The 113,898-nt window shown below is 56.2% G+C and carries 100 protein-coding genes, 2 tRNA genes and 3 pseudogenes; 58 read left to right on the top strand and 47 right to left on the bottom strand.

Going from position 1 to position 113,898, the window contains the following annotated elements; translation table 11 throughout:
• Positions 1–48: 48 nt before the first annotated feature.
• The 11 genes from YERSI8AC_RS19100 (at position 49) to YERSI8AC_RS19050 (ending at position 12,284) form a co-directional block, all read left to right on the top strand.
• A complete protein-coding gene (locus YERSI8AC_RS19100) occupies positions 49–1,227 on the top strand; it encodes a transporter substrate-binding domain-containing protein (protein WP_022522041.1) in 1,179 nt (392 codons plus the stop codon).
• Positions 1,224–1,874 (top strand): ANTAR domain-containing response regulator, encoded by a 651-nt coding sequence (locus YERSI8AC_RS19095; RefSeq protein WP_022522042.1) that lies wholly within the window; start codon positions 1,224–1,226, stop codon positions 1,872–1,874. Before YERSI8AC_RS19100 ends, YERSI8AC_RS19095 begins: the two co-directional genes overlap by 4 nt.
• Positions 1,875–2,088: 214 nt before the next feature.
• Entirely contained in the window at positions 2,089–3,324 is a 1,236-nt protein-coding gene (locus tag YERSI8AC_RS19090; RefSeq protein ID WP_022522043.1) for an urea ABC transporter substrate-binding protein, read from the top strand.
• 105 nt (positions 3,325–3,429) lie between these two features.
• Complete coding sequence (locus tag YERSI8AC_RS19085) at positions 3,430–4,302, top strand: ABC transporter permease subunit (RefSeq protein ID WP_041159527.1); 873 nt, start codon at positions 3,430–3,432, stop codon at positions 4,300–4,302.
• Positions 4,303–5,406 (top strand): ABC transporter permease subunit, encoded by a 1,104-nt coding sequence (locus tag YERSI8AC_RS19080; RefSeq protein ID WP_022522045.1) that lies wholly within the window; start codon positions 4,303–4,305, stop codon positions 5,404–5,406. It begins immediately after the preceding gene.
• The gene (locus tag YERSI8AC_RS19075) at positions 5,403–6,125 is read left to right on the top strand and encodes an ABC transporter ATP-binding protein (RefSeq protein ID WP_022522046.1); all 723 of its coding nucleotides are present in this window, start codon (positions 5,403–5,405) and stop codon (positions 6,123–6,125) included. Before YERSI8AC_RS19080 ends, YERSI8AC_RS19075 begins: the two co-directional genes overlap by 4 nt.
• The gene (gene urtE / locus YERSI8AC_RS19070; RefSeq protein ID WP_022522047.1) at positions 6,112–6,831 is read left to right on the top strand and encodes an urea ABC transporter ATP-binding subunit UrtE; all 720 of its coding nucleotides are present in this window, start codon (positions 6,112–6,114) and stop codon (positions 6,829–6,831) included. Before YERSI8AC_RS19075 ends, urtE begins: the two co-directional genes overlap by 14 nt.
• A gap of 123 nt (positions 6,832–6,954) precedes the next feature.
• A complete protein-coding gene (locus YERSI8AC_RS19065; RefSeq protein ID WP_022522048.1) occupies positions 6,955–7,953 on the top strand; it encodes an acetamidase/formamidase family protein in 999 nt (332 codons plus the stop codon).
• A 17-nt stretch (positions 7,954–7,970) separates the two neighbouring features.
• Positions 7,971–9,668, top strand: coding sequence for a nitrilase-related carbon-nitrogen hydrolase (locus YERSI8AC_RS19060; RefSeq protein WP_022522049.1), 1,698 nt, complete (start codon positions 7,971–7,973; stop codon positions 9,666–9,668).
• A gap of 61 nt (positions 9,669–9,729) precedes the next feature.
• The gene (locus YERSI8AC_RS19055) at positions 9,730–11,241 is read left to right on the top strand and encodes an amidase (RefSeq protein WP_022522050.1); all 1,512 of its coding nucleotides are present in this window, start codon (positions 9,730–9,732) and stop codon (positions 11,239–11,241) included.
• Positions 11,242–11,633: 392 nt separating this feature from the next.
• On the top strand, positions 11,634–12,284 hold the full coding sequence (locus YERSI8AC_RS19050; RefSeq protein ID WP_053856979.1) for a LysE family translocator: 651 nt from the start codon (positions 11,634–11,636) through the stop codon (positions 12,282–12,284).
• A 53-nt stretch (positions 12,285–12,337) separates the two neighbouring features.
• Here YERSI8AC_RS19050 and YERSI8AC_RS19045 read toward each other — a convergent pair whose 3' ends face one another.
• On the bottom strand, positions 12,338–12,721 hold the full coding sequence (locus YERSI8AC_RS19045) for an META domain-containing protein (RefSeq protein WP_159177318.1): 384 nt from the start codon (positions 12,719–12,721) through the stop codon (positions 12,338–12,340).
• 358 nt (positions 12,722–13,079) lie between these two features.
• On the opposite strand from YERSI8AC_RS19045, the gene thpD reads away from it, so the two are divergent.
• Together thpD and YERSI8AC_RS19035 are read left to right on the top strand one after the other, a co-directional pair.
• Entirely contained in the window at positions 13,080–14,078 is a 999-nt protein-coding gene (thpD, locus tag YERSI8AC_RS19040; RefSeq protein ID WP_159177317.1) for an ectoine hydroxylase, read from the top strand.
• A 118-nt stretch (positions 14,079–14,196) separates the two neighbouring features.
• On the top strand, positions 14,197–14,862 hold the full coding sequence (locus YERSI8AC_RS19035) for a fumarylacetoacetate hydrolase family protein (RefSeq protein ID WP_022522053.1): 666 nt from the start codon (positions 14,197–14,199) through the stop codon (positions 14,860–14,862).
• Between the two features lie 138 nt (positions 14,863–15,000).
• Here the strand turns inward: YERSI8AC_RS19035 and speA are convergent, their stop codons facing one another.
• Both speA and YERSI8AC_RS19025 read right to left on the bottom strand, forming a co-directional pair.
• The gene (gene speA / locus YERSI8AC_RS19030; protein ID WP_138799838.1) at positions 15,001–16,929 is read right to left on the bottom strand and encodes a biosynthetic arginine decarboxylase; all 1,929 of its coding nucleotides are present in this window, start codon (positions 16,927–16,929) and stop codon (positions 15,001–15,003) included.
• Positions 16,926–17,885 carry a homoserine kinase gene (locus tag YERSI8AC_RS19025; RefSeq protein ID WP_039860825.1) on the bottom strand — a complete coding sequence of 320 codons (960 nt, stop codon included), beginning with the start codon at positions 17,883–17,885 and terminating at the stop codon, positions 16,926–16,928. Before YERSI8AC_RS19025 ends, speA begins: the two co-directional genes overlap by 4 nt.
• Before the next feature lie 180 nt (positions 17,886–18,065).
• Between YERSI8AC_RS19025 and polA the strand changes: the two genes are divergently transcribed.
• The 6 genes from polA to cydC all read left to right on the top strand — a co-directional run bounded on the left by polA (position 18,066) and on the right by cydC (position 27,366).
• Entirely contained in the window at positions 18,066–20,855 is a 2,790-nt protein-coding gene (gene polA / locus YERSI8AC_RS19020; RefSeq protein WP_159177316.1) for a DNA polymerase I, read from the top strand.
• 236 nt (positions 20,856–21,091) lie between these two features.
• On the top strand, positions 21,092–22,663 hold the full coding sequence (locus YERSI8AC_RS19015) for a cytochrome ubiquinol oxidase subunit I (protein WP_159177315.1): 1,572 nt from the start codon (positions 21,092–21,094) through the stop codon (positions 22,661–22,663).
• Positions 22,660–23,802, top strand: coding sequence for a cytochrome d ubiquinol oxidase subunit II (gene cydB / locus YERSI8AC_RS19010; RefSeq protein WP_022522058.1), 1,143 nt, complete (start codon positions 22,660–22,662; stop codon positions 23,800–23,802). Before YERSI8AC_RS19015 ends, cydB begins: the two co-directional genes overlap by 4 nt.
• Positions 23,803–23,814: 12 nt before the next feature.
• Positions 23,815–23,934, top strand: a complete 120-nt coding sequence (gene cydX / locus YERSI8AC_RS19005) for a cytochrome bd-I oxidase subunit CydX (RefSeq protein WP_053856982.1) — start codon at positions 23,815–23,817, stop codon at positions 23,932–23,934.
• Positions 23,918–25,633: a thiol reductant ABC exporter subunit CydD gene (cydD, locus tag YERSI8AC_RS19000; protein WP_236557352.1), complete on the top strand. Its 1,716-nt coding sequence runs from the start codon at positions 23,918–23,920 to the stop codon at positions 25,631–25,633. The genes cydX and cydD overlap by 17 nt, the downstream gene beginning before the upstream one ends.
• Positions 25,621–27,366, top strand: a complete 1,746-nt coding sequence (cydC, locus tag YERSI8AC_RS18995; RefSeq protein WP_159177313.1) for a thiol reductant ABC exporter subunit CydC — start codon at positions 25,621–25,623, stop codon at positions 27,364–27,366. The genes cydD and cydC overlap by 13 nt, the downstream gene beginning before the upstream one ends.
• 90 nt (positions 27,367–27,456) lie before the next feature.
• Here the strand turns inward: cydC and YERSI8AC_RS18990 are convergent, their stop codons facing one another.
• A complete protein-coding gene (locus tag YERSI8AC_RS18990; RefSeq protein ID WP_159177312.1) occupies positions 27,457–28,482 on the bottom strand; it encodes a Fe(3+) ABC transporter substrate-binding protein in 1,026 nt (341 codons plus the stop codon).
• A gap of 243 nt (positions 28,483–28,725) precedes the next feature.
• On the opposite strand from YERSI8AC_RS18990, the gene YERSI8AC_RS18985 reads away from it, so the two are divergent.
• Complete coding sequence (locus tag YERSI8AC_RS18985) at positions 28,726–29,844, top strand: ABC transporter ATP-binding protein (RefSeq protein ID WP_039860811.1); 1,119 nt, start codon at positions 28,726–28,728, stop codon at positions 29,842–29,844.
• A 24-nt stretch (positions 29,845–29,868) separates the two neighbouring features.
• On the opposite strand, the gene YERSI8AC_RS18980 is transcribed toward YERSI8AC_RS18985, so the two are convergent.
• From YERSI8AC_RS18980 to dctP, 4 genes are all read right to left on the bottom strand, one after another.
• Entirely contained in the window at positions 29,869–31,554 is a 1,686-nt protein-coding gene (locus YERSI8AC_RS18980) for an ABC transporter permease (RefSeq protein ID WP_022522063.1), read from the bottom strand.
• A 210-nt stretch (positions 31,555–31,764) separates the two neighbouring features.
• Positions 31,765–33,102: a TRAP transporter large permease gene (locus YERSI8AC_RS18975; protein ID WP_009288578.1), complete on the bottom strand. Its 1,338-nt coding sequence runs from the start codon at positions 33,100–33,102 to the stop codon at positions 31,765–31,767.
• Positions 33,099–33,602 carry a TRAP transporter small permease subunit gene (locus YERSI8AC_RS18970; RefSeq protein ID WP_138799844.1) on the bottom strand — a complete coding sequence of 168 codons (504 nt, stop codon included), beginning with the start codon at positions 33,600–33,602 and terminating at the stop codon, positions 33,099–33,101. The genes YERSI8AC_RS18975 and YERSI8AC_RS18970 overlap by 4 nt, the downstream gene beginning before the upstream one ends.
• Before the next feature lie 65 nt (positions 33,603–33,667).
• Positions 33,668–34,771, bottom strand: coding sequence for a TRAP transporter substrate-binding protein DctP (gene dctP / locus YERSI8AC_RS18965; protein WP_009288576.1), 1,104 nt, complete (start codon positions 34,769–34,771; stop codon positions 33,668–33,670).
• A gap of 436 nt (positions 34,772–35,207) precedes the next feature.
• Between dctP and YERSI8AC_RS18960 the strand changes: the two genes are divergently transcribed.
• The 3 genes and pseudogenes from YERSI8AC_RS18960 to YERSI8AC_RS18950 all read left to right on the top strand — a co-directional run.
• Positions 35,208–37,295 carry a tRNA(Met) cytidine acetyltransferase TmcA gene (locus YERSI8AC_RS18960; protein ID WP_201304280.1) on the top strand — a complete coding sequence of 696 codons (2,088 nt, stop codon included), beginning with the start codon at positions 35,208–35,210 and terminating at the stop codon, positions 37,293–37,295.
• A 27-nt stretch (positions 37,296–37,322) separates the two neighbouring features.
• On the top strand, positions 37,323–38,789 hold the full coding sequence (locus YERSI8AC_RS18955) for an aminoacyl-histidine dipeptidase (RefSeq protein WP_159177310.1): 1,467 nt from the start codon (positions 37,323–37,325) through the stop codon (positions 38,787–38,789).
• A gap of 161 nt (positions 38,790–38,950) precedes the next feature.
• Positions 38,951–39,043: pseudogene (locus tag YERSI8AC_RS18950) on the top strand (IS3 family transposase); the annotation flags it as partial.
• A 67-nt stretch (positions 39,044–39,110) separates the two neighbouring features.
• Here YERSI8AC_RS18950 and YERSI8AC_RS18945 read toward each other — a convergent pair.
• Both YERSI8AC_RS18945 and YERSI8AC_RS18940 read right to left on the bottom strand, forming a co-directional pair.
• On the bottom strand, positions 39,111–39,587 hold the full coding sequence (locus tag YERSI8AC_RS18945) for a Dps family protein (RefSeq protein ID WP_022522067.1): 477 nt from the start codon (positions 39,585–39,587) through the stop codon (positions 39,111–39,113).
• 246 nt (positions 39,588–39,833) lie between these two features.
• Positions 39,834–40,967, bottom strand: a complete 1,134-nt coding sequence (locus YERSI8AC_RS18940; RefSeq protein ID WP_159177309.1) for a glycerate kinase — start codon at positions 40,965–40,967, stop codon at positions 39,834–39,836.
• Between the two features lie 140 nt (positions 40,968–41,107).
• Between YERSI8AC_RS18940 and YERSI8AC_RS18935 the strand changes: the two genes are divergently transcribed.
• The 4 genes from YERSI8AC_RS18935 to YERSI8AC_RS18920 all read left to right on the top strand — a co-directional run bounded on the left by YERSI8AC_RS18935 (position 41,108) and on the right by YERSI8AC_RS18920 (position 43,809).
• The gene (locus YERSI8AC_RS18935; RefSeq protein ID WP_022522069.1) at positions 41,108–41,668 is read left to right on the top strand and encodes a hypothetical protein; all 561 of its coding nucleotides are present in this window, start codon (positions 41,108–41,110) and stop codon (positions 41,666–41,668) included.
• A complete protein-coding gene (locus YERSI8AC_RS18930) occupies positions 41,665–42,024 on the top strand; it encodes a hypothetical protein (protein WP_159177308.1) in 360 nt (119 codons plus the stop codon). The genes YERSI8AC_RS18935 and YERSI8AC_RS18930 overlap by 4 nt, the downstream gene beginning before the upstream one ends.
• On the top strand, positions 42,021–42,680 hold the full coding sequence (locus tag YERSI8AC_RS18925; RefSeq protein WP_159177307.1) for a DUF1007 family protein: 660 nt from the start codon (positions 42,021–42,023) through the stop codon (positions 42,678–42,680). The genes YERSI8AC_RS18930 and YERSI8AC_RS18925 overlap by 4 nt, the downstream gene beginning before the upstream one ends.
• A gap of 79 nt (positions 42,681–42,759) precedes the next feature.
• Positions 42,760–43,809, top strand: coding sequence for a nickel/cobalt transporter (locus tag YERSI8AC_RS18920; protein WP_009287464.1), 1,050 nt, complete (start codon positions 42,760–42,762; stop codon positions 43,807–43,809).
• 7 nt (positions 43,810–43,816) lie between these two features.
• On the opposite strand, the gene YERSI8AC_RS18915 is transcribed toward YERSI8AC_RS18920, so the two are convergent.
• The gene (locus YERSI8AC_RS18915) at positions 43,817–44,236 is read right to left on the bottom strand and encodes an HIT domain-containing protein (protein ID WP_027958625.1); all 420 of its coding nucleotides are present in this window, start codon (positions 44,234–44,236) and stop codon (positions 43,817–43,819) included.
• Between the two features lie 174 nt (positions 44,237–44,410).
• Here YERSI8AC_RS18915 and YERSI8AC_RS18910 point away from each other — a divergent pair, with 174 nt between their 5' ends.
• Together YERSI8AC_RS18910 and YERSI8AC_RS18905 are read left to right on the top strand one after the other, a co-directional pair.
• A complete protein-coding gene (locus YERSI8AC_RS18910; RefSeq protein WP_053856985.1) occupies positions 44,411–44,542 on the top strand; it encodes an entericidin A/B family lipoprotein in 132 nt (43 codons plus the stop codon).
• Between the two features lie 99 nt (positions 44,543–44,641).
• A complete protein-coding gene (locus YERSI8AC_RS18905) occupies positions 44,642–45,013 on the top strand; it encodes an I78 family peptidase inhibitor (RefSeq protein ID WP_159177306.1) in 372 nt (123 codons plus the stop codon).
• 7 nt (positions 45,014–45,020) lie between these two features.
• Here the strand turns inward: YERSI8AC_RS18905 and YERSI8AC_RS18900 are convergent, their stop codons facing one another.
• The gene (locus YERSI8AC_RS18900) at positions 45,021–45,626 is read right to left on the bottom strand and encodes a LysE family translocator (protein WP_022522075.1); all 606 of its coding nucleotides are present in this window, start codon (positions 45,624–45,626) and stop codon (positions 45,021–45,023) included.
• 97 nt (positions 45,627–45,723) lie between these two features.
• On the opposite strand from YERSI8AC_RS18900, the gene YERSI8AC_RS18895 reads away from it, so the two are divergent.
• Positions 45,724–47,118: an aminotransferase-like domain-containing protein gene (locus YERSI8AC_RS18895; protein WP_009287462.1), complete on the top strand. Its 1,395-nt coding sequence runs from the start codon at positions 45,724–45,726 to the stop codon at positions 47,116–47,118.
• 1 nt (position 47,119) lies between these two features.
• On the opposite strand, the gene YERSI8AC_RS18890 is transcribed toward YERSI8AC_RS18895, so the two are convergent.
• The 7 genes from YERSI8AC_RS18890 to YERSI8AC_RS18860 all read right to left on the bottom strand — a co-directional run bounded on the left by YERSI8AC_RS18890 (position 47,120) and on the right by YERSI8AC_RS18860 (position 54,239).
• Positions 47,120–48,124, bottom strand: coding sequence for a hypothetical protein (locus YERSI8AC_RS18890; RefSeq protein ID WP_009287461.1), 1,005 nt, complete (start codon positions 48,122–48,124; stop codon positions 47,120–47,122).
• A gap of 23 nt (positions 48,125–48,147) precedes the next feature.
• Complete coding sequence (locus YERSI8AC_RS18885; protein ID WP_009287460.1) at positions 48,148–48,675, bottom strand: acyl-CoA thioesterase; 528 nt, start codon at positions 48,673–48,675, stop codon at positions 48,148–48,150.
• A gap of 91 nt (positions 48,676–48,766) precedes the next feature.
• A complete protein-coding gene (locus YERSI8AC_RS18880; RefSeq protein ID WP_022522076.1) occupies positions 48,767–50,077 on the bottom strand; it encodes a short-chain fatty acid transporter in 1,311 nt (436 codons plus the stop codon).
• A 158-nt stretch (positions 50,078–50,235) separates the two neighbouring features.
• Positions 50,236–51,534, bottom strand: coding sequence for an MATE family efflux transporter (locus YERSI8AC_RS18875; RefSeq protein WP_022522077.1), 1,299 nt, complete (start codon positions 51,532–51,534; stop codon positions 50,236–50,238).
• Between the two features lie 5 nt (positions 51,535–51,539).
• Positions 51,540–51,788 (bottom strand): YfhL family 4Fe-4S dicluster ferredoxin, encoded by a 249-nt coding sequence (locus YERSI8AC_RS18870; RefSeq protein WP_008957577.1) that lies wholly within the window; start codon positions 51,786–51,788, stop codon positions 51,540–51,542.
• Positions 51,789–51,864: 76 nt separating this feature from the next.
• Positions 51,865–52,359, bottom strand: a complete 495-nt coding sequence (gene coaD, locus YERSI8AC_RS18865; protein ID WP_022522078.1) for a pantetheine-phosphate adenylyltransferase — start codon at positions 52,357–52,359, stop codon at positions 51,865–51,867.
• The gene (locus YERSI8AC_RS18860) at positions 52,356–54,239 is read right to left on the bottom strand and encodes a beta-ketoacyl synthase (RefSeq protein ID WP_053857192.1); all 1,884 of its coding nucleotides are present in this window, start codon (positions 54,237–54,239) and stop codon (positions 52,356–52,358) included. Before YERSI8AC_RS18860 ends, coaD begins: the two co-directional genes overlap by 4 nt.
• A gap of 221 nt (positions 54,240–54,460) precedes the next feature.
• On the opposite strand from YERSI8AC_RS18860, the gene trmB reads away from it, so the two are divergent.
• From trmB to YERSI8AC_RS18830, 6 genes are read left to right on the top strand one after another with little or no spacing between them, the layout of a single operon-like run.
• Entirely contained in the window at positions 54,461–55,126 is a 666-nt protein-coding gene (trmB, locus tag YERSI8AC_RS18855; protein ID WP_022522080.1) for a tRNA (guanine(46)-N(7))-methyltransferase TrmB, read from the top strand.
• Positions 55,123–55,452, top strand: a complete 330-nt coding sequence (locus tag YERSI8AC_RS18850; RefSeq protein ID WP_022522081.1) for a DMT family transporter — start codon at positions 55,123–55,125, stop codon at positions 55,450–55,452. Before trmB ends, YERSI8AC_RS18850 begins: the two co-directional genes overlap by 4 nt.
• A gap of 9 nt (positions 55,453–55,461) precedes the next feature.
• On the top strand, positions 55,462–56,937 hold the full coding sequence (dacB, locus tag YERSI8AC_RS18845) for a D-alanyl-D-alanine carboxypeptidase/D-alanyl-D-alanine endopeptidase (RefSeq protein WP_138799852.1): 1,476 nt from the start codon (positions 55,462–55,464) through the stop codon (positions 56,935–56,937).
• Positions 56,938–56,971: 34 nt separating this feature from the next.
• Positions 56,972–57,343 (top strand): diacylglycerol kinase, encoded by a 372-nt coding sequence (locus YERSI8AC_RS18840; protein ID WP_022522083.1) that lies wholly within the window; start codon positions 56,972–56,974, stop codon positions 57,341–57,343.
• Between the two features lie 49 nt (positions 57,344–57,392).
• Positions 57,393–60,365, top strand: coding sequence for a bifunctional [glutamate--ammonia ligase]-adenylyl-L-tyrosine phosphorylase/[glutamate--ammonia-ligase] adenylyltransferase (glnE, locus tag YERSI8AC_RS18835; protein WP_159177305.1), 2,973 nt, complete (start codon positions 57,393–57,395; stop codon positions 60,363–60,365).
• 56 nt (positions 60,366–60,421) lie between these two features.
• Positions 60,422–61,315: an AEC family transporter gene (locus tag YERSI8AC_RS18830; protein ID WP_022522084.1), complete on the top strand. Its 894-nt coding sequence runs from the start codon at positions 60,422–60,424 to the stop codon at positions 61,313–61,315.
• Positions 61,316–61,377: 62 nt separating this feature from the next.
• On the opposite strand, the gene YERSI8AC_RS18825 is transcribed toward YERSI8AC_RS18830, so the two are convergent.
• Positions 61,378–61,761: a hypothetical protein gene (locus YERSI8AC_RS18825; RefSeq protein ID WP_022522085.1), complete on the bottom strand. Its 384-nt coding sequence runs from the start codon at positions 61,759–61,761 to the stop codon at positions 61,378–61,380.
• A gap of 186 nt (positions 61,762–61,947) precedes the next feature.
• Here YERSI8AC_RS18825 and YERSI8AC_RS18820 point away from each other — a divergent pair, with 186 nt between their 5' ends.
• Positions 61,948–63,573: a BCCT family transporter gene (locus YERSI8AC_RS18820; protein ID WP_009287453.1), complete on the top strand. Its 1,626-nt coding sequence runs from the start codon at positions 61,948–61,950 to the stop codon at positions 63,571–63,573.
• A gap of 278 nt (positions 63,574–63,851) precedes the next feature.
• On the opposite strand, the gene YERSI8AC_RS18815 is transcribed toward YERSI8AC_RS18820, so the two are convergent.
• From YERSI8AC_RS18815 to YERSI8AC_RS18805, 3 genes are read right to left on the bottom strand one after another with little or no spacing between them, the layout of a single operon-like run.
• A complete protein-coding gene (locus YERSI8AC_RS18815) occupies positions 63,852–65,144 on the bottom strand; it encodes a GGDEF domain-containing protein (protein ID WP_022522087.1) in 1,293 nt (430 codons plus the stop codon).
• Positions 65,141–65,854, bottom strand: coding sequence for a substrate-binding periplasmic protein (locus YERSI8AC_RS18810; RefSeq protein WP_230804808.1), 714 nt, complete (start codon positions 65,852–65,854; stop codon positions 65,141–65,143). The genes YERSI8AC_RS18815 and YERSI8AC_RS18810 overlap by 4 nt, the downstream gene beginning before the upstream one ends.
• 6 nt (positions 65,855–65,860) lie before the next feature.
• Positions 65,861–66,586: a substrate-binding periplasmic protein gene (locus YERSI8AC_RS18805; RefSeq protein ID WP_236557349.1), complete on the bottom strand. Its 726-nt coding sequence runs from the start codon at positions 66,584–66,586 to the stop codon at positions 65,861–65,863.
• A gap of 200 nt (positions 66,587–66,786) precedes the next feature.
• On the opposite strand from YERSI8AC_RS18805, the gene YERSI8AC_RS18800 reads away from it, so the two are divergent.
• The 3 genes from YERSI8AC_RS18800 (at position 66,787) to YERSI8AC_RS18790 (ending at position 68,966) form a co-directional block, all read left to right on the top strand.
• Positions 66,787–68,178 carry an MFS transporter gene (locus YERSI8AC_RS18800; RefSeq protein WP_022522090.1) on the top strand — a complete coding sequence of 464 codons (1,392 nt, stop codon included), beginning with the start codon at positions 66,787–66,789 and terminating at the stop codon, positions 68,176–68,178.
• 8 nt (positions 68,179–68,186) lie between these two features.
• The gene (locus YERSI8AC_RS18795; protein ID WP_159177302.1) at positions 68,187–68,714 is read left to right on the top strand and encodes a retropepsin-like aspartic protease family protein; all 528 of its coding nucleotides are present in this window, start codon (positions 68,187–68,189) and stop codon (positions 68,712–68,714) included.
• Between the two features lie 72 nt (positions 68,715–68,786).
• Positions 68,787–68,966 (top strand): PLDc N-terminal domain-containing protein, encoded by a 180-nt coding sequence (locus YERSI8AC_RS18790; protein WP_022522092.1) that lies wholly within the window; start codon positions 68,787–68,789, stop codon positions 68,964–68,966.
• A 129-nt stretch (positions 68,967–69,095) separates the two neighbouring features.
• On the opposite strand, the pseudogene YERSI8AC_RS18785 reads toward YERSI8AC_RS18790, so the two are convergent.
• The 3 genes and pseudogenes from YERSI8AC_RS18785 to YERSI8AC_RS18775 form a co-directional block, all read right to left on the bottom strand.
• Positions 69,096–69,189: pseudogene (locus YERSI8AC_RS18785) on the bottom strand (IS3 family transposase); the annotation flags it as partial.
• Between the two features lie 23 nt (positions 69,190–69,212).
• Positions 69,213–69,365: pseudogene (locus YERSI8AC_RS18780) on the bottom strand (transposase); the annotation flags it as partial.
• Positions 69,366–69,472: 107 nt separating this feature from the next.
• On the bottom strand, positions 69,473–69,613 hold the full coding sequence (locus YERSI8AC_RS18775; protein ID WP_162836279.1) for a hypothetical protein: 141 nt from the start codon (positions 69,611–69,613) through the stop codon (positions 69,473–69,475).
• A gap of 230 nt (positions 69,614–69,843) precedes the next feature.
• On the opposite strand from YERSI8AC_RS18775, the gene YERSI8AC_RS18770 reads away from it, so the two are divergent.
• Both YERSI8AC_RS18770 and YERSI8AC_RS18765 read left to right on the top strand, forming a co-directional pair.
• Positions 69,844–70,602 carry a response regulator gene (locus YERSI8AC_RS18770; protein ID WP_007113866.1) on the top strand — a complete coding sequence of 253 codons (759 nt, stop codon included), beginning with the start codon at positions 69,844–69,846 and terminating at the stop codon, positions 70,600–70,602.
• A 20-nt stretch (positions 70,603–70,622) separates the two neighbouring features.
• Entirely contained in the window at positions 70,623–72,218 is a 1,596-nt protein-coding gene (locus YERSI8AC_RS18765) for an ATP-binding protein (RefSeq protein WP_159177301.1), read from the top strand.
• Here the strand turns inward: YERSI8AC_RS18765 and YERSI8AC_RS18760 are convergent.
• Complete coding sequence (locus tag YERSI8AC_RS18760; protein ID WP_159177300.1) at positions 72,181–73,119, bottom strand: LysR family transcriptional regulator; 939 nt, start codon at positions 73,117–73,119, stop codon at positions 72,181–72,183. The two genes, YERSI8AC_RS18765 and YERSI8AC_RS18760, sit on opposite strands and share 38 nt — an antisense overlap.
• A gap of 115 nt (positions 73,120–73,234) precedes the next feature.
• Here YERSI8AC_RS18760 and metE point away from each other — a divergent pair, with 115 nt between their 5' ends.
• Entirely contained in the window at positions 73,235–75,532 is a 2,298-nt protein-coding gene (metE, locus tag YERSI8AC_RS18755) for a 5-methyltetrahydropteroyltriglutamate--homocysteine S-methyltransferase (protein ID WP_159177299.1), read from the top strand.
• Between the two features lie 64 nt (positions 75,533–75,596).
• On the opposite strand, the gene ppk1 is transcribed toward metE, so the two are convergent.
• Entirely contained in the window at positions 75,597–77,786 is a 2,190-nt protein-coding gene (ppk1, locus tag YERSI8AC_RS18750; protein ID WP_027958639.1) for a polyphosphate kinase 1, read from the bottom strand.
• Positions 77,787–77,893: 107 nt separating this feature from the next.
• The gene (gene hemB, locus YERSI8AC_RS18745) at positions 77,894–78,904 is read right to left on the bottom strand and encodes a porphobilinogen synthase (RefSeq protein ID WP_022522097.1); all 1,011 of its coding nucleotides are present in this window, start codon (positions 78,902–78,904) and stop codon (positions 77,894–77,896) included.
• Positions 78,905–79,104: 200 nt separating this feature from the next.
• Between hemB and elbB the strand changes: the two genes are divergently transcribed.
• On the top strand, positions 79,105–79,764 hold the full coding sequence (elbB, locus tag YERSI8AC_RS18740) for an isoprenoid biosynthesis glyoxalase ElbB (protein ID WP_159177298.1): 660 nt from the start codon (positions 79,105–79,107) through the stop codon (positions 79,762–79,764).
• Positions 79,765–79,868: 104 nt separating this feature from the next.
• On the opposite strand, the gene tatC is transcribed toward elbB, so the two are convergent.
• The 13 genes from tatC to YERSI8AC_RS18675 all read right to left on the bottom strand — a co-directional run bounded on the left by tatC (position 79,869) and on the right by YERSI8AC_RS18675 (position 92,813).
• Positions 79,869–80,660, bottom strand: a complete 792-nt coding sequence (tatC, locus tag YERSI8AC_RS18735) for a twin-arginine translocase subunit TatC (RefSeq protein ID WP_159177297.1) — start codon at positions 80,658–80,660, stop codon at positions 79,869–79,871.
• Entirely contained in the window at positions 80,657–81,151 is a 495-nt protein-coding gene (tatB, locus tag YERSI8AC_RS18730) for a Sec-independent protein translocase protein TatB (RefSeq protein ID WP_027958640.1), read from the bottom strand. The genes tatC and tatB overlap by 4 nt, the downstream gene beginning before the upstream one ends.
• A 3-nt stretch (positions 81,152–81,154) precedes the next feature.
• A complete protein-coding gene (gene tatA / locus YERSI8AC_RS18725; RefSeq protein ID WP_022522099.1) occupies positions 81,155–81,433 on the bottom strand; it encodes a Sec-independent protein translocase subunit TatA in 279 nt (92 codons plus the stop codon).
• A 173-nt stretch (positions 81,434–81,606) separates the two neighbouring features.
• Positions 81,607–81,981 (bottom strand): phosphoribosyl-ATP diphosphatase, encoded by a 375-nt coding sequence (locus YERSI8AC_RS18720; RefSeq protein WP_027958642.1) that lies wholly within the window; start codon positions 81,979–81,981, stop codon positions 81,607–81,609.
• Positions 81,982–82,012: 31 nt separating this feature from the next.
• Positions 82,013–83,635: a ubiquinone biosynthesis regulatory protein kinase UbiB gene (gene ubiB, locus YERSI8AC_RS18715; protein WP_022522101.1), complete on the bottom strand. Its 1,623-nt coding sequence runs from the start codon at positions 83,633–83,635 to the stop codon at positions 82,013–82,015.
• A complete protein-coding gene (locus YERSI8AC_RS18710; protein ID WP_022522102.1) occupies positions 83,632–84,288 on the bottom strand; it encodes a ubiquinone biosynthesis accessory factor UbiJ in 657 nt (218 codons plus the stop codon). The genes ubiB and YERSI8AC_RS18710 overlap by 4 nt, the downstream gene beginning before the upstream one ends.
• Positions 84,289–84,382: 94 nt before the next feature.
• Positions 84,383–85,138, bottom strand: a complete 756-nt coding sequence (gene ubiE, locus YERSI8AC_RS18705) for a bifunctional demethylmenaquinone methyltransferase/2-methoxy-6-polyprenyl-1,4-benzoquinol methylase UbiE (protein WP_022522103.1) — start codon at positions 85,136–85,138, stop codon at positions 84,383–84,385.
• 149 nt (positions 85,139–85,287) lie between these two features.
• On the bottom strand, positions 85,288–85,671 hold the full coding sequence (locus YERSI8AC_RS18700) for a gamma-butyrobetaine hydroxylase-like domain-containing protein (protein WP_022522104.1): 384 nt from the start codon (positions 85,669–85,671) through the stop codon (positions 85,288–85,290).
• A 112-nt stretch (positions 85,672–85,783) separates the two neighbouring features.
• Positions 85,784–87,106, bottom strand: a complete 1,323-nt coding sequence (gene hslU / locus YERSI8AC_RS18695; protein WP_009287441.1) for an ATP-dependent protease ATPase subunit HslU — start codon at positions 87,104–87,106, stop codon at positions 85,784–85,786.
• Positions 87,107–87,157: 51 nt separating this feature from the next.
• Complete coding sequence (gene hslV, locus YERSI8AC_RS18690) at positions 87,158–87,691, bottom strand: ATP-dependent protease subunit HslV (RefSeq protein ID WP_007113850.1); 534 nt, start codon at positions 87,689–87,691, stop codon at positions 87,158–87,160.
• Positions 87,692–87,829: 138 nt separating this feature from the next.
• Positions 87,830–88,564 (bottom strand): SPOR domain-containing protein, encoded by a 735-nt coding sequence (locus YERSI8AC_RS18685; protein WP_159177296.1) that lies wholly within the window; start codon positions 88,562–88,564, stop codon positions 87,830–87,832.
• Positions 88,565–88,567: 3 nt separating this feature from the next.
• Positions 88,568–90,253 carry an arginine--tRNA ligase gene (gene argS / locus YERSI8AC_RS18680; RefSeq protein ID WP_009287439.1) on the bottom strand — a complete coding sequence of 562 codons (1,686 nt, stop codon included), beginning with the start codon at positions 90,251–90,253 and terminating at the stop codon, positions 88,568–88,570.
• 277 nt (positions 90,254–90,530) lie between these two features.
• The gene (locus tag YERSI8AC_RS18675; protein ID WP_022522106.1) at positions 90,531–92,813 is read right to left on the bottom strand and encodes a primosomal protein N'; all 2,283 of its coding nucleotides are present in this window, start codon (positions 92,811–92,813) and stop codon (positions 90,531–90,533) included.
• 184 nt (positions 92,814–92,997) lie between these two features.
• Here YERSI8AC_RS18675 and rpmE point away from each other — a divergent pair, with 184 nt between their 5' ends.
• Complete coding sequence (gene rpmE, locus YERSI8AC_RS18670; RefSeq protein WP_081742600.1) at positions 92,998–93,213, top strand: 50S ribosomal protein L31; 216 nt, start codon at positions 92,998–93,000, stop codon at positions 93,211–93,213.
• Between the two features lie 356 nt (positions 93,214–93,569).
• Positions 93,570–94,841, top strand: a complete 1,272-nt coding sequence (locus YERSI8AC_RS18665; RefSeq protein WP_022522107.1) for a malic enzyme-like NAD(P)-binding protein — start codon at positions 93,570–93,572, stop codon at positions 94,839–94,841.
• A 71-nt stretch (positions 94,842–94,912) separates the two neighbouring features.
• On the opposite strand, the gene YERSI8AC_RS18660 is transcribed toward YERSI8AC_RS18665, so the two are convergent.
• Positions 94,913–95,731: an acyl-CoA thioesterase gene (locus YERSI8AC_RS18660; RefSeq protein WP_022522108.1), complete on the bottom strand. Its 819-nt coding sequence runs from the start codon at positions 95,729–95,731 to the stop codon at positions 94,913–94,915.
• Between the two features lie 113 nt (positions 95,732–95,844).
• Here YERSI8AC_RS18660 and tadA point away from each other — a divergent pair, with 113 nt between their 5' ends.
• Positions 95,845–96,315 carry a tRNA adenosine(34) deaminase TadA gene (tadA, locus tag YERSI8AC_RS18655; RefSeq protein WP_022522109.1) on the top strand — a complete coding sequence of 157 codons (471 nt, stop codon included), beginning with the start codon at positions 95,845–95,847 and terminating at the stop codon, positions 96,313–96,315.
• 10 nt (positions 96,316–96,325) lie between these two features.
• On the opposite strand, the gene mltF is transcribed toward tadA, so the two are convergent.
• Positions 96,326–97,789, bottom strand: coding sequence for a membrane-bound lytic murein transglycosylase MltF (gene mltF / locus YERSI8AC_RS18650; RefSeq protein ID WP_009287436.1), 1,464 nt, complete (start codon positions 97,787–97,789; stop codon positions 96,326–96,328).
• Positions 97,790–97,997: 208 nt separating this feature from the next.
• On the opposite strand from mltF, the gene purL reads away from it, so the two are divergent.
• Complete coding sequence (purL, locus tag YERSI8AC_RS18645) at positions 97,998–101,948, top strand: phosphoribosylformylglycinamidine synthase (protein ID WP_009287435.1); 3,951 nt, start codon at positions 97,998–98,000, stop codon at positions 101,946–101,948.
• A 98-nt stretch (positions 101,949–102,046) separates the two neighbouring features.
• On the opposite strand, the gene YERSI8AC_RS18640 is transcribed toward purL, so the two are convergent.
• Positions 102,047–102,286 carry a hypothetical protein gene (locus tag YERSI8AC_RS18640; RefSeq protein WP_022522110.1) on the bottom strand — a complete coding sequence of 80 codons (240 nt, stop codon included), beginning with the start codon at positions 102,284–102,286 and terminating at the stop codon, positions 102,047–102,049.
• A gap of 115 nt (positions 102,287–102,401) precedes the next feature.
• Here YERSI8AC_RS18640 and YERSI8AC_RS18635 point away from each other — a divergent pair, with 115 nt between their 5' ends.
• From YERSI8AC_RS18635 to nadA, 7 genes are all read left to right on the top strand, one after another.
• Positions 102,402–104,192: a DEAD/DEAH box helicase gene (locus tag YERSI8AC_RS18635; RefSeq protein ID WP_159177295.1), complete on the top strand. Its 1,791-nt coding sequence runs from the start codon at positions 102,402–102,404 to the stop codon at positions 104,190–104,192.
• Positions 104,193–104,292: 100 nt separating this feature from the next.
• Positions 104,293–105,243 (top strand): segregation and condensation protein A, encoded by a 951-nt coding sequence (locus tag YERSI8AC_RS18630; RefSeq protein ID WP_009287433.1) that lies wholly within the window; start codon positions 104,293–104,295, stop codon positions 105,241–105,243.
• Positions 105,240–106,091, top strand: coding sequence for an SMC-Scp complex subunit ScpB (scpB, locus tag YERSI8AC_RS18625; RefSeq protein WP_009287432.1), 852 nt, complete (start codon positions 105,240–105,242; stop codon positions 106,089–106,091). Before YERSI8AC_RS18630 ends, scpB begins: the two co-directional genes overlap by 4 nt.
• Positions 106,078–106,953 (top strand): 23S rRNA pseudouridine(2605) synthase RluB, encoded by an 876-nt coding sequence (gene rluB, locus YERSI8AC_RS18620; protein WP_009287431.1) that lies wholly within the window; start codon positions 106,078–106,080, stop codon positions 106,951–106,953. The genes scpB and rluB overlap by 14 nt, the downstream gene beginning before the upstream one ends.
• A gap of 182 nt (positions 106,954–107,135) precedes the next feature.
• Positions 107,136–107,211: transfer RNA gene (locus YERSI8AC_RS18615), tRNA-Lys, on the top strand.
• 100 nt (positions 107,212–107,311) lie between these two features.
• Positions 107,312–107,387, top strand: a tRNA-Lys gene (locus tag YERSI8AC_RS18610).
• 267 nt (positions 107,388–107,654) lie between these two features.
• Positions 107,655–108,683 (top strand): quinolinate synthase NadA, encoded by a 1,029-nt coding sequence (gene nadA, locus YERSI8AC_RS18605; RefSeq protein ID WP_022522112.1) that lies wholly within the window; start codon positions 107,655–107,657, stop codon positions 108,681–108,683.
• A gap of 483 nt (positions 108,684–109,166) precedes the next feature.
• Here nadA and YERSI8AC_RS18600 read toward each other — a convergent pair whose 3' ends face one another.
• Positions 109,167–110,630 carry a M48 family metalloprotease gene (locus tag YERSI8AC_RS18600; protein WP_159177294.1) on the bottom strand — a complete coding sequence of 488 codons (1,464 nt, stop codon included), beginning with the start codon at positions 110,628–110,630 and terminating at the stop codon, positions 109,167–109,169.
• 176 nt (positions 110,631–110,806) lie between these two features.
• Here YERSI8AC_RS18600 and YERSI8AC_RS18595 point away from each other — a divergent pair, with 176 nt between their 5' ends.
• Both YERSI8AC_RS18595 and YERSI8AC_RS18590 read left to right on the top strand, forming a co-directional pair.
• Entirely contained in the window at positions 110,807–111,070 is a 264-nt protein-coding gene (locus YERSI8AC_RS18595; protein ID WP_022522114.1) for a sulfurtransferase TusA family protein, read from the top strand.
• Entirely contained in the window at positions 111,067–112,176 is a 1,110-nt protein-coding gene (locus YERSI8AC_RS18590) for an AI-2E family transporter (RefSeq protein WP_022522115.1), read from the top strand. Before YERSI8AC_RS18595 ends, YERSI8AC_RS18590 begins: the two co-directional genes overlap by 4 nt.
• Before the next feature lie 71 nt (positions 112,177–112,247).
• On the opposite strand, the gene YERSI8AC_RS18585 is transcribed toward YERSI8AC_RS18590, so the two are convergent.
• Positions 112,248–112,724, bottom strand: a complete 477-nt coding sequence (locus tag YERSI8AC_RS18585; protein WP_022522116.1) for a peroxiredoxin — start codon at positions 112,722–112,724, stop codon at positions 112,248–112,250.
• A 270-nt stretch (positions 112,725–112,994) separates the two neighbouring features.
• On the opposite strand from YERSI8AC_RS18585, the gene dapA reads away from it, so the two are divergent.
• Complete coding sequence (dapA, locus tag YERSI8AC_RS18580; protein WP_022522117.1) at positions 112,995–113,879, top strand: 4-hydroxy-tetrahydrodipicolinate synthase; 885 nt, start codon at positions 112,995–112,997, stop codon at positions 113,877–113,879.
• The last annotated feature ends 19 nt before the right edge of the window (positions 113,880–113,898 follow it).

The following is a 113,898-nucleotide window of genomic DNA, read 5'->3' as shown; positions in this document are numbered from 1 at the left end:
TAGCGTTGTGAGCCCTTTTTTTATGTCTGAAAATAGGAAGGTCAGTCAATGAACAGTCGTATCCCGGTTGGCATACTCTTCTCCACCCAAGGCCCCTACGCCACCGTTGGCCGCTCAATGCGCGATGGGGCGATGCTGGCGCTGGAAGAGGTCAACCAGGACAAACGATATCCCTTTGAGCTTGTGCCCATCGAGTGTGAGCCAGCCGGTGACATCGCTGCCTACAGCACACTCGTGAGGAGTTTGCTTCGCCATGAGGGCGTGAAGCACGTGATTGGTTGCTATACGTCTTCCAGCCGAAAAGAAGTTATCCCGATTTTCGAAAAATACGACGGTTTGTTGTGGTATCCCTCTCATTACGAGGGGTTCGAGACCAATAACAACGTCGTTTATACGGGCGCCGTGCAGAACCAACATGTTCTGCCGCTGATGGACTATGTGCTTGCCCATATCACACGAGATGTGTACTTCGTAGGCTCCAACTATGTATGGGCCTGGGAAAACGGCCGCATCATTAGGGAACTTACCAAAGCACACGGTGGAGAGATGATCGCCGAGCGGTACTTGCAGGTAGGTGATTTGGATGTGGCACGCATCATCGAAGAAATCCACGAAAAGCGCCCCGCCTTCATCATGAACATGCTGATCGGTGAGTCTAGCTACGCGTTCTACCGGGCGTTTGCAAAAGCTCGCGCTGAGAATGCGGCACTACAAGAAACGGTCATTGGTAGCTGCACACTTTGTGAGCCGGAACTCGCCCAGATCGGTTCGCAGGCATGTAGTGGGCATCTTGCATCGAGTGTCTACTTCTCGACCATTGAGACGGATGTTAACAAGCAGTTCGTTAAAAGTTACCGCAAGCGATATGGCCACAATGCTTTACCGAGTGCAGATGCAGAGGCTTCTTATAACACCGTTCATCTTCTTGCCCTGGCGCTGGCTGGCGCCGATTCAGTTGATATCGAACGGGTGAAAAAAGCCTTGCATAAAACGTCGTTCCAAGCCCCGCAGGGCATGGTTCATGTCGATCCTGAGAGCAATCACAGCTACTTGACCGTCCGGCTAGGAATATCCCGCGAAGACGCGACGTTCAAGGTGATTTCAGAAGCAAACGCCCCCGTTCGCCCGGATCCTTATCTCGTTTGGGCTGAAGCATGTGGTGGAAGCTCTGCTCAGACGGAAACGCCCATTGCTCAAAACAATATTGGCTTGAGGATCGTGCGATGACTGTTACCACACGACGTAACTTCAGGGGCCACCGTGCATTGGTTGTGTGTGCCGCCGAAAAGGATCGGGCGGTGCTGAGCCAGTTCCTTGTAGAACTGGGAGTTACCCCGGTCGTTTATGAAATCCACGATGAAGTGGGGGCTGATAGGCCGTTTGACTTGGTGTTCTTCGATGATGAATTGGGACGCCAGTTCGGCAGCATCACTCGCATGATCGACAGTGTCCAGGGGCCGGCGATTGCCCTGATCGGTTCGGATGCGCCGAGCTCGGTCAATTGGTTCATCGAGCGCCGAGTTTGCGGCTATCTCACCAAGCCGTTACGTAAGGCCGGTATTCTCGCGAGCCTAATTCTCGCTAACCAAAAGTTTAATGAGCGCTACGAGACTGAGCAGAGACTTCAACGTCTGGAACAGCAGGTGCGTGCACGCCGAGTCGTTTGTACGGCGGCGATCAAGCTCATTGAGGATATGGGCGTTTCCGTCAATGACGCTTTTGCCCTGTTGCGCTCGGCGAGCATGAACCGACGTCTATCACTGGAAGACCTCTCGGCGATGATCGTCTCCGGCGAGATTGCTATGGCAGCGCTGAAGGGAGATTTCGATGTCACCGATGGTCTCGGGGAAGCCCGGTTCAATCGCTACTTGTAGTGGCCTAACTAACAATAAGCGAGACAACAAGCGAGGCAAAAGTGGGGCACATCATTGAACTCTAACACCTAACCACACGATTTTAGCCGTCATTGCGTTTAAGAGCAGAGCGTCGTTTCTCATTTCATGTAGAGGCGATGTAGGAAGCTGTATTGCCGCAGGAAGGCGTTAAAGCGTTGCAGGAAACAGTAAAAACTAAACTGGGAGTATACAAATGAAATACTCAACAATTCAGAGAACGATAACCTTATCAACTCTGATGGCTGGCGCTTTTGTGGCCAGCGCTTCGGCAGATGATCCTATCCGGATCGGTGTGTTAGAGGATCAGTCCGGCAACTTTGCGGCAGTCACTCAGGCGAAGGTGAGTGCCATTGAATTAGCGGCTGAGGAAATCAATGGCGCAGGCGGTATCGCGGGTCGCGAGGTGGAACTCGTCGTTTACGACACTCAGTCTGATGATCGTCGTTATCAAGAGTTAATGCGGCGGGTTCTCCAGCGTGATCAAGTGGATACCGTCTTTGCGGGGTTTGCTTCTTCATCAAGGGAAGCATATCGACCGATTGTTAACCAGTTTGATGGGTTGGCGTTTTATAACAATCAGTATGAAGGCGGCGTATGTGACGCCAACATGATTGTCACTGGCGCTGTTCCGGAGCAGCAGTTCTCGACGCTGATTCCCTGGATGATGGAAGAGTATGGCCCTAAGGTCTATACGATCGCCGCGGACTATAACTTTGGCCAGATCTCGGCGGAGTGGGTTAGACAGATTGTGGAAGAGGAAGGCGGGAAAATTGTAGGCGAGGCGTTCATTCCACTGAGTGTTTCACAATTTTCACAGACAATTCAAGATATTCAGGGTGAGGATCCAGACTTTGTAGTAACCCTACTTGTCGGTTCCAACCAGGCGTCTTACTACGAGCAAGCGGCATCGGCAAATCTGGGGCTGCCCATGGCATCGTCAGTAAATGTCGGACAGGGCTACGAGCATAAGCGCTTCGCGCCCCCAAGCCTTGCAAACATGTTTGTTACCACGAACTTTATCGAAGAAGTGGATACCCCTGAGGCTAACGCGTTTGTTGAGAAGTTCTATGAGCGCTTCCCTGATACGCCCTATGTGAATCAGGAAGCCGCGAACTCTTACATTGCTATGTACCTTTATAAGCAGATGGTTGAGCGTGCCGGCGGTTCGACCGACAAAGAAGACCTTCGCGAAGTGATCGCCGAGGGCGATGTCTGCTTCGATGGCCCTTCTGGCACCGTGTGTCTCGACCCTAAGAGCCAGCATATGTCTCACAATATCTTTCTGGCGAAAGTGGATGAGAACCACGAGATATCTTTCCCCGAAACTTGGGAAAATATCGAGCCGTACTGGCTGGGTGAAAATGGTTGCGATCTGACCCAGAACGACCCAAGTGCCCAGTACACCCCTTCTAGCCCTCCCAACGAGTAAATATCACGCATCGTCCCGGCAGGGTGATGAAATTCACCCTGCCTGACCTGTGAGTTTGCATTAAGCGGGAAACCTCGCTGGCGTTTCCTGCCCAGGAGCCTGGATATGGAATATATACATTTCGCGTTTACAGCGTTTTATCAGTTTGGGGATGCGTTTGCCTTCCTGGTGCTATCTGCCATGGGGCTTGCGGTGATCTTCGGGATGATGGGTATCATCAACCTGGCTCACGGTGAATTTATCATGTGCGGCGCCTACGTAACGGTGGCAACGGCGCGCATGGGGGTTCCACTGCCCATCGCTATGTTATGCGGCAGCCTTGCCGCCGGGATTCTTGGCATTGTGCTTGAACGCACGATTATTCATCGCCTCTATCACCGGCCATTGGACTCCATTGTGGCCACCTGGGGGATCAGCCTGGTTCTCACTCAAGGCACACTGATCGTGTTTGGCTCCAGCATGTCGGGTATCAGCACGCCGCTGGGTAGCTTTTCGGTGGGCGATTACACCTACTCGACCTATCGAATGGTGCTGCTTGGGGTCGCCGTGCTACTGCTTATTGGCTTGTATGTGCTGTTTCACCATACGACGTTCGGTATCCATTCGCGGGCAACGATTCAAGCACCGCACATGGCTAAAGCCGCGGGGATCGACACCGGGCGTATGTACTCCCTCACCTTTGGTCTCGGGGCTGCACTGGCCGGTTTGGCCGGCGCGCTTTATGCCCCCACGATCTCCATCGTCCCGACGCTGGGCGCCAACTTCCTGGTCGAGAGCTTCGTGACGGTGGTTGTGGGCGGGGCGGATGTGTTCCTGGGTACGGCGCCAGCCGCGGCCACGCTCGCGGTTATCAAGGCGTTCCTGACCGGGTGGCAGGGGCAGCTCATGGGCCAGGTGGGGCTGTTAATAACCGTCATGGTGGTTATCCGCATTCTCCCGCAAGGCCTGTCTGGCTGGTTACTCAAGGGGCGTTCATAAATGGCTATGTTGCAACGAGAAGACCCGCTGACGGCGCGGTCAGCGTCTCGCGTGCCAAACTGGATGCGGCTCGTTAACGGTCCGCAAACACTGGGTCGCGGATCGCTGTTTTGGGTTGGCTTTGCCTTGGCGATTGGCGCGGCCGCCGTTTACCCCGCCTTTGCAGATGGCTGGAGTGTCGGTAATACGGCCTACTTTTTTTGCTGGGTGTTTATGGCTCTTGGGCTATCGCTGATCTGGGGATACACGGGCGCGCTCAGCTTTGGCCAGACCGCTTTCTTCGGGCTTGCCGGGTATACGTACGGTGTCGTCACGATCAACTTTGGCGCGGCTTACGGTATGACCATCGTCGGAGTGCTGCTCGGCGTTGGGATGTCGTGTCTGGGGGCGGCTCTGCTGGGTTACATGCTTTTTTACGGACGCATCAGCGGCGTCTTCCTGGGGATTGTCACGCTGTCGACCACGCTGGTTTTTGCAACTTTCATGGCGCAGACGGCGGGCTCACAGTGGGCGATCGGCGATGCCCGGATGGGTGGTGACAATGGCATGACCGGTATGCCGCCGCTGACCATCCCCTGGGCGGGAGGCGATATAGCGCTGTACTCGGGCGTGCCGCTTTATTACCTGCTTCTCGCCATGCTGGTGCTTTGCTATCTGGGCTTACGGGTGCTGGTTAATTCGAGGTTCGGCAATGTGCTGGTGGCGATTCGTGAGAACCCGCACCGCGCTGAAATGCTCGGTTACGACATTCGCCGCTACCAGTTAATTGCCTTTGTGATTGGCAGTGGTTTAGCGGGTCTGTCTGGTGTGCTGTATACCGCCTGGGGGCAGTACATCAGCCCGTCCAACATGGATTTGGCGGCCGCCGCATTACCCATTATCTGGGTGGCGGTGGGCGGGCGTAAAGACCTCACCGCGACGCTAGTGGGCACATTGGTGGTGCTGGGCATTTTCCAGAATCTCACGATCTACGGCAGCTACTACGCCTTCGTCATCATGGGCTTGCTGCTGGTCGTCATCGTGGTCTATTTGCCGGAAGGGTTGATCCCGGGGCTGGTCAGGCTTGTAAGCCGTCTCCGCAAGCGTAAGGAGGGCATGTCGTGACCATATTGCGAACCGAGAACTTATATAAGCATTTCGACGGCGTAAAAGTGGCGCAGGACGTGAACTTCTCAATGGCGTCCGGTGAAATCCGCTGCTTGATTGGCCCGAATGGCGCGGGGAAGAGCACGTTTTTCAAGCTTGTGCTCGGTGAGCATCAACCCAGCGCTGGCAAGATCTACTTCTCAGATAAGGAAATCACCAAGCTGCGTTCCTTTGAGCGCGTGAAACAGGGAATCGCTGTCAAGTTCCAGGTGCCGGGTATCTTCGCTGAGCTGTCCGTTTGGCAAAACATGCAGATCGCGGTTCAGAACCATCTGCATGGCGATTCGATGACGGCGGCGATCGACAAGGCACTCGCCTTCGTAAGGCTTACCGACAAGGCCGAAGAGCTTGCCGGAGAACTCTCCCACGGCGAGCAACAGTGGCTTGAGATCGGCATGGCGGTGAGCACGGAGCCGCGTTTGCTACTGCTCGATGAGCCAACGGCTGGCATGACGCCGGAAGAAACGGCGCGCACCGGCGAGATGATCCAGGCGCTCAATCGCCAGGGTATGTCCATTTTGGCGGTTGAACACGACATGGAGTTCGTACGCCAGATTGCCCATAAGGTCACCGTACTGAACTTCGGTGAGATCTTTGCGGAAGGCACGATCAACGACATCGAGGCTAACGAAGAGGTCGCACGCATTTACCTGGGGACAGCCGATGACGACGAATAATACACATCTGTTGAGCTTGGAAGGCGTTACGTCTGGCTACGGTACCACCGCCGTTCTGCAAGAGGTCAGCTTGAGTGTGGGCCGCGGCGAGGTGGTTGCCGTCATCGGCCGAAATGGCGTTGGCAAGACAACGTTAATGAAGACGCTAATCGGTCTTCTTAAGCATCGACAGGGCGCTATCCGCTTCGACGGTCAGGATATCGGCGCGCTCGAATCGCACCAACGTGCGCGCTTGGGCATTGGTTATATCCCGCAAGGGCGCGAGGTCTTCTCGCGCATGACCGTCTGGGAAAACCTCAAGGTCGGCGAGATGCTCCAACAGCCCGGCGAGGGTGTCGACTACGAGCGGGTCTACGAGTTCTTCCCTATCTTGCGCGAGCGGGCCAATCAGCGGGCCGGCACTTTCAGCGGCGGACAGCAGCAACAGCTTGCTATCGGCCGGGCCATGGTAGGCAAGCCGAAGCTGATGCTGCTCGATGAACCTTCGGAAGGTATCCAGCCGAACATCGTCAAGGACATCTCGCGCAACATCCTAAAGCTCAATCGCGAGCTGGGCGTGACCGTTCTTCTCGTTGAACAGAACCTGGACATGATCATGACCATGGCGCAGCGCTGCTACGTCATGGACAAGGGGCAGATTACCCATGAGCTCGCGACGGAACAACTTCGTGACCGTGACGCCATGCGGCGCATTCTGGCGGTTTGAGGGCGTGACACGTAAGGGGTCACGGAAAACGTTTTGCCATTTAACAACGATGCACGCTCCAGCCCGTAGTTGCCGGAGCGATGATTGAACGTACTTAAACAGTACTCAAAAAGGAGTCGAACAATGAACTGGTTTGATCAGTCCATCATGGCCCGTCGCGCCGTCGCCAAGGGTAAGCCGGGTACTACCCACCAACTCACTGAGGTGGCTCAAGGTCAATACCACTATACGCTTGGACCTAACCCCAAGCCTGTGCTGCATATCCAACCTGGCGATGTAGTCAGTGCGGAAACCCATGATGCTTTCGAGGGAAAACTGCGCTCGGAAAGCGATAAGCCAAGCGAGCTACTTAATTTACCTTATCTCAATCCGCAGAACGGGCCGATTTACGTAGAGGGGGCGGAGAAGGGTGATTGCCTGGCGGTGTATATCCGTGACATGAAACCTCGTGGCCCGCAGCCTTGTGGCACGACGGCGCTGATTACCGAATTTGGTGGCTTGGTGGCGACCGGTGATACCGCGCTACTCAACACACCGCTACCGGAACGGGTAAAGAAGGTGGACGTTGATGCGGAAACCGGCGTGAAGTGGACTGACAAAATTACCCTTCCGTATCAGCCTTTTATTGGCACCATTGGGGTGTCGCCAGAGATTGAATCGATTAGCTCGCTGGTGCCTGATTATTACGGCGGCAATATGGACTTGCCTGATGTGGCGCCTGGCGCGGTGATCTATCTGCCGGTGCATACCAAAGGCGCCTATCTTTATCTAGGCGACTGTCATGCGGCGCAGGGTGATGGTGAGTTGTGCGGCGTGGCGATTGAGCATCCTACCGTGACCACTGTACAGGTCGACTTGATCAAAGATTGGACGTTCAAGTGGCCGCGCCTGGAAAACGAACAGTTTTATATGACCATTGGTTCCGCGCGCCCCATGGAAGATGCCACGCGCATCGCCTACCGAGAGCTGGTTCGCTGGCTAGCGGCAGAGTTCGATTTTGATGAAATCGAGGCTTACATGCTGCTTACCCAGGCAGGCCGTGTGCGGCTGGGTAATATGGTGGATCCAAAGTATACCTTGGGTGCTTCCATTCTCAAGTCCATCGTTGGCCAGGCACGCTAGCGAGCGGGGAGGACAATATGAAATATTTTGCCGCCGCAGTGCAGTTTGAGCCTGAAATGTTTGCCAAAGAGCGCAATATTGATGCTTTGAAGCGTTTGGTGGAAGAGGCGGTCGCGTCTGGTGCGCGGCTAATCATCACCCCGGAGATGGGGCTTACCGGTTACTGCTGGCATGACAGAGAGGAGGTCGCTCCTTATGTAGAACCGGTACCTGGCCCTTCAACCGAATGCTTCGCCGCTCTGGCGGCGAAGCTTGACTGCTATATTGTTATTGGCCTGCCAGAAGTAGAGCCTGCCAATGGACTTTACTATAACACCGCGGTATTGATTGGCCCTGACGGTTATCTGGGCAAGCACCGCAAGAGCCACCCTTATATTGCCGAGCCAAAATGGGCGGCTTCAGGCGACAGCGGCCATCAAGTGTTCGAGACATCGATGGGCCGTATTGCTTTGCTCATCTGTATGGATATTCATTTTCTCGAAACCGCGCGACTGGTGGCGTTGCAAGGCGCCGATGTCATTTGCCATCTGAGTAACTGGCTCGCTGAGCGTGCGCCGGCACCTTACTGGATGAGCCGTGCCAGGGAAAATGGCTGCTATCTTATCGAAAGTAACCGCTGGGGACGTGAGCGTGGTGTGCAATTCAGTGGGGGTAGCTGCGTGATTGAACCGGATGGTCATGTCCAAGCCCGCCGAGATGATGGGGATGGCATCGTGCTGGGTGAGATTGATACTGACCGTGTCACGGGGCCGTTGGGCAGTGAGCGTCAACCAGAACTCTATCATGAGCTTCTGCATCAAACCTACGCCTGGAATCCGCTGGACTTTTTCCGGCTTTATGGTCATCAGCCACTGCCCAAGGGCAAAGTAAGCCGCATCGCCGTTGCTCACTTTGCTCCATCGAACAATCTCGACGATAACCTTGACCACTGTATGGCGCTGATTGACCAGGCAGAGAATGCCGAGCTGGTTGTTCTGCCCGAGTTAGCCCTTACGGGGCTGGACGCTGGCGCTATCAACCCCATTTCACAACATCACGCTATTTTTGACACACTGCGTCGAGTCGCTGAAGAGCGTCAACAGTATTACGTGGTCGGATTTGCGGAGCAGGCGGATGGCAATCTCTACAATGCGGCTGCTCTGGTTGGGTCGCGGGGCGTTATGGCGGTTTATCGTAAAATTCACTTAAGCGAGGCTGACCGCGAATGGGCGACGCCTGGCGAGCGTTGGGTAAGCTGCGACCTGCCGCTAGGTCGCGTTGGAATACTGATTGGCCATGATGCCGATTTTCCCGAAGCAGGGCGCATCCTGGCCCTGCGGGGCTGTGACGTCATCGCTTGCCCTGCTGCCTTACCGGGCCCCTTTCATTGTTCACATCCGGGGACTCGTATTCATCAGTCGGCGCCTATCCCCACCGGCCCGGACGAACACCATTGGCACCATTACCGAGTACGTGGTGGCGAGAACAACTGCTATTTCGCTTTCGCCAACGTGCATATGCCCGAGGCTGGATTACCCGGGCTAAGCGGTATATTCGGGCCGGATACGTTTTATTTTCCTCGCCAGGAGGCTCTATTAACCAGCGCTACTGGCTGCGTTGGGCTTACTGTCGACACGAGCAATCTGCAATCGTCTTACCCAAACAGCGCGGTACGTCGCAAGGACTTAGTGGCGATGCGACTGCCACACCACTATCCAAAATTGTTGGAGCGATAGTTCGTATTTCCCTCACTAGATGCCTTTTCAGGCAATCGTCTGTGTATAGGAGTAGTTGACTATGAGTGTGAAACGACCTGACATTGATACGTTGGCCGCCATTTCCGATTATTATGGTTTTGACCTTTCCTTTGATGAACTGAGTGAGTTCCAGTCCGCCGTTGCTGGCTCAATGGCCATTTATGATCGCCTGGACGAACTGGCGGATGAATCGCTGCCTGTCAATTACCCACGGGCGGAATTGGGCTATCGCCCCGTAGGTGACGACAATCCGCTTAATGGCTGGGCTTGGAAATGTTCGGTGCCTGGCGCCGAGGAGGGGCCGCTCGCGGGTCGAACGGTCGCGCTAAAGGACAATATCGCTCTGGCAGGCATTCCCATGATGAATGGCTCACCGATCATGGAAGGTTTTGTGCCCCGCGAGGACGCCACCGTTGTCACCCGGCTGCTCGACGCTGGCGCGCACATCATCGGCAAGACGGCCGTTCCTGCGTTCTGCTTTGACGGTGGCGGCTGTACTGGCTACCCCGAGCCCCAGCCGGTCAATCCTCACGATCATGATCGACTGGCCGGTGCATCCTCCAACGGCAGCGCCGTGGTGGTGACCAACGGTGAAGTCGATATGGCCCTAGGGGGCGACCAGGGCGGTTCCATTCGGCTACCCGCCTCATGGAGCGGTTGCTACGGGATCAAAGGAACGCATGGCCTTGTGCCTTACACAGGTATCTTTCCCATTGAGCTGACTCTTGACCACGTAGGCCCTATGGCGCGCACCGCGGAAGATTGCGCCCGAATGCTGGAAGTGCTGGTGGGCTCGGATGGCTTAGATCCACGCCAATACGACGTACGCACGGCGAAATACACCGAAACGCTAAGTGAAGATCTTACTGGTATACGCATTGGCATCCTACGTGAAGGGTTTGGTATTGCCGGTGCCAGTGAGCCCGATGTGGATGCCGCTGTACGGGAGGCTATCAGCGTGCTGGAAAAAGTGGGCGCCCGTGCTTCGGAGGTGTCGGTGCCCATGCATAACGACGGGCTTGCACTGTGGAGTGCGATCGCCTTTGAGGGGGCCACCGAACTGATGGTTAGGGGCGATGGCTACGGCACAAACTGGCGCGGCCATTACAGTACGCAGCTTATGGACTTTTATGGGCGGGCTCGCCGCGCTCGCGGTCATGACTTTAGCGACACGGTGAAGATGACGGTGCTCGCCGGGCACTACATGTCAGAGCAGTACAATCGCCACTACTATGGTAAAGCCCAGAATATCGGTAGGCGTCTCGCGCGCGATTATGACAACGCTCTGCAGGAATATGACTTGTTAATCATGCCTACCACCGCCATGAAAGCGGTAAAGAGGCCGGCTGATAAAAGTCTCAATAGCACACTGGCCGGTGCGCTTGGCAACCTGCACAACACGGCCCCGTTTGATGTCAGTGGTCACCCAGCCATGAGCGTCCCGGTTGGCTTTTCGGAGGGCTTGCCCGTAGGTATGCAGTTGGTTGGTAGACGCTGGGATGAAGCGACCGTGCTTAAAGTCGCCCATGCTTATCAGGTCGCTATTGGCTAGTGGTATACGGCGAGCATTGATGCAGTAGTAACCCGATTATCTTCGATAAAACTTAAGACGAGCGGGCCTGGATTCATAGAATAAGCTCAGCACTTTGGTTCACAAGGTAGAGGCAGTAGGGCCAGCGCTGGTACCCTTTCTGCCTTACCTACCAGAGTGAAGCAGAGCATGGAATACTGGTAACTGGCTCAGACCCAACATATCAGTTAGCTCAGCAGGCGCGGTTATTGATGCCACGCCGAGGGGCAGCGCACGCCATCACCCTGGATTCTGGATCGGAATTCGCCGAGCACAGAAAGGTTGCCAAGGCCGTCTCGGCAAAGAGCACTAGAAACCGCAGATGCTGCACTTATTAGTTGAATTCAGGGCTTATCATTTCAGGGTGAATCTCGATGATTCCACTTCATGATTACTTGGCATTTCTCTCCATCGTTACGCTCATCGTAGTCTCCCCAGGAGCCAACCTGTTCCTGCTGCTTCAGGCGACGCCGGCGCAAGGCCGTGTTACGGGGGTGTTGATGACCCTGGGCTTCTGTGCGGCGATCATATCTCATGCCACGTTGGCGCTCATTGGTGTTGGGGCGCTCGTAGCAGCCTCTGTCACGTTATTCACTATTATAAAATTCGTGGGCGCTGCATATCTTATTTGGCTTGGCGTTAAGGCATTTCGAGTAGCATTAACGAAAACGCCCCTCGCGTCGCAGGCGAAAGATTGTCAAACATTGCCGAGGATAAGCCAAAGACAGGCCTTTGTACGGGGCTATCTCACCAATATTCTCAACCCCAAGCCCGCTATCTTCTACGTTGCGGCCTTTCCCCAGTTCCTGAGTGCCGGTGGAACGGACTACTGGCTGGGAGGGCTCGGTTTGGGAGCCAGCCATGCCCTGATCGCTCTGTTCTTCTACGGTATGGTTGTCGTCACATTGCATAGAGTCGCTGAGTGGTTAAGGAAACCATGGGTATGGAAGTCGATCCAAGGCATCTCTGGTTTAGTCTTTCTTCTGATCGGCGGTCGCCTCTTGATTTCGCGCTCCCCGGCCTGATTCTTCTAGGCTTGGTGAGTTTAAAATGCGTCCTTTAGATGAGCTCTTTGTGATTAATAAAGATGCACCGCCTCGAAGACCGCCAATGGTTCACTGTTATCGCTCGACAGTACAAGCATTGCGCCATCCACGCTCCATGCTGTTACCTGCTTGAGTGTGGCTAGAAAATCTTGCTCAGTTTTCATTTGGGACGGTGGGCAGGCCATTTTAGTGCTGGCGATTTGCCCAAACTCTATGCGCTCGTTTTCCACACGGTAGCTGCCCATCAGGGTATTACAGCCGGTAGCGCCGGCTAAGCGAGAAGCCTTTTGAAGAACCAAATGTGCTTCACGGAAATTCTCATGGGTGACGACCGGTGCGCTATCAAGCGTTACCAGCTTCCAGTAGGTGTTGATCAACGGTTCATTAGGGCGATGCGCTGTCTCGTGGGTATCCATTGTTGCTGAAGAACACCCAGCGGTTATTAATAGCGCGCTGATAAATCCATAAATCGGTAGCTGCCTTTTCAAAGTATGATTCCCCATTCAGTTAGATAAAAAGATGAGCAACATTAACCGCAAACATTGTGGCTTGGAGTGAGCTTTTTAGGTGACTTATTGCCTAAAAAGCCACTGTTCAATTTTTTTCACGTAACCTACGTTATCAAACCAGAAATCATGCCTTGCGAGGAAATTTTAGTGGTATAGGCTACTCCCAGCACGGTGTTAGAATCGTGCTGTTTTATTTATATGTACGCTAATCTTTATACGTGCAATATGTTCGATCTGAAACCTAATCATACAAGGAGTGGATTAGATGACAGTCAAAAGCACACCACTAAATGCTGTAACCGCCCATAAGCAATATAGCGAAATGGCCGATACACCTAACGTTCACACTACTCAGGTTCAGTGCCAACAGGTACAGGATGCCTACCCGTCGCGTTTAACCACCACCCCTGAGAAAACCTGGCTGCCACGCCAAGATGCGGTTGTCAAAGGCCGTCAACTTTCCGGCCCGTTAAGCCAGGCGCAGCTTGATGAGTTTGAACGTAAAGGGTTTCTGTTTATTCCTAACCTCATTGAAGGCGCAGAGCTTGAGGGGCTGCGTCAGGAAATGAAGGCGTTGATGAGTAACGATAAGTACCTCAATCAAGACTTCAGCGTCACTGAGCCAGAGAGCCAGGAAATCCGCTCGCTATTTGCGGTGCACTTCCTCTCTGAGCGGTTGGGAAAGCTGGCCAGCGATGAGAGTGTCGCGGGCGCTGCTCGTCAAATCATAGGCGACGACCCTTATGTGCATCAGTCGCGTATTAACTATAAGCCTGGATTTGCCGGTAAGGGCTTTAACTGGCACTCCGACTTTGAGACGTGGCACGCGGAAGATGGCATGCCTGCGATGCACGCGGTTAGCGCATCGCTGATCTTAACTGACAACCATGAGTTCAATGGTCCGTTGATGCTGATCCCCGGTTCGCACAAAAAGTTTGTACCGTGCGTGGGGGAAACACCGGAGGATAACCACAAAAGCTCGCTGAAAGCGCAGGACGTGGGCGTGCCAAGCCCAGAGGCACTTACCGAGCTAGTGGCGGAACACGGTATTGAAGCGCCAAAAGGCAAGGCGGGTGGTTTGCTGCTGTTCGATTGCAATACGCTGCATGCTTCTAACGCCAACCTGTCGCCTGACCCGCGTAGCAACGTGTTCTTCGTGTTTAACCGCCAGGATAATCGCTGCCAAGCGCCTTATGCCGCGGCTAAGCAACGGCCTGATTTCCTGGCTCATAGCCCTGATCAACAGGCCCAGCAATATCGCTAACGTGCAGTGGGGAAACAAATTCATGGCCGAAGGGTGTGGAACCTTCGTATAGGTGGGGTAAACTGTTGCGCCTGTCGTTGCGAAAGCGGCACGCATAATGAGAAGGAGAATACCCGCCATGCGTTTTGTTCCACAGTTTACCGATGGCCAGGAGTTTCCCCACCCGCTGGGCAAGGTTGTCTGCATCGGCCGTAATTATGCCGACCATGCGAAAGAGCTGGATAATCCAGTTCCCACTGAGCCGCTGCTGTTCATAAAGCCATCGACCAGCGTTGTGGATCTAACCAAACCGTTGGATCCGCCGTTTTCACGCGGTGATGTGCATTATGAAGCCGAGCTTGCGCTGTTAGTGGGTGAAACGTTAACCCACGCCACCCTGGATGAAGCCGAGCGTGCGATTGTCGGTATCGGGTTGGCGATGGATTTAACGCTGCGTGATGTACAGACGAAGCTAAAAGAGAAAGGGCATCCCTGGGAAATCGCCAAAGCTTTTGATGGCGCTTGCCCGCTTTCGTCGTTTCTGCCGCTAAGCCGTGTTCCCAACTGGAACGCGCTGGCTTTCACGCTTGAGATTGATGGTGAAGAGCGCCAGCACGGTGAAGGCTCCGATATGATCTTCGCCATACCGACTTTGGTAGCCGAAATGAGCCGTCACTTCACTCTAGAGCCGGGCGATGTAATTTTGACCGGCACGCCATCAGGCGTTGGAGAGCTGGTTCGCGGTTCATCACTGCGTTTAACCTTGACCGGTGGTTTGGTAGTTGAAACCAGCGTAGTCGAGTAGCGAAAAAAAGCAGAGTATTGCTGGACAGTGTTGGATTGTGAAGAAGCGCCACCCCAAAATCAGGGTGGCGCTTCTGTTTGGCGTAACCCAATACGTGCCATTCAGTACGGGCTATTCAAGATTGGTTTTCAAGATCGGTTATTCAAGATAGGTATAGCCTTCCAGACCTTCGCTTAAGCTCGCCGCAAAGCGCGCTTGCTCGTCGGCAGTAAAGCCGCTGGCGGCTAGCTGGTCGGTGAGCTTCTGCTTGAGCACATTGGCATTGAAGTTGACGTAGGCAAGTACCTGGGCCACTGAGTCCCCGGCCAGCGGGTTAGATAGTGTCCACTCGCCGTCGGCATTGAGCGCAGCATCAACGGAGTCGGTGTCGCCAAACAGGTTGTGTAGATCGCCAAGAATTTCCTGATAGGCGCCCACTAGAAAGAACCCTAGCCAGCGTTCATCGTCTGAAGCCCACTCGGGAAGCGGTAGGGTGCTCTCGACCCCCTGGCCGTCGACGTAGCTGTCGATGCGGCCGTCGGAGTCGCAGGTGATATCCTGAATCACTGCCCGCCGGGTGGGCGCTTGATCCAGCCCGCTAAGGGGCAGTACCGGAAATATCTGCTCGATGCCCCAAACATCAGGCACCGACTGGAATAGCGAGAAGTTGACGAACAGTTTATCGGCGAGTTTCTCCGCCAGTTCATCCATGATTTCGCGATGGGCACGGTTACGAGTATCCAACTGAGTGCGCAGCCGTGTGCAGGCAGCCATATACACCCGCTCACCTTCAGCGCGGGCGGTAATGTTACTCAAACCCATCACAAAACGTTCCTGCAGTTCGCTAACCGCTTGAAGCAGATCGTGCCACGCTTCCACCAGCATGCGCGGCTCTTGGGCGGTCGCTAACTGCTCGAACACCCGCCACAGCAGCTCTACTTGGGCATCTTCTTGGCTCTCGCCTGCCGAATGCCGTTCAGGCGGCGTGTCGTCGATGCGCTCTTCGCCAATCACGTTAGTGATCAGCACCGCGTGGTGGGCAGTTAGCGCACGGCCGGATTCGCTAATGAGATGAGGCTGTGGCAGGTTCGCCTCTTGGCAGAGCTGGGCAAAGGCGCTGACGACGTTGCGGGCGTATTCACGCATCGAATAGTTAGCTGAGCAGAAGCTGCGCGAGCGAGTGCCTTCGTAATCGATACCCAGGCCGCCACCTACATCGACGGTGTCAATTGGCGCACCCAACTGCATCAGGTTCTGGTAGAAGCGCGCGCACTCACGCAGACCGCGCTGAATATCGCGAATATTGGCGATCTGGGAACCCAGGTGGAAGTGCACGAGCTGCAGGCTTTCCAGCGCCTCCTCGCGACGCAGCGTGTCTACCACCTCGAGAATTTGGCTGGCGGTGAGGCCGAACTTAGACTTCTCACCGCCGGTATTCTGCCACTTGCCTTTACCCACTGAAGCAAGACGAGCGCGCAGGCCAATACGCGGTGTTACGTCCAGTTCTCGCGCCTCTTCCAAAATCAACTGCAGCTCGGAGAGCTTTTCGACCACTAAATAGACCTTGTGCCCGAGTTTTTCACCCAGCAGCGCCAAGCGCACATACTCGCGGTCTTTGTAACCGTTGCAGACAATCAGCGAGGAGCCGCCGTCAGACAAAGCCAGCACTGCCAGCAACTCGGGCTTGCTGCCCGCTTCCAGACCCACACGGCCGTTGCCGCGCTCGGCGGTGGCCAGAATCTCTTCCACCACTCTGCGCTGCTGGTTCACTTTAATCGGGTAAACGGCGGTGTAGCCGCCCTGGTAGTCGCAGTCGCTCATGGCGGCATCAAAAGCGCCACACAGCTGCTCCACCCGGTCGTGAAGAATATCGCTAAAGCGCACCAGCACAGGCAGCCGCAGCCCAGCGCTTTGCAACTGGCGAACCAAGCCGCTCAGCGGTAGCGCCGGGCCTTCCGCATCACTACCCAGCGGCCGCACCAGGGCCTGACCTTGATCATCCACGTCGAAGTAACCGCTACCCCATTGATCGATATTCCAGGTGCGCCGTGCGCGAAGGGCAGGGCTAGTCGTCGCCATCACACTCATGCAGAAACCTCAGGTAGCGGCAATGCACCGTGGGCAATGCGCGCAGTTAATATGGTTCGAAAACGTTCGGGGTCGTGAGGCGTCAAATCGTGGGCCGGGGGATCAACATAGACCACCAGCAGGCGTGACAGCCAGTAGCGCAGCGCCGTCATGCGCAGCATGGTGGGCCACAGTTCCCGTTCATCCGCCGTTAACGGCCGGCGCGCCAGGTAGGCGCTCAACAGCGTATTGTAGCGCTCAGCGTTGAGAGTGCCATCGTCGTTGGAGGCCCAGTCGTTGATCACAATCGCCAGATCAAACAGGAGATCCCCAGTGCAGCCATTATAAAAGTCGATAATACCGCCAAGCTGGTCACCCTCAAACAGGGTGTTGTCACGAAACAGATCACCGTGCAGGGCGCCTTGGGGCAGCTCACCGTGTCGCATAAAGGCGCTCTCGAAATCGTCGACTTCATCCTTCATCAACGTTTGATCCGCGGGGCTTAGGTAACTCAATACTTTATGGTGCATCACCTGCAGCCAGTTGAGATCCCGCGGGTTGGGGCGGTGGCCGGGGAAACGCTTTGACACCACGTGCAGGTGACCCAAAGTATCGCCTAAGGCATGGCACTGGGCTACATTGGGCGCCTCGGGATGGCGGCCAGGCAGGCGCGGGAATAGCAACGCCGGCTTGCCCTCCAGGCTATGCAGCGCGATACCTTCGCGGTCATGAATGGTGCCGGGCACCGGTAAGCGGTGCTCGTCCAAATAGTCCAGCAGTTCGACAAAGAACGGCAGTTCTGCGTGTTCGCCCTGTTCGAACAGGGTTAATACCAGTTCGCGGCGGTCGGTAGTCACAAAAAAAGTCGAATTTTCGGTGCCGTTCGCGACTCCCTTAAGGGAAACAAAACTGCCCACATCAAATTTTTCTAAAAACGCGGCGACCTGTGCGTCGCTAAGCGGAGTAAATACAGCCATGAGAGTCTCGCCCAGGTTGCTAAGCCCATTATTGTAGCGGCTTGGTCGCTCAGTTGGCAGCGTTGTTGTGATAAGAGAGTCGAGTTTGGCTCTACAGGCTGCCTGTGCAACGCGTATCATGTGAGGCACTCTTATTGGCAATTCTTTTTAAGCAATCCTATCTAACAATGGAACTTGGTTATGGCTCGCGCTCCGATCGTCCTCGTCGATGGCTCTTCCTATCTGTACCGTGCCTTTCATGCGCTGCCGCCGCTAACGACCTCCAATGGTCAGCCAACGGGCGCGGTGAAAGGCGTGTTAAACATGCTCAAACGGCTGATTAAGGATTACCCCGAAAGCCCCATGGCGGTGGTGTTTGACGCGCCGGGCAAAACCTTCCGCGATGAGCTGTACAGCGACTATAAAGCGCACCGCCCGCCGATGCCCGATGACCTACGCAGCCAGATCGCTCCGCTGCACGCCTGCGTGAAGGCGCTGGGCCTGCCGCTGCTTTGCGTTGACGGCGTAGAGGCGGACGATGTGATTGGCACCCTGGCCCATCACGCCACCCAGGCGGGCCGCGATGCAGTGATCTCCACCGGCGATAAGGATATGGCGCAACTGGTTAATGCCCATATTACTCTGGTGAACACCATGAAGGATGAAACCCTGGATGAGGCGGGCGTAGAAGAAAAATTCGGCCTGCCGCCCGCATTGATTATCGATTTTCTCGCTCTGATGGGTGACAAGGTCGATAACATTCCCGGTGTGCCCGGCGTAGGTGAGAAGACCGCCATTGGGCTGCTGCAAGGCATGGGCGGTGGGCTGGAGACCATTTATGGCGACTTAGAGCGAGTGAAAACGCTCACTTTCCGGGGCGCCAAAACTCTGCCCAAGAAGCTTGAAGAGCATCGCGATCAGGCGTTTCTCTCCTATCAGCTGGCCACCATTAAAGTCGACTGCGAGTTGCCGGTGGGCTTGGATGATTTGGATATTGCCCATCCGGATCGCGAAGCGCTGGTCACCCTGTATAAAGAGATGGAATTCCGCCAGTGGCTGGGCGAGCTGCTGGAAGGCAAAGACGAAGGCGTGGATGACGTTAAAGGCGGCGAGCCTGCGCCCGTAAGCGCTGAAGAAGGTGGTAGCGAGTCCGAGGGGGAGAGCACTTCTGTGCAAGCCTCTGTTCGTGAAGATCAGGTCATCCTCGAACAGGCAGACTTCGAGCGCTGGCTGGATCGGCTGCAAAACGCCGAGCGCTTCTGTTTCGATCTGGAAACCACCAGCCTTAATTACATGGATGCGGAAATTGTTGGCGTTGGCTTGTCGCTGGAAGTGGGTGAGGCGGCCTATATTCCGCTTGCCCACGACTACCTGGATGCGCCTAAGCAGCTTGACCGTAAAACGGTGCTGGCGGCGCTAAAACCGCTGCTGGAAGACCCGACAAAAACCAAGATTGGCCAAAACCTCAAGTACGACATTTCCGTGTTGGCCAACTATGCGATTTCCGTGGCAGGCCCTTTTGCTGACACCATGCTGGCCTCCTATGTGCTCAATTCCACCGCCACCCGGCACGATATGGATTCGCTGGCGCTCAAGTATTTGGGTGAAAAGACCATCTCCTTTGAAGAGATTGCCGGTAAGGGCGCCAAGCAGTTGACCTTTAACCAGATTGCCCTGGAGCAAGCGGCGCCATACGCCTGCGAAGATGTCGATATCACCCTGCGGCTGCAGCAAGCGCTGCGTCCCCAGGTCGAGAGCGAAGGGCGTCTGGCGGAGGTGCTGGATAATATTGAGCTGCCGCTGATCAAAGTGCTCTCGCGCATCGAGCGAAACGGTGTCGCCGTGGATGCTGAGCTACTGCACAAACAGAGCCAACAGTTAGAGCAGCGCATTGGCGAATTAGAACGAGAGGCGTTTGAACTGGCCGGGCGCGAATTTAATCTCGGTTCACCCAAGCAGTTAGGGCAGATTCTATTTGAAGAGCAGAAAATTCCGGTGCTCAAGAAAACCCCTAAAGGCGCACCTTCTACCGCGGAAGGTGTGCTGGAAGAGTTGGCGCTGGATTACCCGCTGCCCAAGGTGATTATGCAGCACCGGGGGCTGGCCAAGCTGAAGTCCACCTACACCGATAAGCTACCGCGTCTGCTCAATAAAGCCACTGGCCGGGTACACACCAGCTATCATCAGGCGGTCACTGCGACCGGGCGACTGTCGTCGTCGGATCCCAACTTACAAAACATTCCCATCCGTACCGAAGAGGGGCGCAAAATTCGTCAGGCATTTATTGCCCGCCCTGGCTACCGTATTGTCGCCGCCGATTACTCGCAAATTGAGCTGCGCATTATGGCGCATTTATCTGAAGATAAAGGGCTGCTGGAAGCGTTTGCCGAAGGGCGTGATATTCACACCGCCACGGCGGCAGAAGTCTTCGGCACCTCTCTTGAGAAGGTCTCTGGCGATCAGCGCCGCAGCGCCAAAGCGATTAACTTCGGCTTGATCTACGGCATGAGTGCCTGGGGGTTGTCGCGTCAGTTGCATATCGAGCGCAACCAGGCGCAAACCTACATTGATCGTTACTTTGACCGCTATCCCGGCGTGGCCCGCTATATGGAGCGTATTCGCTCCCAGGCAGCTGAAGATGGCTTTGTCGAAACCGTGCTGGGTCGGCGGCTCTACCTACCGGAAATTCAGTCGCAAAACCGCAACCGTCGCCAAGGCGCTGAGCGCACCGCGATTAACGCGCCGATGCAGGGCACTGCCGCCGATATTATCAAGCAGGCGATGATCAATGTGGATGCGTGGCTAGCGGAAGGCGAGTTCGATGCGCTGATGGTGATGCAGGTGCACGATGAACTGGTGTTTGAAGTCGCCGAGAAGCAGGTCGAGGCCTTTATCGAGCAGGTACAAAAGCGTATGCAGGGCGCAGCTGAGCTAAAAGTACCGCTGATTGTAGAAGCGGAGAGCGGTGCCAATTGGGATGAAGCGCACTAATGCCTACTACCAACACCGCAAGCCTCGTTCGTTTACGCCTGCGTCTCTGAATGAGGAAGGGGGTGGATGGCATATTGTCGCAACAGTGCAATGCTTAAGTAAGGAATTGATCAAGATCAAATTGTTGGCTCGGGTGGAGGAATAGCCTATACACATCGCTTTGCCTGGGTTAGCACCTGTCTGTGGTTTCCCGGTGGGGCGAAAGGTGTGTTTAAGCTATCCATCGGGAGTCACTCATGGACATTGTTGAATTATCCAGGTTGCAGTTCGCCTTTACGGCGATGGTGCATTTCCTGTTTGTACCCTTAACGCTAGGGCTGTCGATACTTCTGGCGATCATGGAGTCGGTCTATGTCATGACCGGTAAAACCATTTATCGTCAGATGACCAAATTCTGGGGCAAGCTGTTTGGTATTAACTTTGCGTTAGGGGTAACGACCGGTATCGCCATGGAGTTCCAGTTCGGCACTAACTGGTCGTACTACTCTCACTATGTCGGCGATATTTTCGGAGCGCCCCTGGCGATAGAAGCCTTGATGGCGTTCTTCCTTGAGTCGACGCTGGTCGGGCTATTCTTCTTCGGCTGGGATCGCCTGTCAAAAGAGAAGCACCTGGCGGTTACCTGGCTCATGGCCTTGGCGACCAATATGTCAGCCCTGTGGATTCTGGTAGCCAATGGCTGGATGCAGCACCCCGTAGGGTCGGAGCTCAACCTAGCCACCATGCGTATGGAGTTGGTCAGCTTTGCAGAGGTACTGCTCAACCCCGTCGCCCAAGTCAAATTTGTGCATACCGTGTCAGCGGGGTACGTCACCGGGGCGATTTTCGTGTTGGCGATTTCAAGCTGGTACCTGCTCAAGGGGCGTGAGATTGCCTTTGCGCGGCGCAGCTTTGCGATTGCTTCTGCCTTCGGGTTGGCCAGCGCGCTATCGGTCATTGTACTGGGCGATGAGTCTGGCTATGAGCTGGGGGATGTGCAGAAGGTCAAGCTGGCCGCCATCGAAGCAGAGTGGCAAACCCATCCCGCACCTGCGGCTTTCACGCTATTTGGGCTCCCCAACGAGGCGGAACAGCACACCGACTTTGCCATCCGCATACCTGGTGTGATGGGCTTGATCGCCACGCGCTCGCTGAATACCGAAGTGATGGGTATTCGAGAGCTTAAGGAAGAGCACCGCGAGCGCATCGTCAATGGCCAGGAGGCCTACGCTCTCATGCAGCGCCTGCGCAGTGATGAAGAGCGCGAAGGGGATATGGCTCGGTTCGAGGAAGTGCGCAGCGATCTTGGTTATGGGCTACTGCTCAGTGCCTATAGCGACGATGTAGCCAATGCGACCACAGCCGAAATTGATCAAGCCGTTGAAGCGTCGATTCCCAAGGTTTGGCCGCTTTTCTGGTCTTTTCGGGCCATGGTCGCCGCGGGCTTTAGCATGCTGTTGCTGTTTGCGCTGGCCTTCTGGCATAGCGTACGTCGTCAGCCAGAGAAGTCCCGGTGGCTACTTCGCTTCGCGCTGTTCAGCCTACCGCTGCCTTGGATTGCCTGTGAGGCGGGCTGGTTCGTGGCCGAATATGGGCGTCAGCCGTGGGCAATCGGCGAGATACTGCCGGTTCACTTGGCCATTTCCAGCCTGACGGCCGAGCAGGTGCTGTTTACCCTGATTTCTATTGGCGTCCTCTACACCATCTTCGTCATCATCGAAATGTGGCTGATGCAGCACTTTGCCCGCAAAGGGCCCTCCGGTAGCGGTTATCTGGATGATGACGCTGAGTCTGACTATCCAATTTCAACCCCAGCACGGGAGGCATGATGATGGACTACGAAACCCTTAGGTTTGTCTGGTGGGTGCTGATCGGCGTGCTATTGGTGGGCTTCGCGGTCACCGATGGTTTTGATATGGGCGTTGCCGCCTTGCTCAACGTTGTCGGGCGCGGCGATGAGGAGCGCCGGGTGATGATCAACTCCATGGCGCCTCATTGGGACGGTAATCAGGTCTGGCTGGTCACCGCAGGGGGCGCACTGTTTGCCGCTTGGCCTCCAGTTTACGCAACGGCCTTCAACGGCTTCTATCTCGCCTTGATGCTGACACTGTTCGCGCTTTTTCTTCGCCCCCTGGCGTTCGATTATCGCTCCAAGTTGGCAAATCCCACATGGCGCCGTCGTTGGGATTGGGGTTTGACGATCGGCTCCGCCGTTCCCGCGCTGATCTTTGGTGTCGCTTTTGGCAATCTCTTGCAAGGCGTTCCCTTCCAGTTCGATGACTATCTGCGCCTGGAGTATCAGGGCGGCTTGCTGGGCCTATTGAACCCCTTTGCGCTATTGGCCGGGCTGTTGAGCCTGATGATGTTCGTCACCCACGGAGCGGCTTGGTTGCAGCTTAAAACCGAGGGCGAACTGCGCAGCCGTAGTGCGGCCATCGGCAGCCTGACAGCACTGATATGCGCGGCACTGTTCGTACTGGGTGGGGTGTGGCTGCTCCTGGGCGTTGATGGCTACCAAGTGACTAGCGTAATCGACACCCAGGGGTACAACGATACCACCGGTAAAATCGTGGCGGTCAGTGCTGGCGGCTGGATGACCAACTACAGCCGCTTCCCGCTGTTGTGGTTACTGCCAGTACTGGGCGTCTTAGGTTTTGTGCTCTGCGCGCTGACCATGAAGCTGGGACGCCATGCGCTGGCATTTACCAGTTCGGCTGTCGCCATGGCCATGGTGGTGGTCACAACGGGCGTTACGATGTTTCCCTTCGTGATGCCGTCGTCGCTGAACCCCAACCATAGCCTGACCATGTGGGATGCCACGGCGAGCGAGTTGACGCTCAAGATCATGTTTGTGGTGGTGTGTATCTTCGTGCCGTTGGTGCTGCTGTATACCGCCTGGAGTTACTGGGTCATGCGCGGACGCCTGAACGAGCAATTTATTCGTGATAACGACAAAGCGCTTTACTGAGGAGGGTGTCGTATGTGGTATTTCGCCTGGATTTTGGGTGTCACGCTGGCGGCTGCCGTCAGCATTCTTAACGCCATGTGGCTTGAAGTGAATGGCTATGAAGGCGAATCCGAGCATGAGCGGAGCGACTGAAGCCAATGACCCGCGGCATCGGCTGAACCGCTGCCTTGCCCAACAACGCTGGTGGTTGCGGGGCGCCACGCTGCTAGCGATGATCGGCGTGGTATTGCTGATTGCCCAGAGTTGGCTGTTGGCCACTATTTTTCACCATTGGTTACTGCTTTGGCAGGGTAGGGAGTCGCCGGGCCATCCGACGGTTTGGCTAGCAGGGCTGGCCATTAGCATGGTGCTACGCCCTTTTCTCCACGCTGGCCGGGAGTGGCTGTCTCGTCAGGCCAGCCTGCGTGCTCGTGACGCCTTACGCAGCCAGTTATTAACGCAGCTTGGCCACCTTGGGCCGGTTAGGCGCCAATTTGGCAGTGATGGCGCCTTGGCCACTCAGGTGCTGGAGCAGGTGGATGCCTTGGACGGCTACGTTAGCCGCTATCGGGTACAGAGCTTGCTGGCGGTGCTAGTGCCCTGCCTGATAGCGGCGGTGGTAGCGCTGCACAGCCCCTTGGCCGCGGGATTGATGCTAATGACCGCGCCGTTGGTGCCATTGTTTATGATCCTGGTGGGACGTGCGGCTGCGGGTGCCAGTCAGCAGCAGTTCGTCGCCCTGGCGCGTATGGGGGGCCGCTTCCTCGACCTGGTTCGTGGGATGGCGACGCTACAGCGCATGGGAGCAACTGACCAAGCAGAGACCAAGGTCGCCCAGGCGAGTGACGCCTACCGTGGACGTACTATGCGGGTGCTTAGACTTGCCTTTCTATCCAGCGCGGTGCTGGAGTTTTTTGCCGCGCTGGCGATTGCCTTGGTGGCGCTTTATCTCGGCTTAGGGCTGCTTGGCCTTTTGCCCTGGGCGAAAGCGGAGGTGCCGGTACCCTATCAGGGGGCGCTGTTTATTTTACTGCTGGCGCCCGAGTTCTATGCGCCGCTTCGCCAATTGGGCACTGACTATCATGCCCGGGCGGAAGCAATCGGTGCCATGCAGGCGCTGATGCCTCTGCTGGAAGCTGACACTTGGCAGCCTCAAGAGGCACCGCTACCCCCGGTAGCGAGAAACGTCGAGTCTTTCACCGTGGAGTGTAGCGAGCTGAGTGTTCGGGGTGAAGGCGGTCGGCTTCGTCTGGCGCCGCTTAACCTCACGCTGGCTGCGGGCGAAAGGGTGTTGGTGCAGGGCGAAAGCGGAGTGGGCAAGTCGAGCCTTTTGCATGCGTTGTTGGGATTTAGCGCTTACCAGGGCAGCCTGAAGGCGAAGGGTTGCGAACTTGCCCGGTGGTCCCGCGCCACCTGGCAACGCCAGCTTGGCTACCTTAGTCAGCAACCACCGATCCAGTCCGGCAGCATTGCAGATAACCTGCGTTTGGCGGCCCCGGATAAAACAGATCAAGAGCTTATTGAGGTTCTGACCCTGGTTGGCCTGTGGCCGATTCTGCTTCGCGGTAATGGGCTTGCCACGCAGCTGGGCGAGCGCGGACAGGGGCTATCCGGTGGCCAGCTGCAACGTTTGGGATTGGCGCAGTTGCTGCTTCGCGATGCAGCGCTATGGCTATTCGATGAGCCCACGGCCCACCTTGATCCGGATGCCGCCTGGCAACTCAATGCATTGATCGGAAAGCTTAGCCGTGGGCGTAGCGTGCTTATCGTCAGTCACGAGTCGGCGGGGCTGGAGTGGGTCGATCGGCAAATTGAGCTGTCATCGAAAGAGGTCATGACATGCTGCGATTAAACAAGACCCCCTCTGTAGAAAAACCTCCCACTATCCGGCTGCGTGATTTGCTGTTGCTTCGGCGTGGCGGCTGGTCGCTGGCGTTCTTGCTAGGCGCCGCCACGCTGCTGGCTGTGATTGGCTTGCTGGCTATCTCGGGTTGGTTTATTACCGCGGCGGCGGTTGCCGGTACGATGACGGCGACCGCCTTCGGTTTCGACTATTTTCGCCCCGCAGCGCTGATTCGTCTGTGCGCCATTGTACGCACGGCCGGGCGCTACGGTGAACGCCTAGCGTCCCATGATGCCGCGCTAGGATTGCTGAAGGATCTGCGTTGTCGATTGTTCATGGCATTGGGGAAAAAGCCATTATTGCAGGCGGCTTCCAGTCCTTCTCACCACGGTACGGCCAACGCTATGCATCGCCTTGTGACCGATATAGACCAGCTTGATCAGGTGGTATTGCGGGCGCTCCTGCCCTGGGGCTGGGCCGGGCTAATGGTGGTGGTTGTCATGGCAGGACTTTACTGGCTGAGTGGCACCCTGATGTGGGCTGCTTTGCCGGGAGTGCTGTTAGCCTGGCTGGGGTTGCCGTTACTGGCGTTATGGCGTGGTATTGATCAGGCACGCCAGAGGGCCGAACTTGCTGAGCGTCGTCGGGTGGCACTGATTGAGCCCTTGGCAGCCATTACCTCATTAGTGCTGTGGGGGCGATGGCCAGAGATGGCCCAACGAGTGAAAAAATGGGACGCCGACTACTTGGCGCATCAGGAGGGCCAGCAACTGCTTGCCAGCCTGACCACCGCGTTGCAGCAGGTGGCGCTGGGAGCTGCCATCGTTAGTGTGCTATGGCAGGCAGAAGCGCTGTTAGCGGCCAGCCATTTGACGGTGCCAATGCTGTTAGCCGCCGTCTTGGCGATCCTGGCATTAGGGGAAATATTGGCACCACTGACCCATAGTTTTCTTGCCTTGGGCGCGAGCCTTGCCGCACGGAATCGCCTCAATGCCCTGTCGGAAGGGACGCCGAGGGCGCAAGCCGCTATTGAGGAGGTTGAAATCACACCGCCCAGCTGGCAGCTAAATGTCAGCCAATTAACAGCACGCCTGCCTGGAGCATTGGTGGGGCCGCAACGTATCAACCTGGCGTTGAAGAGCGGTGAAATACTCTGTTTACGTGGCCCCTCGGGGTGTGGCAAATCGACCTTGTTGCAGGTATTGGCCGGCGAGTTGCTGCCGCTGTCCGGGGAGTGTTGCCTTAATGGTTATCCCATTGAGCAGTGGTCAATGCACAACGCCGTCGGCTATCTGCCCCAACAGTGGGATTTGTTTGACATGAGTCTGGCGGAAAATCTACGCCTTGGTGCCCGTCATGCCGGTGATAGTGAGCTGTGGAGCGTTCTTGATGATTTGGCGCTAGGCACCTGGGCGCGAGGGTTGCCCCAGGGGCTTGAGACACCTTTGGGCGAGTATGGAGCAGCCGTCTCTGGAGGTCAGGCGAGACGTATCGCCCTGGGACGCGTGCTGCTGGCGCGACGGCCCATTCTGCTGCTCGACGAGCCGTTAGCCGGGCTTGACGCGGTAACTCGGCGTCATGTAGTCACCAGCCTTGGGCGCCGCGCACAGCATGGGATTCTGGTTATTTCCAGCCACGTGCCATTAGAGCTGCCTGAAAGTCAGGTGTGTACCCTCTATATGCAGGAAGATGGTCGTCCCCGGCGCTTTCCGCCAGTGCCAGCATGTTTAGAAGCGCTATAACGCAAAACACCCGCAGTTGCGGGTGTTTCTAGCCTCTACTTAGGTGATTTTTGCCTAGCGAGGTTCTTCCTTCAATGCGGGCAGGGGGGCTTAACGCCAGCCGACGCGATCAAAAATGCGGATCGCTTCAGGGTTGTTCTCACCCAGTACGCTGATGTTCACGTCATCCGTTTTGAAGTTGCCCCAGGATTCCAGCACCGGGTCTTTCTTGATGCCGTCAACTACCGGGAACTCATTGTTGCCGGAGGCGAAAATTTCCTGAGCAGTGTCGGAAGACAGGTATTCGAGGAAGCGAATGGCGTTTTCGCGGTTAGGCGCACCTTCCACCACACCGGCACCGCCAACGTTCACGTGAGTGCCGCGGTCACCCTGGTTGGGAAAAATAATCCCCACTTTGCGAGCCGCTTCACGCTCGGCGTCGTCGTCGGATTTTAGCAGGCGAACATAGTAGTAGTGGTTAGCCACAGCGATGTCACACTCGCCGCTGGCCACGCCCAGAATCTGGTCGGTATCACCACCTTCCGGATCCCGCGCCATGTTATTGACCACGCCCTGGGCCCACTCTTCAGCACCCTCTTCACCGTGGTGCTCGATCATTGCGGCCAGCAGCGACTGGTTGTAAATGTTGTTGGAAGAGCGAATGCACACCTTGCCTTCAAACTGCGGGTTGGCAAGGTCTTCGTAGCTAGTGATCTGGCTCGGATCGAAGTTTTCGCGATTATAGAAAATAACCCGGGCGCGTTGACTAAAGCCGAACCACAGGCCGTCAGGGTGGCGCATGGCCTCGGGCAGGCGCTCGTTGAGAACGTCCGACTCGACGCTTTGGAAGATGCCTTCATCTTCAGCGCGCCAGAGGCGGCCAGCATCGACGGTGAGCATGATGTCTGCAGGGCTGGCCACGCCTTCGCGCTGAATGCGCTCGATCAGTTGATCGGAGTCGCCTTCAAGGATGTTGACTTCGATGCCTGTCTCTTCGGTGAACGCATCGTAGAGGCGTTCGTCAGAGTCATAGTGGCGTGCGGAGTAAAGGTTGAGCTCGTCTGCCGCGACCTGACCGGCAAACGTAGCGCCCACCATCATCGCTGCCATCGGAGCAACAAAGCGTACGGTTTTCATCAAGCACATCCTTATTTATTGAATGATAATAAGTTACATTATTAACATTGTTATTGAAGCGTTTCGTATGCCTTCAGTCAAGAGTAAATGCCTACCCAAAAGGTGGTACGTGCATATCGGGGCAATTAAAAATAGAATGCAAACAACTTTCAAATGTACTGAATCCGCGTTTAGTCTTTTAGAGGTGCGGTTTGCTCACCTGGAAAGTGCTATTCAGACAGTGCTAATTAATAGCGGTGATTTATGACGGCAACTCTAAAGGTAACTGAAAGAAGGGCTGCTGAAGCAGCGCCTGGCTCTTCGGCGTTAACCCTGCGTAATGTACGCCACGCTTATGATGGCCATACGGTCGTCAAAGGGGTGGACTTAAGCGTTGCTCCAGGTGAGGTGGTCTGCCTATTGGGGCCCTCTGGTTGTGGCAAAACAACGCTGCTGCGTATCGCTGCGGGCCTTGAAGTGCTGCAAGAGGGCAACGTTTACTTAGAGGATATTTATATTGCAGGCCCGGGCCAGCGTCACGTGCCGCCGGAGAAACGCAATGTCGGGCTGGCGTTTCAAGACTCGGCACTTTTCCCCCACTTAACCGTTTTGGAAAATGTCACCTTTGGACTTAAACATTTAGCTTCTCGCGAGCGTCGGGAGCGGGCGGCCAAACTGCTTGAGCAGTTGGGTATGGCTGCGTATATCGATGTTTACCCGCATATGCTTTCAGGGGGGCAGCAGCAGCGGGTGGCCCTGGCACGGGCGCTGGCGCCATCTCCGCGCTTAATGCTGTTGGATGAACCGTTTTCAAGCCTTGATGCGCGGCTGCGAGACCGAATCCGCGACGATACGCTGCACGTGCTTAAAAAAGTCGGCGCGGCGACGTTGCTGGTGACCCATGACCCCGAAGAGGCCATGTTTATGGCCGATCGCATCGCGCTAATGCGGGATGGCCGGATCGTGCAAACGGGAACGCCGCGAGAGCTTTACTGCTCACCTCAAGACCCTTTTGTCGTGACCTTTTTTGGCGACGTCAATGAACTACAGGGCAAGGTGCATAACGGCGCGGTTAACACGCCCGTGGGGCGGGTGCCGGCCGGTGGGCTAGCGGAAGGCAGCGACGCCCAGGTCATGATTCGCCCTGAGGCGCTGCGTATTGTTGAGCGTGAACTGCCTGCGGATGAGCACCGCCATAGCCATGTGGTAATGGCGAAGCTGCTGGGGCGCACCAGCCTGCTACACCTGTGTGCCCATGGTGGAAACGGCCTTGAGGCCCACCTGCACGCCCGCGTACCTGGGGTGTTTTTACCCGCGGAGGGGCAGCCGGTGGATATCCACCTCGACCTTTCACAGGTATTTGTTTTTCCCCTTGTGGCCTAGCAATTAGTGCTTGGCATTTAGCTTTTACGACTGAGCGCCGGGACGTGAGCGGCGCATGGCCATGCTAAGCAGAATGACCGGCAGGATGCCCACTACCACAATTGCCAATGACGAGGTCGATGCTTCGGCCAATCGCTCGTCAGAGGCGAGATTATGCGCCCGCACGGCCAGGGTGTCGAAGTTGAAGGGGCGCAGAATAATCGTCGCGGGCAGTTCCTTCATGACGTCAACGAAGACCAAAATTCCCGCCGCCAACAGGCTGCTGCGCATCATTGGTGTATGAATATGGCGCAGCGTGCCCCCCGCCGTTTGACCCAGGGTGCGCGAGGCGGCATCCATGCTGGGGGTCACTTTGCCTAAGCTCGCCTCAACGGCATTGAACGAGACAGCTAAAAAGCGCACGACGTAGGCGTATAGCAAAATAAACGCCGACCCACTGAAGACCAGGCCAACGATGTAGCCATAGTGATTATTCAGCCAGGTGTTGAGGGCGTTATCCAACCAGGCAAACGGAATCAGAATACCCACCGCGACTACTGAACCGGGAATCGCGTAGCCCATAGAGGCTACGCGAGAAGCCACCCGCGCAAACGTCGTATCGTGCATGCGTACGCCGTAGCTCAGCACAACGGCCAAGCCCACGGCGATTAGCGCAGCCACTGTTGCCAACCCCAGACTGTTCCAGGCGTAGCCAATAAATCGCGAGCCCCAGAGCGAATCGCCCCCTTGCAGGGCTAGATTGAGCAGAATGCCGCTGGGCAGTAAAAAACCCACCAGCACCGGCACCAAGCAGGCTAGTGTCGCCGCAGCAGCGCGCCAGCCGTGCAGCGCGTACTCGGGCAACTGCTGATAGCGATTGGTGGTGTGGAAGTAGCGGCGCTTACCCCGTGACCAGCGTTCCAGCAGCACTAGCACAATCACGAAGGTGAGCAGGCACGCCGCCAGCTGCGCCGCCGCTACTTGTTCACCCATGCCAAACCAGGTGCGGTAGATGCCGGTGGTAAAGGTATCCACGCCGAAGAACTGAACCGCCCCAAACTCGTTAAGTGTTTCCATCAGAACCAGCGATACCCCACCCACCAGCGCCGGGCGTGCCAACGGTACGGCGATACTGGCAAACAGTTTCCAGGGGCCGCGGCCAAGAGTGCGGCCCACATCCAACACGCAGACCGACTGCTCTAAAAACGAGGCGCGGGCCAGCAGGTAGACATAGGGGTAAAGCACCAGGGTAATCACCGTCGCGGCGCCACCAAGGGAGCGAATATTGGGAAAGTAGTAGTCGCCATACTCCCAGCCAAATGTCTCGCGTAGTAGGCTTTGTAACGGCCCAGCAAATTGGAGAAAGTCGGTGTAAGCGTAGGCGATAACGTAGGTGGGTACTGCTAACGGCAGCAGTAGCGCCCACTCGAATAGCCGCTTGCCGGGAAAGCGGCACATGACCACCAGCCAGGCCGTCCCGGTACCGATGATAAGCGTGCCGAGTCCTACGGTCACAACGAGCCAGAAGGTGTTGTTCAAATAACGGCCAAGTACGGTGCTGGCCAAGTGTTGCCAAACGCCATCGGTGGGCATTGCGATATGGGCAAATACCACCAGCACAGGCAGCGCCACTACGAATGCCACTGCTATCAGGGCAATCGACCAGGGGCTAGCGCGACGGCTAAGTGAAGAGGAGAAGGCGAATAGCCCGCGATAGCTGGATCTGAGCAAGCGAACACTCCTTGCCTTGACTAAAAGCAGTAATAGAAAGCCGGAAAGTAGCGCAGCACACTTAATGCGAAACTCAATACGAAATAGTGACGGGCGTGAATAGTAGCACTGGCGCTGCGCTGCTGCAGCTTTGCAGGCGGGTAGGTGGTGCAAAAAAGCCCGCCGAAGCGGGCCATAATGGTTGGACGTTAAGCTTTAAGTTCAGAGGGCCTAGTAACCGCCCAACAGCATTCTAGGCAGGCCGGTAATCAACCACGGGAAGAACGCCATTAGCGTACAGGCCAGCAGAATCAAGGCGACGAAAGGCACGACCGCTTTGTACAGATCGACGATTTCGACCCCAGGTGGTGCCACGCCTTTTAAGTAGAACAGCGCATAGCCAAAGGGCGGGGTCAGGAACGATGTCTGCAGTACTACCGCCACCATCACCACGAACCAGAGCATATCCACGCCCATGGTTTCGACGATGGGCAGCATGATCGGGAAGCTCAGTAGTACGATGCCGGTCCAATCCAGGAACATGCCCAGGATAAATACCAGGAACAGCATCAGGATCAGTGCCCCAATGGTGCCGCCAGGCATTGCCAGCACAAGGTCGCTAATCACGGTCATGCCGCCACCACGCGAGAACACACCGGTAAAGGCCGTGGCACCGACGAGTACCAGCATGACCATGGTGGTGGTCTTGCCCGCCTCTATCATCGTCCAGAAGCAGGTGCTGATTTTGCGGTCGCCGAAGATCATAAACAGGATAAAGGCGATAAAGACGCCGATAGCGGATGCTTCAGTGGCGGTGGCGACGCCGGTAAATAACGCGCCCAGCACGCCCAGGATCAACGACATGGGGGGAAGCACATACTTGGCCAGCATGATCAGCAGTTGTTTAGTGCTGACTTCGGCGCGTTCTTCGGCTGGTACCTTAGGGCCATAGTGCGGTTTGATGTAGCAGATGATCAGTACGTAGAGTGCATACATGACCCCAAGTAGCAGGCCGGGAATCAGCGCGCCAGCAAACAGTGCGCCCACGGAAACCGGTGAGTAGCTGGCCATCAGAATGAGCATGATGCTGGGCGGAATCAAGATGCCTAAGCAGCCGCTGGCCATAATAACGCCTGCGCTCAGCTCTTTGTTGTAGCCATACTTGAGCATCGGCACCAGAGCAATCATGCCCATTACCGCAATTGAAGCGCCAACAATACCGGTGGTAGCCGCTAGCAGCACCGACACAATGACCACGGTAAGCGCCAAGCCACCGCGCAGGTTGGCCAGCAATAGGCGCATGGCGTCAAACATCTTCTCAGTAACACCAGAGTCGTTTAAGAACCTCGCCATCAATATGAATAGCGGTATCGCGACCAGGACATAGTTATCCATGGCGTTACCGAAAATATTGTTGATCAGGGTGCCGAGAATGCGCTCGCCGGGGCCAAGAAAGGCACCGATAACGGCTACACCGCCTAGCACAAACGCCAACGGGTGGCCCATAAACAGCCCCACCATCAGGCCGCCAAACATCACCAGCGTGAGTACTTCAGGACTTAGGTTCATGCTGATGCCTCCTCACGAAGCTGCATGATGGCACGCAGCACAATGGCAATTGCCTGCAGCAGAATCAGGATAGCGGCGACCACAATCACCCCTTTGATCGGGTAGACCGGGATTGAGACCATGCCATAGGTGGTTTCACCGCGGCTCCAGGCGCGTTCAAAGAAGCTCCAGCCCAGGGTGATCAGCATCCAGATAAAGGGGACAAAGAAAATCAGGTAACCAAGCACTTCAAGCACCGCTTGCTTTTTGCGCGACAGCAGACGTTTTAATATATCGACTTCCACGTGGGCATGATGTTTGAGCCCATAGGCCGCCATTAGCATAAAGTGGGCGCCAAACAGCATTTTGGTCACGTCAAATGCCCAGTCGCTAGGGCGCCCAAACAGAAAACGTGACGCAATGTCATAAAGAACAATCAGGGTAATGATGGCAATCAATGGAGCGATGACACGCCCAAAAGCTTCATTGATGGCATCGATCGCCTTGGCAATCGCATTCATGGAAGATCTCCGCGGTCAGCACAAAAAAACCGCCCTGGCAAACACCAAGGCGGCACAGAAGCGCCTTACAGGCAGGCTTCGATCTCTTCCAGTGAGGGCAGGTTATCCATCACGCGACTCATGTTGAAAGGAGCGGAAACATCGCGCCAGGTTGCGTAGTGCTCAAGGTAGGCAATCATCGACTGGTAGACTTTAGCGTGGTCAGCAGATTCGCAAGCACCGCGCAGAATCACTTCGTTGGTGACTTCCTGAATGCGCGCCAAATCTTCTTCAGAGAACTGATTGATCGTGACGCCTGCGTCGATGAACTTCTGTGTGGCTTCGGTCGACTGGCGCTCAGACCAGGCTAGTGACCATGCCATGGTGGCATCCGCCGCAATACGCAGAGTCTCTTGGGTCTCTTCTGAGAGGGCGTCCCAGGCGTCTTTATTGATCATTACGCCAAATACGCTGGCAGACTGGTGCCAACCGGGGGTTGCCCAGTAGTCCGCCACTTCGGCAAAACCGGCATTGAAATCAACGCCAGGGGTGGAGAATTCACCCGCATCGATAACGCCGCGTTCAATGGCTTGGTAGACTTCACCACCCGCCAGAGTGACTTGCGAGCCGCCCAGCTCTTCGAGTACGCGGCCCTGGTCGCGGCCCGAAAGGCGCAGACGCTTGCCTTCCAGGTCGGCAATGCTTTCAATCGGGGTGCGGCCCATAAAGCCCGACTCATTGTTGGTAATGCCGTAAGGCAGATAAACCATGTTGAACTGGCCGTAGATCTCTTCGTACAGCTCGCGGCCGCCCCACTGCTGGATCCAGTTAAGGTAATCAACGCCATTAAACAGGCTGGTGGTCGTGGCCAGTGGTGAAAAAGCGGGGTTCAAGCCGGCCCAATAGCCCGGCCAGTCGCCTGCGGCTTCAATGCTGCCCGTTTCGGTGGCGTCAAATACTTCTGTGCCGGGCATCAGCGTACCGCCTGCGCGGAAATTGATCTGTAGCTCTTCTCCCGCCAATTGATTGACCAGTTCCACCCAGTGCTGGTCAATCTTGATCAGGTCAAGGTTTTCCGGCCAGGTGCTGGTCATTGTCCACTCTTCTTGTGCTTGGGCGGTGGTCGTTAAGGCAGCGAAGGCAATACCAGCGGCAAGGCCGGTGAGGGCAAATTTGTTCATTGTTTTCATGATGTATTTCCTGGTTTGGCGCGTGGCGTTATTAGTGTTGGGTACCTGGATGCAGGAAAGTGCAGCGCTGCTGGGTTACGTTTACGTAAACATGGGTTTTAGCGCTGCAGAGCTAAATTAGCACAACAACCCCGCTGCAGTGCAATATCAGTAATGTAAGAGATTTCAGCCGTTGGTTTTCATGGGAAAACCCTGTTGGTTTAATTAAAACAAATAGTTATGTTGTTTTTTCGGCGTCGGGATGAGTAGTTGCGTCGCTCAAGAACGTTGAAAGGAGTTAAATTATTCAACCAAAGTTGTAAGCATAAGGTGCTCCATAAGAGGCTTAGCGGCACACTTACACACTTAATAGGGTAACGTGATGGGAAGCAGTCGCGCTGGAGCAGGAAATCATTTGTTAAATATCCATGTGCTAGAAAATAAACCGCAAGCGCGGATGGTGGCGGCGTTGGTTCATCATGCGCAGCGTTTGGCCCGCCGCCGCTGGCGCCAGCTTGTGTGGCTAAGCGGCGATGCCGAGCAGTGCCAATCCCTTGCGCAGGCTTTATGGCAAGCCCACCCCTGGAGTGCGCCGTTATGGGTGGGGAGCGAACACCTTTCGCCACGCAAGGCGCGCACGCGCCTGGGCGCAGAGCACCAATTGGTAGTGCTCGACACCCACAGCACCGGGTTTGATCCCGAAGCCTTGGGGGCGCTGGCGGGAACGCTCACCGCCGGTGGTTTGCTGGTATTGCTCACCCCGCAGCCGTGGGGAGAGTCACCAGATCCAGACTACGCACGTTTTGCTGATCATCCCTGGCACTGGTCAGAGCTGAGCTGCCACTACCTGGCGCGCTTGGCGCGTCAGTTGCAGGCCTCGCCTCAGGTAGTGCGCTGGCGCGCTGACCAGACGCTGTATCTACCTCGACTGCCTGTGCGCAAAGCAGATGAAGCCGCAAGTGGCGATAGCGACTGCCTGACCTCAGACCAAGCCTACGCAGTGACACAGCTGGTTGGCTTAAAGCGCCGCCGCCCGTTGGTAATAACCGCTGATCGTGGGCGCGGCAAAAGCGCCGCGCTGGGCATTGCTTGTGCTCGGCTGCTGACCCACAAAGCCCAACGAGTAGTGCTCACCGCGCCGCGGCTGAGTGCGGTGGAGAGCGTGTTCGAGCGGGTAGCGGCACTCTGCCCGGACGGCCGTCGTGTCGCTACCGGCCACTTTGTGTTGGCCGAGGGCAGCGAACTGATTTTTTTACCCCCGGATGTGCTCACCGAGCAGGTTAACGCTCAGCAGCAGGGCGGTGATGGCAGTTATCTAATGGTCGATGAGGCGGCGGCGATTCCCGCTGCACTGTTGGGCCAGTGGCTCGCGGTCTTTCCGCGTATTGCTTTTGCCACCACGGTGCACGGCTATGAGGGGTCGGGAAGAGGCTTCGCCTTGCGCTTTCGCGCGACCCTTGATCGCCTGACGCCCCAGTGGAAAGCGCTAACGCTTAACGCACCGATCCGCTGGCGCAGCGGCGACCCGTTGGAAGCTCTGGTCAATCAACTGCTGTTGTTAAAAGCACCGCTGCCCAGCGCTCAGACGGATGGCAGCGCAGTGGCAACCAAGGTGATTGATCGAGCTCGCCTCGCCCATCAAGACGCTATGTTGGAGAAGCTGTTTGGGCTGCTGGTACAGTCGCACTACCGCACCTCTCCCAATGACCTGCGCCAACTGCTTGACAGCCCGGGTGCTCAGCTACGCATGATTGAGCAGGCAGGTGAACCTCAAGCGGTGTTGGTCACCCGTGAAGAGGGCGGCTTTGAGGCCACTCTTGCCGACCGGGTCGCCCGCGGTGAACGACGTCCCCAGGGGCATTTGTTGGCGCAATCGTTGGCAACCCATGCCGGTAGCCGTGAGGCATTGACTGCCCGCTGGCGTCGAGTGGTACGTATCGCTACCCACCCCGAGCGACGGCGCCAGGGCTTGGGCCAAGCGTTGCTAGGTGAAGATATGGCCGCTGCCAAACAGCAAGGTGCCGCACTTTATGGCGCGACCTTCGGCGCTGAAGCGTCACTGCTGCGCTTTTGGCTGGCGCTGGGTTTTACGCCGGTACGCTTAGGGATTACTCGGGAGACATCCACCGGGGAGTTCGCTGTCATGGTGGCTAAAGCGTTGAATTCAGAGGGCGAGGCGGTGCTTGCTGATCTTAGTGAGCGCTTCCAGACGGCGCTCCCAGCTCTGCTGGCTTTTGAACTCAAGGCGCTACCCGCAGCAGTGCTCGTAGTGCTGCTCGCTCAAATGCCAAGCATGCCACTGAGTGGCCGCGAGTGGCAGGATATCGAGGACGTAGCGACCGCCCATCGCGACCCCGCTCTTGCCCGCTCGGCTCTGCAAGCCTTGGCCCGCGTAGCCAGCCACCGCGCTTTAACTGAGACACAACAGCAGGCACATCAACAATTATCTGCCTGGGCGTTCCAAAATATCGCTCTGGCGGATGCTCATAACGACGCAGTGAAATCCCTGCGCCTCGCTGTCAACAGCCTCATTGAGGTAAAGTAGATCGGTTACCGATAACGAAGAGTCTTTATGAACGCACATCTTGACGCGCTTGAGCCCTCCTTGGTTTGGCGCCACTTTCGAACGCTTTGTAATACGCCGCGCCCCTCTGGGCATGAGGCGGCACTCGTCGCTACCCTCGAAAGCTGGGCCGATGCCCAAGGCCTCGCCCACGACCGGGATACCTTCGGTAATTTACGCCTGCTTAAGCCAGCCTCTCCCGGCTGCGAACAGGCGCCCGGCGTGGTACTCCAGGGCCACCTGGACATGGTGGCCCAGGCCAACAGCGATCATGCTCACGACTTTACCCGCGACCCGATCAGTACCTATGTGGCCGACGGCTGGCTGCACGCCGATGGCACCACTTTGGGCGCAGACAACGGATTGGGCGTGGCGGCGATTCTCGCCGTGCTGGAAGACCCTGATTTACGCCACGGGCCGTTGGAAGCGCTATTCACCTTGGAAGAAGAGACCTCCATGGGCGGCGCTCTGAACCTGGCTGAAAATTGGCTCGAAGGTTCGCTGCTACTCAACCTGGATAGCGAAGATCGGGGGCAGGTCTATATTGGCTGTGCGGGCGGGGCCGACGTTGAAGTCGATGCCCAACTGCCCAGTGCCGCCGCTGGCGACCACGAACGGGTGATCGAAATCGTCTTGACCGGCCTGAAGGGTGGCCACTCCGGCGCGGATATCCATAAGCCGCTGGGTAACGCCAACCGGTTGTTGGTTAGAGTGCTGCGCTCCCTTGAGGCGTTTGATGCGCGCTTGATTAGCTACCAAGGCGGCACCTTGCGCAATGCGATTCCCCGGGAAGCCTTTGCCCAGGTGGCACTGCCCGCCGATGAAGTGGATGCAGCCATGGTGTCTATCGCCGGGCTGGAAACGATTCTGTTAAGAGAGTTAGGCAGTGGCGACAGCGGCCTTAAAATTAGCGCCCAACGTCTGACTGAGATACCCGACGCGGAGCCGCTAACCTTGGACGCCAGCGTTATGCTGCTGGCCGCGCTTCACGCTGCCCCCTGTGGCGTCGAGCGGATGAGCGCGGATGTGCCAGGCGTAGTGGAAACCTCCAATAACCTGGGCGTGCTAAGCCTGGAAAATGGCCGGTTACATCTCTGCGCACTGGTACGCTCACTCCACGACAGTGCGGTGGTGGCCATGGGGGATCGCTTTCAAGCGCTGTTTGGATTGATCGGCGCACGGGTAAAAGTTGAGAACAGCTACCCAGGTTGGGCGCCGAATCCGAATGGCGAGCTTCTAGCGACCTTTAAAGCCCGCCATGCGGCGCTGCTGGGCCGTGAGCCGGAGGTGAAGGTGATTCATGCGGGGCTCGAGTGTGGCATTCTTGGCGGCAAATACCCGCATTTGGATATGATCTCTTTTGGCCCGCTGATTCGCGGCGCCCATTCGCCGGATGAGCGGGTGGAGATCGCCTCTGTGGAGGAGTTTTGGTCAATGCTGCGGGCGCTGATCGAAGATCTTGCTGGACAGCGCTAGTTCTCCTACGCAAATACAAAAACGGCACCTAGATGAACTGCACCCCAAAAGTTGGACGCTCATCCAACGATTGGGGTGTTTTTCATGACGAAACATAATGAAGCGTTCAAGTTACTAGTAGTGCAACGCTACGCAGAAGGACAGCAGGGTTACAAGAGTCGCACTATATCCATTACTACAATCACGAGCGGATTAAGACCAAATTAAAAGGCCTGAGTCCGGTGCAGTACCGAAATCAGGCCTTGGCTGCTTAGTTTTTCACTGTCCAAGTTTATGGGGTCAGTTCATAGACGATGCCGTTCTTACATCAAAAGATGACGCTTACTTGCTTAAATAGGCGTTGAGCATCCAGATGGTTTTTTCCTGCTCGCGGATGTAGTCACCGGCTTGTGCGGCGGTGCCTTCATCGTCGGCGTCAGAGGCTAGCGACAGCAGTTCACGCTGCAGCTCAATGATTGTTTGGTACCCTTTGAGCACGCCTTTGACGCAGGTGTTACCGTCGTGAACGTCTTTATCTTCCTGAATGCGCGATAGCGTTACGTAGTCGCTGTAAGCGTGTACCGGCTTGTGGCCCAGGGTCAGGATACGTTCGGCAACTTCGTCTACTTTGGTCAGCAGGTCGGTGTAAAACTCTTCAAACTTGGCGTGCAGTTCAAAAAAATCGTTACCACGAACATTCCAGTGGTAGCCGCGCACGTTCATATAGAAAATTTGGTAGTTGGCCAGCAGGTGGTTGAGCTTTTCGGCGAGTTGACTAGCGCTACCTTCGTGTAGGCCAATGCTATTGGTATCAGTCATATCCTGCTTCCTCTTTATGCCGCAGTGTTTATGCCACAGTAGGCGGCGGTTGATGCGTGCTTTCAGAATAGGGTGTAACTGTAGCGATGCAAAACAAGTTTTTTGCATCGCGGCCATAGATCTTTGAAATAGAACTTTGAAATTAGCGCTTTGCCATTGGTGCTTCGACATTAAGCCACTTTCGTTACCCTTTGCTGATTTAATAGATGCTGGCGGCGAGAGCTTTTTTCAAGGTCTACATACATTTCAAGGTCTGTGTACCCACAGACGAAGCAGGCTTTCACAGCGCGCTTCCAGCAGTTTAGCGGTGCGCGGTAGTGCGTCAGCTAACGTCATGGGGCCATCGGCTAACGCGAAAGCGGCGGTGACGCCTTCATCAAAACAGGCTTGCCAACCATCGCCTAGGCTGCCCGCCAGCACGATGACGGGTTTGTGGAGACGTTTGGCAGCACGGGAAACGCCGATGGGCGTTTTACCCGACAGGCTCTGCCCATCCAAACGGCCTTCGCCGGTAATCACCAAGTCGGCACGGGCCAACAGCGAAGCCATGCCGGCCTGCTGTATAATCATCTCAATACCGGGCTTTAGCGTGGCATTTAAAAAAGCCTTGGCCGCAAACCCCATACCGCCCGCGGCCCCTACGCCCGGTAGCATTCGATAATCATCGCTTAATGCATGAGCGCTGATATCGGCGAAGTGACCCAGCGCACGATCCAACTGCTCGACCTCTTCAGGTGATGCTCCTTTTTGCGGGCCAAATACCGCGCTGGCACCGCGTTCGCCCAGCAGCGGGTTGTCCACATCAACGGCGGCTTCCAGGCTAAACTTGGCTAACCGCGGGTCTAGTCCATCGAGTTCTAAGCTAGCCAATTGGTTAAGCGCCGCGCCGCCGGGGGGAAGCGGTTCGCCGCTCTGATCTAAAAAGCGCGCGCCCAGTGCCTGCAGCATACCGGCGCCGCCGTCATTGGTGGCGCTGCCGCCAAGCAGCAACAGCGCTTTTTCTGCGCCTTGATCCAGTGCCGCCAGCAGTAGTTCACCCACCCCAAAGGTAGAGGTGTGTAGCGCATTACGCTCGTCGGCCGCTAAGTGCTGTAATCCGCTGGCTTCAGCCAGCTCAATAAACGCGGTACGCTGGTCGCTCAGCCAGCCCCAGGCTGCTTGACGAGGGCGACCCAGGGCATCTTGAACGTTTAGTTGGCGCCGCTCGGCACCAGTAGCAGCGATGAGTGCGTCTAGACTGCCTTCGCCGCCGTCCGCTAAAGGGCAGACTTGAACGTGCGCCTCAGGTGCAGCGCGCTGCACGCCCCGCGCCATGGCAGTTGCGGCGTCTTGGGCGCTTAGTGCATCTTTGAAGCTGTCGGGGCAAAGCAAAACATTCATTAGCACGATCTCCGCAAAACGGTGTCTTCAATACGGTGTCTTCATTACCCTACAATGCCAGTTAAGTATGACCACCTTTGGCGAGCTTAGCGCGCTAGCCTGCGCCAAACCAGCGGCCTCGCCCATTTAGAGGGACTAACATGAAGTCGATACCCATAAGCTTAACCTGTCTGCTGGTACTTGCTGGCTGCCAAGTGGTCCCTGACCGTCTGCCCCAAGCGGAACCAGCGCCAGCGGCTTCGTGCTATTTCCCCGCCACCCATGAGCGGGCGCTGGAAACCAGCGTTGAGGTGCTCACCGAGTGGGGGTTTACCCTGAACTCTACCGATACTTCCCTGGGCTTGATCAGCGCCAGCCGCGAACGGCCACTGCACGGCTATTATGATCCTTACGATGATGCCTACAGCTATGGGCGTGGAATGCGCCTGTTTGGTGGTGTGGGCATAGGCCGCGGTGGTTCCGGTGTCGGTTTTGGCATCGGGGGGATTGGTTATGGCGGTGGCGTGGGCCAGCAGCCGGTGGAGGTGGAGCGTGTATCGCTATTGGTGGACGACACGCATATACGTATATCCCGAGATATTCGCCGCTTCGATCACTGGGGTGATCTGCGTGAATCCTACAGTGCCAGCAACGACGATTTCTGTCAGCGCTTTCAAACCAGTTTTACGCAAACCGTCCCTGCGACCGGGAGGCCGTTATGAGAATGCGCCACTGGTTGTTAATCGGGCTACTGGGTGGATTGGTTGGCTGCGCGACGACAACGCCTTTGGAACCCCGTGAACTGGTTTATGCTACCTCTTCAGAGGAAACCTTCCGCGAAGCCGTGGAATTGATGGTGGAGCAGGGCTATGTGGTACGCCATGCGGATCTGTCATTGGGGCGCGCCGAGGCATCCCTTGCCCGCTGGCCGGAGTATCGCCTGCAATTGCAGGTAAGCGAAGAGGGCAGGGGCAGCCGCGTACGTGTTTCGGCGCTGAAGGGAAGTCAGCCCTTGCCGCCCTATTTGCTCGACCCTTGGCTTGTCGCCTTGCAACATAAATTAGGTGTCGCGCCATGAAGTGGGCGGGTACCGCAGTAGCCGTTTGCTTGGGTATGAGTAGCTTTGTGGTCAGCCCCGATGCCCGTGCCCACCCTCACGGCTGGATCGACCTGAGTGTGCGGGTCATCACCGATGATCAGGGCATGGTGAGTGGCCTGCATCAAACCTGGCGGATGGATCCCTTCTACAGCCTGGTCGTTTTTGAAGAACTACAGCAGGTGGAAAACGCCAGTCTAGAGGAGGGGCTGGATCAGCTTGGCAAAGAGATTCGCGATAATCTCGCCGCGCAGCACTATTTAACCGAAGTGAGTATTAATGGTGAACACCAGGCGTTGGGTGAGGTAAGCGAATATACCGCCATGGAGCGGGATGGGCGGCTTACCTTTATGTTTATCCTGCCGCTGGAAGCGTCCCAACCGCTGACAGATGCCATGCTTAGCTACCAAGTGTTTGACCCCACCTACTACATCGAAGTGGTGCACGAGGAGGAGGGTGGCCAGCCACGGGATGATGCACTGATACTTCACGGTGAGCCTGTCTGTGAGTTGTCTATTCTCCCTGCTGATCCCGACCCTGAGTTGGTGATGCAAGCGGCGCTGCTCGATAAAGATGAGAGTGGTGAGCCCGGCTTGGGGCGCTATTTTGCCGAAACCGGCCAAGTTGATTGTCGCTAGGCGCTGTTCGAAAACAGGCAGAGCCGTGCTATTTTATGGCCTTGTTACTTTATAACAGCTTTTTCGGTGGAGCGGTTAAATGTTTTTAACACGGCCCTTTACACGTCAATTAGGGTTAATGCTGGGTCTGCTGCTAGCCGCAGCAGTGCTCATCATCGTTTGGCAAGGCGGGTTTCAGAGCGTGAGCTATCAGCTACTTGGTTGGCAGCGTGATCTGCACCGTTCGCTAACGCTGGCGATTACCGAACTGTCGCGCACCCCCACCATGGCGACCTGGGTGAGCCTGCTAGGCATTAGCTTCGCTTATGGCGTCTTTCATGCCGCCGGGCCGGGGCACGGTAAAGCCGTCTTGGCGACCTACTTAGCCTCCCACGGCGGTGCGGTAAAGCGCGCCTTGGGGCTCTCTTTTGCTGCCTCCTTACTGCAAGGCGTGACCGCCATTGCGCTGGTCGTTGTGCTGGTTTACGGCCTAGGCTGGATAACCCGGCAGGCCATGGGTAGCGTTGCCTGGGTAGAGCAGGCTAGTTTTCTGCTGGTGGCGGCGTTAGGGGCGTGGCTATGCTGGCGGGCCGTCAAGCAGTTGCGGCGAGCCTATCAGCCGGAGCGAGCGGCTCATTCGCACAGCCCAGGCCATGAACATAATCAAGACCATGAACATAATCCAAACCACGAACATAGCCATGGTCATGACCACAGCCACTGTTGCGGTGGTGCTCACCATATTGAACCGCATCAGGCGTTAGATTGGCGTACGGCGATGATGACGGTCGGCGCCATTGGTATGCGTCCCTGTAGTGGGGCGGTATTAATGCTGGGGGCAGCCAGCTTGCTGGGTCAGTTTGAGGTGGGGGTAGCATCGGTAGTGGCCATGTCGATCGGCACTGGGATAACCGTATCAGCGCTTGCCCTGGCGAGCATTTTTGCCCGTGGCTGGGCGCAGCGGCGCTTATCCAAGCAGCAGTACAGCCAGCGCAGCGTACAAAAAGCCACCGGCTGGGTGGCCTTGGCCGGTGGTGCGCTGATAGTAGTAATAGGGATTTCGCTTAGTGTTGCGGGCGTCGCACAGCCTGCCAGTGGGCCGCTCCTCAATGAGCCACCTGCTCGTCAAGGCCACCCATTAACGGGGTAAAAGTCGTCTATATATCAAGCCCGTCGATAAGTGCCAGTAACTGATCCCGTAACTGCGCCTGGCCATCCAGGTCGTAGGGTTCGGGGCTGCCATTGCCCCATACCGGTGCCGGCCAGGTCGCATCGCTGTGCCGTCTAAGCACAACGTGTACATGCAGTTGGCTAACCACATTGCCTAGCGAGGCAATATTGATTTTGTCCCCCTCAAGCGCTGTTTTCATTGCTTCACCTAGCTGAGTGGCTTCCCGCCACAGCTGCTGCTGGTCGTCAGCAGGAAGCTCAAATACTTCGCTAATAGAGGCGTGGCGCGGTACTAGAATCACCCAGGGATAGCGTGCGTCATTCATTAATAGCACGCGGCTTAGCGGAAGGTCTGCGATGGGGAAGGTGTCGGCGGCAAGGCGTTCATCCAGCTCGAATTTGATCAAAGGATAGGCTCCGGGCAAGGGTTTAGGTAATTGCTAGTATAGTCGCCGCAAAGCGACGTAGGGAAAGCGAGCGCGATTGCCAAAACGCTGTTACCCTAAAAAAACTCCCAAGTGGCAAATTACGCTGCCAGTGGAGTTTCCCGATGTTGAATGATTCGTTAAGGAGAACGGAAAATGAAAAAATTATTAGCCATGAGCTTTATGCTGCTGATAACAGCGGGCGTTTTAACGGGTTGCAATACTATTGCTGGCGCTGGCCAGGATGTTGAAGAGGGTGGTCAAGCTGTCCAGGATGCAGCAAGCTAAGGTTGCATGAAAGATGGTAGCATCCCACGGGCTAGGCTAACGCCTGGCCCGTGGGGTTTTATAGCCTATCCCCATAACTTACTTTTTGGAGATTCAAGGATGAAATCCTGTACTTCTTTGGCTAAGTTTGCCGCTGTTAACGCCTGTGCGCTGCTGTTAACAGCCTGTGTTAATTCGCAAATGCCGATTTCCCCTGCCAACGATGACGTAGACGCAGCGCCACCGCCGCCAACGGTAGGGGCGAATGGCGCCAGTGATGAGTACGCCGCCACCTGTGATTTAGACGCGATTCAATCGGCTATCGGTGAGCCTTTCGATGAGGCTAACGCTGCACAGTTACAAAGCGATAGCGGTGCGCGACAAGTGCGTGTACTTCGCCCTGGTGATATGGCCACCATGGATCACCGCCCGGATCGTTTGAATGTGCATCTTGACGATCAGGATATGATTGAAGATCTGCGCTGTGGCTAACGTTTTGTCACCTTAAAATCAGCACAACGCAGGCGGCGGTCAATAATCCCATGGTGATATTGAACCCCCGCCATGCGCCGTCGCTTTTGATCCACTGCCCAATAGCTGTGCCAAAAGCCGCCCATAAGGCAATGCAGGGCAGAGCCACCATCTCCGCAAAACCTGCCAGTAGCAGCGCATTAAATACCGGTTGGCCGCTTTCGGGTAGAAAACCCGCCATCAGTGCCAGCCCCATTACCCACGCTTTTGGATTGGCGAACTGAAACGCCGCTGCCTGCCAAAACGTGAAGGGTACGCTATGGGTCTGCGCCTTAAGATTGGGCGGCGGGGCGCTGGCAATTTTCCAAGCCAAATAGAGCAAATACGCGCTGCCTATCCAGCGCAGTGCTGTTTGAATCGCCGGGTAGCGTTCAAACAGCACGCCCAAGCCCAGTGCTATACCTGCAAACAACAAAAAGCAGCCGCCTAAAATCCCCCACATATGCGGCAGCGTACGCCTAAAGCCGAAGTTAGCGCCAGAGGCGGTAAGCATAACGTTATTCGGCCCTGGGGTAAGCGTCATCGACATCATATAGAGCGCGGCCGGACCGAGGATTACCCATTCGCTATTCATTTATTGTATCCATACAATTTGGTGATAAGGATTGTTTTGTTGCCGCTTTTGCTAGCATAATGGGGTTTAAATTGACGTCAAAGGTTTTATTGTCACCATGACAATGTGGGTGCCTTCGCTAGCTGAATTTTCTGGTTCACGCTACCGCGCTATTGCCAGTGCCATTGAAGCCGCTATCCAGGCGGGAACACTACTGCCAGGGGAGCGATTGCCGCCCCAGCGCCGCTTGGCGGATGCGCTAGGTGTGACCATTGGCACGGTAACCCGGGGATACGCTGAGGCTGAACGCAATGGCTGGGTGTCGGCACGGGTGGGTAGCGGCACCTATGTGAAGAGCCAAGACCAAAACAATGCTTTTAGCCTGACGTTTCCCGCTGACGAAACGGCCGGTGTGATCGATTTAAGCCTTAGCCTGCCACCGCCCCACCCGTTGCGGCAGACGCTGTTGAGCGAAGCGCTGGTCGCTTTAAGTCAATCCGGGGCAGCATTAGCGCGTGGTGTAACTTACCAACAGGCCCAGGGGCGTCATGAGCATCGTGAAGTACTCGCTCGCTGGTTAAATACTTTGGGTATGCCGCTGATGGCCGATGAGCTGCTCATTACCCAGGGTGGGCAGCATGGCCTTAGTTTGGCGCTCAGCACCTTGCTAAGGCCGGGCGAGCTGTTGGCCGCTGATGCCTTGACCTATCCCGGTGCCATCAGCGCTGCGCAGCAGGGGCATCTAAAGTTGGTAGGCATTGGTCAAGACAGTGAAGGGATGCGCATGGATCTGCTTGAGGCGCAGTGTGCCCGGCAGCCACCTAGAGCGATTTATCTAACGCCGGAACAGAACAACCCCACCGGCGCGTGTTTAAGCGAATCGCGCCGCGAGCGACTGGTAACGTTGGCACGGCGCTACGATATCTGGCTGATTGAAGATGGCGTGCAGTATCTACCCGCTGAGCAGCGCGGTACACCCCTTTACAGGCTTGCGCCGGAGCGCACGCTGTTTGTGTTTAGTACCGCTAAAGTGCTGGCGGGTGGGCTACGAATTGGCGTACTGCGTGCGCCTAAAAGCTTGCACGAGCGGTTAGCGACAGGCCTTCGCGCTCAGAGTTGGATGGTGCCACCGCTAATGGTCGATGTGGTTTGCCATTGGATTAATCAGCCCGCGGCGGAAAAATTACTTACCTGGCAAACTCAGGAGCTCGCGGAGCGTCAGCAGTTGGCTGCCGAATGGCTAAAAGATTTTTCCTTAAGCGGGCGTTCGCACAGCAGCAATGTATGGCTTGCGCTGCCAGAGGGGAGCCGGGCCGTAGAGCTGTGTGAACGGCTACTGCAGCGGGGCGTTAAGGTCAGCAGCGCAGAGCCCTTTTGTGTCGGGAGCACGCCAGCGCCCCAAGCGATTCGGCTATGTGTTGGGGCCGCGGCGGATCGCAGTGAACTGATTCAGGCATTGAGTATCGTCGCCGCCTGTTTAACCGAGCGCCCATTAGCCCCTGTCACTTTGTGAATTACTCGTAGCGGTCTTTCCAGCCCTGGTGGCGCACCTGGTCTTTAAGCATTTCGAGGACGTCGTACAGCACCTGCTCGGTGACCCGATTGCTGCCTTCGTCAACCGTCAGCCAGGTGTCGAAGCCGCTGTCGGCGGTGCGCTCCACTAACTGCCTAAACTCATCCGAATGAATGCCTAGCAGCAGCTCATCGACTAGCCGTTGAGCAACGCCGCTGAGTGATGCTTCCATCGCGCTGGTGGCCTGCTGCCCCATGGGCAGGCGGTTAAGGCGCTGAATCTCGGGGCTTTCCCGTAGCGTGCGGCTAACTAAATCACTGATTGCCGCCATAATGGATTGGCGGTTGTGCTGGTAGGCTTTGCCGATAGTGCTCTCCAGCCGCTGAGCGATCTCATGAATCAGCTGAGCTTTGCGGGGCATGATCACACGTTCAATCACGCGCTCGGTCAGCGAATCGCTGGCGCGTATCTGCTGCTGTACATTGCCCAATAGACGCAGGGCGATGCGGTCGGAAAGCTCCTCAAGCAGAATGTCGTAATACTTGGCCACAAATTGATAGATGTACCAGTGGGTAACATCAATAAGGCCGAGGCGATGCAGCCGATTGATTAACGATACAACGCGTAAAATACGCAGTAGTCGGAAGCCCGCGAGGGGAATGCAGCCCAGCACATCGTACCAGTGCACGAAGGGGTAGAAAAACCAGCGGTGGTAGCGCCGCTCGGCAATCGCGATTGACCAGCCCAGCAGTACGTCGGCGATAAAAAAGCTGACAAATACCAGGTCGATGGTGATAAAACGGCTATGAATCACGTCATCGTAGAAGGTGTGAAAACCGGGGGCGAGGTTGGCGATGCCCTGGTTAATAGGGTCAAGCAGAAACAGCGAATCAAACAGCAGTAGCGATAGATTAATCACCACTAGCGTCAGAATAAAAAAATCCCAACCAATATGGGCGTATTCAACCGCTTTAGGCAGGTGTGGATAGCGTTCCCTGGCGGGCATACGAACTCCTTGTCGTTGGGTCTTTAATGGGCCTGGGACTGGTAATGCTGCTGGGTCAGCAGTTCCTCTTTTTCTGCCTGTTTGCGTAATTTTTTGCGCAGTGCCGCCTTTTCAAAACGCAGTTCCTGGAGCGGTGTGGCCAACTTGAGCGGCGGTACGCTAGCGGGTTTACCATCAGCGTCCACTGCTACCATGGTGAGGTAGCAACTGTTGGTATGACGGATCAGCTTATTACGAATATCTTCAGCCACGACCTTGATGCCCACTTCCATCGACGAGCGACCAACATGATTAACGCTGGCTAGAAAGGTGACCAGCTCACCGACATGAATCGGCTGCTTAAACAACACCTGATCCACTGACAGCGTCACCACATAGTGGCCCGAATAGCGGCTGGCGCAAGCAAAAGCGACTTCATCGAGCTTTTTAAGAATTGCACCACCATGGACTTTGCCGCTGAAATTCGCCATATCGGGCGTCATCAATACGGTCATGGAGAGTTCATGCTGCCCAGGCAGGGCAGCGTTAGCGCTGATTTCGGCGTCTGTCATTCGGTGCTCCTGCTCCTACGTGAGACCAATAACGGCTGCCCGTTACTCATATGCTGGGCAAACTGAGCGACGGGCAGTCATTGGCGGTTGTTTAAAACCATACCAGACCGACGGAAATAATAATGCCGGTGATAAAAAGCTGAATCAGGCAGAAGCCCATAATATCTTTCGCCTTTAGGCCCGCAATGGCGAGCACCGGGAGTGCCCAGAAGGGCTGTAGCAGGTTAGTCCAGGCATCGCCCCAAGCCACCGCCATGGCAACCCGCGGAATATCAGCTCCTAAGGCCTGAGCAGCCGGTAGCATCACCGGTGCCTGAACTGCCCACTGGCCGCCGCCGGAAGGGACGAATAGGTTGACAATACCCGCGCTGATAAACGACCAGAACGGCAGTGTATTGGTGGTGGCAAAGGAGACCAGCCACTCGGACATGCTCTCTGCTAGCCCGGACTGCACCATAATGGCCATGATGCCAGCGTAAAATGGGAATTGGATGACAATCCCAGCGCCGCCTTTAATAGCTTCGTGCAGGCTATTGAGCAGATTACGCGGCGTGCGGTGCAACACAATGGCTAGGAACAGAAACATAAAGTTAACGACGTTAAGGTTTAAGCCACCACCCCTTAGCAGGAAGTGATCAAGCAAGAACAGCAGCCCCGGCACACCGACCAGCAGGGCGAGGGTAAAGCTATTTTCCAGGCGTTCAGCAGGACGAGTAATGCGGCCAACCGGCTCTGGCTCTTCATTCAGAACATTTGGGTCGACATAGACACTATCCTTCTCATCCGGCAGCATCATGCGGTTTACCAGTGGGATGGCAATAAATAGGCAGGCCACAATAGCGAGGTTGAAGAAGGCGAAAATCGTAGAGCCGGTACCAATCACTCCAATTTGATCGGCGGAAAAATGCCCTTCGGTAGCGATGGTTAGCGGTATTGAGCCTGCCAAACCGCCGTGCCACACCACAAAGCCTGAGTAAGCACTGGCCACTAATAGCCGATAGTCAACGCGGATCAGCCGAGCCAGCTCTTTGGCAAATAGCGCGCCGACCACAAGGCCAAACCCCCAGTTAATCCAGCTGGCCGCCAATGAGACCAGCGTCACTAGGATGATTGCACCGCCAGGGGATTTAGCAGTACCGGCTATTTTCTGCAGAATGCGTTTTACTGGCGGTGAGCTTGCCAGCATAAAACCGGTGACCAGCACCAGCAGCATCTGCATAGAGAACGTCAGCAAGCCCCAGAAGCCATCACCCCAGAAGCGCAGTACTGCCAGCGGTGTTTGCCGCTCAATGGCGATTGCGGCGGCCGAGGCAATTAACGTCAGCAATAGTACGAAAATATACGGGTCGGGGAGATAGCGCTCCACCAGCTTTACCGCCGGTTTTGAGATCATTTTAAGCATGGGATGCTCTCTTTATTCATTATTAGGAAGTGGCTAAGCAAGGTCTTGGAAGTGTAACGGCATAGCTAATATACGGGTGAGTACGGAAATTTTCACGTTGAAGCTGCCCGCTTAATCTTACGTTAGCGTAGTTGAGGTTAATTGCGCCTGTTTTAACGCTAATGGTTTAACCGGTAGGGGCGATGGTAGTGAAAATAGTAGTAGACGATCAGCACCGCCGAGCGCACTAGCGTGAACAGCATAAACGCCAGCCAGAGCCCATGATTGCCCAATCCCTGGGTTAACCACCAAATGGGCAGGTAGGCGGCTAGGCCAATAAAGATACTGTTACGCATTTCACGTACCGCAGTGGTGCCAATAAACACCCCATCAAGGAGGTAGCTCCATACCGCAATCAGCGGCATGACGACCATCCAGGGCAAGTACTGCGCCGCAGTTGCACGCACCTCTTCAAGGCCGGTGAGCAGCGCTATGAGCGCATTGCCGCCCAGCGCGAACAGCAGGGCGGCAGCGCCAGCCGTCCATAATGAAAATCGCGCGGCGGCGCGCACAGTGGCGGCAAATTCCTGCCAATCCTGACGGCCATAGGCGCGCCCAATCAGTGATTCGGCAGCGTGGGCAAAGCCGTCCAGGGCGTAGCTGGTGAGCATGATAAATTGTAGCAGCACAGCGTTGGCAGCAAGCACTGTGTCGCCCTGGCGAGCGCCTTGAGCGGTAAAGAACGCCATGGCAAACAGCAGGCCGAGGGTGCGCACAAATAGGTTGGCGTTGACGTTAAACAGGGCTGTGTAAGCTGCGAGTGCCAGCAGACGCTCGCGCAAAAAATGGCCATCCAGTCGGGTTAGCTGGCGAAGCACCAGGTAGCTGCCAAACGCTAGGGCACTGTAGTCAGCGATTACGCTCGCCCAGGCCACGCCGTTGCTGGTCATTCCCAGACCCACCACAAACCATAAATCCAGCACGATATTAACGCTGTTGGTGAGCAGTAGAATCATTAGCGTAACGCGGGAGTTCTGTTGGCCCAAAAACCAGCCCAGAATGGCGTAGTTGGCGAGCACCGCCGGTGCAGACCAGAGGCGTATATGGGCGTACTCGCGGGCTAAATCGGTCGCTACTTCACTACCATCTAAGAGCCATAAACCGAGCGTAATCAGCGGCGAGGCAAACACAATCAGCAGGCTACCAATCACCAGCGCCATGATCAGCGACTGCCCCAGCAGGTTGCGCACGTCTGTATCGCTCTCGCGCCCCATGGCTTGGGCGACTAGCCCCGTAGTACCCATGCGCAAAAAGCCAAACCCCCAATAGAGGAAGCTAAACAGTGTGGCGCCGAGGGTAACGCCGGCTAAGTAGCGGGAGTCGGGCAAGTGCCCGACAACAGCGGTATCCACCAACCCGAGCAGTGGGACGGTGATATTGGAGAGGATGATTGGCCAAGCAAGGGCCCAAATCCGCATTGGGTTTAGGCGGCAGTGATGATGCGGTACTTCTTCATCAACTGTTCTTGGCTTTCGTGGCGTTCAGGGTCAAGTGGAATGCAGTCCACCGGGCAGACCTGTTGGCATTGAGGTTCGTCATAGTGACCCACGCACTCGGTGCATAGGTTAGGGTCAATGACGTAGATCTCCTCACCGGGGGAGATCGCATCATTGGGGCATTCGGGCTCGCAGACGTCGCAGTTAATGCACTCGTCGGTAATCATCAGGGCCATGGGCATACCTCGCAGATGGCATTAACACCCAGGTAGCGTATAGATACCTGAGTGTTTTACTCAACAATGGCGTTGGTTAGCTAGTGTAGTGGTTACGCAGCGCTTCGGCGACCTGAGGATGCACCAGGGGGGAAATATCGCCGCCAAGCTTGGCAATTTCGCGCACGATGGTTGAAGAGATATACGAATTTTCTACCGCGGGGGTTAAAAACACGCTCTCCAGCTCCGGGTTTTGTGCGCGGTTCATATTGGCCAACTGCAGCTCGTACTCAAAGTCAGAGACCGCGCGCAGGCCGCGCAGAATGATTGTCGCACCCTGTTCGTGCATCATGGTTGTGAGCAGGGTCGAGAAGCCGATCACCTCAACGTTGGGCAGCGGCGCGCAGACCGCTTTCACTAAGCTCATGCGCGTTTCCAAGTCGAGGTGGGGGCTTTTGCCAGGGCTTGCCGCCACCGCGATGACCACTTTGTCGAACATCCGTGCGCCGCGCTCGATCAGGTCAAAATGGCCATTGGTGATAGGGTCGAAGGTGCCGGGGTAGACGGCGATATTCAGTTTGCGCGTGGTCATTCCTCGCTCTCCTCGTCCAGGCAGCCAAACGGGTTATCGCTGGTTAAGGAGACGGCGTGGTCGTAACCGGGGATATGAATCCGGTCAGCGTGAATATCCAGCTCTGGGCCCTCCAGCACCGCTTCACCAAACTGATAGCGTGGAGCGTAGTGGCCACGGTCTGCCTGGGCCAAGTAGGCCGCTGCCGCTTCGCGGGTGGTTTCGCGACGGGTTTTCCAGGCGTTCACCGCCGCCGCGCCGTGGCGCTGCGTCAGCAGGCGTTCGGTCACCGCAGGTGAAAGCACCACGCCGGTGGCGTTGTTGCCGCCGAAGCCCTTGGCGTTAATAAAAGCAGCGTCCGCGCGAAAAGTTTGTGCCGTTTGAGAAAAGCGCAGCCGCTCAGCATAGACATCGTCAGCCACCGTATCCAGCGTGGGAATGCCCGGCAGCAAGTCGTGGGCAAAACTACCCAGTGCGCTCGCCAACTGGTCGCCCGCCGCGGAGCCTTGTGAGTGGCCAATAAAGGCTTTAATCGCCACTACGGGCCAGTCGCTAATGCCGTTGGCGCGGGCAATTTCGTCGAACACATGGGATTCGGTAATGCGGTTTTTGGGTGTGCTGGTGCCGTGAGCGTGCAAAAAGCTGCGCTCTTTAAGGGATTTTTCTCCCAGCATATCGCGCACCAACGCAGTCGCTTTGCCGAGGGTGATGTAGTTGCCGATGCCCGGCGCCGAAATCGAGCGCTTGTAGCCATCGGCATTAACGAACACATCAGGCACCGCTCCGAGAATATCCGCGCCGACTTCCAACGCTAGGGCATCGTCCATCAGCAGCACGAACTGGCTGGCTTCCGCCATGGTAAAGCCACAGTTGCGCGCAAACGGACGGCAGGCGCGCTGATAATCGCTGTCGGTGAGCAGCTCCAGAGCATCCAGGGCTTTCAGACCAGCGTCGTCAGCTAGCGCACCCATGGCCCGGAAACCCTCGATGATTTCCGGGGTGATGGGAGCGTCTGCAGTACCCACCATCACAACACGACGGCGTCCGGCGCGAATGTCATCAATACCCAGGCGCAGGTTATAGAGAAAGCTGGCACAGGCGCCTAACGCTGCGCCTGTGCCACCTACGCTACCCAGTACATAGGCATTCAAAAAGTCGGCGGGCATCTGACCATAGCCCAGAGGCATTTGCTTGGAGGTGGCGCGTTGACCACTCACCAGGCTTTTCAGTAAGCCGCCCCAGCCTTGATCGTCTAGCTGTCCAATGGAGTTCCCGGCGTACACGGCAATATGATCCGGATTTAACTGTTGGCGCAGCGTCTCCCAAGAAAGACCGCTGGCGCCCAGGCAGTCGCTGGCACCAAATACCGCCAGCGATAGCCCGCGGGGGTGGTGCACGCTGCGGTAGAGGTTTGCGGGGTCAAAGCCGCTGGGTAGCTGGGCCGCCGCGCGTACCTTGGGTAACTGCGCGTCGGGAAGCAGTACCTCTAACACCCCTGCAGGTACGCTCACCTCTACCTCGCGGACATCAATGTCGCGCACCTGCCAATCCTCCGGCAGGTGTTCGGGTAACTGGCGGCGGCGCAGGGTAAAGCGTAGCGGCTCGGCCAACTGCATACTGGCTTGCCGGTTTGACGGCATGCCAGGGTCGAGAAAGCGAGGGTCTTCGTTGCGTCGGATCAGGGTGTGGTTCAGCACCTGATCGCGCAGCGACTGCGCTGGAGCCTCTACGGGCTGACCTTGACTATCGTGCCACCCCTCTTCGGAGTGCTCGACTAGACGCATAAGCGCGGCCAAGCCTTCCAGTGTCTGGCGTTGCTGGTCAGCAGGAAGGGCATCAAGCACGGTGCGGCGGAAGGCCTGATGGCCAGAGGTTCTGCCAGCGGGATTGATGCCGCCCATGCCGACAATCACCGGTAAGTGTGACAAGCCGGGTTCCTCGTGGTGCGGTGGTGGTAATAACAATTATCGGCAAAAGTACTCGGTATATGATGCCTAGTACCATGCGCTTAATAAGTACGCTAAGAAGCACGTTATGCGTGATCATAGCACCGGCTGAGCAACGGCGTCATGCCGCAAGCGTTCGAGACTGATAGAATCACGCTTTTCAGCCGAGTAATGGCATGCAGCATACTTCTCGACCAGTGGTTTCTAATCAGCCAGGCCCACATCAGGATCTCGCCCGACGAGTGAGCCGAGCGTTAACGCATCCGCTACGTAAACCAATCGCCGAACACACGCAGCGCAGTTTCGCCCTGGCGGCAGAGTGGTTCGTGGGCCGTCAGGCACCGTTGATACTCGATTCGGGCTGTGGCGTGGGGATATCGACCCGCCAACTGGCGGTGCAGTTCCCTGCCCATGCGGTAATCGGCGTGGATCGCAGCGAGGATCGTTTGGGGCGCGATCACGGCCAGTTGCCTGACAATGCGCTGCTGGTAAGAGCGGATCTGGTCGACTTTTGGCGCTTGGCCTATCAGGCTGGCTGGGCGCCAGAGTATCACTTTCTCCTTTATCCGAACCCTTACCCCAAGGCGGGGCACCTAAAAATGCGCTGGCATGGCCATGCGGTTTTACCCACACTGTTGGCGCTTGGCGGGTGTCTTGAGTTGCGCTCCAACTGGTTCCTCTACGTTGAAGAGTTTGCTTTGGCAGTGGCACAGGTAACCGGCAAACAGGCAGCGGTGACTGAAATTGCGCCTAAAGGGGACTATTTAACCCCTTTCGAAGCTAAGTATGCTCAGAGTGGTCAGGTTCTGTGGCGTTTATGCGTTGAGTTGGAGCGAACATGACGTTTGTCTATTTGGTGTTGGCGATTGTGGCCGAAGTGATCGCCACGAGCGCCTTAAAAGCCTCCATGGGCTTCACGCGCCCGCTACCCAGCGTGGTGGTGGTAGTGGGTTACGGGTTAGCTTTTTATTTGCTCAGCCTGGTGCTGCGCACGCTGCCGGTAGGGGTTGCCTATGCGATTTGGGCAGGCCTGGGCATTGTGCTGGTCACCTTGGTCGGCATAGTGGTATTCGGTGAAAAGCCTGATTTGCCGGCGGTGATAGGAATTAGTTTGATAGTAGCAGGCGTGGTAATGCTGCAAATGTTTTCAAAAATGAATGTGCATTGAGGAGCTGTAATGGGGTGTTTTTTTGCTGTTAAGCGCATGCAGCGCTGGTCGCTGGTGACAGGTGTAGCCACATTGGCGCTGTGTGCCAGCACCAGTCTGTTCGCCGATTTCAATCGCCTGGGCCAACTGCAGAGCAAAGGCTTTTCGATTAGTGCAGAAGCACGCCTTTTGGATGCTGATGCAGGCGCCAATGCGTTGTTGGGCAGCATCACCCCGGATCGCCAGCTGTCGCCCGCTTCAGTCACTAAAGCCTACTTGTCGGCGGCGGCGCTAAACCGTTTTGGCCCCCAGCACCGCTTTACCAGCCAACTGGTCAGCTCCGCTAGCATTGAAAATGGGGTGTTACGCGGTGACTTGGTGTTTGAGGGCGGCGGGGACCCGGGCCTAACCACTGAGAACCTTTGGCGTTTGGTGCAGCGTTTGCACTTAGCCGGGGTGCGTGAGGTAGAGGGGGCGTTGGTGGTCAGCCAGTGGCGCTTTGGGTCAGTGGACTGTATTACCACGGACCGCTGTAATGCCCTGACTCGGGTTGCCAATGCCTATAGCGCGCCGCTCTCCTCAGCTGGCGTTAACTTTGGTAGCTGGTGCGTTAATGTCGCACCAGCGACGAACGCGGGTGAGCCCGCCCAAGTGGGGCTATGCGATAGCCAGACGTCGCTGATCACCATTGATAACCAAGTAATCACCCGCCCCGCCAATAGCGGTACTGAGATTAGCGCTGAACGAATTACCGATGAGCGTGGCGACGTGATGCGCTTGACGGGGCAGATCTCCACCAATGCCACTGCACGCGATGTCTACCGTGGCGCAGGGGATGCCGCCGAAACAACCGCGCAAGTGCTAATGGGCATGTTGAACCAGGCGGGTATACAGGTGCGCGAACCGTGGCGCGTTAGCTCGTCTCAGCCGCCTAGCAGCGCCCAGCGTCTGGCGGCGGTGGACAGCCAGCCACTGCAAGAGCTATTGCTGCGCATCATGAACTACTCCAATAACTATATGGCCGATGTGCTGGCGCTGGATCTCGTCGAGACACCCCAGGCACAGCTACGCCAGGCGGGCCAGGCGATTGAAACTTACGCCCACAGCCTGCCCGGGCACGGGCCGTTAACATTGTATAGTGGTAGCGGACTGACCACTGAAAACCGCACATCGGCCCAGGGCGTTAACGTAATGCTGGAGGACATGTTTCGTCAAAGTAGCCTGTTTCCCAGCTTTGTGGCGGCCTTTCAGTCACCCGCTAACGGGGTAATGCGCTTCATTCGGCGAGGTTCCTCCACGTTTCAAAACAATGTCATGATCAAAACCGGCACGCTTAACCAACCTTTTGCAGTACGCGCCGCGGCGGGCTATTTTCGCACTGCGCAAGGGCGCTGGGGGGTGTTTAGTGTCATGGTCAATGGTAACGGCAGTACGCCTTATTTAAGCTGGACTGAAGTGCTGGATCCGTTGTCACAGGATCTAGAAGCAATGATGTTAGCGAATTGAACAAACTCTACGCTCACAAGGTGAGGCGATCTGCATGAAACCTGGGCATACCGGTTTAACACATTTGGTTCACTCCACGCGCTATTCGTGGAAAGGCCTGAAAGCGGCGTTCAGAAACGAGGCGGCTTTCCGTCAAGAGGTCGGCATTACGGTAGTACTGCTGCCGCTTGCCTGGTGGATCGGTGAAGGACCTATCAGTTGGCTACTGCTAGTGGGTAGTCTGTTTTTTGTACTGATAGTGGAGCTGCTTAATAGTGCGATTGAGAACGTGGTGGATCGGATTGGTACCGAGCACCATGAGCTTTCAGGGCGGGCCAAGGATATTGGTTCGGCGGCGGTGATGCTGTCGCTGATCATGGCCGGGCTTACCTGGGGGCTATTGGGCTGGGAAAAATTCTTTAGCTAAGCAGGTAATTGAAAGCGAACGTTTTTGACGCGCTGTCAGCGAGGTAGTTATGCAAGTGAACGACGATTTCTTACCGTTGTCGACGCTGCCAGCGTCGTTACATACTGCCACCCAATCCGCCTGGAAGCGGCTACGCGAGGCGCTTGCTCAAGCCGATAATGTCGCCGAGATTACCAAGCAGGAATTGCCTTCCAGTAATTGGCAAGGGCTTTCGGAGCAGCGTCGCGAGGCGCTTGCTAGAGTATTGACCATCTCGACCTTCGCGCTGGATACCTTGGTTCGCTACCCCCAGTGGTTGGCCGAGTTGGATATTGCCGGTGAGTTGGACGTAAACCCAGGTCGAGATGAGCTGGCTAGCTGGCTGAGTGAGTCACTTGAGAGTGCCGAAGACGAAGAGGCGATGCAGCGGGTAATCCGCCGTTTTCGTCGCAAGCGTATGCTGGGGATTATCTGGCGTGACCTTAACCGTGCCTCTGGCCATAGCATGTGGAGTACCGCCACGGCGGTGTCTGAGCTTGCCGAAATATGCTTGGAAGCGGCATTAACCTGGCTTGAACGTTTTTACGCGCCGCGTTGGGGCTTACCTGCCCCACGTAAAGACGGCACGCCCCAGCGTCTGGTGATTCTGGGTATGGGCAAACTAGGTGCTGGGGAGCTGAACCTCTCTTCCGATATCGATCTGATCTTTGCCTTCCCTGAAAAAGGTGAGACGCAAGGTGGGCGCAAACCGTTAGAGCACCAGGAATACTTTACCAAGCTGGGGCAAAAGCTGATTGCCGCCCTGGATGCCATGACCGCCGACGGCTTCGCCTTCCGTGTCGATATGCGCTTGCGGCCTTTGGGCGACGGTGGGCCGCTGGTGGGCTGTTTTGCCATGCTCTCTAGCTACTACCAGGATCAAGGCCGCGAATGGGAGCGTTACGCCATGCTCAAGGCGCGCCCGGTCGCGGGGGATCTGGACGCGGGCGATGAGCTGTTGGCCGGGCTGCGCCCCTTTGTGTATCGCAAATACCTGGATTTTGGCGCCATTGAGTCGCTGCGTGAACTGAAAGCGATGATCAACCGCGAAGTGAAGCGCAAAGGCATGCAGAGCAATATCAAACTTGGCTCCGGCGGCATTCGTGAGGTTGAGTTCGTCGTGCAGGCGTTCCAACTGATTCGCGGCGGCCGCGATACGGAGCTGCAGGTGACATCGCTAAAAACGGCGCTCAATCGTTTGCCCGAGCTGGGCCTGTTGCCGCAGGAAGTGGTCGATGAGCTGCTGCCTGATTATGCTTTTCTGCGCGATGTCGAACACGCTCTCCAAGCACTGGAAGACCGTCAGACACAGACCTTGCCCAGCGATGATGCTGATCGTGAACGGGTAGCCTTCGCCATGGGGCATGAAGATTGGCCGGGGTTGATAGCCCAGCTTGACGAAGTGCGCGAGCGGGTGCGCCAACACTTTGATGCCGTGATTGCCGACCCCGAAGAGGATGTCGATGAGGCCAACGATGATAGCCAGCTTGGCTTGGCTCAGTGGCGGCTTATTTGGCGCGGCGAGTTAGAAGTGCAGGAGGCCAGCGCGTACCTGGCCGAGGCGGGTTTTAACGAGCCAGAAAAAGCCTTGAAGCGGCTGCATAGCCTTTATCATTCTCGGCAAGTGCAAAGCATGCAGCGGATTGGCTTCGAGCGCTTGGATGCGTTAATGCCGCTGCTGTTGGATGCGGTGGCGGGCAATGAAGCACCGGATACCGCGCTTGAACGGGTACAGCCGCTGATTGAGGCCGTACTGCGGCGTACAGCTTACCTTGCGCTGCTGCGCGAAAACCCCCAGGCGCTCGAACACCTGATGCGCTTGTGCGCCGCGAGCCCCTGGATAGCTGAACAGCTGTCGCGTTATCCCATTCTGCTCGACGAGCTGCTGACGCCAGAAACGCTGTATACCCCCGCCGATAAAGCGCGCCTTGCCGATGAGCTGCGCCAAACGCTGAATCGTTTGCCAGAGGATGATGAAGAGGCCCAGCTAGAGGCATTGCGCGTTTTTAAACACGCTCAAACCCTGCACGTAGCGGCGTCGGATATCGTGGGTACTCGGCATCTAATGAAAGTAAGCGATTACTTAACCTATATCGCCGAAGTCATTCTCGATGCCGTGTTGGCGATGGCGTGGAAGCATATTACCCGCAAGCACGGTGTTCCTGAGGGGCTGAATGCCGGGGAAGCGGCTTTTCTGATCGTTGGTTACGGCAAACTGGGCGGCATTGAGCTGGGCTACAGCTCCGATTTAGATCTTGTTTTCCTTCACGATAGCGATGGTCAGGGCACAACTGTTGGTCCACGACCCATTGATACGCCAGTGTTTTTTACCCGTCTGGGACAGCGTATTATTCACCTGCTCACCGCGGTAACGCCCACCGGCACGCTGTATGAAGTGGATATGCGCCTGCGGCCTTCGGGTAATTCAGGACTATTGGTGACATCGCTTAAAGCCTTTGCCGAGTATCAGCGTCAGAATGCCTGGACCTGGGAGCACCAGGCATTGGTGCGCGCCCGGGTGGTGGCGGGTAGCGATTCGCTGGCCGAGAAATTCAGTCAGTTACGGGGCGATATTCTAGGTGGTGAGCGAGATAAAGCTGCACTGCGCGAAGAGGTGGTCAAGATGCGTCAGAAAATGCGCGACCATCTGGGCAGTAAAACCACCAGCAATACCTTTAACGTCAAACACGATGCGGGCGGTATGGTGGATATCGAGTTTCTCTGCCAATACGCGGTGTTAGCGCTTGCTCACCAAACGCCTGCGTTACTTACCTACAGCGATAATATCCGCATTCTAGAGAGCCTGACCGAGAGTGGGCACTTACCAGCTGAAGAGGCAGAGCGTCTTCGCGAGGCTTATCTGGCTTATCGCAGCGCTACGCACCGAGCGGCGCTCACCGGTCAGAAAGCACTCAGCGATGGTGAGGAATTCCGTGCGCATCGCGATATAGTCACCGCGCTCTGGCAGCGCTTTCTTGAACCTTCCACCGCCGATAACCGCTAGTCAGACGGTAACCAGGACGCAACAGTGATAACAAGGAATAGGGCTGGGCGGTCCGTATGATTGGACATATTCTGGCCACGCTATTGCCAGTATTTTTAATCGCTGGCTGTGGCGCAGCCTATGGGCGCTACCGTACACCGGATATTCGCAGTCTCAATACCCTCAACATGGAGCTGTTCGTTCCGCTATTGGTGTTCGCCGTGCTGGCTGACCGGCAAGCGCCGTTAGCTGAGTACGCCTGGCTGGCCACGGCAGCGATAGCAGTAGTGCTGGGGTCGGGGCTTGTACTTTGGCCGCTGGCAAAGTGGCTAAAGCTGGATAGCAAAATCTTCCTTCCGCCGATGATGTTCAACAATGCGGGCAATATGGGCGTACCGCTGCTGGTGTTGGCATTTGGTGCTGAGGCGCTTCCTGCGGCGGTGGTGGTGTTTATCGTTGAAATGCTGCTGCACTTTTCGGTGGGGCTTTACATGCTTAACCCGCGCACTTCGCTATGGCGAATGCTGCGCATGCCAATTGTACTCGCGAGTCTGGCGGGTTTAGCGGTGAATATCAGTGGCCTGCCGCTGCCTGGCTGGCTGCTGGAGGCGATGCATATGCTAGGCGGGGTATGTATTCCGCTAATGCTGTTTGCGTTAGGGGTGCGGCTCTTGGAGATCGACTTTAGCGATTGGCGTATGGGGATACTGGGGGCGGTGCTGTGTCCGATTTCCGGATTAGTAATTGCTTTGCCGTTGATGTGGCTACTGCCACTAAATGCGCTTCAGGCGGCGGTGCTGCTGGTATTTGCGGCACTGCCGCCTGCGGTGTTGAATTACTTGGTCGCAGAGCAGTATAAGCTGGCGCCACAAAAAGTGGCTTCGCTGGTGCTGATTGGTAACCTGGGCAGTCTGGTCGTTATGCCGCTGACCTTGGCCGCGGCATTTACCTGGGTTTACGCGCCGCTGTAACAAAGTATACGGCACTAGGTGGCGCGAAAAAGTGACTAACGGGTTAACGATCATCTTTAACTTCATCGATCATCTTTAACTTCATAGCTGCCTTCCAAGACATCCTGATGACCAGGACGGTTTTGCGCAGACGTATGCGGGGAAGCATGTCCGTGAGAATGCCCTTGAGAATATCCCCCACCTATATCCTGTGCCTGCTGGGCGCGCATCTGCTCCATACGCTTTTTCATTTTATGGCGCATAAACGGCATCATTGCCCAGCCAATCAGCAAGAAAAACAGGCCGAGTACCACGCCGACTATCATTAACGCGCCAAACGCCAGCCACGTGAGCAGCAGCTTCAAGCTGCCCGCCACTCCGGTGGGTTGAGTTTGCGCAGCACGGGCGCGCCATTGGTTAGCCGCTTGCCATGCAGCGTTGCGTTGGTCGCGATTCATCTGTGGCATGAGAGCCTCCATCGGTTATTCGCACCCATTGGAACACAGTAGCTCTAGCAAGTTCACTGCTTGGCCACAGTGCGATTAGATTTTTCAACTGTTACCATTAAGCTGTACAAGGCAAGTTTAGTTGTACAAGCATGCGCTTAATACGCAGTGCTTACCTAAACAGAGCTCATTTAACAGGACGGTTATATGGCTAATCATGGAGGCAAGTCGGTATTCATCGCATCGGTGGTGATTATTTTTGGCTTGGTAGTTGTTGGGGCGTCATTTCCTGAAGGATTTGCAAACGTTGCAGAGGGCGCACTGACTACTGTTACCGGGCTATTCGGGTGGTTTTATCTATTTTCGGTTTTTGGTTTTGTCATTTTTCTGTTTGGCCTGGCGCTAAGCAAGTATGGCAAGGTGCGCTTAGGCCCCCAGGACAGTCGACCCAACTATACATTCTTTTCGTGGATCAGCATGCTGCTGGCCGCAGGCTTTGGTGTCGGACTGGTCTTCTATGGCATGGCGGAACCCATGTTTCACTTCATTGAGCCGCCCTATGGCGACAGAACCGCCGAAACCGAAGCGGCCGCCCGCTACGCTATTCAATACAGCTACTTTAACTGGGGGATACACCAGTGGGCAGCTTTCTCGATTGTCGGTTTGATCATTGCCTATTTTCAGTTCCGCAAAGGGCAGGCAGGACTGGTGTCGTCCGTACTGTCATCGATAACGGCTAAGAATCCTAAAATTCGTCCCTACGCTTCCTGGCTGGATGTATTTGCCGTGGTCGCCACCGTAATGGGGGTGGCTACCTCGTTAGGGTTAGGTGTGCTGCAGATGAATGGCGGTTTAAACGCTGTGTTTGGCCTGCCGGAGAACGGTTTCTGGCAGTTTGTGATTCTTTTCGTGATGTTCTGCGCCTATATGGCTTCCACCTGGTCGGGTTTGGATAAAGGCATTAAACGCCTCTCTAACCTTAATATGATTTTATGCATCGGGTTGATGCTGTATGTGCTGTTCACTGGCCCAACCGTGGCGATATTAGAGACCATCACGGTGGGGATTGGTGACTATCTGCAGAACTTTATCGGCATGAGCCTGCGCATTTCTCCCTATGGTGATAATGAGTGGGCAAGCAACTGGACGATTTTCTACTGGGCCTGGGTGATTGCCTGGTCGCCGTTTGTAGGTACCTTTATTGCCCGGGTATCACGGGGGCGTACCATCAAAGAGTATGTGTTTGGGGTGCTGTTCGTACCGCCGCTGCTGGCCTGTTTATGGATTGGCGTATTCGGTGGCGCGGCGCTGCACATGGAGTTGAACGGTACCGATATCGGTCTTGCTGCCGCAACCCAGGATAATATAACCGTCGCACTGTTCGAGATGTTTGAGTTGATGCCCTTTACCGGCGTGCTGTCGGTCGTTGCGATGCTGCTGATCTTTATTTTCCTGGTCACCTCCGCTGACTCGGCCTCGTATATCGTGGCGCAAATGACCGATAATGGTTCGATCAATCCGCCGCTCTATAAGCGCGTCATTTGGGGTGTGCTGATCGCCGCTATTTGCCTGACGTTAATTGCCTCAGGTGGCTTAACGGGGCTGCAATCGGCTTCGGTGCTGTCGGCACTGCCGTTCACCTTTATCTTGTATATGATGGTGTTCGTATTAGTTCAGGAACTACGCGCCGACCGCAAGGCGATGCTAACGCAGCTTTATCGCCGCCATGGCGAAACGCCGGTGGGTGCGGACGCCTTTGAAGCCGAGCTGTTAGGTGAAGAAGAGCGCTTGCGCCGTGCACCGAGTGTGGTCAATCGGCGCATTAATAGTTAGCATCAGTCATCAGCACTAATAAAAAGTAACCAAGCCTTTGATTGCGGGGCAAGGTAGTTGGGGAGCAGTGACACATGAAGCGAAAATGCTGATGGCGCGGCAAGGGCGCCATGGAGCGACACGACGGCAGGCTAAAGGAGTTGCTTTCGATCGCTGGCTAGATAGGGTAGTCACAGTAGCGGTGCTAACGGCGATGATCATTGGTCTGGCTGCTGTGGCCGCTCACTGGCTGCTTTAAAGTACCAGCTCTGTGCAATATGTGTGCTTAACGCCCGGCTTTATGCCGGGCGTTTGCGTGTTTCGACCCGGTTTCGACCCAGTCGTTTGGCGTGGTAAAGGTGCTGGTCGGCACGCTCAATCAGCGCTTCAGCACTAATTGATAAGCCGGGCGACATGCTGGCAACACCCATGCTAACGGTAAGCTCTGAATGGGTGCTTGAAAAAGCATGAGGAATGGCCAGTGACAGCACTGCTTCGCGCAAGCAGTTGGCAACGCCCACAGCGTCGTCATGATCCTGACCTGGCAGTACACAGACAAATTCTTCGCCGCCGTAGCGGGCGAGTAAATCCCTGGCGGGGGCAATGCACTGATTGAGCGCTTTTGCTACGGCGCGCAGGGTGTCGTCGCCCATGGCGTGCCCATAATGATCGTTAAACTCCTTAAAGTTATCGATATCGATAAAAATCACCGATAGCGGCTGCTGGGTTTGCTGCGCCAAGTGCCAGTGTTGTTGATAAAACTCATCGAAGTGGCGTCGGTTCGCCACGCCCGTCAAGCCATCCATATTAGAGAGATGATGGAGCTGGTCGCGCTGCTCCAAGCCTTGCTGAAACGCGTTTAACAAATGATCCAAACTATCCACCAGATGCCCTAACTCATCATGCTGATGTCCTCGCAACATTGGCTTGGGCCACTGGCCGGGACGATTGGGATCGGTTTGGGCAATAGCTGCGTGTACCTTGAGCAATGGGCGAGTAATAAATAGATGAAAAAAAGCGATCACCACTAGGCTTAAAATAAACGCCTCTAAAATACTCACCCCGACCACCGTGTAAATACGCGCGAGGAACTGCTGGGTTAAGTAGCCTTCTGCCAGCATCAGCTCAATCTCGCCGACGACAGCTTCCGGCATGTCGCTGCCCATGTAGTAGGCGAGGTCGGTTTGGTGGTGCAGTATATCGCCAAATAAATATTGGCTGAGCCAAGTCGAATCAGCCTGTTTTGGCCTCTCAAATTCAGCCAGAGCGCGCCCAAAATCGTCACGAATCGACACCCATGCGACCTCGTCAGCATTAAATAGCCCATAGGCGATTTGGTGGGCGAGGTCGGGGTTAAGCTGGAAAGCGGCCTCTGCTGCGGCGCCGTTAACGACCGCCAACTGTTGAGTAATGCGTTGCTCGGTTTCCTGGCGCATATTGGTAGCGTGGCTGAGAAGTTCAATACTTCCTGCTACACCACTAATCAGCATAGCAATGAGCAGGGTGAGTAGCGCTTGCTTAGTGGTCAGGCTGCCTTTTTTAGGCGCGACGCCAGTGGTCAACATAGGAAAGCGAGGGCGGGGACTTATCACTGGCTCTCCCCCTGCAGGGCATCCAGCTGGGCTTGCAGTCGCTCCAGCAGTGCTTTCGAAACGTTGAGGTGGCAGGCGAGATAAAGCGGTGCGCGATAAAAAGTAAATAAATGCGCTAGCGCGATGTCCTGTTCATGTGCCATAAATTCACCGGTTGCTTTGCCTGTCACAATCACATCTAGTAGCCCCGCCTTTAAACGCGCGATATTTTCTCGCTCCGAAGGAGCAAGTAGCACATTAATGCCGCTATCAGCGACGTAATCGCCTATGGCATCTTCCCTAAAACTGCCCACTCGCCAAGCGTTCAGCCCGGAAAGTGAATCAACATTGAGCCCACGCTCGGCTAAACTGAACGCTGCCCATTCATTGACGACCAGTGGCCCCACCCAGTGAAACAGCGCTTCACGCTCAAGGGTGCGGGTGGTGGAGTAGACGCAATGGTTCTCCCTTAAGCGTGCTTCGGTGTAAGCGCGTGCCCAAGGCAGCAGCCGAAAATTAGCCTCTATGTCAGCTTGGCGAAGCGCATCACGTAGCAGTCGCGTCGCACTACCGATTATTTGCCCTTGGTCGTCCGAATAATTGAACGGTGGATACTCTTCGGTATTGATCGTCAGCGGCATCGCATGAAGTGGCAGACTGCAGCTACCGATAACGGTGATCAGGGCAACGCCCATGCAGTATTGCCATCGGCGAGTTAGGTCGTTAGCCATCGTCAACTACCTCTCGACTCGTCCTGCTTGCACCCTGTTTAAGGCCTGCTGCATCAGCGCTACCAGACGTGGATCCGTGGCTTTGTTGATGGCAAAGTATAGCGAAGATTCGCTGAGGGTGTGTGTGGGGGTTAAAATATCTTTAGGATAACCTTCTGACTCCGCTATCCAGCCAGCCACATTCTGACTGTAAGCCCATAGGTCAACTCGCCCGCGGGTTAGCATATTGAGTGCGCTTCGGTTATCAATAGCGGATACGAGTAAGTGCTCAGGATAGCCAGCTTCCAACAGTGCCTGGGCACCGATATCTTCCCGAATGACCGCTACGGTCAGGCCGCGATCAATCGCTTGAGCCAAAGAATCAACCACAATCGGTGCGTCGCGGTGGGCTAGCAGTACGACCCGGTCTTGAGCAATCGGCCCCACCCAGTGGAAATTGACCTCTCTTGAGGGCGTACGCGTAGTGGAAAATAGCACCGTATTAGGTTGGCTGCGCGCCAGCTCATAGCCGCGAACCCAAGGGTAGTGACGGACGTCATTACGGCTTAATGGTGTTTCTGTCGCTGCAAAAATAGCCTCCAACAAATCAATCGATATCCCGGTTAATTGCTGATTATCGATATAGTTATAGGGCGGGTACTCTTCAGTAATAAAGGTTAATGCCGCCAAGGTGTCGGGCTCATCAGCCTGTCCGCTTGCGACGATTGCCAGCCAGAGGCATAGCGTGGCCATCAACCTGGTTAAGGGTTGTCGGTACACTGGCCGTAGAGATGGCTGGGCTAATCCCATCGCAGTTCTATCCGTATTACTGATCAATCAATCAAACTTAGAGCAACGCTGGTCGGCTGTCATCTCTAATCTGCCAACGCAAGCCGTGGCGCCTTGGCGGTTCTATCTGCTAGCCTTACGGCTTCCCCTGTGAGAGAAAACTAATGCTGCCTGCTAACACTGCTAAGGCGACGGATGGCTACGCATCGCGTCGAGAAATTTTCGGCTGGGCGATGTTTGATTTTGCCAACCAGGCCTACACGCTTTTGATTATTACCGTGGTATTTGGCGAGCTTTTCACCACAGTCATTGTGGGGGATCGGGGCGATAATTTCCGGTTGGCCAACTTTTTGTGGAGCCTGGCCCTGGCGATTAGTTATCTAATGGTGGTGATTACCGCGCCGTTGTGCGGAGCGGTGATGGATTACCGGGCGGAGAAAAAACGCTTTCTGCTGATTAGTTATCTCGCCACCGTGGTCACTACGGGCATGCTCTACTTCGTTGAGCCGGGCTATGTCGTTATCGGCTTGTTATTGATCGTGCTGTCTAACTACGCGTACTCCATGGGGGAGTCATTTATTGCTGCATTTTTACCTGAACTTGGGCCGCCGCAGTCGCTGGGCAAAATTTCTGGCTTTGGCTGGGCGCTCGGCTACATCGGTGGACTGTTTGCGGCAGGTTTTACCCTGGTGGTGCTAGGCGAGGCCAGCGCGGAAAACTTTGAGCGCATACGCTGGGTGGGGCCCTTTGCGGCCGGCTTTTTTCTGATTACCGCTATTCCTACGTTTTTATGGCTAAAAGAGCGTGGCACCCCTCAGCCCCGTGGCGTCTCTTATCGGCATATTGCCCTGAACCGCGTCACCACCACCCTTCACGAGCTGCGCTATTTTAAAGATCTGACGGTATTTTTGATTTCACTGCTGTTCTCGATGGCCGGCGTCTACATCATCATCGCGTTCGCCTTTATTTATGGTGCTCAAGTGATCGGCTGGGATGAAAGCGTACGTAATATCATGTTTATTATTGTCCAAGTGACCGCTGCAGCAGGGGCTCTGGGGTTTGGCTGGATACAGGATCAGCTAGGTGCCAAGCGAACGTACCAAATGACCCTGGCGCTATGGGTGTTGGCGATTATTGCTATCTGGGCAACGCCGGAGATGACGCAGTGGGTAAACGGGCAGTTTGACCTGCAGTGGCAGGCACAGTACGTATTTTTGATAGTCGGCTGCCTGGCGGGGCTTAGCCTGGGTTCCAGCCAATCTGCCAGCAGGGCTCTGGTGGGGCTATTTTCACCCTTGGAGAAATCAGCCGAGTTCTTCGGCTTCTGGGGGCTGGCGAATAAGTTGGCAGGGGTGTTGGGGATCGTCATGCTGGGGGTGTTGCAGACGCTGGTTGGTTTGCAAGCGTCTATTCTATTATGTGTTGCCCTGTTCGTTATCGCGATGCTGATTTGCGCCAGGGTCAACGAGCGCCGTGGTCGGGAGGCGGCGCTTGCCTGGGAAGCCAACAGCTATAGCAACACTAATAACGCTAACGAGGCATCCTTACCTCAGTGAGGTGGAGCATGGCAACGCACCTGGCAGGTCAAACAGCGCAACGCGGTGGTATCGTTATGATGCTGCTGTTTTGGGTGCTGTTAATGGCGGTGGGCACTTGGTGGATTCACGGTGGTCTCGAAGAGATGATGCGCCCGAACGCGAATATTGTGCATACGCTACCTGCAGGTGAGCCGGTTACCTTAAAACGTAACCGGGCAGGGCACTTTGAAGCGCCGGGACGCATCAACGGCACGCCGGTGACCTTTTTGCTCGATACTGGCGCCACCTATGTCGCCATACCGGTCGATTTGGCTAGCGAGTTAGGCCTAAAACCGGGACGCCGCGCTTGGTTCAATACCGCCAATGGTCGAGTTGAAGGTACTTTAACCGAACTCAATGAGGTTTCTCTGGGCGGTCTAAAAGTGCAGAATGTGCAGGGGTCTATCAGCCCCGGCATGGAGCGTGACACCGTTCTACTCGGCATGAGCTTTTTAAATTTATTGTCGATTGAAATACAGTCGGGTGAGATGGTGTTGAGCCTTCCCGAGCAGTGAGTTCGGCTTGTGAATGTGCCACTGATATGATTGTCTAAATTAATACGAGTGCCAACATGCTAAGGAGTTGCTATGGGCATTGAAGTAGGTGGTTTATTAGGGCTAATTTGGCTCATCATTGTGATCTGGGCCATTGTGAAAGTAGCCAAAAGCGGCGCGGGTGGTCTTGCTAAGCTGATATGGATCCTGGTGCTGCTGTTTTTCCCGTTAGTCGGCTTAATTGCATGGTTTCTGTTTGGGCCCAAAGGGTAGCCGCTGAAAAGCAAAGCTGTTGAAAAGCCCGCTTCGTGCAATTGCGTCAAAATGTGTAGTCGAAAAAAGTAGCTAAGTAAAAAAAGGCAGGCCACTTGAACTGACCCCATAAACTTGGACAGTGAAAAACTAAGCAGCCAAGGCCTGATTTCGGTACTGCACCGGACTCAGGCCTTTTAATTTGGTCTTAATCCGCTCGTGATTGTAGTAATGGATATAGTGCNAGTGGGTGAACTTTTTCTGCAAGCCACTTAGACCATGCTGTTCAAAGTGTTTAACCCAACGCCTGACGGTTGTAGGGCCAAGACCGTACTGTCTGGCCAGACTCTTGTAACCCTGCTGTCCTTCTGCGTAGCGTTGCACTACTAGTAACTTGAACGCTTCATTATGTTTCGTCATGAAAAACACCCCAATCGTTGGATGAGCGTCCAACTTTTGGGGTGCAGTTCACACTGGTGGTCTGCCTTTTTAAGTATGCTTTAGCAATAGATATACTTAACCAAACATTACTCAATGGTGTCGTTTTCTTCCCCTGGCGGCGCCTTGTAATGCCCTGGGATTTTTAACTTCTCCCCATTGGGCAGGTCGCGCACTTGGGCTGGAACGTAAACACGCTTAATGACACTTTTCGTTTTGCTACTTCCCATGGCAGGTTCCTCCTGTCAAATTGTCGACAGTTCGCGCCTTAACAGTAGCTGCCGCAGGTGCGAGAATCAAGTATCGGGCCTTGTCTACCGATCAATGCGCATGATTGTAACGACAGAAGCGGGTGTTTTGATAGTTTTGAGTTATCCTGAGTGCCAATCATAGGGCGCCTGCGTTGGTATTGGGTGAGCGGGTGAAAAAATAAACAGCCTAAGCGGAGTGCATAAAGAGGATGGTAGATCATTTGGAACAGCAATTTCAGGCGCTTGAGTCGCAAGAGTCTGTAATGCCTGACTATCCTGATCAAGATCATGTCCTGATCATTGAGGATGACCAGCGTTTAGCCGAGCTGACCCGTGATTACTTGGAAGCGAACGGCTTCCAAGTAACGCTGGAAGCTGACGGTGCGAAAGGGGTCGACCGTATTTTAACCCTACAGCCCGATCTGGTGATTTTAGACTTAATGCTGCCGGGGGAGGACGGCCTGGCGATTTGTCGTCGTGTTAGACCCAATTTTGCTGGCCCGATCATGATGCTGACCGCTCGCACCGATGATCTTGATCAGGTCTTGGGGCTCGAAATGGGCGCCGACGACTACGTGCCGAAGCCGGTTCAACCGCGGGTGCTATTGGCGCGTATGCGCGCGCTGCTGCGCCGTGCCGACGGGCCGGCACCAGACGGCGAAATGCGGCTGCGTTTTGAAAACCTGGAGATCGATAACGCCACTCGTGAAGCCTGGCTTTCAGGCGAGCGAATTGACTTAACCAGCGCTGAGTTTGACCTACTTTGGTTGCTGGGCCGTAACGCTGGCCGAGTACTCACCCGCGAAGAGATATTCAGCGACTTACGGGGCATTAAGTACGACGGCCAAGACCGCTCGATTGATGTACGCGTATCGCGCATTCGACCCAAAATTGGCGATGATCCGAATCAGCCTCACCGGATCAAAACCGTGCGCAGCAAAGGTTATCTTTTCGTCAAAGACAGTTGATCATTCAGAGGGATGGCATCATGCGGCGGGTGCTCAGTAACGGCTCGTTTTTACGCTTCTATTTGCTGTTGGGCATCGCGCTATTAGTGGTTTTTGTGATCGCCTTAGCGGGGCGCTCCTTTATCGAACAGGTGCGCCGTGAAGACTATCGTGAGCAGCTCGCCGCGCTGCCTATGTCGTTGATGACGCAACAGCTCGCCGACGCACCGGTTGAACAGCGAAATGCTCTGCTTGAGCGTTTTTCGGAACAGCTCGATTTACAGCTGACCCTGCAGCCTATCAGCGATGCGGATTTGGGATTTTTCGAACGGTCACGCCTGGAGCAGGGCAAAATACTGGTCGCTGAAAGCCCCTGGCTACTGCAACAGCGTTTGCCCGGCTACACTTGGCTGCTGCAAGCACGACTCGATGACTGGAGTGAGCACCAGTGGCATGGCAGCATTGAGTTGCTTGGTGGGTGGCTCGCGGCAGCGTCCGCGGCAGAGCGTGATGGCCGCATTGCCCAATTGCGTCCAGGGAGTTGGCCGTTGCAGCTTTTGCCTTCGTTGCCTGCGGGACTAACGGCGGCGCAGCAGGCTCAACTGGCCAGGGGCAACGTCATCACCCAACTCGTTTCTGATAAGCTTTCAATTACACTGCTCTATCAGTTGCCAGGCGAGTCACAATGGCTGCAAGCGGGGCCTATTTCCCGCGGCGACACCTTACCGTTGAATTTGCACTTACCCCTTTTGATGGGGCTGATGATCGTTCTCAGCCTGATTATTTATTTGATTATGCGCAGTATCGAAGCCCGCATGGCGCGGCTGGAGCTGGCTGCCACGCGGATTGCCAGTGGCCGCCTGGAAACCCGGGTAAAGGTAGAGAGCGGCGACTTTTTAGGCCGCTTGGGGATGGCTTTTAATGGCATGGCCAATCAGGTGCAGAGCCTGCTGCGCGGTCAACAGGAGATGATTCGGGCGGTTTCCCACGAGCTGCGCACCCCGGTCGCGCGTATTCGCTTTGCCGTGCAGATGGTCGAGGATATGACCGATCAACCCGCCATTCGCCGCCAGCTTCAGGGGATCGATGCGGACATTGCCGAGCTCGATGAGTTAGTTGATGAAATTCTCACCTATGCACGACTGGGTGGAGAAACGGTTAACGGCGCTGAGCTTGAAACGGCGCTGGTAGAGTGTCGGGCCATGGCGGAACGGGTGATTGATACGCTGTCGCCGCTGCATAGGGGCTTAGCGTTGGCGCTTGCGTCTGGTCCTGAAATCGAGCTGCTGGCGGAGCCGCGCTATCTTCAGCGTGCGGTGCAGAATTTAGTCGGCAACGCCTGCCGCCATGCCAAGTCCCAGGTGATGATTCACCTCTGGGATGAGCCCAATCTGGTGCGTATTGACGTTGAAGACGACGGCCCCGGCATTCCGCCGGAAGCGCGGGCGGATATTTTCAAGCCGTTTGCCCGTCTGGACGATAGCCGTGCTCGCAGCTCTGGTGGCTACGGGTTAGGGCTTTCGATTGTGCAGAAAATCATGGCCGGGCACGGTGGTAGCGTGACCATCGATACCAGTCCCACTTTGGGCGGCGCGCGCTTTACACTGCTGGTTCCGCGTCGCGATCCGCAGGCTTGATCCCGGATAGCACTGCAAAGGAGGTCTCCCGTGCCGTGCGTAAAAAATCCTGCATCCATGGCGCTTCGCGGGTCTCTTCGCGAATCGCCGCATACAGCGTGCTCCATACCCCATGCTCGCCTAGCTTCACCGCACAGACGTAATCGCGCTCTAAATACTCGGTTAGCGCCCAGTTGGGCAGTGCGCAGACACCGCGCCCGCTGGCCACCAGTTGCATCATCATAATCGTCAATTCGGCGGTACGAATCTCCTGAGGACGCACGTTCGCCGGTTGCAAAAACTGGGTGAAAATATCCAATCGCGACTGCTCAACGGGGTAGGTAATCAACGTTTCCTCAGCCAGTGCCTGGGGCTCTATAAACCCCCGGCCAGCAAAAGGGTGCTGGCGGGCGACGGCCAGTAGCCCTTCATAGCGAAACAGCGGGGCGTAGTGAATGCCCTCAAGGGGCTGGGGGTCAGCGGTGATCACCAGATCCAGCTGCTCGCGGGCAAGCGCGGGAAGCGGGTCGAAGTGGTGTCCACTGGGAATGTCGATTTCCACTTCCGGCCAGTGATCGCGAAAATAGTCCACTGTGGGCATTAGCCACTGAAAGCAGCTGTGGCACTCAATGGCCATATGCAAACGCCCCTGCTCGGTGCCTGCCAGGCGCGCCAAATCACGCTCCGCCTTGCGTACTTCAGGCAGTACCTGGTCGGCTAGGGCGAGCAGCCGCAGCCCCGCGCGGGTGAATTCCACCGGGCGGGTTTTACGCACAAAAAGCGCGCTGTCCACGCGGCTCTCAAGATCTTTAAGCTGGTGCGAAAGCGCCGATTGGGTCAAATGCACGCGATCGGCAGCATCGACCAGGGAGCCGGTTTCGCGCAGAGCCAGCAGTGTGCGTAGGTGTCGTAACTCAATCATGTAGTGGCTCAATCATCGTGAGTGTTTTTCATCTTTACTATTAGAAACTTTAGTTTGATTCATCAAGGCCTGGTGCCCAGACTGTGTGAATTATTTCACGTTGGTAGGGTTCATCATGACAGTTTCTCATATTCTCGGCTATCCCCGCATCGGCGCTCAGCGCGAGCTAAAAAAAGCCACTGAAGCATACTGGAGAGGCGAGTGTACGCGTAGCGAGCTGGAAAGCACCGGCCGTGCGTTGCGCTTACGTCACTGGCAGGCGCAGCAGGACGTGGGTTTGGATTTCGTTAGCGTGGGCGATTTCGCATTTTACGACCAAGTGTTGAACGTTTCAGTGGCGCTGGGAGCGGTGCCTGCCCGCTTTAACGCCAATAATGAAGTGGCAGGTGGCGATATCGATCTCGACACCACCTTTCGTATGGCCCGCGGTAGAGCCCCCAGCGGTGAGCCCGCCGCAGCCTGTGAAATGACCAAATACTTCGATACCAACTACCACTACCTCGTCCCCGAACTGCACGAAGGGCAAACCTTTACTCTGGCATCCAACCGGCTGTTTGACGAAGTGGATGAAGCGTTACGTGCGGGTTTTACCCCGAAAGTAACGCTGACGGGGCCGCTGACTTGGCTATGGCTTGGCAAAACCAAGGGCGGTGATTTTGACCGCCTGACGCTGCTCGACAGCGCACTCGACGTGTATAGCGAAATATTAGCGCGGCTTGCCACCCAAGGCATTGAGTGGGTGCAACTGGATGAGCCTGCGCTGGTGCAGGATCTGCCGCTGGCATGGCAGCAGGCCTATGAGCGTGCCTATCATCGCCTTCAGTCTGCGCCGCTAAAACTATTGCTAGCCACTTACTTCGGCGGCTTGGGCGATAACCTATCATTGGCGACCCGTTTGCCCGTGGCAGGGTTGCACATTGATGCCGTGCGCGCCCCCCAGCAAGTCGAGGGTGTGATTGACCGCCTTGGCCCCCATCAGGTGCTATCGGTGGGGTTTGTCGATGGTCGCAATATCTGGCGGGCCGATTTGGCTGCCTTGCGAGAACGCCTGCTGCCGTTGAAAGTGCGCCTGGGGCAGCGGCTTTGGTTGGCACCCAGCTGCTCGCTGCTGCATGTGCCGGTGGATTTGGCCCAGGAGACGGAGCTTGGTGATGAGCTGATCAGCTGGCTGGCTTTCGCGCGGCAGAAACTTGACGAGGTGGTCACCTTGGCGCGCTTGATCGATAACCGCGCCACGCCTGCCGATGAGCAGCGACTGGATCAGGCCACACGGGCGCTGGATGCCCGGCGTGAATCAACGCGTATCCACCAAGCTGAGGTCAGTGAGCGTTTGGCGGCGGTTAGCCCCGTCGATAGCCAGCGCCGGGCGCTTTATGGAGTGCGTTCTGAGGCTCAGCGTCGCGCGCTTAAGCTGCCGCTATTCCCCACCACGACGATTGGTTCTTTCCCGCAAACCGATGCGATTCGTGCCGCCCGGCGCGCTTTTAAGGCTGGTGAGCTGGCGTTGGCCGACTACGAAGCCCGTATGCAGGTTGAAATTGCCTACGCCGTTGAACGCCAGCAGGCGCTGGGGATCGATGTGCCAGTGCATGGCGAAGCCGAACGTAACGATATGGTGGAGTACTTCGGCGAGCAGTTGGAAGGCTTTGCGTTTACCCGTTTTGGCTGGGTACAAAGTTACGGTTCACGCTGCGTGAAGCCGCCGGTGATCTTCGGTGACGTATCGCGCCCCGCCCCGATGACGGTGCGCTGGAGCGAATACGCCCAAACCCTGACCGATAAGCCCATGAAGGGCATGTTGACAGGGCCGGTGACGATTTTACAGTGGTCGTTTGTGCGTGATGACCAGCCGCGGGAAACCACCTGCCGCCAGATTGCTTTGGCACTGCGCGATGAGGTGTTGGATCTGGAAAAAGCCGGGATCAAAATTATTCAAATCGATGAGCCAGCGCTACGCGAAGGGTTACCGCTGCGCCAAGATGAGTGGCAATCATACCTTGATTGGGCGGTAGAGAGCTTCCAGCTAAGCGCTGCAGGTGTGGCCAACACCACCCAGATTCATACCCATATGTGCTACTCGGAATTCAACGACATCATTGGCGCGATTGCAGCACTTGATGCCGATGTCATCACCATTGAAACGTCGCGTTCGGATATGCATCTGCTGGATGCCTTCCAGGACTTCGCTTATCCCAATGAAATCGGCCCAGGGGTTTACGATATCCACACCCCCAATATTCCCGAGGTGAGCTGGATGGTCGATTTGATGGAGAAAGCCCTGGAAAAAATCCCCGCCGAACGGCTGTGGGTAAACCCGGACTGCGGCTTAAAAACCCGTGGTTGGGCGGAAGTAGAGCCAGCGCTGGCCAATATGGTGGAAGCAGCTAAGGTGTTACGCCAACGCTATGCGTAAACGGGCAGAGGGCAGAATCCCTCCCGCTGCCCTAAGCAGCGGGGGAGTGCTGACTTTTCGATGCCTAGCTTTTTGATGCATAGGCGTAGAGCAGGGTTTCCTGGGCACTAATGGCATCGCTGTCGCCCGGATTCTGGAGTAGGTAGCTGCCGTCGGTCTGGAGCAGCCAGCTCTGGCAGTTATCCACCAGGTAGGTCTCCAGATCTTTGCGTACCCGGGTGGCGAGCTTCTTATCCAGCAGCGGGAAGCAAGTCTCTACACGGTGGAACATATTGCGCGCCATAAAGTCCGCGCTTGAGCACCAGGTCTCCGACTTGCCGTCATTGTGGAAGTGGAATACCCGGGTATGCTCCAGCAGACGGCCAATAATCGAGCGCACGCGAATGTTGTCGGAAACGCCCGGTACTCCTGGCTTCAAACAGCACATACCGCGAATAATCAAATCGCACTCTACCCCCGCCTGTGAGGCCCGGTAGAGCGCTTTGATAAGCTTGGGCTCGGTTAACGAGTTGCACTTAATAATGATGTGCCCGCGCTTACCCTTACGCGCTATCTGCGCTTCCCGATCGATCATTGCCACCAACCGTTCATGCAGCGTAAATGGCGCGTGCAACAGCGTGTCGATTTTGCGTGCGCGGCCCATTCCAGACAACTGTTGGAACACTTTATGAACATCGGCACACAACGCTTTGTTGGCAGTCAGCAGGCTGTAGTCGGTATATAGCTTGGCGGTTTTAGAGTGATAGTTACCGGTGCCCAGGTGCGCGTAGTAGCAAAGTTCACCTTTTTCGCGACGAACGATGTGCAGCATTTTGGCGTGGGTTTTGTACGCCATAATGCCGTAGACAACGATTGCCCCCGCTTCTTGCAAGCGTGAAGCCAGCTGTAGGTTGTCGGCCTCATCAAAGCGCGCGCGCAGTTCAATGACCACAGTGACTTCTTTGCCTTGGCTGGCCGCTTCCACCAGTGCGTTAACAATGGCCGAGTCTGCGCCGGTACGGTAAAGGGTCTGCTTCACTGCCAGTACATTTGGATCCCGGGCGGCTTCGCGCAGCAGGTCTTCAATCGGCGTAAACGACTGGAAAGGGTGATGGAGTAGAATGTCGTTCTTGGCGATGGCTTCAAACAGGCTACCCGCTTTGAGCGCTTTGGGAATGCTGGGGGTAAACGGCCGATAGAGTAGTTCGGGGCGATCCACGTCCCCCAGTACCGACATCATACGGGTTAAATTAACCGGCCCTTTGACGCGATATAAGTCGTCACTTTCCAGTTCAAACTGGCGCAGTAAAAAGTTGGTCAAGTCATCAGGGCAACTGTCGGCAACTTCCAGGCGCACACCGCTGCCGTAGCGGCGTGCCAGCAGCTCACCGCGCAGCGCAGAGGCGAGATCCGAAACCTCCTCTGGGTCAACGCTCATATCCGCGTTGCGGGTCAGCCGGAATTGATAGCAGCCGCGTACGCTCATGCCAGGAAACAGCTCCTCGGCATGGGCATGAATCATCGAAGAGAGGAAAACATATTCCGAGAATCCCTCCTCGCAGAGCTCCTTGGGCAGTGCCATCAGACGCGGTAGCGAGCGCGGCGCGGGAAGAATCGCCATCCCCCCGGCGCGACCAAACGCATCTTTGCCTTCCAGCTCAACGATAAAGTTGAGGCTTTTATTCACTAACCGCGGGAAGGGGTGCGAGGGATCGAGCCCAATTGGGCTAATGACCGGCATAATTTCATTATCGAAAAACGCCTTAACCCAGGCTTTCTGCTCATCAGTCCACTGATCGCGGCGACGAAAACGCAGCCCATGGGTTTCCAGCGCGGGTAACAAAGTGTCGTTGAGTATCTGATACTGGCGATCAATTTGCGCGTGGGCAAGCTGCGAGATCTCCGCCAACACCGCTTTGGGCAGGCGGCCATCGGCGGCGGTGGTGTCGTCGCCCAGGGCAATTTGATGCTTCAAACCCGCCACTCGAATCTCGAAAAACTCATCCATGTTGGAGGAGAAGATCAGCAGGAACATTAGCCGATTGAGCAGTGGGTGGGCGTCATCTAAAGCCTGCTCCAAGACGCGGATATTGAACTGTAGATGCGACAGCTCGCGGTTGAAGTAGAGCTGGGTATCGTCGAGGTCGGTTTCAGGCTGTGCTTCACGTGCCTGGACGCCGGTCGGGGTACGGTTAATCCGTAGCGGCGTATCGCCGTCGCTGCTGGTGTGATCGGTAGACGACAGTGGTAAGGAATCTGAAGCTTGCTCGTCCATAGTGGATCTCCCCGCGTTGATAGCTCGAAGGTATCATAGCCTGATACTTGTATATCAGTGCAGTATGCGGGGAGAAGATGACAAAAAGGTGTCACCAGGTTGTCATCTTAGCGTTGCTGAAGTAACCGCGCTGCATCTAGGGCGAAGTAGGTCAGAATGCCATCTGCGCCTGCCCGTTTGAAACACATCAACGACTCCAGTATTACCGGCTCCGCTTCTAACCAGCCGTTGTCGAAGGCCGCGCGGTGCATGGCGTACTCGCCGCTGACTTGGTAGGCGAAGGTGGGTACCTGTAGTTCGCTTTTTACCCGCCGCACGATATCTAGGTAGGGCATGCCGGGCTTGACCATCACCATGTCGGCGCCCTCGGCGATATCCATGGCCACTTCGTGGAGCGCTTCATCGCTGTTAGCGGGATCCATTTGATAGGTGCGCTTGTCCGCTTTGCCCAAGTTAGCAGCCGAACCGACCGCATCGCGAAAAGGCCCGTAGTAGTGCGAGGCGTACTTGGCGCTGTAGGCCATAATACGCACATTATGTAAATGTTCCTGCTCCAACACCTGGCGAATCGCACCAATCCGGCCATCCATCATATCGGAAGGGGCGACCACATCGGCCCCCGCTTCGGCATGGGAGAGCGCCTGCTTGAGCAGGGTATCCACTGTGCGGTCATTCTGGACATAGCCGTGTTCGTCAAGAATGCCGTCTTGACCGTGGCTGGTATAAGGATCCAGCGCCACGTCCGTGATAATGCCTAATTCGGGTAGCGCTTCTTTAAGGGCACGCACGCTGCGCTGAACTAAACCGCTAGCGCTATAGGCCTCTTCAGCAAACTCACTCTTGTGCTCGGAGCCAACCACAGGAAAGAGTGCCAGTGCTGGAATGCCCAGTTCATACGCTTCGCGAGCTTGCTCGATCAGCAGATCAATAGACAGCCGTTCAACGCCGGGCATGGAGGCGACGGCTTCGCGCTGATTGATACCTTCCAACACAAAAACGGGCAGAATCAGGTCGGATGGACTCAGGCTGTTTTCCTGCATCAATCGGCGTGAGAAATCGTCGCGGCGCATACGGCGCATGCGCGTGGCGGGAAAGTGGCGGGCAGTGGGTGTACTCAAGAGGGCTCTCCATTAGAGGTCGTAAAAATCAGTGATCGTGAACATTAAGGATCGCAAATCAACATGCCCGAAGGCCTGGAATCAGTATATCAGCCATGCCCTGCGGCGAAAGCCGTCTTGTGGCGACACGGCAGACTGACTAAAGTGAGCGACAGCTTTGCTGTATTGCGTTCGGCAGACCCTGGGATAAGGAGATAGGCATGACCAAACAGGTGGCAGTGATTTTAGCTGGCTGCGGCGTTTACGATGGCTCGGAAATATATGAGACCACGCTAACCCTGCTGCGCTTGGATCAGTTGGGCATTAGCTACCACTGTTTTGCCCCCGATATTGAGCAGTACCATGTGGTTAACCACATCACCCAAGAAGTAGTGGAGGGCGAGCAGCGTAACGTGCTGCTGGAGTCTGCTCGCTTGGCGCGAGGGGAGATCAGCCCACTGAGTGAATTAGTGGCTAATGATTTTGACGCAGTGATTGTGCCCGGTGGTTTTGGTGTCGCCAAGAACCTTTCGGACTTTGCCAGCGCCAGCGACAATATGCAGGTGTTAGACGCGCTAAAAGAGGCGCTAACAGGTTTTCGCCAAGAGGCCAAGCCGATTGGCTTGATGTGCATTTCCCCTGTGCTGGTGCCACGTCTATTGGATGAGGGTATTGCGGTAACGGTGGGCAATGACCCGGCGGTTTCCGGTGCGATAAGCGCCATGGGTGGGCTACACCGCACCTGTAGCGTAGAAGATATCGTGGTGGATTTTGAGCACCGGGTGGTCACCACGCCCGCGTATATGCTGGCAACGCGAATTAGCGAAGCCGCGACTGGTATTTTTAAACTGGTGGATCGCATTGCAGAAATGATGGACTAAGCTCGCGCTGTGCTGATACAAAGGCCGCCGCCATTGATCATGGCGGCGGCTTTTCAATATCTGGGTATTGCTCGAAGCACTTATCTAAGTACTTTTCTAAGTGCTTAGCTATCGGCTTCTTGCTCTTCGGCAGTCTCGTTTTCCTCTTTGCGCTTGCGCACCAAGCGACCAAACAACAGCCCGACTTCATAAAGCAGATACATCGGTACCGCCAATAGGCTCTGAGAAATCACATCCGGGGGCGTTAGCAGCATGCCGACAACAAAGCAGCCTAAAAGAATATAAGGGCGCTTTTTAGACAGGCTTTCCACCGATGTGGCGCCAGATAAGATAAGCAAGAAGGTCGCGATAGGAATCTCAAACGCTACACCGAAGGCAAAAAACAGCTTAAGAACGAAGTTCAGATATTGGTTAATGTCGGTCATTACGGCGACATTTTCCGGCCCGGTTTGGGTAAAAAACTCAAACAACAGCGGAAAAACAACGTAGTAGGCAAACGCCGCGCCACCGTAGAACAGCGCAACGCTCGACACCAGGATCGGTATCGCCAGCGCTTTCTCATTGTCGTAAAGCCCTGGCGCGATAAACGCCCAGGCCTGATGCAGCACGAAGGGGATAGCGATAAATACTGCCACCACCAGGGTGAGCTTGAACGGCGCTAAGAAGGGCGAAGCGACTTCCGTGGCGATCATTTGCGAGCCTTCGGGCAGCAGCGCCATTAATGGCTCGGCAACAAATGTATAGATATCATTGGCAAAGGCGTAGAGGCCCAAAAAGACCACCAAAATCACGATCACGGCGCGCATTAGCCGTGAGCGCAGCTCGATCAGGTGCTCAATCAGGGGGGCTTGGCTCTGCTCTTCCCGCGGCTCCTTTGAATCGCCAGACATACTCATTGGTGATTACGATCCTTATTAAGTGCAGCCGACTCAGGGTTAGGCGTTTCAGGTTCGGCCTCGCGGGTGGGCGCAGCCGAGGCAGATGATGACGGAGGTGTTTCTTCACGCACCGTTTCCTCTCGCACCGTTTGCAGGGCGTCATCCAATCGAGAGCTGGCCTGGGCAACGCGCTGCTCAGTGTCACTCTTATCAGTGTCGCTCTGCTGCGCTGGTGCAGCGTCTGACGGGCTATCGGCAATGCTCTCTACGTCCAGTTTCGCTTTCTTCAAGCTGTCATCGAGCTTCTTTTGCTGTTCATTGAGCTTTTGGCGCAGCTCTTCTGCTTCCAGTTGGGCGCTGATTTCACGCTGCATACCGGATACCGTACGCTTGATTTTACCAATCCACATGCCCGTCGTACGGGCGGCGCGGGGCAGCCGCTCCGGGCCAAGCACCAACAGCCCGACGACGCCAATCAGCATCAGTTCAAGAAAGCCGATATCCAGCATGGTTTATTTGCGCTCTTCGTTGCGGTCGTGGGCGGCCTGTTTCTCTTCGGCTTGAACGTCGTAAGTGTTGCCCGGCTCTTCATGGCTCACTTTGGCATGGGGTTGGTCGGCGTCCTCTTTGTCCGCCTCTTTATTTTTCTCCTCGTCGTGCATGGCTTTCTTGAAGCCCTTGACCGCCCCGCCTAGGTCGGTGCCCACGTTACGCAGTTTTTTGGTGCCGAAAACCAGAATGATGATGCCCAGCACAATCAGCAACTGCCAAATACTAATACCACCTAACATATGCGTGTCCTCTTGCGAGCAGGTTAACTATCGATTGAGTGCTATCTATTTTAGTGAGTGCTACCTATTTTAGCGCTATCTCTTTTACCACTGAGCCAATGAATACGAGCCCTATGGCTAGGAGCAGTACTACAGTACGCGCGTTACCACTATGCGACAGCCCTATGTGGCAACTATGGCTGGCGGGCGGCTTTTTCCTCGTGTCCGGAAATGCCGAAACGCCGTGCCAGTTCGTCTAAAACGGCCTGATGATCCATCCCCAGGTGTGACAGCATCACCAGGCTATGAAACCACAGGTCGGCGGTTTCAGAAATCAATGCTTGGCGTTCAGCCTCGCTACCATGCTCGGCATCTTTTGCCGCAAGCACTGTTTCTGTTGCTTCCTCGCCTACCTTTTCGAGTATCTTGTTCAAACCCTTATGATGCAAGGAGGCAACATAAGATTCTTCTGCCGCTGCATGGCGTCGCTGCTTTAGCACCTCATTGAGCGTATCCAGCACATCAGTATGGCTAGTCGAATTGTTAGGCGATAATGCGTTGCTGTCCATGGGAATCCTCGTAAACGTTTAGTGCGTCACTCTATTGCCATACCAGCAGCAGTAGGCCAATGGCGGCGGCCGCTAGTATCGGCCACTCCTGAAGTGCAATCCAACCGCTTAATGGCTGCCACGCCAGTGCCAGCGCCAGCAGAATCAAGCCAAGCCGAAGGCGGTAGAGGCGTTTGCCCTGGCGCGCCATCTGCACCCGCATGTCGTTGATCGATTCGACTTGCTGGTGGCGCTGGCGATGCTCGTGCTCCATACGGCTTAGCGCCTGGTGAGCCAGTACGGGCAGCTCGGGCAACTGGTGCGAAAGCTCCGGCGCCTGGCGCTTCAGCGACTCCCATAAACCGCTGACCCCGGCACGCTCTTTCATCCACTGCTCTAAATAGGGCTTGGCGGTACTCCACAGATCTAGATCCGGATAGAGTTGGCGCCCCAGGCCTTCAATATTGAGCAGCGTTTTCTGCAACAGTACCAACTGCGGCTGTACTTCCATATTAAAGCGCCGCGCGGTTTGAAACAGCCCCAATAGCACCTGGCCGAAGGAGATATCTTTCAACGGCTTCTCTAAAATGGGCTCACAAACGGTGCGAATCGCCGCTGCGAATTCGTTAGCGCGGGTGTTTTCGCCCACCCAGCCGGATTCGATGTGCAGCGCAGCGACTTCATAATAGTCCTGGTGGAAAAACGCCAGTAGGTTACGCGCTAAGTAGTCCTGATCTTCCCGGGTCAGGCTGCCGACGATGCCGCAATCGATAGCAATGTATTGGGGATCTTCGGGGTTGTCACAGTTGACGAAAATATTGCCTGGGTGCATATCCGCGTGAAAGAAGTTGTCACGGAATACCTGAGTAAAGAACAGCTCGACGCCGCGCTCTGCAAGCTTCTTCAAATTAGTGCCACGAGCAATCAGGGTATCTAAATCGGCGACCGGAATACCGCGAATGCGCTCTTGCACCATCACATGGCGGCGGGTGAAGGGCCAGTAGATGGTGGGCACAAACAGCAGCGGTGAGTCTTTGAAGTTGCGCTTGAGCTGCGAGGTGTTGGCGGCCTCTTTGTAGAGATCCAGCTCGTCAAACAGCGTGGCTTCGTAGTCGCGAATGACTTCCACCGGACGCAGGCGACGCGCCTCGGGGATTTTGGAGAATAGCTTGGCGACTTGGTACATCAGCGCCATATCCTGACGCATCACGCGATCAATGCCGGGGCGAATGATTTTCACCACCACGTCTTCATCGCCGTGCAGTCTTGCCGCGTGCACCTGGGCAATCGACGCCGAGGCCAATGGCACTCGGTCAAACTCAGCAAAGGCCTCTTCCAGCGACATTTCCAGCGCTTTCTCGACCCGGTCGGCGGCTTGATCACCGGGAAAGGGCGGCACCTGATCCTGCAGGCGTTTCAGCTCATCGGCGATATCCGCTGGCAGCAGGTCGCGACGGGTCGAGAGCATTTGGCCGAATTTAATAAAAATCGGCCCCAGTGCTTCCAGCGACAAGCGCAGACGTTCGCCCCGCGAGCGCTTGCCAACGGGGATCAAACGTAGCGGAGAAAACCATAGCAGCGCCCGGAGCCACCAGGGCAGCCGCTCTAGCGGCAGCAGTGTGTCAAGCCGGTGGCGGCTGATCACCCAGCTTATCCGCAGCAGGCGCAGGCTCATGGGCGCGACTCCTGTGGCGCAAGCTGTAGCTGTTCTAGACGTCGCTGTAAGCGGTTTAGTCGCGCTTCCAGGCGATCGGTCGCCACCTCTAACTCGGTCAGATGCTCGCGCAGTAGGCTACGCTGCTGCCGCCCTGGCAGCAGGCGTGCCTCTTCAAAGACATATTCAGAAACATCCTGCATCAGCTCGTCTTTGGCACGCAGCCCCCAGCGGGCAGCGCGGCGCAGTCCCTCGGCCAGGGAGTGGGCGGGCATATCGCCCAGCCAGCGGGCCAGCTCGCTCTCCCAGTCGATGTCCAGGTCGAAGAGCAGGTCTCGAGTGGCTTCAAGCAGATGGATACGCCCGCGCACCGCCAGCTTGCCGTCAAACATAAGGCGTTCAATCGAGGCGCCGCTGATCCACTCGGAAAACGTTTCCGGGGTGAGCTCTACCACTGCGTCTACGTCGGTTTCATCAACGTCATCGCCGCGCATCAGGTCGAGCCCGGCGTGATGGTAGTGAATGACCAGTGCTAAATGGGGCTGCTCAAGGCGCACCAGTAGACGGCTGCCCGCCAGTGCCGCTAGCCGTTCAGGGGCAGCAGGGTCGCAGGCGAGCAGGGCGTTGAGCGTGCGTTCACAACCGGCCAGCAGCAGGGTCGGGGTTACCAGCATGCTGACCTCTTGGTAGATAGCGTCATCGGCCGCAGGGACGTTGTCTGGCTTTTGGACGTCATGCTGTTTTGCAATGTCGCACTGCTTTGAAATGTCATAACTTAATGCCGCGGTGCAGCGCAACGATACCACCGGTCAGGTTGGTGTACTCAACCCGCTCAAGTCCCGCCTCTTCCATCATGGCTTTAAGCGTTTCCTGATCTGGGTGCATGCGAATCGACTCCGCCAGATAGCGGTAGCTGTCGCCGTCCCCCGCCACCAGTTCACCCATTTTGGGCAGCAGGCGGAAAGAGTACTCATCGTAGGCCTTGGAGAGCAGCGGGTTATTGGGCTTGGAGAACTCCAGCACCAAAAGGCGACCACCGGGCTTGAGCACACGGGCCATGGAGCGCAACGCGGCGTCTTTGTCGGTGACGTTACGTAAACCAAAGGCAATGGTGATGCAGTCGAAGCTGTTGTCGGGAAACGGCAGACTTTCGGCATTGGCTTGAACATACTCGACGTTGCCGCCTACGCCGCTATCCATCAGTTTGTCGCGGCCCACTTTGAGCATGGAGGCGTTGATGTCGGCAAGTACGACTTTGCCCCGGGGGCCAACCAAACGGGAGAACTTAAGCGTTAAATCCCCTGTGCCGCCCGCGATATCCAGCACGTGGTGACCAGGCCGCACACCTGCGCGTTCAATGGTAAGACGCTTCCAGACTCGGTGGATGCCCATAGACATCAGGTCGTTCATCACATCGTAGCGGGCAGCCACGGAGTGGAAAACATCGGCCACTCGTGAAGCTTTTTCATCAACTGGGACTTCCTGAAAACCAAAGTCAGTGGTGCGTTTTTCTGTGGGGCTCATTGGGCAGTAGCTCCCGAATTCGAGGCGATGGCAAATCGACCTTAGGTCTTTTGACCCTGAGATCGACGCGATTAAAAGTTAACGCCATTGTAGCCTTGTCCACCCTGGCTTGTCTGCCTGGCTTCTTGTATAGGATATGAGTCAGGTAGTCACAGTTGCTTGAATTGAATGCTGGCGGGCTCTCGCGAGACACCGGCCTCTTTTAAACGCTGCAAGTAGTTGTTCCAGTAGGCTTCTTGGTGGGTCGCGAGGTCATACAGGTAGTTCCAGCTAAACAGCCCGCTGTCATGGCCATCATCGAAGTGCAGTTTCAGTGCATAGTTGCCCGCCTGAGTAATATTTTGCAGGCCGACATCTTTTTTACCCACTTGCAGTACCGCGGTGTCGCCGCCGTGGCCACGCACTTCGGCGGAAGGCGAATAGACGCGTAAAAACTCAACCGGGAGGTGAAAACTCTCCCCATTGGCGTAGCCAAGCTCCAGCTTGCGGGCCTGTTTATGGTAGTGAACCCTAGTGGGGGTGGGCGCATTCATGATGAAACCTCATCGCTAAGTGTCCATGGCTTATGAACATAGCAGCAAGCCCGCAAAGAGCGGGCTTGCTGTTGCTGACGGTACCAATGCAGATAATAACAGCAGACGCAGCTTACAAAATATACCGCGACAGGTCTTCGTCGACCGCCAGTTCGCCAAGCTGAGCATTGACATAGTCGCCGTCAATTACCAGCGGGCTCTCCATATCGCCGCCTCGGAAAGAGGCTTCTTCCAATAGCCGCTCCATCACTGTGTGTAGGCGGCGGGCGCCGATATTTTCAGTGCCTTCGTTGACCTGCCAGGAGATCTGAGCGATGCGCTCGATACCGTCGGGAGTAAACTCTACGTCCAGCCCTTCGGTGGCCAGCAGCGCTTGGTACTGCTTGGTCAGCGAGGCGGAGGGCTCGGTGAGAATGCGCTTAAAGTCGTTGGGCGTTAGCGCGTCAAGCTCAACCCGGATCGGCAAGCGGCCCTGTAGTTCAGGGATCAGATCCGATGGGCGCGACAGGTGGAAAGCACCGGAGGCTATAAACAGGATGTGATCGGTTTTAACCATGCCGTACTTGGTCGAGACGGTGGAACCCTCTATCAGCGGCAGCAGATCTCGTTGGACGCCCTCACGGGAGACTTCGCCACCGCTGGACTGGCCGCTACCCTTGGCGACTTTATCGATCTCATCCAGGAATACGATGCCGTGTTGCTCGACCGAGTAGACCGCGCGGGATTTGATCTCTTCCTCGTTGACCAGCTTGCCCGCTTCTTCATCGCGCAGCAGTACCAGCGCCTCTTTGACTGTTACGCGGCGGTTTTCACGCTTCTGCTGGCCCATGTTGGAGAACATGCTCTGCAGCTGGCTGGTCATCTCTTCCATACCTGGTGGCGTCATGATATCGATGCCTTGGCCCTGGGAAGAGATTTCGATATCGATCTCTTTATCGTCCAACTGCCCTTCGCGAAGCTTCTTGCGGAAGGTCTGGCGGGTGCCACTGTCTTCCCGCGGCTTGTCTTCCTGGCCACGGGGCGGCGGCAGAAGGGCGTCTAGCACGCGGTCTTCTGCAGCATCTTCGGCGCGGTGGCTAACTTCTTCTTTGGCCTGTTCGCGCACCATCTTGATCGCCGCTTCCATTAAGTCGCGGATAATCGACTCTACATCACGGCCTACATAACCAACTTCAGTAAACTTGGTCGCCTCGACTTTAATAAACGGCGCTTTAGCCAGTTTGGCCAGGCGGCGGGCAATCTCGGTTTTACCCACACCGGTGGGGCCGATCATCAAAATATTTTTAGGGGTGACTTCTGGGCGCAGGTCGTCATCGAGCTGCATACGGCGCCAGCGGTTACGCAAAGCAATTGCCACGGCGCGTTTGGCATCCTGCTGGCCAATAATGTACTGGTCTAGAGCGTGAACAATTTCGCGGGGTGTCATCTGAGTCATATAAGTAACCTTAGTGTGCAGTGAGCGGCGCTTGGGGATCGCGTGAGTTGATTAGCGATCGTCAATCGACAGCTCTTCGAGGGTCACGTGGTGGTTGGTGAATACACAGATATCACCAGCGATCGAAAGCGACTTCTCGGTGATTTCACGCGCCGACAGCTCGGTATTTTCCAGTAGCGCCCGGGCGCTGGCTTGGGCGAAGTTGCCGCCAGAGCCAATGGCAATAATGCCGCGCTCGGGTTCGACTACATCACCGTTACCGGTAATGATCAGCGAGGCGCTGTGGTCCGCAACGGCGAGCAGCGCTTCCAGGCGGCGCAGTGCCCGGTCAGTGCGCCAATCTTTGGCAAGCTCAACCGCTGCCTTGGTCAAATGGCCTTGGTACTTTTCCAACTGCGCTTCAAAGCGCTCAAACAGCGTGAACGCATCTGCCGTGCCACCCGCAAACCCGGCCAGTACCTTACCGCGGTAGAGGCGGCGTACTTTGCTGGCGTTACCTTTCATTACGGTATTGCCCAGCGATACTTGGCCGTCGCCAGCGAGGGCGACCTGATTACCACGACGAACGGAGACAATAGTGGTCATGGAGATAACTCCTTGGGGGAGGCGAGCTCCCGATGACTGGCAGGCCACTCAATAAGCGACCATTGTTTAAGCGTTCACAACAAAATGCGGGCGGCTGATAAAAAATCAACCGCCCGCAGGGTAATCCAGGAGGGATTATTAGTTTTGCAGTTGGATAAGCAGGGGCTCGATACCTTGGGTGTTCATTAAATCCTGGGCCCGGTTCAACTCACGGGTGTCCTCGTAAGGCCCCACTTGTACCCGGTGCCAGGTATTGCCATCCGCCTTTACTTCGCTGATTTCCGCCAGCAGGCTTAAATTGCGCAGTCGGCCACGCAGCTGTTCGGCGTCGCTGGCTTCACGAAACGAGGCCGCCTGAAGCATATAGCGCCCTGGGGTATTGGTGGCCGCTTCATTCTCCTGAGCCGCCGATACCTGATCTTCAGGTCGGGTGTTGGCGGCAATCACCTGGGCGATGGGGTCGTCGCCTGCAGCGCCAGAGGCCGCAGCACTATCGGCTGTCGGTTCGGGAGCCTCCGGGCGCACAACGCTTGAAGGCAGAGAGACGCCGGGGGCAATGACCTCGGTTTCCGGCAGCAGGGTATAAAATTCAAACGTCGGCATCGACGGTTCAGCGGCTTCCTCGGTTTCCCGAGCGGCGGCGCGCTCTTCGCTACCCGAGGGCTTGGGCAGTACCGTGGCTTGAGGCGCTTCGTTCTGCTCTTGCCAGGGGGCGGTGCCGTGCTGGTGCTGAGCCAAAAAGAAGCCCGCCGCCATACCGGCAAGACCCCACAGCCAGCCGGGTAGGCGGAAGTCGCCGCCTGAGCTGCGTTTGGACTTGCGCTGCGATGTGGCTCCGCGGCGGGGGGCGGGCTTTTTGCGCGGGCTAGCCATTGCTTACATCTCCTCTGGGGCGCTAACCCCCATTAAGTCAAGCCCGTTGCGCAGCACTTGACGGGTGGCGAGGCCTAGTGCCAGGCGCGTATTGCGCAGGGTGTCGTCTTCGACCATTACTTTGACGGCGTTGTAGCAGGTGTGGAAGTCGCCGGAAAGGTCGAGCAAATACTGGGCAACCTGCTGTGGCTCGCGGTTTCTGGCGGCGGTTTCCACTACTTCAGGGAAGCGCGCTAGCCGGTTAAGTACGGCTTTCTCCTGGTCGCTGTCCAGCAGCGCTAGGTTGGCCAGTGCCAAGGCGTGATCAAACGGCTGGTCGGCATCCTGGGCTTTGCGCAGCATGCTGCAGACCCGGGCGTGGGCGTACTGGATGTAGTAGACCGGGTTGTCATTCGACTGGGAGCGGGCCAGGTCGATATCAAAGGTGAGCTGCGAGTCGGCGCGGCGGGCGGCGAGGAAGAAGCGCGTGGCGTCGCGGCCCACTTCGTCGATCAAGTCGCGCACAGTGACATAGCTGCCGGCGCGCTTGGAGAGTTTTACCTCAACGCCTGAGCGGGTAACCATGACCATCTGGTGGAGCACGTAGTCGGGCCAGCCTTTGGGAATGCCTACTTCCAGTGCCTGTAAACCGGCGCGTACGCGGGTGACGGTGGAGTGGTGGTCGGCCCCCTGCTCGTTGATCACGGTTTTGAAACCGCGCTGCCACTTGTCCAGGTGGTAGGCCACATCAGGCAGGAAGTAGGTGTAGCCACCCTCGCGTTTGCGCATTACGCGGTCTTTGTCATCACCGAAGTCGGTGGTGCGTAGCCACATGGCACCATCTTCTTCATAGGTGTGGCCTGCGCTCACCAGTTTTTCAACAGTGGCGTCCACCTTGCCATCTTCATAGAGTGAGGACTCTAGGAAATAGACGTCAAACTCCACACCGAAGGCTTTTAGATCCAGATCCTGTTCGCGACGCAGCCACGCCACGGCAAACTCTTGAATGGCGTCTAAATCATCCGGGTCTTTTTTGGCAGTGACTTCGCGGTCATCGGCACTGACCGTTTTGCCTGCCAGGTAGTCGTTGGCCACATCGACGATATACTCGCCGCGATAGCCGTCTTCCGGCCAGCTATCGTCGTCAGGGCCTAAGCCTTTCACCCGCGCTTGTACCGAACGCGCCAAGTTGGCGATCTGGGCGCCAGCGTCGTTGTAGTAGAACTCGCGGGTGACATCAAAACCGGTGGCTTCGAGAAGGCGGCATAGGCAGTCGCCAATCGCTGCGCCCCGACCGTGACCTACGTGCAGCGGGCCGGTGGGGTTGGCGGAAACGAACTCGACCTGCACTTTCTCGCCTTTGCCGACCATGCTGCGGCCAAAGGTGTCGCCGCAGTCGAGTACCTGGGCAACGATTTGCGCTGCGGCATCGGCGGCGGCGAAAAAGTTGATAAAGCCGGGGCCCGCAATCTCGGTTTTTTGGATAGCGTCGCTTTCGGGTAGCGCTGCAACCAGCGCGTTGGCTAATTCACGCGGATTTTTGCCTGCCGGCTTGGCTAACATCAGCGCCAAGTTGGTGGCGTAATCGCCGTGGGCCTTGTCTTTGGTAGGATCCACTTTGATGGTGGGCTGAAGGTCGTTTGGCAGCACGCCTTGGTGCTTGAGCGCGGTGATCGCGCCTTCGAGCAGAGAAACTATCGTATCTTTCATGTGGGTATCCGGTTACGTCTGTGGCGGCGTGTGCTAACGCGCAGCAGTAAAGGTGCGTCGGCAAAGCGGCTATTATCGGCAATTGAGCCGCAGTTTCAAAGGCGTGTTGCTAAACAAACGGTTCTGTACATGTATTGGTGTCGAGGACAGGTTTCCGCGAGGGCGCTGTTGACCCCTCCCTGGGCGCTACTTTTTCCGTCCATGGAAAAAGACCCTCACTACAACCTGCCCTGACACCAGTTATGTAAATCGCTGTTTTAACTGTTATATACAAGTACTAAGCGAGGGTTTGTGGGTCGATATCAATCGACCAGCGTACCTTGCGGGCCTCTCGATTGGCTTCAAGCCACTGCACCAGCCAGCTAACGGCCGGGTGTAGTTGGCTGCGTTTATCGGCTGCCAGCATAACGTGTAAATGGTAGCGGTTCTGGCGTCTTTCCATCGGCGCGGGCACAGGCCCCAGGCAGCGGGTGGCTACGCCGGTCTCTTTTAACCATTGGCGCAGGGCTTGAGCGGCCTGTTGCGCCATGGCCAAAGCGGCCTCCTCTTTGGGGCTTTCGATGCGTAGCAGTGCCATAAAACAGAACGGGGGCAGCTGGGAAATGCGCCTTTCTTCCAACATATTGCGCGCAAGGGCCCCGTAGCCATGTTCAGCCAATTGGCCCAAGTGTGGGTCGTCGGGGTGGAGGGTTTGCACCAGCACTCGGCCTGGGTGGGCGGCGCGACCGGCACGGCCCGCTACTTGTTCAAGTAGTTGGGCGCTGTGCTCCAGAGCGCGAAAATCAGCGGCGTAGAGGCCGCCGTCGGCATTGACGACCACGACAAGTGTGACGTGGGGTAGGTGGTGCCCTTTGGCGAGCATCTGAGTACCGACCAACACGCAGGGTTCGCCGCGCTGAATCTCTTTTAGTACCTGTTCAAAACTGTCCCTGCGCCTAGTACTGTCGCGATCGATGCGGTGGATAGTGGTTTTCGGGAACAGCGTTTGCAGCGTTTCTTCAGTGCGTTCTGTGCCGCTACCCAAGGCGCGCAGGTCGCCGCTGCCACACTCGGGGCAGGCGTCCGGCAGGGCGCGGCGGCTATCGCAGTGGTGGCAAGCCAGTAGGGGGGGCTGGCGGTGTAGCGTCATGCGCGCATCGCACTGGTGGCAATCGGCCATCCAGCCGCAGGCGTGGCAGGCAAGTGTTGGTGCAAAGCCGCGCCGGTTGATAAAAATCAGCACCTGCTTGCCAGTGCTCAAGGTGCTTTTAATCGCTTTGATGGCACCGGGCAGCAGGCCGCCCTGGCGGCGCTGGTGGCGTAGATCAATCAGCTCCAGCTTGGCTGGCGGGTGCTGGCTGGGGCGCTGGGTCAGGCGTAGGTGGCGGTAGGTGCCGCTAAGCGCTTGGTGCAGACTCTCCAGGGAGGGTGTGGCACTGCCCATCAGCAGCGGGATTTTATGGTAGTGGGCCCGAGCCACGGCTAAGTCGCGGGCGTGGTAGCGCAAACCGTCGTGCTGCTTGTAGGAGCCGTCGTGCTCTTCATCGACAATAATCGCGCCGGGGTTGGCCAGCGGGGTGAAAATCGCCGAGCGGGTACCGATGATAATGAGCGCCCGGCCGCTGGCGGCGGCTTCCCACACATCTAGCCGTTCGGGGTCGGTGAGGCCTGAATGCAGCGCCACCACGGGTACCCGAAAGCGGCTTCTAAAGCGGGCGAGTGTCTGTGGGGTTAAGCCAATTTCCGGTACCAGTACCAGCGACTGTTTCCCCTTGGCGGCGACGGCTTCAATAAGCTGCAGGTAGACTTCTGTTTTGCCGCTGCCGGTGACACCCTCGAGTAAGCAGGGGTGATAGCCATCGAGTTTTTCATGCAGTGTGGCTAGCGCCGTCGCCTGTTCACGGTTAAGCGGCAGGGCCGGTGTTGCCAGTAAGTTGCCGCTGGGTGGCGTTGGGGCAGTGAGGATGTGTTCCTGGCTGGATGCGAGGCCTTTCTTCTCCAGCGCTAATAGCTGGTCGCGGGCAAAGCCGTGGGCGCTAACCGCACGGCCAGGCAACCCATGAGGGTGTTGGCGCAGCAGCGCATGCAGCTCGGCTTGCTTGGGCGCTCGGCTGAGTATTTCTTCTGCGCCTTCGCCTTGGGCAAGCCAGAGAGTCTGGGTGCGCCCAGCCATGGGGTGCCCCTGGCGTAGCCGTGCAGGCATGGCGTGGTGCAGGGTGTCGCCTAGGCTGTGCTGATAATAACGGGCGGCAAAACGGCATAGCCATAGCCAATCCTCCGGCAACGGGGCATCATCCAGCGCTTCGCTGATGCTACGCAGTTGGCTGCGCGGAAGGTCGCTGTGGTCAGCCAATTCGACGACCACGCCGACGACTTCGCGGCGCCCAAAGGGCACTCGCACTCGCAGCCCCGGCTGCCAGCCGCAGGGAGGCGTTTCCCTGGAAGGCAGGTAGTCGAACAGGCGGCGCAGCGGCGAAGGCAGCGCTACCTTGAGCACTTGATCGAGTGCTTGGGAAGATCTTTGGGACGGTCTTTGAGACTGCCCTTGAGAATATGCCTGCGAAGAAAAAGAGTCAGCCAATTGGCCTCCGGCGTTAGTTTTGCTAGAATATGCGACCGCTCTGAATCCTAACGATCTTTATCGATCTATTTGTAAAGACCTATCGTAACGACAGAGCGGCTAACCGGTTAGTCGTTTTTTCCAAACCCGTATGCGGTACCTGGCACGAGATCAGGTGGCGGCATATAGCTTCGTGAGGCTCGAAATGAGACAAGGTATTCACCCGAATTACAACACGGTCACCGCCAGCTGTTCTTGCGGCGCCACTTTCCAGGTAGGTACGACCTCTGGTCAGGACTTCTCCTTGGATGTGTGCTCTAACTGCCACCCGTTCTACACTGGTAAGCAGAAGCAAGCGACCACTGGTGGCCGCGTAGAGCGTTTCAACAAGCGTTTCGGCGCTGCTGTTAAGCGCGGCTAATCCCAGTCGGATAGCCATATCGCCAGCATGCCTGTTCATATCAGGCTATTCCTATAAGGCTATGCTCGCGCAAAACCCACGCCTCGGCGTGGGTTTTTTGTGAGCTGGATATGCTTGCTGCATGAATTTTATGTGAAAAAAATTTCCATAAATTCTGTTATGCAGCAATAAGTAAAGCATTATGAGTAAAGCCTGTTTGCATAAGTTTCTGCAAATAGTGGCTAAAAGTGACGAATGTGAAGATAAAATTCGGTTAAACGAGCGTTTTGTCGTAAGTTGACGGCGCGCTTGAGGCGCTATGGTTTTTTCTATATTCTGAAACGACTTATCTACTTTATGTTAACTGGACTCTGACCATGACGGATGCAAATAAGCAGGCTGCTTTGGATTATCACGCGAAACCGATTCCCGGTAAGCTTTCGGTGGAGTTGACCAAACCCACCGCGACAGCACGGGATTTGGCACTGGCGTATAGTCCAGGCGTGGCTGAGCCAGTACTTGAAATTGCCCGGGATGCGGAAAATGCCTACCGCTATACCGGCAAGGGCAATCTGGTCGCCGTGATTACCGATGGCAGCGCTATTCTGGGTTTGGGTAATCTGGGCCCGCTGGCGAGCAAGCCAGTGATGGAAGGCAAGGGCGTGCTGTTTAAGTGCTTTGCAGGCATCAATTCGGTGGATATCGAAGTGGATGCGGAAAGCCCCCAGGCGTTTATCGATACCGTCGCGCGCATTGCCGATACCTGGGGCGGGATTAACCTTGAAGACATCAAGGCGCCGGAGTGTTTTGAAATTGAGAAAGCACTGGTTGAGCGCTGCAGCATCCCGGTCTTCCACGATGACCAGCACGGCACCGCAATTGTGACAGCGGCCGGTATGCTTAATGCCTTGGATATCGCGGGCAAAAAAATTGAGAACGTCAAGATCGTTTGCATGGGCGCAGGGGCGGCGGCGATTGCCTGCATGCGGTTGCTGGTCTCCTGTGGTGCGAGTAAAGAGAACTTGGTAATGCTGGATCGGCGTGGCGTTATTCATACTGATCGCGAAGGTATCAACGAATATAAGGCTGAATTCGCCCGTGATACCGAGATGCGCACCTTGGACGATGCCATCGACAATGCTGACGTCTTTATCGGCCTGTCAGGCCCGGGGCTGCTGTCCGCTGATCAGGTGAAGAAAATGGCGCCAGATCCGGTGATTTTTGCCTGCACCAATCCGGATCCGGAGATCCATCCTGACGTTGCCCGGGAAGCGCGCCCGGATGTGATCATGGCCACCGGCCGTTCGGACTTCCCGAACCAGGTCAACAACGTGCTGGGCTTCCCGTTTATCTTCCGCGGCGCTTTGGATGTTCGCGCCACGCGCATTAATGAAGAGATGAAGCTGGCCGCGGTGCATGCCTTGAAAGACTTGGCCCGCGAGCCGGTTCCTCAGGAAGTGCTGGACGCCTACGAGCGCACCGAGATGAGTTTTGGCCGCGAGTACATCATTCCCACGCCGGTCGATATTCGCCTGCTGGCGCGGGTTTCCTCGGCGGTGGCGCAAGCTGCGGTTGATTCTGGTGTCGCCCGTAAGCCTTTCCCGGCGCACTACCCGCTGCAGTCAATTAATGATGTTTATGGCGGCTAAGGCACTGCGCCCTGGTTAGTCGATTTACGCCCGCTGCTTAGCGGGCGTAAATGTTTTGAGAGATTATTTATTTAGCTTTGAGAATAGCGTGTTAACCCTTCCTGAGCGGTGGAGGCCACTAAGCGGCCATCGCGGCTGTAAATATGCCCCCGCGCCAGCCCGCGAGCGCCGCCTGTCCAGGGTGAGTCGATGACGTATAACAGCCAATCGTCAAGGCGGGTGTCCTGGTGGAGCCACAGGGCATGGTCAAGGCTGGCAATGCGTAGCTTGGGGTCTCGGTACTCAATGCCATGGGGAATCAGGCTGGTGGTCAGCAGATTGAAGTCAGAGGCGTAAGAGAGCAAGTGGCGGTGCAACGCCGGGTCGTCTGGCAGCGTGCCGGAAAGACGAAACCATAAGCATTGGCCAGCAGGTGTACCGTTGTCGGGGTTGCCGGGTAGATGCACAAACTCAATCGGGTGACCGGGAAAGCGGTCATGCTTGGCCTCGCCGTTCTCGATTAACGCTTCGGGTGTCGGCACATCCGGCATGGTGCGCTGATGGCTAAAGCTCGCCTCAGCGCTTTGAAAGGAGGCGCTGCAGAAGAAGATTGGCCGGCCTTTTTGAATGGCAGTGACACGACGGGTCGTGAAGCTGCCGCCATCGCGGATGGTATCCACTTGGTAGACAACGGGGCGATGTGGGTCACCAGGACGCAGAAAGTAGCCGTGCTGAGAGTGCGGGCGGCGCTCAATGGGCACTGTGCGCGCAGCGGCTGCAAGCGCTTGGCCGAGTACCTGACCACCATAGAGCTGAGGAAAGCCTAGATCCTGACTCTGGCCACGATATAGCGTCTCTTCCAGCGTTTCTAGCTCCAGTAACGCTACCAGTTTGTTCAGCGCGTCTGTCATTCTCGGTATCCTTGCGGCTGTCTCAATCGAATGCTGTCGATGAAAGTGAGTTGCTACGACGGGGGACAACCCTTTCATACGATCGTTTAGCTACCTTAGCGGAGTTTACGTTTATGCGCAGCGATGAATTTTACATGCACCGGGCGCTTGACCAAGCACACTTGGCCGCTGCGGCAGGTGAGGTGCCCGTGGGGGCGGTTGTCGTCGATGCGCAGGGGGAGATCATAGGCGCTGGCTGCAACGCCCCGGTAGCCAGTTGCGACCCCAGCGGCCATGCGGAAGTTCGTGCGCTGCGCGAGGCGGGGCAGCAGCAGGGGAACTATCGGCTTGAGGGCTGCACGCTGTTTGTCACCTTAGAGCCGTGCATGATGTGCGCAGGGGCGATGATACATGCTCGCCTAGCCCGTTTGGTTTACGGTGCTGCTGAGCCTCGGGCTGGCATGGTTGAATCAAAGGCTAACCTACTGGCGCAGCCGTGGTTCAACCATCAGGTCGCGGTGACTGGCGGTGTATTAGCAGCACCCTCGCAAAAATTACTGAAGCGTTTTTTCACCGCGCGACGCGATCAACTTAGCCAGAAATAGTTAAGAAGTGTTAATCAAGCGGCGGCACAAGTTCGAACAATAGCAGTGGATCATCGTTGACTGACGTTTGTTCTAGTTGGAAAAACTGCTGGCGGCTACGTTCAACATACTCAATCATTTCGTAGTAGCGACGGATATTGCGTACGTATATTACTGGCTCGCCACCACGGGCGTAGCCATGCCGCGTTTGGCTGTGCCATTCACGCTGCTGTAGCAGGGGCAGTGCGGCGCGTACATCCGTCCAGCTGTCGGGGTCACCGCCTCGCATCTCGGCAATCTTACGGGCGTCGTATAAATGCCCTAGCCCCACATTATAGGCAGCCATGGCCATAAAAAGCCGGTCATCACCGGTAATGCTTTCCGGTAGGCGGTCTTTGATGCTGCGCAAATAACGGGCACCGCCATCAATGCTTTGGGCCGGGTCGGTGCGGTCGCTGATGCCCATCTCGCTGGCAGTGGGGTTGGTTAGCATCATTAAACCACGCACCCCGGTCGGCGAGACCGCATCTGGATCCCAGTGCGACTCCTGGTAGCCCACGGCCGCGAGTAGCTTCCAATCAAAACCTGTTTCCTGGGCGGATTGCTGGAATAATTCAGTATAGCGAGGCAGGCGTGCATCCAGATGGTCAAGAAAGGTGCGGGTACCGACATACTCCAAGTAGTCGTCATGACCGAAGTAGCGGCTGACTAGCTGATCTAGCGTGCCGCTCTCCTGCAGGTCTTGGAGGAAGCGATTAGCAGCTTCGAGTAACCCCAAACCGCGACCGCTGGGCACTGCCCATGCCATGGAGAGCGGGTCGCCGAGGATAAAGCCACGCTCAACGTTGGGGAAAAACAGCCGGTTTAACCGAAATTGATGCTCAAAAATAACCGCTGCGTCCAGGGTGCCGTTTTCAACCCGGGCCAGCAGTTCGGCGACCTCCAACTCATGGGACTCTTTCCAGCTTAGGGTGGGGTGGCGTTTCTGGAGATCGCGCAGTGCTTCGCTGGTACCCGCTTCGCTAAGCGTACCAAGCTCCAGGCCTACAAGGTCGCTTGGTTCACTAATACCATTAAGCCCGCGCCGGTATACTACCAGCGGCTGCATCTTGATAATCGGACGGGTGTAGTAAACACCAGAGGGATTAGGCAGCAGGGGTAGCGCTGCCGCGCCCAGGTCGCCGCTCTCACGTACCGCCGGCAGCACGCTTTCAGGGTGATGGCGGGCGTTAAGGTTAAGACTCACCCCTAGATAGTCGGCAAAGCGGTGCATTAGCTCGTACTCAAAGCCGGTAGGGCCCTGGCGACCTTGGTAATAAGTGGTGGGTGTATTACGGGTGTGAACGGTAATAAAATCTTTTGCAGTGATCTGAGTCAGATGCTCGCCGGGAGGAACCAGGGAGAGGGTGGGCACCAGAGTCAGAAGCGTAATCGCTATTAGCGCATAATAAGCGCTGGCACGGGCTACAAAATGTCGGCAAATCAACGTCAGCATGGCGTCTTGTCGGCATGAAACAAGCTGCCACGATACCCAGCCAGGGGCAGGCTGTCACCTTGTTGATTTCGTGTGACGGCTGGTTTCCAGTATCATAGGCGTTTTCCGGTACCACATTATCTGTGTTTTCCGGCACCATAAAAGCACGGCCGCCTAGCGGCCCGGTGATTTCCCTGCTCGAATTTCCCTGCTCTAGAGGCTTCAGGATATGCTCGAACTGCGAGGCGCGCCCGCCCTTTCTGCCTTCCGTCATGCTCGGCTGTTAACGGTGCTGCGTGAACGTGTTCCCGAGGTGGAAGCGCTGTCTGCCCACTATGTTCATTTTATCGATGTTCACTCCCATGAGCGCCGCGAGGAACTGGATGACGCTGCCCGCGAACGTTTGGTGCAGTTACTTGATTACGGTACTCACTCGAGCGTAGAGGTTCCTGAGCGCGCCCAGCGCTTTTTGGTGGTGCCGCGCCTAGGCACCCAGTCGCCCTGGTCATCCAAGGCGACTGATATCGCCCACAACTGCGGCTTGCGCCAAATTAGCCGCATCGAGCGCGGCATCGATTACCGGGTCAGCTTCACCGCGATGCCGGACGAAGAGAGTTTGAGCGCGCTGGCGGCACTGCTACACGACCGTATGACCGAAACCGTGCTAGCCGATGCCTCGGACGCCGCTAAGCTGTTTGCTCAACACGACCCGGCACCGCTGGGCAGTGTGGATATTCTTGAGGGTGGCCGGGATGCGTTGGCAACGGCCAACCAGGCGCTGGGGCTGGCGCTGGCAGAAGATGAAATCGACTATCTTGTCGATGCTTTCAATGAGTTGGGGCGTAACCCCAGCGACGTTGAGCTGATGATGTTTGCTCAGGCCAACTCTGAGCACTGCCGTCACAAAATCTTCAACGCCGATTGGATGATCGACGGCGAGCTGCAGAGCCACTCGCTGTTTAAGATGATCAAGAATACCTTTGCGTCGTCGCCGGACAATGTTCTCTCGGCTTACAGCGACAATGCCGCTGTGATCAAGGGCAGTCAGGCTGGGCGCTTCTTTGCCACGCCGCTGACAGGCGTTGACGACGAGCGCGCACTCTACGCCACTCATCAGGAACCCATTCATATCCTGATGAAGGTAGAGACCCATAACCACCCCACAGCGATTGCCCCTTTCCCAGGCGCGGCGACCGGCTCCGGTGGAGAAATCCGTGACGAAGGTGCTACCGGCATTGGGGGCAAGCCCAAAGCGGGTCTTTCAGGTTTTACGGTTTCCAACCTGCGCATTCCAGAATTCGTACAGCCCTGGGAAGCCTTTGATTACGGCAAGCCAGGGCGTATGGAGTCGGCGCTCAATATTATGCTCGAGGGCCCCATTGGGGGCGCCGCGTTCAACAATGAATTTGGCCGCCCCAATCTAACCGGCTATTTCCGCACCTACGAGCAGGAGTCACTTAACGACGGCGGTATCGAGCGGCGCGGTTTCCATAAGCCGATTATGCTCGCCGGTGGTTATGGCAATATCCGTGCCCACCATGTTCAGAAGGGTGATATCCCTGTCGGCGGCAAGCTGATTGTGATGGGTGGCCCGGCGATGTTGATTGGCCTGGGCGGCGGTGCAGCCTCCAGCATGGCCTCCGGCACTTCCAGTGCCGATTTGGATTTCGCTTCGGTGCAGCGTGAAAACCCTGAGATTGAGCGCCGTGCTCAAGAGGTGATCGACCGCTGCTGGGCGCTGGGGGATCACAACCCGATTCGCTTTATCCACGATGTTGGCGCGGGTGGGCTCTCCAATGCGTTGCCCGAGCTAGTAAAAGATGGCAACCGTGGTGGTCGTTTTGATCTGCGCGCGGTGCCCAACGCCGAGCCGGGTATGAGCCCGCTGGAGATTTGGTGTAATGAGGCCCAGGAGCGTTACGTGCTTGCGGTTGCACCAGAGGATTTGGATACATTTGATGCCCTGTGCAAGCGCGAGCGCTGCCCCTATGCGGTAGTCGGCGAAGCCTTGGAAGAGCACCATCTTGAAGTGCGCGACGGCCATTTTGAGAGTAAGCCGGTTGACCTACCGATGAGCGTGCTATTCGGCAAAGCACCCAAGATGCAGCGCGAATTTGAGCGTCGCAATCCGGAGCTCTCCGGCATGATGCTGGATAATCTTGACCTGCGCGAAGCACTTGATCGCGTACTGCGCTTACCTACCGTGGCCTCCAAAAGCTTCCTGATCACCATTGGTGACCGCTCTATCACCGGCCAGGTGGCTCGCGACCAAATGGTTGGCCCCTGGCAAGTGCCGGTAGCCGATGTAGCGGTGACCACGGCAAGCTTTGATACCCACACCGGTGAAGCCATGGCCATGGGGGAACGTCCCCCGGTAGCCTTGATCAACCCTGCTGCTAGCGCTCGCTTAGCGGTGGCCGAAGCGATTACCAATTTGGCGGCAGCACCGATTGCCAAACTGAGCGATATCAAGCTCTCCGCTAACTGGATGAGCGCGGCGGATCACCCAGGTGAAAATCAGGCGCTTTACGATGCGGTTTATGCGGTAGGTATGGAAATGTGTCCGGCGCTGGGCATTGCGATTCCGGTGGGCAAAGATTCGATGTCGATGCGTACCGCTTGGCAGGATGAGAACGAGCAGGGCGAATACGAAGAGAAGAGCGTGACGTCGCCCCTTTCACTAGTGGTGACCGGTTTTGCTCCGGTGACCAACGCCCTGGCGACGCTCACGCCGCAGATCAACCTGGATCAAGACGAGTCGGATTTGATTTTGGTCGACCTGGGCAACGGTCAGAATCGGTTGGGCGGCTCCGCTTTGGCGCAGGTGTATGGCCAGGTGGGCAATGACTGCCCCGATGTGGACGACCCGGAAGATATCAAAGCGTTCTTCGAAGTCATTCAAGGCCTGAACCGCGACGGCAAGCTGCTGGCGTATCACGATCGTAGCGATGGTGGTCTGCTGGTCACGCTGCTGGAAATGGCCTTTGCTGCCCACGCCGGGCTTGAGATCAAGCTCGACTGGATGATCGACGAGCCAGTGGAGGCGTTGAACGCGCTGTTCTCGGAAGAGCTGGGTGCCGTGATTCAGGTCAATCGTGAACACACTGAAGAAGTGCTGGCGCAGTTTGCCGTGGCGGGTATCGAAACCTGTGGCGTCATCGCCCGCCCGCGTTACGATGACCAGGTGCGCGTCACGCTGTTTGAAGAGCCTTTGCTGGAAACCACTCGTCAGCTTACCCAGCGTACCTGGACAGAAACCAGTTACCGTATGCAGGCGCTGCGCGACAACCCCGAATGCGCCAAGAACGAATACGACAATCTGCTCGATGGCCGCGACCCGGGGCTATCTGCCACGCCCACCTTTGATATTAATGAAGATATCAGCGCGCCTTATGTCAACACAGCTAAGCCTGCCATGGCGGTGCTGCGTGAACAGGGCGTCAATGGCCAGGTAGAAATGGCCTGGGCTTTCGATAAGGCCGGGTTTGAGGCGGTGGATGTGCATATGAGCGACATCCTGGCGGGGCGTGTTTCGCTGGAAGAGTTCAAAGGGCTTGTGGCCTGCGGTGGCTTCTCCTACGGCGACGTGCTTGGTGCTGGCGGTGGCTGGGCCAAGTCGGTGCTGTTTAATGAGCGCGCCCAGGAGCAGTTTGCGGCGTTCTTCGCCCGCGACGATAGTTTCTCGCTGGGCGTATGTAACGGTTGCCAAATGCTCTCGCAGTTGAAATCGCTGATTCCTGGCGCTGAAAACTGGCCGACCTTTGTGCGCAATGAGTCCGAGCAATTTGAGGCCCGCGTTTCCATGGTGCGGGTTGAAAAGAGCCCCTCGATTCTGCTCGCCGGTATGGAGGGCTCAAAACTGCCCATCGCCGTTGCTCATGGTGAAGGGCAGGCGGAGTTCCGAGACAGCGCTCATCTGCGCAGCATGCAATCGAGCAACCAAATTGCTCTGCGCTATATCGATAACTACGGCCAGGCGACCACGCGCTACCCGGCAAATCCCAACGGCTCACCGGCGGGCATTACCGGTCTGACCACGCCGGATGGCCGGGTGACCATTATGATGCCCCACCCTGAGCGCGTTGCTCGGGCGGTTACCAACTCCTGGCGCCCGGCAGAGTGGACTGAAGATGGCGCCTGGCTGCGACTATTCCGCAACGCTCGGGTTTGGCTCAACTGATTCCAGTAATGCTCCAGATAGTGCGTTGGGCATAGCGCCCATGTTAACGGCGGATTTTTTTCCGCCGTTAACAGTTACGCGAGTCGTGACAACAGTTATTAAGAGTGCCGCTCGGGAGCGCTAGCCGGTGTTTTATCAGCCCCTTCGGGTGGCAATCCTAGTTTGGCCTCCAGCGTTTCAAGCTCTAACCGGTAGCGCTCAACGAGGTATTCGAAGCGCCCAAAATCATGTCCGCAATCCATGCAGAACACATGGGCTTTACCACGCCGCGTGGCGGGAAGGCGTTTTAAACGACTGCCGCATTCCGGGCACTCTGGGCTGAAATGGTTGGTTGTCATTGCTCACCTCACTAGTATCTTCTCGCTGATAAACGTTGCGATTTCTGGGATTATTTAAACCATCACTACTACGACGCGACGAAAGTCGTAATAGTTCAATAGCGGGCTAATTAATTTGTCGATACCTAGCTCCTCACTAGCTAACTCACCAACGCCCCAGCTTCGCCCCTATCAGCAGGAAGCGGTCAAGCGCGTGGTGGGCCATTTCCGAGCCTCAAGCGAGCCTGCGCTGGTGGTGCTGCCCACGGGCAGTGGTAAATCCCTGGTGATAGCTGAGCTAGCGCGCTTGGCCCGTGGGCGGGTATTGGTGCTGGCCCATGTGCGTGAGCTGGTGGAGCAGAACCATGCCAAGTACCAGGCTTATGGGCTTGAGGCGGATATTTTTAGCGCCGGTTTAAAGCGCAAAGAGGCGAGTCGCCAAGTGGTATTTGGCTCGGTGCAGTCGGTGGTGCGTAACCTGGAGAGCTTTAACGACGCTAATTTTACCTTGCTGGTCATCGACGAGAGCCATCGTGTATCACTCAACGAAGACGCTAGCTATCGTCAGGTGATTGAGCACCTGCGCCAGCACAATCCACAGCTTAAAATACTCGGCCTCACCGCGACGCCGTACCGTTTGGGGCAGGGGTTTATTTATTACCGCCACCATCACGGCATGGTGCGGGGCAGTGAAGAGAGTTTTTTTCGTGACTGCGTCTTCGAGCAGCCGCTGCGTCTGATGGCGAAGCAGGGCTATCTGGCTGCGCCCAAGCGCCTGGATATGGCGATTGAGGGCTATGACTTCTCCGCACTCAAACCCTCTTCAAACGGTCTGTTCCAAGAGGAAGAGCTGAATCGCGTGGTGGCGGGCAGTCGAGCGACGCCGGGCATTATCGGGCAAATCGTCGAACGTGCGGTTGATCGCCAGGGCGTGATGATTTTTGCCGCCACCGTGGCCCACGCTGAAGAAATTATCGGTTATTTACCTCGAGCAGAGGCGGCTTTAATTACCGGTGCAACACCTTCCCAAGAGCGCACTGCGCTGATCGATGCTTTTAAAGCGCGGAAACTAAAATACCTGGTGAACGTCGCGGTGCTGACCACCGGTTTCGATGCTCCCCACGTGGATTTGATCGCTATTTTGCGGCCTACCGAATCGGTGAGCCTCTACCAGCAGATGGTGGGCAGAGGGCTGCGCCTGTCGCCGGGCAAGAGCGACTGCCTGATTCTGGATTATGCCGGCAACCCCTGGGATATCTTCGCGCCGGAAGTGGGGAAGCCGAAGCCCGATAGTGACAGCGAACCGGTTCAGATAGAGTGCCCCGACTGCGGTCATGCCAATCTTTACTGGGGTAAGCGCGACGGTGATTTAGTGATTGAGCACTTTGGCCGCCGCTGTCAGGGGCTAATTGAAGATGATGAAGGAAAGCGGCGCCAGTGTGAGTTTCGGTTCCGTTTTAAAGTTTGCGAGGAGTGTGGCGCCGAGAATGATATTGCCGCCCGCCGCTGCCACGGCTGCGAAAAACTACTGGTGGACGCGGATGATAAACTCAAGGACGCCCTAAAGCTGAAAGACGCCAAGGTATTGCGGGTAAGCGGTATGCAGCTGGAAGCGACCACTAACGGCCGTGGCCTGCCGCGCTTAAAAGTCACCTATCATGACGAAGATGGCACCCATCTTTCCGAGTGGTACGCGCTGGAAACCCCCGCTCAACGGCGCGCTTTTTATGCCGCCTTTCTGCGCTACCATCTGCGCGCACCGGGAGGTAAATGGCAGCCGCTAAGCGCCGAGGACGTCGTCGCCGAACAGCGCCGCCTACGCCACCCGGATTTTGTCGTAGGCCGCAAAGTGGGGCGCCATTTCCAAATCAGTGACAAGCTGTTTGACTATACTGGCCGCTACCGCAAAGCGGTGGAGGCGGGGTAGTACGCTTGTGCTTACTCTCTAATAGAGCAACGCGAATGCTAACGACTTTGCTAAACTGTTCGCTTGTGCCGATTTCCATTTTCCAAGAGAGCCGACCCGCGTGAGCGAGACGCCAAGCGTTACTGTTGATTTAGCAAGCCCTGATTCCGAACCCACCGAGCCAGTGGCAGCTTCGCTTGGGCGTCTGTTTAATGAGCCGATTACGCAAATGCCGGAGGATTTGTATATTCCCCCGGAAGCACTGCGTGTCTTTTTAGAGACCTTTGAAGGCCCGCTGGATCTGCTGCTCTATCTGATTCGCCGCCAAAACCTGGATATTCTGACCATCAACGTGGCGACCATCACCCACCAGTACATCGAGTACGTGGAGCTGATGAAGGCCATGGAGATCGAGCTGGCGGGGGAATACCTGTTGATGGCCGCTATGCTGGCTGAGATCAAGTCGCGCACCTTGTTGCCCCGCCCGCCGAAGGCTGAGGGCGATGACGAGGAGGATCCCCGCGCTGAGCTTATCCGCCGTCTGCAAGAGTACGAACGCCTTAAAGAGGCAGCAGAGACGCTGGACACATTACCGCGTATGGGGCGTGACTGGTTCAGCGTGCAGGCGGGCTTACCGCCACTGGAATCCCGTGTGATTCACCCCGAGGTGGAATTGGATGAATTGCTCAGCGCGCTCTCCGATATCCTCAAGCGTGCCGAGCTGGTGCAGGCCCACCAGATCAGCCGCGAGGTTCTCTCTACCCGCGAGCGCATGCTCAAGATCATGGAGCAGCTAAGTTACGACGACGCCCATCAGCGCTATACCCCCTTTGAAGCGCTATTTACTTTAGAGGAGGGGCGCGCAGGCGTGGTGGTCACGTTTATGGCGATTCTTGAGCTGGCCAAAGAAGCCATGATTGAAATTGTCCAAAATGCGCCGCTGTCGCCAATTCACGTGCGCGCGCGACGCGCTGCCCTTGCTGACGGCGAGGAGAGCGCTTTTGATGAGGGCGAGATAGAAGATGATGCCTATGGCGAGTCCGCTTTTGAACCTGACGAGGAGACGCCATGAGTAACACCGTCACCGCGTTAGATGACATTGTTTTAGATGATATTGTTGAAGCCGCACTGCTGGCCGCTGGCGAACCCTTGCCCCTTGAGCGGTTGGAGACACTCTTTCTTGAGGGCGAATGCCCCCCGCGCAAAGAGCTTCGTGACGTCCTGGAACGTTTGCAGCAGCGACATTCTGGCGGTGCACTGGAGCTCCTGGAAACGGTCTCAGGCTACCAACTGCGCATTCGTCCGCGGCTTTCCCAGTGGGTGTCGCGGTTATGGGATGAACGCCCCCAGCGCTACTCGCGGGCGCTGCTGGAGACACTGGCATTAATTGCCTATCGGCAGCCGGTTACTCGTGGGGACATTGAGGAAGTGCGCGGTGTCAGCGTGAGTAGTTCCATTATGCGCACCTTGGCTGAGCGCGGCTGGATTCGGGTGGTCGGTCATCGTGATGTGCCTGGCCGACCAGCGGTATACGCCACCACACGCAGCTTTTTAGACGATTTTGGGTTAAAAACCCTCGATGCATTGCCGCCCATGCACACCCTGGCAAGCTGGGATGAAAACGAGATATCTGAAGAACCGGGGATGACGATGGATACTGACATTCAGGAAGAAAATGGCCCCGGTACAGACCATGAAGCACTGGACGAAACGATCAAAACGGTGCAGGATGCGCCACCTCAGAAAGAACAGATAACCTCGGCTGAGATAGCCGACACGCACGCCGAGACGGCGTTAACCCAGCCGCTGAGTTTTGCCGACCTACAGGCTCGGCTCGCGGCACGTGCCAAGCGCCAACAAGATGAGCGCGAAAGCACGGAGACTACCGATGTGAGGTCAGACGACCATGAGTCAGAGTAATAACACCACGCCCCCCACCAGCGAAAAGCTGCAAAAAGTCTTGGCCCGTGCAGGCCTTGGCTCGCGTCGTGAGATGGAAACGGCGATTTCCGCCGGCCGTGTTAAAGTGAATAGCCAGGTGGCTAAGCTGGGCGACCGCGTTGAAGCGCGGGATAAAGTCAGTTTTGATGACCGTCCGGTGGCATTGCGCCCAGAAGAAGAAGTGCCACGCCGGGTGATTATGTATAACAAGCCGGAAGGCGAGCTATGCACCCGTAAGGATCCAGAAGGTCGCCGCACGGTGTTTGACCGCTTGCCGCGCCTGAAAGGCGAACGTTGGATTGCGATCGGTCGCCTGGATATCAACACCAGTGGTTTGCTGCTGTTCACTACCGACGGTGAGCTGGCCAACCGTTTGATGCACCCCTCTACCCAGGTGGAGCGCGAGTACGCGGTTCGCGTGATGGGTGAAGTGAAGCGCGAGCATATCCTGGCCATGGTCGATGGGGTCATGCTTGAAGATGGCCCGGCGCGCTTTACCGATGTTCAGGAGTTTGGTGGCGAAGGCATCAACACCTGGTTCCACGTGGTGATTCTCGAAGGGCGCAACCGTGAAGTGCGTCGTCTTTGGGAATCCCAGGCGCTGACGGTTAGTCGTCTTAAACGCGTGCGCTACGGCAATATCTTCCTCGATAAGCGGGCGAAAGCCGGCGAATGGGTCGAACTTACCCAGGATGAGGTGGATGACTTAGCCACGCTGGCTAACTTGGAAACACGTAAAGTGCCCGCGTTGACACCGGATGAGAAGAATCGCTGGAACCGCGATAAGCACAAGCGTAAGCCGGTACAGGCACTGCGCAAACCGAAAAGCAAGGCTCGCTAAGCGCGGCTTGCAGAGCCCGTTGAACCTCTTGGTGCTCAGTCGTTAGCGGTTAGGCTGATAAGCGTGCCTGTCAGCATTGAGTGACGCCAGCGGGCACGCAAATGGTTCATTATTGTAGAGTGAAAGCGAAAAAACGCTTGCTATCAATAAGGTGTAAGCGTAGGATATGCATCCGTTCAGGCGGGTCGTTAGCTCAGTTGGTAGAGCAGTTGACTTTTAATCAATTGGTCGCAGGTTCGAATCCTGCACGACCCACCATTCAAACGACTGATCAGTTTGAATAAAGTCAGTTTGAATGCAGTGGTGAACGTTTAAAGTATGTGTAGTAACGCTGGAAAGTGATCAGCACAGCAAGTTTGGGTCGTTAGCTCAGTTGGTAGAGCAGTTGACTTTTAATCAATTGGTCGCAGGTTCGAATCCTGCACGACCCACCAAATTCAACGCCCCTGGCAGTTTAGCTGCCAGGGGCGTTTTGCTATGTGTCTAGAAAGAACTCTATGTGTGACAATCTGTTTGCAGTCAAACGCTATTTCCCGCCAAAATGGTTTAGAATAAATCTGTCTAGAATAGATTTTAAGCGATGGCCATCGCGAGAGACGTAGCGGCTCATCGCTCCAACGAGCGGTGCATGTGCAAGACGCACTGCGCCGTAGCCCAGTGTTTAACAGGGGGATTCCCTGTTCGTCACAGTGGTAGACACAATGACTATTATGACTACTCAAGCGAAGCTTGAGGCCCCGCTACCCACAGCCTACTGCCCGACCCGCATTCCGGCGGAAGATCAGGCACGGGTTGAAGAGATCAAACGACTGTTGAAGGCCCATAACGCCGTTTTGGTCGCACACTACTACACCGATGATGCCATTCAGCAACTGGCGGAAGAGACCGGTGGCTGTGTCGCTGACTCGCTGGAGATGGCACGCTTTGGTGCTCGCCACGAAGCCACCACGCTGGTCGTCGCCGGTGTCCGCTTTATGGGCGAAACCGCCAAGATCCTTTCGCCTGAAAAACGCGTGCTGATGCCCACCTTGGAAGCCACCTGCTCGCTGGATATTGGCTGCCCCGTCGATGAGTTCAGCGCCTTCTGTGATGCCCATCCTGACCGCACCGTAGTGGTGTATGCCAACACCTCTGCAGCCGTTAAGGCGCGGGCAGACTGGGTGGTGACTTCGTCGATTGCAGTCGAGGTGATTGAGCACCTGCAGGCCAAAGGCGAGAAAATTCTCTGGGCGCCCGATAAGCATTTGGGCGGCTATATCCAGAACAAAACCGGCGCCGATATGCTGATGTGGGACGGCGCCTGTATCGTTCATGAAGAGTTTAAGGCCAAGGGCGTTGAAGATCTGAAGCGCATCTATCCAGATGCCGCAGTACTGGTGCATCCCGAATCGCCTGAGCCAGTAGTGAAGCTGGCGGACGTGGCAGGCTCCACCTCGCAGTTGATCAAGGCCGCGAAAGAGCTGCCCAACGATAAGCTGATCGTGGCAACTGATCGTGGCATCTTCTTCAAGATGCAGCAGGCAGTGCCGGATAAAACGCTGTTTGAAGCGCCGACGGCAGGCAACGGCGCCACTTGTCGTAGCTGTGCACACTGCCCCTGGATGGCCATGAACGCGCTGGATAATCTAGCCGGTGCGTTGCGTGAGGGAAGTGGAGAAATTCAGGTGGATGAAGCGCTGCGTCTGCAGGCTTTAAAGCCCCTTGAGCGCATGCTTAACTTCAATGCTTAGCGAGAAAAGATTAACCGAATGTCATTGCGAACAAAGTGAAGCAATCTCGGGGTGACTGCCACCGCTGGTTAAGATTGCCGCGTCGCTGCGCTCCTCGCAATGACATGTGGTGTGTCATTGCGAACGAAGTGAAGCAATCTCGGGGGTACTGCCACCGCTGGCTGAGATTGCCGCGTCGCTGCGCTCCTCGCAATGACATGTGGTGTGTCATTGCGAACGAAGTGAAGCAATCTCGGGGGTACTGCCACCGCAGGTTGAGATTGCCGCGTCGCTGCGCTCCTAGCAATGACATGTGGTGTGTCATTGCGAACGAAGTGAAGTAATCTCGGGGTTACTGCCACCGCTGGCTGAGATTGCCGCGTCGCTGCGCTCCTCGCAATGACATGTGGTGTGTCATTGCGAACGAAGTGAAGCAATCTCGGGGTTACTTGCCACCGCAGGCTGAGATTGCCGCGTCGCTGCGCTCCTCGCAATGACACAGGTTTAGTTAAAATCATCCAGCGCTTCGCGATACTCAATGAAGTCCTCGCGGCGCTGCTCGATTCTTGCCAGCGCCTGCTGATCATTTTCCCGCTCAGCGGCATCCCGAGCGATAGAAAGTTGGCGAATGCCGCGATCGACGCGGCCGGTCAGTTGAAGATACTCTGCGCGGGCTAAGTGCCCCCAGCTATCATGCCCACTGCGCCCGGCGGCTTCGGCCAGCAGGTTAAAGACCTGCGGGTTTTCCAGGTTTTGGGAAGTGATGTCGCGCAGCAGGTCATAGGCCGCCTGCGGGTCGCGCTGCAGCTGTGCTTCGGCCAAGATCAGTTGGGCAGGTAGGTAGTTGGGCATAAAACGTAGCAATTGCTGACTGCGCTGAATGGCCTGATCGTAGCGGCCAGCTTCCAGGGCGACGCTAGCCGAAGAGGCGGGCAGCATGGCAAAGTCGGGATGCTCGTTGGCAAGCCTATCCAGTTGCTCCAGGGCGCTATCGGTTTGGCCGTTGCGAGCATCGATCAGTGCCGCTAAGTAGTCCTGAGCGGCTTGTTCGGCGCCTTCCTGAGCAAGGCGCGAAGCAGCTTGCTGCGGCGTATTAGTGTAAATGCTTAGCAGCGCCCGGGCGCGCATCATGTCGTAGAGGGTGTCGCTGGTATATGCATCGGCAACATTGAGCTGGGCAGCGCGGGCTTGTGCGGCGCTTAAACGATTGTCGGTGACCGGGTGGGTCAGCAGGAACTCGGGTGGGGTATCGCCCTGAAGGCGCGCCATACGCTGCATGGCTGAGAACATGCGCACCATTGCCTCGGGGTCATAGCCTGCATCGGCCATGGCCTGAAGGCCGATGTTATCGGCTTCCTGTTCAAACAGCCGTGAGTAGCTGAGCTGATCCTGGATCAGCGCCGCCTGTGAGCCCATGGCGGCCGCCATTCCAGCGTCGCCGCCGCCACTGGCGGCAATCAGCATACCCGCCAGCATGGCTGCCATGGCGGGCAGTTGGGTCTGAGCCGCGCGGGCACTGCCTCGGGCATAGTGGCGTTGAGAGAGGTGGCCCAGTTCGTGAGCTAGCACCGAGACAAAAGCGCCTTCATCTTCGGCAAGCGCGAAAAGTCCTGAATTGATCCCTACTACGCCGCCAGGGACGGCAAAGGCGTTCAATGAAGCGTTATCGACCATGACGGTGATCGTGCGCAGACCGTTAATATCACTATGCGGGGCCAGCCGGGCAATCAGGCTTTGCAAATAATCATTGGTTATGGGGTCTTGCCACTGGGGGGCTTGGGCACGAAACTGGCGCAACCAGGCGCGGCCCAAGCGGTACTCTTCGTTGCTGACAGAGGTAGACGCCGCCCCTAAGCTCGGCAAGCCGTAATCGCTGGAGGCAATGCTTGGTGGGCTAAACAGTAGGCTGCCACAGGCACAAGCAAACGCACATATCCAGCCTGGGTAAGCGATACGAAGGGTTGGCATGGCATCCTCATAAATAATGAATAAGTACAGTGGTCAGAGTATGGCATTGGTGAAGAGTGTGACATTGATAAACACAGGGAAGTGCCGTTAAATCGACTGCCTAGTGAAATCAATCGCTAAAAAGATAGTTTATGTAACAATGCCGTGAGTATGTAGGTCATTTTGAGGGAGTGTATATGTCTGAGCAATCCGAGGGCTTTCAACCCGACACGGTGCTTGACGCTTGCGGGCTGCATTGCCCGCTGCCTTTGCTGAAGGCTAAGCAGGCCTTGGCAGGTTTGGCGGCTGGTCAGTTACTGGAAGTGCGTTCCACCGATGCGGGTTCGTGGCGTGATATGGCGTCGTTTACCGACCAAAGTGCACATACGCTGGAAGGTCGTGAGCAGCGCGACGAGGTGTATGTTTATTGGATTAGAAAAGCTGGGGATGCGCACTCATGACCCTGCGCACGATTTTAAAAAGCTGGGTTGAACGCTATTTCTCGGATGAGGAGGCGCTCATCCTGCTGATAGTGCTGGTGGCGGGCTTTGCCGCGATTATCTGGTTTGGACGCATGCTGGCGCCGTTTTTTACTGCACTGGTGATTGCGTTTCTTTTGCAAGGCGTAGTGAGTGCGTTTACCCGGCGAGGGGTACCGCACCTACTAGCGGTCATCCTGGTCTTTTTGGCCTTTATCAGCGTGCTGCTCACTCTGGCGTTTATTCTGATGCCGTTGATCTGGAATCAGCTAGTGGGGCTGGTGCAAGAGACACCGCGGATGTTCGCCAGTGGCCAGGGCTGGTTGGATGAACTGCAGGCGCGCTACCCGAATATTATTACGCCGGATCAGATGCAAAGCTGGATAGGCGTGGCGAGCCGTGAGATTAGCCAGCTAGGCCAGCGCGCCTTAACGCTTTCGCTGGCTTCGCTCGGCAATATTATGTCGCTGATTATCTACCTGGTACTGGTGCCGATTCTGGTGTTCTTTATGCTCAAGGATCGCGACGTGTTGGTCGGTTTTATGCTTTCGCTGCTGCCCCAAAAGCGTACGCTGCTATCGCGTATTTGGCGCGAAATGGACGATCAGATTGCCAACTATATCCGCGGCAAATTTATTGAAATCATCATCGTTGGCACCGTGGCGTTCTTTACCTTTGCGTTCTTTGGCTTACCGTATACAGCGCTGCTAGCGGTGTTGGTCGGCCTTTCTGTGTTAGTGCCTTATATCGGCGCTGCGGTGGCTACACTACCGGTCGCCGCGGTAGCGGGGTTCTATTTTGGTCTTAGTGAAGATTTTGTCTATGTGCTGGTGGCTTATGGCGTGATTCAAGCCCTGGATGGCAACGTATTGGCACCGGTATTGTTCTCTGAGACCAATAATATTCATCCGGTTTCGATTATTGTGGCGGTACTGTTCTTCGGTGGGATTTGGGGCTTCTGGGGGATCTTCTTTGCGATTCCCTTGGCAACACTGCTCAAGGCATTGATTTACGCCTGGCCACGTAGCATGCATGAGCGGGAGGAGCGTCGGAGTATACCAGCCACGGCTAGCCAGGAAGCCGAATAGCGCTCACCCACTGCCCGCGCAAGTGAATCAGTACGGGCAGTGGGCTGAACTGAAATAGAGCCCTGGTTGAGTTAGTTGGAAGCGTTCAGCTTTTCAGCCGCAGCAAGTACTTCTTCCGCGTGGCCAGGTACTTTAACGCCGCGCCATTCGTTGGCTAGCTTGCCCTCCTTATCAATCAGGAAGGTGCTGCGTTCGATGCCCAGGTGCTCCTTGCCGTACATTTTCTTGAGCTTGATAACATCAAATAGCGTGCAGATGTTTTCGTCCTTATCTGAAATAAGGTCGAAATTAAAATCCTGTTTGGCCTTAAAATTCTCCTGGGCGCGCAAGCCATCTCGAGAAACACCAAGAATGACCGTATTAGCGGCATCGAAGGCGGGTTTGCGGTCACGGAAGTCACCGCCCTCGGTGGTGCAGCCAGGTGTACTGGCTTTGGGATAAAAGTATATGACCACTTGTTTGCCACGCATTTCCGACAGTGTCACGGTGGTATCACCCGTGGCAGTGGCGGAGAAGTCAGCAACGGGTTGACCAATTTCAACAGGCATAAGGCATCCTTTTAAGGGTGGGTGTTAATATTGCTTGTTACGCGTGATTACACGTAAGCCAGCGGCCGTTGTCAAAGCTCAAAACAGGGTGACGACAAACTCACACCGCTTTACGCTGTACAGGCTCGAATCGCCTGAGTACCATTTGGCCTCTGTGCGGTGTCGGCGCTTGATGCAAAATAGCGTGATCGCGCTCGGTTTTGAAAAAAACTCTCGTATTCAAAAACACAGATAGTTGATATCACAATTTGGCTGGTGAGGAATAAACGGATGATCACAGGCAGCATCGTCGCCCTGGCGACGCCTATGAAGGTCAATGGCGACATCGACTGGGAGGCGCTTCGTCGTCTGGTGAACTTCCATCTCGAAAATGGCACCGATGCCATTGTCGCCGCTGGCACCACGGGCGAACCGACTACCATGTCGTTTGCGGAGCACTTTGACGTGATTCGCAGCGTGGTGGAAGAGGTCAATGGCCGTATACCGGTCATAGCCGGTACCGGCTCGAACAACACCACCGAAGCAGTGGAGTTGACCCGCTACGCGAAAGAGGTGGGTGCAGATTACTGTCTGACGGTGGCTCCCTACTACAACAAGCCTACTCAGGAAGGCCTGTTTCAGCACTTCAAGGCCACAGCCGAGGCCAGCGACCTGCCGGTTATTCTTTACAATGTGCCCGGTCGCACCTGCTCGGATATCTACAACGAGACCGTATTACGCCTGGCCGAAGTCGATAATATTATCGGTTTAAAAGACGCCACGGGGAACCTGGAGCGTGCGGAAGATCTAATCACTCGCCTGAAGGGCAGTGGTTTTATGCTCTACTCCGGTGATGATGCGACCGCCTGCGACTTTATGTTGATGGGTGGTCATGGGGATATCTCCGTCACCGCCAACGTTGCCCCCCGGGCGATGCATGAGCTTTGCTCGGCAGCGGTGGCCGGCGACTCCGATAAGGCGCATCAGATTAATACGCTTTTGATGCCGCTGCATACCAACCTGGGTATAGAGTCGAACCCTATTCCAGTGAAGTGGGCGCTGAACCGTATGGGGTACGCGGATGCGGGTATTCGCTTACCGCTAACCTGGCTGTCGGAAAAGTACCACGCCACGGTGAGCGAAGCGCTGCAGTTGGCGGGTGTCGTAGAGGAGTAGTCCGACGCAATACCCTTTG

The organism is Halomonas sp. 113 (assembly GCF_904067645.1).
Taxonomy (GTDB): domain Bacteria; phylum Pseudomonadota; class Gammaproteobacteria; order Pseudomonadales; family Halomonadaceae; genus Vreelandella; species Vreelandella titanicae.
Note: the sequence above shows the minus strand (reverse complement) of the source record. Positions and strands in the feature narration are given on the sequence as shown.

Excerpts from the sequence above, each read along its gene's own strand:
- YERSI8AC_RS19085 (WP_041159527.1), top strand. The coding sequence starts at position 3,430 with ATGGAATATATACATTTCGCGTTTACAGCGTTTTATCAGTTTGGGGAT.
- YERSI8AC_RS18840 (WP_022522083.1), top strand. The coding sequence starts at position 56,972 with ATGAAACCTGGGCATACCGGTTTAACACATTTGGTTCACTCCACGCGC.
- YERSI8AC_RS18940 (WP_159177309.1), bottom strand. The coding sequence starts at position 40,967 with ATGAATGTTTTGCTTTGCCCCGACAGCTTCAAAGATGCACTAAGCGCC.
- YERSI8AC_RS18985 (WP_039860811.1), top strand. The coding sequence starts at position 28,726 with ATGACGGCAACTCTAAAGGTAACTGAAAGAAGGGCTGCTGAAGCAGCG.
- mltF (WP_009287436.1), bottom strand. The coding sequence starts at position 97,789 with ATGCTGACGTTGATTTGCCGACATTTTGTAGCCCGTGCCAGCGCTTAT.
- YERSI8AC_RS18945 (WP_022522067.1), bottom strand. The coding sequence starts at position 39,587 with ATGACTGATACCAATAGCATTGGCCTACACGAAGGTAGCGCTAGTCAA.
- tatA (WP_022522099.1), bottom strand. The coding sequence starts at position 81,433 with ATGTTAGGTGGTATTAGTATTTGGCAGTTGCTGATTGTGCTGGGCATC.
- hslU (WP_009287441.1), bottom strand. The coding sequence starts at position 87,106 with ATGACTCAGATGACACCCCGCGAAATTGTTCACGCTCTAGACCAGTAC.
- cydC (WP_159177313.1), top strand. The coding sequence starts at position 25,621 with ATGCTGCGATTAAACAAGACCCCCTCTGTAGAAAAACCTCCCACTATC.
- dapA (WP_022522117.1), top strand. The coding sequence starts at position 112,995 with ATGATCACAGGCAGCATCGTCGCCCTGGCGACGCCTATGAAGGTCAAT.
- tatC (WP_159177297.1), bottom strand. The coding sequence starts at position 80,660 with ATGAGTATGTCTGGCGATTCAAAGGAGCCGCGGGAAGAGCAGAGCCAA.
- YERSI8AC_RS18700 (WP_022522104.1), bottom strand. The coding sequence starts at position 85,671 with ATGAATGCGCCCACCCCCACTAGGGTTCACTACCATAAACAGGCCCGC.
- polA (WP_159177316.1), top strand. The coding sequence starts at position 18,066 with ATGGCTCGCGCTCCGATCGTCCTCGTCGATGGCTCTTCCTATCTGTAC.
- YERSI8AC_RS18890 (WP_009287461.1), bottom strand. The coding sequence starts at position 48,124 with ATGCCCGCCAGGGAACGCTATCCACACCTGCCTAAAGCGGTTGAATAC.
- YERSI8AC_RS18955 (WP_159177310.1), top strand. The coding sequence starts at position 37,323 with ATGAACGCACATCTTGACGCGCTTGAGCCCTCCTTGGTTTGGCGCCAC.
- YERSI8AC_RS18660 (WP_022522108.1), bottom strand. The coding sequence starts at position 95,731 with ATGACAGACGCGCTGAACAAACTGGTAGCGTTACTGGAGCTAGAAACG.
- dacB (WP_138799852.1), top strand. The coding sequence starts at position 55,462 with ATGGGGTGTTTTTTTGCTGTTAAGCGCATGCAGCGCTGGTCGCTGGTG.
- hslV (WP_007113850.1), bottom strand. The coding sequence starts at position 87,691 with ATGACCACTATTGTCTCCGTTCGTCGTGGTAATCAGGTCGCCCTCGCT.
- YERSI8AC_RS19050 (WP_053856979.1), top strand. The coding sequence starts at position 11,634 with ATGATTCCACTTCATGATTACTTGGCATTTCTCTCCATCGTTACGCTC.
- metE (WP_159177299.1), top strand. The coding sequence starts at position 73,235 with ATGACAGTTTCTCATATTCTCGGCTATCCCCGCATCGGCGCTCAGCGC.
- tatB (WP_027958640.1), bottom strand. The coding sequence starts at position 81,151 with ATGCTGGATATCGGCTTTCTTGAACTGATGCTGATTGGCGTCGTCGGG.
- YERSI8AC_RS19095 (WP_022522042.1), top strand. The coding sequence starts at position 1,224 with ATGACTGTTACCACACGACGTAACTTCAGGGGCCACCGTGCATTGGTT.
- YERSI8AC_RS19080 (WP_022522045.1), top strand. The coding sequence starts at position 4,303 with ATGGCTATGTTGCAACGAGAAGACCCGCTGACGGCGCGGTCAGCGTCT.
- rpmE (WP_081742600.1), top strand. The coding sequence starts at position 92,998 with ATGAGACAAGGTATTCACCCGAATTACAACACGGTCACCGCCAGCTGT.
- YERSI8AC_RS18825 (WP_022522085.1), bottom strand. The coding sequence starts at position 61,761 with ATGCCACAGATGAATCGCGACCAACGCAACGCTGCATGGCAAGCGGCT.
- YERSI8AC_RS18685 (WP_159177296.1), bottom strand. The coding sequence starts at position 88,564 with ATGGCTAGCCCGCGCAAAAAGCCCGCCCCCCGCCGCGGAGCCACATCG.
- rluB (WP_009287431.1), top strand. The coding sequence starts at position 106,078 with ATGAGTCAGAGTAATAACACCACGCCCCCCACCAGCGAAAAGCTGCAA.
- YERSI8AC_RS19090 (WP_022522043.1), top strand. The coding sequence starts at position 2,089 with ATGAAATACTCAACAATTCAGAGAACGATAACCTTATCAACTCTGATG.
- YERSI8AC_RS18850 (WP_022522081.1), top strand. The coding sequence starts at position 55,123 with ATGACGTTTGTCTATTTGGTGTTGGCGATTGTGGCCGAAGTGATCGCC.
- YERSI8AC_RS19015 (WP_159177315.1), top strand. The coding sequence starts at position 21,092 with ATGGACATTGTTGAATTATCCAGGTTGCAGTTCGCCTTTACGGCGATG.
- YERSI8AC_RS18810 (WP_230804808.1), bottom strand. The coding sequence starts at position 65,854 with ATGGCTAACGACCTAACTCGCCGATGGCAATACTGCATGGGCGTTGCC.
- YERSI8AC_RS18775 (WP_162836279.1), bottom strand. The coding sequence starts at position 69,613 with ATGGGAAGTAGCAAAACGAAAAGTGTCATTAAGCGTGTTTACGTTCCA.
- YERSI8AC_RS18830 (WP_022522084.1), top strand. The coding sequence starts at position 60,422 with ATGATTGGACATATTCTGGCCACGCTATTGCCAGTATTTTTAATCGCT.
- trmB (WP_022522080.1), top strand. The coding sequence starts at position 54,461 with ATGCAGCATACTTCTCGACCAGTGGTTTCTAATCAGCCAGGCCCACAT.
- YERSI8AC_RS18920 (WP_009287464.1), top strand. The coding sequence starts at position 42,760 with ATGTTTTTAACACGGCCCTTTACACGTCAATTAGGGTTAATGCTGGGT.
- YERSI8AC_RS18765 (WP_159177301.1), top strand. The coding sequence starts at position 70,623 with ATGCGGCGGGTGCTCAGTAACGGCTCGTTTTTACGCTTCTATTTGCTG.
- YERSI8AC_RS18860 (WP_053857192.1), bottom strand. The coding sequence starts at position 54,239 with ATGGGCGGCATCAATCCCGCTGGCAGAACCTCTGGCCATCAGGCCTTC.
- YERSI8AC_RS18910 (WP_053856985.1), top strand. The coding sequence starts at position 44,411 with ATGAAAAAATTATTAGCCATGAGCTTTATGCTGCTGATAACAGCGGGC.
- YERSI8AC_RS18925 (WP_159177307.1), top strand. The coding sequence starts at position 42,021 with ATGAAGTGGGCGGGTACCGCAGTAGCCGTTTGCTTGGGTATGAGTAGC.
- ubiB (WP_022522101.1), bottom strand. The coding sequence starts at position 83,635 with ATGAGCCTGCGCCTGCTGCGGATAAGCTGGGTGATCAGCCGCCACCGG.
- YERSI8AC_RS18710 (WP_022522102.1), bottom strand. The coding sequence starts at position 84,288 with ATGCTGGTAACCCCGACCCTGCTGCTGGCCGGTTGTGAACGCACGCTC.
- YERSI8AC_RS18800 (WP_022522090.1), top strand. The coding sequence starts at position 66,787 with ATGCTGCCTGCTAACACTGCTAAGGCGACGGATGGCTACGCATCGCGT.
- YERSI8AC_RS18895 (WP_009287462.1), top strand. The coding sequence starts at position 45,724 with ATGACAATGTGGGTGCCTTCGCTAGCTGAATTTTCTGGTTCACGCTAC.
- YERSI8AC_RS18930 (WP_159177308.1), top strand. The coding sequence starts at position 41,665 with ATGAGAATGCGCCACTGGTTGTTAATCGGGCTACTGGGTGGATTGGTT.
- urtE (WP_022522047.1), top strand. The coding sequence starts at position 6,112 with ATGACGACGAATAATACACATCTGTTGAGCTTGGAAGGCGTTACGTCT.
- YERSI8AC_RS18935 (WP_022522069.1), top strand. The coding sequence starts at position 41,108 with ATGAAGTCGATACCCATAAGCTTAACCTGTCTGCTGGTACTTGCTGGC.
- YERSI8AC_RS18970 (WP_138799844.1), bottom strand. The coding sequence starts at position 33,602 with ATGAATGCGATTGCCAAGGCGATCGATGCCATCAATGAAGCTTTTGGG.
- YERSI8AC_RS18585 (WP_022522116.1), bottom strand. The coding sequence starts at position 112,724 with ATGCCTGTTGAAATTGGTCAACCCGTTGCTGACTTCTCCGCCACTGCC.
- YERSI8AC_RS18960 (WP_201304280.1), top strand. The coding sequence starts at position 35,208 with ATGGTGGCGGCGTTGGTTCATCATGCGCAGCGTTTGGCCCGCCGCCGC.
- YERSI8AC_RS18880 (WP_022522076.1), bottom strand. The coding sequence starts at position 50,077 with ATGCTTAAAATGATCTCAAAACCGGCGGTAAAGCTGGTGGAGCGCTAT.
- YERSI8AC_RS18640 (WP_022522110.1), bottom strand. The coding sequence starts at position 102,286 with ATGACAACCAACCATTTCAGCCCAGAGTGCCCGGAATGCGGCAGTCGT.
- YERSI8AC_RS18820 (WP_009287453.1), top strand. The coding sequence starts at position 61,948 with ATGGCTAATCATGGAGGCAAGTCGGTATTCATCGCATCGGTGGTGATT.
- argS (WP_009287439.1), bottom strand. The coding sequence starts at position 90,253 with ATGAAAGATACGATAGTTTCTCTGCTCGAAGGCGCGATCACCGCGCTC.
- thpD (WP_159177317.1), top strand. The coding sequence starts at position 13,080 with ATGACAGTCAAAAGCACACCACTAAATGCTGTAACCGCCCATAAGCAA.
- cydB (WP_022522058.1), top strand. The coding sequence starts at position 22,660 with ATGATGATGGACTACGAAACCCTTAGGTTTGTCTGGTGGGTGCTGATC.
- YERSI8AC_RS18885 (WP_009287460.1), bottom strand. The coding sequence starts at position 48,675 with ATGACAGACGCCGAAATCAGCGCTAACGCTGCCCTGCCTGGGCAGCAT.
- glnE (WP_159177305.1), top strand. The coding sequence starts at position 57,393 with ATGCAAGTGAACGACGATTTCTTACCGTTGTCGACGCTGCCAGCGTCG.
- tadA (WP_022522109.1), top strand. The coding sequence starts at position 95,845 with ATGCGCAGCGATGAATTTTACATGCACCGGGCGCTTGACCAAGCACAC.
- YERSI8AC_RS19060 (WP_022522049.1), top strand. The coding sequence starts at position 7,971 with ATGAAATATTTTGCCGCCGCAGTGCAGTTTGAGCCTGAAATGTTTGCC.
- purL (WP_009287435.1), top strand. The coding sequence starts at position 97,998 with ATGCTCGAACTGCGAGGCGCGCCCGCCCTTTCTGCCTTCCGTCATGCT.
- cydD (WP_236557352.1), top strand. The coding sequence starts at position 23,918 with ATGAGCGGAGCGACTGAAGCCAATGACCCGCGGCATCGGCTGAACCGC.
- coaD (WP_022522078.1), bottom strand. The coding sequence starts at position 52,359 with ATGACCACGCGCAAACTGAATATCGCCGTCTACCCCGGCACCTTCGAC.
- elbB (WP_159177298.1), top strand. The coding sequence starts at position 79,105 with ATGACCAAACAGGTGGCAGTGATTTTAGCTGGCTGCGGCGTTTACGAT.
- YERSI8AC_RS18590 (WP_022522115.1), top strand. The coding sequence starts at position 111,067 with ATGACCCTGCGCACGATTTTAAAAAGCTGGGTTGAACGCTATTTCTCG.
- YERSI8AC_RS18875 (WP_022522077.1), bottom strand. The coding sequence starts at position 51,534 with ATGCGGATTTGGGCCCTTGCTTGGCCAATCATCCTCTCCAATATCACC.
- speA (WP_138799838.1), bottom strand. The coding sequence starts at position 16,929 with ATGAGTGTGATGGCGACGACTAGCCCTGCCCTTCGCGCACGGCGCACC.
- YERSI8AC_RS19035 (WP_022522053.1), top strand. The coding sequence starts at position 14,197 with ATGCGTTTTGTTCCACAGTTTACCGATGGCCAGGAGTTTCCCCACCCG.
- YERSI8AC_RS18805 (WP_236557349.1), bottom strand. The coding sequence starts at position 66,586 with ATGGCCACGCTATGCCTCTGGCTGGCAATCGTCGCAAGCGGACAGGCT.
- dctP (WP_009288576.1), bottom strand. The coding sequence starts at position 34,771 with ATGAAAACAATGAACAAATTTGCCCTCACCGGCCTTGCCGCTGGTATT.
- YERSI8AC_RS18595 (WP_022522114.1), top strand. The coding sequence starts at position 110,807 with ATGTCTGAGCAATCCGAGGGCTTTCAACCCGACACGGTGCTTGACGCT.
- YERSI8AC_RS18870 (WP_008957577.1), bottom strand. The coding sequence starts at position 51,788 with ATGGCCCTGATGATTACCGACGAGTGCATTAACTGCGACGTCTGCGAG.
- YERSI8AC_RS18720 (WP_027958642.1), bottom strand. The coding sequence starts at position 81,981 with ATGGACAGCAACGCATTATCGCCTAACAATTCGACTAGCCATACTGAT.
- YERSI8AC_RS18905 (WP_159177306.1), top strand. The coding sequence starts at position 44,642 with ATGAAATCCTGTACTTCTTTGGCTAAGTTTGCCGCTGTTAACGCCTGT.
- YERSI8AC_RS18665 (WP_022522107.1), top strand. The coding sequence starts at position 93,570 with ATGACGGATGCAAATAAGCAGGCTGCTTTGGATTATCACGCGAAACCG.
- YERSI8AC_RS18900 (WP_022522075.1), bottom strand. The coding sequence starts at position 45,626 with ATGAATAGCGAATGGGTAATCCTCGGTCCGGCCGCGCTCTATATGATG.
- YERSI8AC_RS18760 (WP_159177300.1), bottom strand. The coding sequence starts at position 73,119 with ATGATTGAGTTACGACACCTACGCACACTGCTGGCTCTGCGCGAAACC.
- YERSI8AC_RS18600 (WP_159177294.1), bottom strand. The coding sequence starts at position 110,630 with ATGCCAACCCTTCGTATCGCTTACCCAGGCTGGATATGTGCGTTTGCT.
- ubiE (WP_022522103.1), bottom strand. The coding sequence starts at position 85,138 with ATGAGCCCCACAGAAAAACGCACCACTGACTTTGGTTTTCAGGAAGTC.
- YERSI8AC_RS19065 (WP_022522048.1), top strand. The coding sequence starts at position 6,955 with ATGAACTGGTTTGATCAGTCCATCATGGCCCGTCGCGCCGTCGCCAAG.
- YERSI8AC_RS19025 (WP_039860825.1), bottom strand. The coding sequence starts at position 17,885 with ATGGCTGTATTTACTCCGCTTAGCGACGCACAGGTCGCCGCGTTTTTA.
- scpB (WP_009287432.1), top strand. The coding sequence starts at position 105,240 with ATGAGTAACACCGTCACCGCGTTAGATGACATTGTTTTAGATGATATT.
- YERSI8AC_RS18770 (WP_007113866.1), top strand. The coding sequence starts at position 69,844 with ATGGTAGATCATTTGGAACAGCAATTTCAGGCGCTTGAGTCGCAAGAG.
- YERSI8AC_RS18790 (WP_022522092.1), top strand. The coding sequence starts at position 68,787 with ATGGGCATTGAAGTAGGTGGTTTATTAGGGCTAATTTGGCTCATCATT.
- nadA (WP_022522112.1), top strand. The coding sequence starts at position 107,655 with ATGACTATTATGACTACTCAAGCGAAGCTTGAGGCCCCGCTACCCACA.
- YERSI8AC_RS19055 (WP_022522050.1), top strand. The coding sequence starts at position 9,730 with ATGAGTGTGAAACGACCTGACATTGATACGTTGGCCGCCATTTCCGAT.
- ppk1 (WP_027958639.1), bottom strand. The coding sequence starts at position 77,786 with ATGGACGAGCAAGCTTCAGATTCCTTACCACTGTCGTCTACCGATCAC.
- cydX (WP_053856982.1), top strand. The coding sequence starts at position 23,815 with ATGTGGTATTTCGCCTGGATTTTGGGTGTCACGCTGGCGGCTGCCGTC.
- YERSI8AC_RS18975 (WP_009288578.1), bottom strand. The coding sequence starts at position 33,102 with ATGAACCTAAGTCCTGAAGTACTCACGCTGGTGATGTTTGGCGGCCTG.
- YERSI8AC_RS18990 (WP_159177312.1), bottom strand. The coding sequence starts at position 28,482 with ATGAAAACCGTACGCTTTGTTGCTCCGATGGCAGCGATGATGGTGGGC.
- YERSI8AC_RS19045 (WP_159177318.1), bottom strand. The coding sequence starts at position 12,721 with ATGGATACCCACGAGACAGCGCATCGCCCTAATGAACCGTTGATCAAC.
- YERSI8AC_RS18795 (WP_159177302.1), top strand. The coding sequence starts at position 68,187 with ATGGCAACGCACCTGGCAGGTCAAACAGCGCAACGCGGTGGTATCGTT.
- YERSI8AC_RS19100 (WP_022522041.1), top strand. The coding sequence starts at position 49 with ATGAACAGTCGTATCCCGGTTGGCATACTCTTCTCCACCCAAGGCCCC.